The organism is Amycolatopsis sp. WQ 127309 (genome assembly GCF_023023025.1).
Taxonomy (GTDB): Bacteria; Actinomycetota; Actinomycetes; order Mycobacteriales; family Pseudonocardiaceae; genus Amycolatopsis.
This window is the reverse complement of sequence record NZ_CP095481.1, coordinates 6,402,233-6,517,575: the sequence shown is the minus strand read 5'-3', so window position 1 is coordinate 6,517,575 and position 115,343 is coordinate 6,402,233. Positions and strand designations below refer to the sequence as shown.

At 72.9% G+C, this 115,343-nt stretch carries 90 protein-coding genes and 1 pseudogene (2 of these 91 running past the window's edge); 45 read left to right on the top strand and 46 right to left on the bottom strand.

Annotated elements, in window-relative coordinates; translation table 11 throughout:
- Positions 1-2,448, top strand: the 3' portion of a protein-coding gene (locus MUY22_RS29715; RefSeq protein WP_247050002.1) for an NACHT domain-containing NTPase. Its footprint begins 357 nt before the window's first position; 2,448 of the gene's 2,805 nt are visible here — the last part of the coding sequence; its start codon lies off the left edge, out of view; it ends in the stop codon at positions 2,446-2,448.
- Between the two features lie 3 nt (positions 2,449-2,451).
- Here the strand turns inward: MUY22_RS29715 and MUY22_RS29710 are convergent, their stop codons facing one another.
- Entirely contained in the window at positions 2,452-3,414 is a 963-nt protein-coding gene (locus tag MUY22_RS29710; protein WP_371827500.1) for a GlxA family transcriptional regulator, read from the bottom strand.
- A 71-nt stretch (positions 3,415-3,485) separates the two neighbouring features.
- Between MUY22_RS29710 and MUY22_RS29705 the strand changes: the two genes are divergently transcribed.
- Positions 3,486-4,064, top strand: a complete 579-nt coding sequence (locus MUY22_RS29705; RefSeq protein WP_247050000.1) for an HD domain-containing protein — start codon at positions 3,486-3,488, stop codon at positions 4,062-4,064.
- Here the strand turns inward: MUY22_RS29705 and MUY22_RS29700 are convergent.
- Positions 4,061-4,614: pseudogene (locus MUY22_RS29700) on the bottom strand (endonuclease I family protein); the annotation flags it as partial. The gene MUY22_RS29705 and the pseudogene MUY22_RS29700 overlap by 4 nt on opposite strands.
- Before the next feature lie 256 nt (positions 4,615-4,870).
- Here MUY22_RS29700 and MUY22_RS49785 point away from each other — a divergent pair.
- Both MUY22_RS49785 and MUY22_RS29695 read left to right on the top strand, forming a co-directional pair.
- Positions 4,871-5,281: a nuclear transport factor 2 family protein gene (locus MUY22_RS49785; RefSeq protein ID WP_371827499.1), complete on the top strand. Its 411-nt coding sequence runs from the start codon at positions 4,871-4,873 to the stop codon at positions 5,279-5,281.
- A gap of 51 nt (positions 5,282-5,332) precedes the next feature.
- Positions 5,333-8,182, top strand: coding sequence for an AfsR/SARP family transcriptional regulator (locus MUY22_RS29695; protein ID WP_247049998.1), 2,850 nt, complete (start codon positions 5,333-5,335; stop codon positions 8,180-8,182).
- 98 nt (positions 8,183-8,280) lie between these two features.
- Here the strand turns inward: MUY22_RS29695 and MUY22_RS29690 are convergent, their stop codons facing one another.
- Positions 8,281-8,511, bottom strand: a complete 231-nt coding sequence (locus MUY22_RS29690) for a hypothetical protein (RefSeq protein WP_247049996.1) — start codon at positions 8,509-8,511, stop codon at positions 8,281-8,283.
- 249 nt (positions 8,512-8,760) lie between these two features.
- Between MUY22_RS29690 and MUY22_RS29685 the strand changes: the two genes are divergently transcribed.
- Complete coding sequence (locus MUY22_RS29685) at positions 8,761-9,963, top strand: helix-turn-helix domain-containing protein (RefSeq protein ID WP_247049994.1); 1,203 nt, start codon at positions 8,761-8,763, stop codon at positions 9,961-9,963.
- Between the two features lie 75 nt (positions 9,964-10,038).
- Here MUY22_RS29685 and MUY22_RS29680 read toward each other — a convergent pair whose 3' ends face one another.
- The 12 genes from MUY22_RS29680 to MUY22_RS29625 all read right to left on the bottom strand — a co-directional run bounded on the left by MUY22_RS29680 (position 10,039) and on the right by MUY22_RS29625 (position 38,819).
- Positions 10,039-21,555, bottom strand: coding sequence for a non-ribosomal peptide synthetase (locus tag MUY22_RS29680; RefSeq protein WP_247049992.1), 11,517 nt, complete (start codon positions 21,553-21,555; stop codon positions 10,039-10,041).
- 11 nt (positions 21,556-21,566) lie between these two features.
- On the bottom strand, positions 21,567-22,778 hold the full coding sequence (locus MUY22_RS29675; RefSeq protein WP_247049990.1) for an MFS transporter: 1,212 nt from the start codon (positions 22,776-22,778) through the stop codon (positions 21,567-21,569).
- 23 nt (positions 22,779-22,801) lie between these two features.
- On the bottom strand, positions 22,802-23,974 hold the full coding sequence (locus MUY22_RS29670; protein ID WP_247049988.1) for a cytochrome P450: 1,173 nt from the start codon (positions 23,972-23,974) through the stop codon (positions 22,802-22,804).
- Between the two features lie 244 nt (positions 23,975-24,218).
- The gene (locus MUY22_RS29665) at positions 24,219-24,887 is read right to left on the bottom strand and encodes a thioesterase II family protein (RefSeq protein ID WP_247049986.1); all 669 of its coding nucleotides are present in this window, start codon (positions 24,885-24,887) and stop codon (positions 24,219-24,221) included.
- Positions 24,888-25,000: 113 nt separating this feature from the next.
- Positions 25,001-25,267, bottom strand: coding sequence for a phosphopantetheine-binding protein (locus MUY22_RS29660; protein WP_247049984.1), 267 nt, complete (start codon positions 25,265-25,267; stop codon positions 25,001-25,003).
- A gap of 1 nt (position 25,268) precedes the next feature.
- A complete protein-coding gene (locus MUY22_RS29655; RefSeq protein ID WP_247049982.1) occupies positions 25,269-25,463 on the bottom strand; it encodes an MbtH family NRPS accessory protein in 195 nt (64 codons plus the stop codon).
- 18 nt (positions 25,464-25,481) lie between these two features.
- Positions 25,482-29,792: an amino acid adenylation domain-containing protein gene (locus MUY22_RS29650; protein WP_247049981.1), complete on the bottom strand. Its 4,311-nt coding sequence runs from the start codon at positions 29,790-29,792 to the stop codon at positions 25,482-25,484.
- Entirely contained in the window at positions 29,789-34,729 is a 4,941-nt protein-coding gene (locus tag MUY22_RS29645) for a non-ribosomal peptide synthetase (protein ID WP_247049979.1), read from the bottom strand. The genes MUY22_RS29650 and MUY22_RS29645 overlap by 4 nt, the downstream gene beginning before the upstream one ends.
- A gap of 160 nt (positions 34,730-34,889) precedes the next feature.
- Positions 34,890-36,152: a glutamate synthase-related protein gene (locus MUY22_RS29640; protein WP_247049977.1), complete on the bottom strand. Its 1,263-nt coding sequence runs from the start codon at positions 36,150-36,152 to the stop codon at positions 34,890-34,892.
- Positions 36,149-37,144 carry an asparagine synthetase A gene (locus MUY22_RS29635; RefSeq protein ID WP_247049975.1) on the bottom strand — a complete coding sequence of 332 codons (996 nt, stop codon included), beginning with the start codon at positions 37,142-37,144 and terminating at the stop codon, positions 36,149-36,151. Before MUY22_RS29635 ends, MUY22_RS29640 begins: the two co-directional genes overlap by 4 nt.
- Positions 37,141-38,406, bottom strand: a complete 1,266-nt coding sequence (locus tag MUY22_RS29630) for a methylaspartate mutase (protein ID WP_247049973.1) — start codon at positions 38,404-38,406, stop codon at positions 37,141-37,143. Before MUY22_RS29630 ends, MUY22_RS29635 begins: the two co-directional genes overlap by 4 nt.
- On the bottom strand, positions 38,403-38,819 hold the full coding sequence (locus tag MUY22_RS29625) for a cobalamin B12-binding domain-containing protein (RefSeq protein WP_247049971.1): 417 nt from the start codon (positions 38,817-38,819) through the stop codon (positions 38,403-38,405). Before MUY22_RS29625 ends, MUY22_RS29630 begins: the two co-directional genes overlap by 4 nt.
- 205 nt (positions 38,820-39,024) lie before the next feature.
- Here MUY22_RS29625 and MUY22_RS29620 point away from each other — a divergent pair, with 205 nt between their 5' ends.
- Genes MUY22_RS29620 through MUY22_RS29610 form a run of 3 tightly spaced genes read left to right on the top strand, consistent with a single transcriptional unit; the run spans position 39,025 to position 42,486 of the window.
- Positions 39,025-40,053, top strand: a complete 1,029-nt coding sequence (locus MUY22_RS29620) for a TauD/TfdA family dioxygenase (RefSeq protein ID WP_247049969.1) — start codon at positions 39,025-39,027, stop codon at positions 40,051-40,053.
- Positions 40,053-41,705, top strand: a complete 1,653-nt coding sequence (locus MUY22_RS29615; RefSeq protein WP_247049967.1) for a non-ribosomal peptide synthetase — start codon at positions 40,053-40,055, stop codon at positions 41,703-41,705. Before MUY22_RS29620 ends, MUY22_RS29615 begins: the two co-directional genes overlap by 1 nt.
- 13 nt (positions 41,706-41,718) lie before the next feature.
- Entirely contained in the window at positions 41,719-42,486 is a 768-nt protein-coding gene (locus MUY22_RS29610; RefSeq protein ID WP_247049965.1) for a thioesterase II family protein, read from the top strand.
- Positions 42,487-42,525: 39 nt separating this feature from the next.
- On the opposite strand, the gene MUY22_RS29605 is transcribed toward MUY22_RS29610, so the two are convergent.
- The gene (locus MUY22_RS29605; RefSeq protein ID WP_247049963.1) at positions 42,526-43,374 is read right to left on the bottom strand and encodes a phosphatase PAP2 family protein; all 849 of its coding nucleotides are present in this window, start codon (positions 43,372-43,374) and stop codon (positions 42,526-42,528) included.
- 88 nt (positions 43,375-43,462) lie between these two features.
- Between MUY22_RS29605 and MUY22_RS29600 the strand changes: the two genes are divergently transcribed.
- Together MUY22_RS29600 and MUY22_RS29595 are read left to right on the top strand one after the other, a co-directional pair.
- Complete coding sequence (locus MUY22_RS29600; RefSeq protein WP_247049961.1) at positions 43,463-45,091, top strand: FAD-dependent monooxygenase; 1,629 nt, start codon at positions 43,463-43,465, stop codon at positions 45,089-45,091.
- Positions 45,092-45,170: 79 nt separating this feature from the next.
- Complete coding sequence (locus MUY22_RS29595) at positions 45,171-45,599, top strand: ATP-binding protein (protein ID WP_247049959.1); 429 nt, start codon at positions 45,171-45,173, stop codon at positions 45,597-45,599.
- A gap of 1 nt (position 45,600) precedes the next feature.
- On the opposite strand, the gene MUY22_RS29590 is transcribed toward MUY22_RS29595, so the two are convergent.
- Positions 45,601-47,001, bottom strand: coding sequence for an SMP-30/gluconolactonase/LRE family protein (locus MUY22_RS29590; RefSeq protein WP_247049957.1), 1,401 nt, complete (start codon positions 46,999-47,001; stop codon positions 45,601-45,603).
- 266 nt (positions 47,002-47,267) lie between these two features.
- Between MUY22_RS29590 and MUY22_RS29585 the strand changes: the two genes are divergently transcribed.
- The 8 genes from MUY22_RS29585 (at position 47,268) to MUY22_RS29550 (ending at position 55,159) form a co-directional block, all read left to right on the top strand.
- Positions 47,268-49,043 (top strand): serine/threonine-protein kinase, encoded by a 1,776-nt coding sequence (locus MUY22_RS29585; RefSeq protein ID WP_247049955.1) that lies wholly within the window; start codon positions 47,268-47,270, stop codon positions 49,041-49,043.
- Positions 49,044-49,171: 128 nt separating this feature from the next.
- Positions 49,172-50,320 carry a right-handed parallel beta-helix repeat-containing protein gene (locus MUY22_RS29580; protein ID WP_247049953.1) on the top strand — a complete coding sequence of 383 codons (1,149 nt, stop codon included), beginning with the start codon at positions 49,172-49,174 and terminating at the stop codon, positions 50,318-50,320.
- Positions 50,321-50,326: 6 nt separating this feature from the next.
- A complete protein-coding gene (locus MUY22_RS29575; RefSeq protein ID WP_247049951.1) occupies positions 50,327-51,118 on the top strand; it encodes an FHA domain-containing protein in 792 nt (263 codons plus the stop codon).
- Positions 51,119-51,253: 135 nt separating this feature from the next.
- On the top strand, positions 51,254-51,895 hold the full coding sequence (locus MUY22_RS29570) for a hypothetical protein (protein WP_247049950.1): 642 nt from the start codon (positions 51,254-51,256) through the stop codon (positions 51,893-51,895).
- Between the two features lie 103 nt (positions 51,896-51,998).
- On the top strand, positions 51,999-52,808 hold the full coding sequence (locus MUY22_RS29565) for a universal stress protein (RefSeq protein WP_247049949.1): 810 nt from the start codon (positions 51,999-52,001) through the stop codon (positions 52,806-52,808).
- Positions 52,809-52,887: 79 nt separating this feature from the next.
- Positions 52,888-53,328, top strand: coding sequence for a flavodoxin domain-containing protein (locus MUY22_RS29560; RefSeq protein ID WP_247049947.1), 441 nt, complete (start codon positions 52,888-52,890; stop codon positions 53,326-53,328).
- Complete coding sequence (locus MUY22_RS29555) at positions 53,325-54,263, top strand: universal stress protein (RefSeq protein WP_247049945.1); 939 nt, start codon at positions 53,325-53,327, stop codon at positions 54,261-54,263. Before MUY22_RS29560 ends, MUY22_RS29555 begins: the two co-directional genes overlap by 4 nt.
- A complete protein-coding gene (locus MUY22_RS29550) occupies positions 54,260-55,159 on the top strand; it encodes a universal stress protein (protein WP_247049943.1) in 900 nt (299 codons plus the stop codon). The genes MUY22_RS29555 and MUY22_RS29550 overlap by 4 nt, the downstream gene beginning before the upstream one ends.
- Positions 55,160-55,184: 25 nt before the next feature.
- Here MUY22_RS29550 and MUY22_RS29545 read toward each other — a convergent pair whose 3' ends face one another.
- From MUY22_RS29545 to MUY22_RS29525, 5 genes are all read right to left on the bottom strand, one after another.
- Complete coding sequence (locus MUY22_RS29545; RefSeq protein WP_247049941.1) at positions 55,185-56,180, bottom strand: inorganic phosphate transporter; 996 nt, start codon at positions 56,178-56,180, stop codon at positions 55,185-55,187.
- Positions 56,180-56,794, bottom strand: a complete 615-nt coding sequence (locus MUY22_RS29540) for a DUF47 domain-containing protein (RefSeq protein ID WP_247049939.1) — start codon at positions 56,792-56,794, stop codon at positions 56,180-56,182. Before MUY22_RS29540 ends, MUY22_RS29545 begins: the two co-directional genes overlap by 1 nt.
- Before the next feature lie 102 nt (positions 56,795-56,896).
- Complete coding sequence (locus tag MUY22_RS29535; RefSeq protein ID WP_247049938.1) at positions 56,897-57,541, bottom strand: PhoU domain-containing protein; 645 nt, start codon at positions 57,539-57,541, stop codon at positions 56,897-56,899.
- A gap of 11 nt (positions 57,542-57,552) precedes the next feature.
- Entirely contained in the window at positions 57,553-58,509 is a 957-nt protein-coding gene (locus tag MUY22_RS29530) for a threonine/serine dehydratase (RefSeq protein WP_247049936.1), read from the bottom strand.
- Between the two features lie 2 nt (positions 58,510-58,511).
- A complete protein-coding gene (locus MUY22_RS29525; RefSeq protein WP_247049933.1) occupies positions 58,512-59,534 on the bottom strand; it encodes a LacI family DNA-binding transcriptional regulator in 1,023 nt (340 codons plus the stop codon).
- 217 nt (positions 59,535-59,751) lie between these two features.
- On the opposite strand from MUY22_RS29525, the gene MUY22_RS29520 reads away from it, so the two are divergent.
- Genes MUY22_RS29520 through MUY22_RS29495 form a run of 6 tightly spaced genes read left to right on the top strand, consistent with a single transcriptional unit; the run spans position 59,752 to position 67,463 of the window.
- A complete protein-coding gene (locus MUY22_RS29520; RefSeq protein ID WP_247049932.1) occupies positions 59,752-61,401 on the top strand; it encodes an ABC transporter substrate-binding protein in 1,650 nt (549 codons plus the stop codon).
- Positions 61,402-62,400: an ABC transporter permease gene (locus tag MUY22_RS29515; protein WP_247049930.1), complete on the top strand. Its 999-nt coding sequence runs from the start codon at positions 61,402-61,404 to the stop codon at positions 62,398-62,400.
- Positions 62,397-63,293 carry an ABC transporter permease gene (locus tag MUY22_RS29510; RefSeq protein ID WP_247049928.1) on the top strand — a complete coding sequence of 299 codons (897 nt, stop codon included), beginning with the start codon at positions 62,397-62,399 and terminating at the stop codon, positions 63,291-63,293. Before MUY22_RS29515 ends, MUY22_RS29510 begins: the two co-directional genes overlap by 4 nt.
- Positions 63,290-64,276 (top strand): ABC transporter ATP-binding protein, encoded by a 987-nt coding sequence (locus MUY22_RS29505; protein ID WP_247049926.1) that lies wholly within the window; start codon positions 63,290-63,292, stop codon positions 64,274-64,276. The genes MUY22_RS29510 and MUY22_RS29505 overlap by 4 nt, the downstream gene beginning before the upstream one ends.
- Positions 64,273-65,022, top strand: coding sequence for an ABC transporter ATP-binding protein (locus MUY22_RS29500; RefSeq protein WP_247049924.1), 750 nt, complete (start codon positions 64,273-64,275; stop codon positions 65,020-65,022). The genes MUY22_RS29505 and MUY22_RS29500 overlap by 4 nt, the downstream gene beginning before the upstream one ends.
- Positions 65,023-65,054: 32 nt before the next feature.
- Positions 65,055-67,463, top strand: coding sequence for a glycoside hydrolase family 2 protein (locus tag MUY22_RS29495; protein ID WP_247049922.1), 2,409 nt, complete (start codon positions 65,055-65,057; stop codon positions 67,461-67,463).
- A gap of 3 nt (positions 67,464-67,466) precedes the next feature.
- Here MUY22_RS29495 and MUY22_RS29490 read toward each other — a convergent pair whose 3' ends face one another.
- Positions 67,467-67,856, bottom strand: coding sequence for a hypothetical protein (locus tag MUY22_RS29490; RefSeq protein ID WP_247049920.1), 390 nt, complete (start codon positions 67,854-67,856; stop codon positions 67,467-67,469).
- 121 nt (positions 67,857-67,977) lie between these two features.
- Between MUY22_RS29490 and MUY22_RS29485 the strand changes: the two genes are divergently transcribed.
- Positions 67,978-69,093 carry a GDSL-type esterase/lipase family protein gene (locus MUY22_RS29485; RefSeq protein WP_247049918.1) on the top strand — a complete coding sequence of 372 codons (1,116 nt, stop codon included), beginning with the start codon at positions 67,978-67,980 and terminating at the stop codon, positions 69,091-69,093.
- Between the two features lie 36 nt (positions 69,094-69,129).
- On the opposite strand, the gene MUY22_RS29480 is transcribed toward MUY22_RS29485, so the two are convergent.
- Positions 69,130-70,122: a glycoside hydrolase family 26 protein gene (locus MUY22_RS29480; protein WP_247049916.1), complete on the bottom strand. Its 993-nt coding sequence runs from the start codon at positions 70,120-70,122 to the stop codon at positions 69,130-69,132.
- Positions 70,123-70,315: 193 nt separating this feature from the next.
- Between MUY22_RS29480 and MUY22_RS29475 the strand changes: the two genes are divergently transcribed.
- A complete protein-coding gene (locus tag MUY22_RS29475; protein WP_247049914.1) occupies positions 70,316-71,623 on the top strand; it encodes an RICIN domain-containing protein in 1,308 nt (435 codons plus the stop codon).
- Positions 71,624-71,749: 126 nt separating this feature from the next.
- Entirely contained in the window at positions 71,750-73,804 is a 2,055-nt protein-coding gene (locus MUY22_RS29470; protein WP_247049912.1) for a septal ring lytic transglycosylase RlpA family protein, read from the top strand.
- Between the two features lie 45 nt (positions 73,805-73,849).
- Here MUY22_RS29470 and MUY22_RS29465 read toward each other — a convergent pair whose 3' ends face one another.
- Both MUY22_RS29465 and MUY22_RS29460 read right to left on the bottom strand, forming a co-directional pair.
- Positions 73,850-74,143: an STAS domain-containing protein gene (locus MUY22_RS29465; RefSeq protein WP_247049910.1), complete on the bottom strand. Its 294-nt coding sequence runs from the start codon at positions 74,141-74,143 to the stop codon at positions 73,850-73,852.
- Positions 74,143-78,231 (bottom strand): SpoIIE family protein phosphatase, encoded by a 4,089-nt coding sequence (locus MUY22_RS29460; protein WP_247049909.1) that lies wholly within the window; start codon positions 78,229-78,231, stop codon positions 74,143-74,145. Before MUY22_RS29460 ends, MUY22_RS29465 begins: the two co-directional genes overlap by 1 nt.
- A 290-nt stretch (positions 78,232-78,521) precedes the next feature.
- On the opposite strand from MUY22_RS29460, the gene MUY22_RS29455 reads away from it, so the two are divergent.
- Positions 78,522-79,613, top strand: a complete 1,092-nt coding sequence (locus tag MUY22_RS29455; protein WP_247049907.1) for an SGNH/GDSL hydrolase family protein — start codon at positions 78,522-78,524, stop codon at positions 79,611-79,613.
- A gap of 4 nt (positions 79,614-79,617) precedes the next feature.
- On the opposite strand, the gene MUY22_RS29450 is transcribed toward MUY22_RS29455, so the two are convergent.
- Together MUY22_RS29450 and MUY22_RS29445 are read right to left on the bottom strand one after the other, a co-directional pair.
- Positions 79,618-82,224, bottom strand: a complete 2,607-nt coding sequence (locus MUY22_RS29450) for a hypothetical protein (protein WP_247049906.1) — start codon at positions 82,222-82,224, stop codon at positions 79,618-79,620.
- Between the two features lie 208 nt (positions 82,225-82,432).
- Positions 82,433-82,813, bottom strand: a complete 381-nt coding sequence (locus MUY22_RS29445; RefSeq protein ID WP_256474699.1) for an ATP-binding protein — start codon at positions 82,811-82,813, stop codon at positions 82,433-82,435.
- 232 nt (positions 82,814-83,045) lie between these two features.
- Here MUY22_RS29445 and MUY22_RS29440 point away from each other — a divergent pair, with 232 nt between their 5' ends.
- On the top strand, positions 83,046-83,480 hold the full coding sequence (locus tag MUY22_RS29440; RefSeq protein ID WP_247049902.1) for a DUF6292 family protein: 435 nt from the start codon (positions 83,046-83,048) through the stop codon (positions 83,478-83,480).
- On the opposite strand, the gene MUY22_RS29435 is transcribed toward MUY22_RS29440, so the two are convergent.
- The gene (locus MUY22_RS29435; protein ID WP_247049900.1) at positions 83,378-84,322 is read right to left on the bottom strand and encodes a DMT family transporter; all 945 of its coding nucleotides are present in this window, start codon (positions 84,320-84,322) and stop codon (positions 83,378-83,380) included. The genes MUY22_RS29440 and MUY22_RS29435 overlap by 103 nt on opposite strands.
- Before the next feature lie 67 nt (positions 84,323-84,389).
- Here MUY22_RS29435 and MUY22_RS29430 point away from each other — a divergent pair, with 67 nt between their 5' ends.
- Positions 84,390-84,962: a TetR/AcrR family transcriptional regulator gene (locus tag MUY22_RS29430; protein WP_247049898.1), complete on the top strand. Its 573-nt coding sequence runs from the start codon at positions 84,390-84,392 to the stop codon at positions 84,960-84,962.
- Positions 84,963-85,042: 80 nt separating this feature from the next.
- Positions 85,043-85,981 carry a PfkB family carbohydrate kinase gene (locus MUY22_RS29425; protein WP_247049896.1) on the top strand — a complete coding sequence of 313 codons (939 nt, stop codon included), beginning with the start codon at positions 85,043-85,045 and terminating at the stop codon, positions 85,979-85,981.
- 70 nt (positions 85,982-86,051) lie between these two features.
- On the opposite strand, the gene MUY22_RS29420 is transcribed toward MUY22_RS29425, so the two are convergent.
- Both MUY22_RS29420 and MUY22_RS29415 read right to left on the bottom strand, forming a co-directional pair.
- A complete protein-coding gene (locus tag MUY22_RS29420) occupies positions 86,052-86,435 on the bottom strand; it encodes a VOC family protein (RefSeq protein ID WP_247049894.1) in 384 nt (127 codons plus the stop codon).
- A gap of 31 nt (positions 86,436-86,466) precedes the next feature.
- Entirely contained in the window at positions 86,467-87,432 is a 966-nt protein-coding gene (locus MUY22_RS29415) for a TIGR03557 family F420-dependent LLM class oxidoreductase (RefSeq protein ID WP_247049892.1), read from the bottom strand.
- 155 nt (positions 87,433-87,587) lie between these two features.
- Between MUY22_RS29415 and MUY22_RS29410 the strand changes: the two genes are divergently transcribed.
- On the top strand, positions 87,588-87,749 hold the full coding sequence (locus MUY22_RS29410) for a hypothetical protein (RefSeq protein WP_247049890.1): 162 nt from the start codon (positions 87,588-87,590) through the stop codon (positions 87,747-87,749).
- Positions 87,750-87,753: 4 nt separating this feature from the next.
- Here MUY22_RS29410 and MUY22_RS29405 read toward each other — a convergent pair whose 3' ends face one another.
- The 4 genes from MUY22_RS29405 to MUY22_RS29390 all read right to left on the bottom strand — a co-directional run bounded on the left by MUY22_RS29405 (position 87,754) and on the right by MUY22_RS29390 (position 92,038).
- Positions 87,754-88,080: a DUF4387 domain-containing protein gene (locus MUY22_RS29405; RefSeq protein WP_247049889.1), complete on the bottom strand. Its 327-nt coding sequence runs from the start codon at positions 88,078-88,080 to the stop codon at positions 87,754-87,756.
- Positions 88,073-89,449, bottom strand: coding sequence for an acyclic terpene utilization AtuA family protein (locus MUY22_RS29400; RefSeq protein ID WP_371827498.1), 1,377 nt, complete (start codon positions 89,447-89,449; stop codon positions 88,073-88,075). Before MUY22_RS29400 ends, MUY22_RS29405 begins: the two co-directional genes overlap by 8 nt.
- The gene (locus MUY22_RS29395) at positions 89,446-90,390 is read right to left on the bottom strand and encodes a phosphoglycerate dehydrogenase (RefSeq protein ID WP_247049887.1); all 945 of its coding nucleotides are present in this window, start codon (positions 90,388-90,390) and stop codon (positions 89,446-89,448) included. Before MUY22_RS29395 ends, MUY22_RS29400 begins: the two co-directional genes overlap by 4 nt.
- A 367-nt stretch (positions 90,391-90,757) precedes the next feature.
- Positions 90,758-92,038 (bottom strand): MFS transporter, encoded by a 1,281-nt coding sequence (locus MUY22_RS29390; protein WP_247049885.1) that lies wholly within the window; start codon positions 92,036-92,038, stop codon positions 90,758-90,760.
- A gap of 122 nt (positions 92,039-92,160) precedes the next feature.
- Here MUY22_RS29390 and MUY22_RS29385 point away from each other — a divergent pair, with 122 nt between their 5' ends.
- Both MUY22_RS29385 and MUY22_RS29380 read left to right on the top strand, forming a co-directional pair.
- Positions 92,161-92,883 (top strand): GntR family transcriptional regulator, encoded by a 723-nt coding sequence (locus MUY22_RS29385; protein ID WP_247049883.1) that lies wholly within the window; start codon positions 92,161-92,163, stop codon positions 92,881-92,883.
- Positions 92,884-93,087: 204 nt separating this feature from the next.
- Positions 93,088-93,492 (top strand): Lsr2 family protein, encoded by a 405-nt coding sequence (locus tag MUY22_RS29380; protein ID WP_247049881.1) that lies wholly within the window; start codon positions 93,088-93,090, stop codon positions 93,490-93,492.
- Positions 93,493-93,612: 120 nt separating this feature from the next.
- Here MUY22_RS29380 and MUY22_RS29375 read toward each other — a convergent pair whose 3' ends face one another.
- Genes MUY22_RS29375 through MUY22_RS29365 form a run of 3 tightly spaced genes read right to left on the bottom strand, consistent with a single transcriptional unit; the run spans position 93,613 to position 95,383 of the window.
- Complete coding sequence (locus tag MUY22_RS29375) at positions 93,613-94,884, bottom strand: MFS transporter (RefSeq protein WP_247049879.1); 1,272 nt, start codon at positions 94,882-94,884, stop codon at positions 93,613-93,615.
- Positions 94,881-95,228 carry a VOC family protein gene (locus MUY22_RS29370; protein WP_247064191.1) on the bottom strand — a complete coding sequence of 116 codons (348 nt, stop codon included), beginning with the start codon at positions 95,226-95,228 and terminating at the stop codon, positions 94,881-94,883. Before MUY22_RS29370 ends, MUY22_RS29375 begins: the two co-directional genes overlap by 4 nt.
- Complete coding sequence (locus tag MUY22_RS29365) at positions 95,228-95,383, bottom strand: CopG family transcriptional regulator (RefSeq protein ID WP_247049876.1); 156 nt, start codon at positions 95,381-95,383, stop codon at positions 95,228-95,230. The genes MUY22_RS29370 and MUY22_RS29365 overlap by 1 nt, the downstream gene beginning before the upstream one ends.
- 482 nt (positions 95,384-95,865) lie before the next feature.
- Between MUY22_RS29365 and MUY22_RS29360 the strand changes: the two genes are divergently transcribed.
- The 6 genes from MUY22_RS29360 to MUY22_RS29335 are packed head-to-tail and all read left to right on the top strand — an operon-like array spanning position 95,866 to position 102,598.
- Positions 95,866-96,750 carry a MurR/RpiR family transcriptional regulator gene (locus tag MUY22_RS29360; RefSeq protein WP_247049874.1) on the top strand — a complete coding sequence of 295 codons (885 nt, stop codon included), beginning with the start codon at positions 95,866-95,868 and terminating at the stop codon, positions 96,748-96,750.
- Entirely contained in the window at positions 96,747-97,937 is a 1,191-nt protein-coding gene (rocD, locus tag MUY22_RS29355; RefSeq protein WP_247049873.1) for an ornithine--oxo-acid transaminase, read from the top strand. The genes MUY22_RS29360 and rocD overlap by 4 nt, the downstream gene beginning before the upstream one ends.
- The gene (locus MUY22_RS29350; protein ID WP_247049871.1) at positions 97,934-98,851 is read left to right on the top strand and encodes a GDSL-type esterase/lipase family protein; all 918 of its coding nucleotides are present in this window, start codon (positions 97,934-97,936) and stop codon (positions 98,849-98,851) included. The genes rocD and MUY22_RS29350 overlap by 4 nt, the downstream gene beginning before the upstream one ends.
- Positions 98,848-99,921 carry an isocitrate/isopropylmalate dehydrogenase family protein gene (locus tag MUY22_RS29345; protein WP_247049869.1) on the top strand — a complete coding sequence of 358 codons (1,074 nt, stop codon included), beginning with the start codon at positions 98,848-98,850 and terminating at the stop codon, positions 99,919-99,921. The genes MUY22_RS29350 and MUY22_RS29345 overlap by 4 nt, the downstream gene beginning before the upstream one ends.
- A complete protein-coding gene (locus MUY22_RS29340; protein ID WP_247049867.1) occupies positions 99,918-101,693 on the top strand; it encodes an aldehyde dehydrogenase family protein in 1,776 nt (591 codons plus the stop codon). The genes MUY22_RS29345 and MUY22_RS29340 overlap by 4 nt, the downstream gene beginning before the upstream one ends.
- A 23-nt stretch (positions 101,694-101,716) precedes the next feature.
- Entirely contained in the window at positions 101,717-102,598 is an 882-nt protein-coding gene (locus MUY22_RS29335) for a MurR/RpiR family transcriptional regulator (RefSeq protein ID WP_247049864.1), read from the top strand.
- A 469-nt stretch (positions 102,599-103,067) separates the two neighbouring features.
- Here MUY22_RS29335 and proC read toward each other — a convergent pair whose 3' ends face one another.
- The 8 genes from proC to MUY22_RS29295 form a co-directional block, all read right to left on the bottom strand.
- Positions 103,068-103,859, bottom strand: coding sequence for a pyrroline-5-carboxylate reductase (gene proC, locus MUY22_RS29330; RefSeq protein ID WP_247049862.1), 792 nt, complete (start codon positions 103,857-103,859; stop codon positions 103,068-103,070).
- The gene (locus tag MUY22_RS29325) at positions 103,856-104,851 is read right to left on the bottom strand and encodes a proline racemase family protein (RefSeq protein WP_247049860.1); all 996 of its coding nucleotides are present in this window, start codon (positions 104,849-104,851) and stop codon (positions 103,856-103,858) included. Before MUY22_RS29325 ends, proC begins: the two co-directional genes overlap by 4 nt.
- Positions 104,848-105,792 carry a threonine/serine dehydratase gene (locus MUY22_RS29320; RefSeq protein ID WP_247049858.1) on the bottom strand — a complete coding sequence of 315 codons (945 nt, stop codon included), beginning with the start codon at positions 105,790-105,792 and terminating at the stop codon, positions 104,848-104,850. The genes MUY22_RS29325 and MUY22_RS29320 overlap by 4 nt, the downstream gene beginning before the upstream one ends.
- 19 nt (positions 105,793-105,811) lie before the next feature.
- Positions 105,812-107,218 (bottom strand): serine hydrolase, encoded by a 1,407-nt coding sequence (locus MUY22_RS29315; RefSeq protein ID WP_247049856.1) that lies wholly within the window; start codon positions 107,216-107,218, stop codon positions 105,812-105,814.
- Positions 107,215-108,048: a PHB depolymerase family esterase gene (locus MUY22_RS29310; protein ID WP_247049854.1), complete on the bottom strand. Its 834-nt coding sequence runs from the start codon at positions 108,046-108,048 to the stop codon at positions 107,215-107,217. The genes MUY22_RS29315 and MUY22_RS29310 overlap by 4 nt, the downstream gene beginning before the upstream one ends.
- Before the next feature lie 29 nt (positions 108,049-108,077).
- On the bottom strand, positions 108,078-109,271 hold the full coding sequence (locus MUY22_RS29305; RefSeq protein ID WP_247049852.1) for a copper resistance D family protein: 1,194 nt from the start codon (positions 109,269-109,271) through the stop codon (positions 108,078-108,080).
- A 168-nt stretch (positions 109,272-109,439) separates the two neighbouring features.
- A complete protein-coding gene (locus tag MUY22_RS29300; protein WP_247049850.1) occupies positions 109,440-110,339 on the bottom strand; it encodes a MurR/RpiR family transcriptional regulator in 900 nt (299 codons plus the stop codon).
- A 47-nt stretch (positions 110,340-110,386) separates the two neighbouring features.
- On the bottom strand, positions 110,387-111,217 hold the full coding sequence (locus tag MUY22_RS29295) for an alpha/beta hydrolase (RefSeq protein WP_247049848.1): 831 nt from the start codon (positions 111,215-111,217) through the stop codon (positions 110,387-110,389).
- 142 nt (positions 111,218-111,359) lie between these two features.
- On the opposite strand from MUY22_RS29295, the gene MUY22_RS29290 reads away from it, so the two are divergent.
- The 5 genes in view from MUY22_RS29290 to acnA are tightly spaced (at most 24 nt apart) and all read left to right on the top strand, a layout consistent with a single transcriptional unit that may run on beyond the window.
- Positions 111,360-112,100 carry an amino acid ABC transporter ATP-binding protein gene (locus MUY22_RS29290; RefSeq protein ID WP_305879313.1) on the top strand — a complete coding sequence of 247 codons (741 nt, stop codon included), beginning with the start codon at positions 111,360-111,362 and terminating at the stop codon, positions 112,098-112,100.
- 17 nt (positions 112,101-112,117) lie between these two features.
- Complete coding sequence (locus MUY22_RS29285; RefSeq protein ID WP_247049846.1) at positions 112,118-113,056, top strand: transporter substrate-binding domain-containing protein; 939 nt, start codon at positions 112,118-112,120, stop codon at positions 113,054-113,056.
- 24 nt (positions 113,057-113,080) lie between these two features.
- The gene (locus tag MUY22_RS29280) at positions 113,081-113,725 is read left to right on the top strand and encodes an amino acid ABC transporter permease (RefSeq protein ID WP_247049844.1); all 645 of its coding nucleotides are present in this window, start codon (positions 113,081-113,083) and stop codon (positions 113,723-113,725) included.
- Positions 113,722-114,591 carry an amino acid ABC transporter permease gene (locus tag MUY22_RS29275; protein ID WP_247049842.1) on the top strand — a complete coding sequence of 290 codons (870 nt, stop codon included), beginning with the start codon at positions 113,722-113,724 and terminating at the stop codon, positions 114,589-114,591. Before MUY22_RS29280 ends, MUY22_RS29275 begins: the two co-directional genes overlap by 4 nt.
- A protein-coding gene (gene acnA / locus MUY22_RS29270; RefSeq protein ID WP_247049840.1) for an aconitate hydratase AcnA crosses the window boundary here: on the top strand, positions 114,588-115,343 show its 5' portion. Its footprint extends 1,803 nt past the window's final position; 756 of the gene's 2,559 nt are visible here — the first part of the coding sequence; its start codon is at positions 114,588-114,590; the stop codon falls past the right edge of the window. Before MUY22_RS29275 ends, acnA begins: the two co-directional genes overlap by 4 nt.

Below are 115,343 nucleotides of genomic sequence, written 5' to 3'. Positions count from 1 at the left end.
ACGTTCCGGCCGCCGCAGGACGTCGCCGACAGCCTGCTGCCCGACCGCCGGGCGAACGCCACCGACCGGCAGTCGCTGCCGGACTTCCTCGACCGGCCGCGGCCGGTCGTGCTGGCCCTCGTCGGCGCGCCCGGCAGCGGGAAGACCACCCTGCTGCGGCACACCGCGCGGCGGATCTGCCTCGGCCGCCGCGGCCGGCACCGGCGGGTGCCGATCCTGCTGCACCTGCGCGACCACGTCGACGCGGTGCTGTCGGCGCCGGACACCGGCCTGGCCGACCTCGTGCGCGGCGTCGCCGGGCGGAACTGCGGTGAGGAACCGCCCGGCTGGTTCGAGCAGCGGCTGCGCGACGGCCACTGCGTGGTGCTCCTCGACGGGCTGGACGAGGTCGCCCGGCAGGAGGACCGCCGCAAGGTCGCGGACTGGGTCGAGCGCCAGATCCAGCACCACCCGAAGAACGACTTCGTGATCACCTCGCGCCCGCACGGCTACCGGACCGCGGGCATCGGCGGCGCGACCGTGCTGCAGGTCCGCAGTTTCACCGACGACCAGGTCAAGCGCTTCGTCGAGGGCTGGTACTCCGCGGTCGAGCGGTACAGCACCGGCGACCGGGCCGACGAGGTGCGGACCCGGGCCGCGGCCGCCACCGAGGACCTGCTCGAGCGGCTCGGCGAGGCGGTCGCGCTGCGCGACCTGACCGCGAACCCGTTGCTGCTGACGATGATCGCCAACGTGCACCGGTACCGCGGCGCCCTGCCCGGCAGCCGCGCCGACCTCTACTGCGAAATCTGCCAGGTCATGCTCTGGCGCCGCCAGGAAGCCAAGAAGCTCCCGATCGAGCTGGGCGGCGACAAGAAGGAGATGGTGCTGCGCAGCCTGGCGTACTCGATGATGCGGGACCGGGTGCGCGACCTGGCCCGCGCCGACGTCCTGACCGAGGTCGGGAAGGCGCTGCGGCGGGTGTCCCGCGACCTCACCGCGGAGGCGTTCCTCGCCGACGTCGGCTCCAACGGGCTGCTCGTCGAGCGGGAAAGCGGGCTGTACTCCTTCGCCCACCACACGTTCCAGGAGTACCTCGCCGCCGTCCACACCCGGGACAAGGGCCTGGTCGACGTCCTGACCGGCGCGGTCGACGACCTGTGGTGGCGCGAATCGACCCTGCTGTACGCCGCGCAGTCCGACGCCGACCCGATCGTCCGCGCCTGCCTGCGCGTCGGCGGCGTCACGGCCCTGTCCCTCGCCGTCGACTGCGCGGAGCAGAACAGCGAGCTGGCCCCGGAGCTGCGCAGCCGGCTCGACGAGTTCCTCGAACCCGCGGCCCGGCCCGGCGAGGACGCCGGGCACCGCCGGCTGCGGGCGGCCGTGCTGCTGACCCGGCAGCTGCGTCCGCAGGTCCAGGTGGGCGACGGCGCCCGGGTCTGCGCCCGGCCGGTCACCGGCGGTCTCTACGACCTCTACCGGCTGGACACCGGGGCACCGGCGCCGGACGGGCCGCCGGCGCCCCCGGACGCCGCGGTCACCGGCGTGCGGGGCAGCGACGCCGCCGCGTTCGTCCGCTGGGTCAACCACGTCCTCGTCGGCGAGGCCGTCTACCGGCTGCCCCGGCGGGCGGAGCTCGACGACCCGGCCCGCGGCCGCTCGGTCGCGCCCTGCGCCTGGCTGGACGGCCTCGACCTGTGGTGCTCCCCCGGGACCGGCCACCCCCACCTCGTCCCCGCGCGGACGCTCGTCGACTACGTGCGCGACGACATCACCCGGTCCACCCCGTCCCTGCTGCGGCCGCTGCTGCTCAAGCTGATCCCGAACGACCGCGTCCGCTCGATCGGCCACACCCTGCCGCCGGCCGGGCTCCGGAAGCTGGCCCACGACCTCGCGGTGGAACACGACGCCGTCCTCGATCTGGCGGACGAGCTCGACCTGACCGTGGACCGGGACCTCGACAGCACGCTGATCCGCGTCCTCACCCCCGAGCTCGCGCGGATCCGGGTGCTCGGCCTCGACCAGGTGCTGGGCCGGGCCCTGGCCCACGCCCAGGCCGGCCTGCTCCGGTCCGCCACCCCCGCCACCGCCTGGGCGACGAACCTCGCCGCCGCCTTGACCGAGGAGGCGGGGGCCGCGGCCGCCACCGCGCCGCAGTCCCCGGAGGCGTTGGCGGGCAAGGTGTCCCGGGCGCGGGAGCACACGACGGGGTCGGCGTGGGCCCGCCAGGTCGCCGCGAAGCTGGAGCTGGAGGCGCGGCCCGTCTTCGCGCGGGAGCGGCCCCTGACCTCGAACTCGGCCACCGCCCTGCGGCTCGCGGCGTTGTGCCTAGCGGCGGAAATGCGGGCGCACGACCAAGCTGAGCTCGGGGCCGCGTTCCACGAGATCGCCGCCGGCGTCACCCTGCTGCAACGCCGGGCGGCCGGCCAGGCGCCGCCCACCGAGCGGATCGTCCTCGCCCTCGCCTGATGCTCAGGGCTCCGGCTGGGTGCCGCTGTGGTGGAAGAGCGTCCGGTACTCCTGCGGCGACGTGCCGATGTGGCGGTGGAAGGCCGCCCGGACCGACGACGGCGCGCCGAGCCCGGTGCGGCGGCCGATGCGTTCGACCGACAGCGTCGTCGTCTCCAGCAGCTCGCGCGCGCGGTCGATGCGCGCGTCGGCCAGCCAGGCCATCGGCGACGTCCCCGTCTCCTCGCGGAAACGGCGGATGAGCGTCCGCCGGGACACGTGGGCGCGCCGCGCGAGGACGTCGATGCTGAGGTCTTCGCCGAGGTTGCCGAGCATCCAGCTCCGCAGCGGGGCGAGCCGGTCGCCCGTCGCTTCGGCCCGGAGCTGCTCGACGAACTGCGTCTGGCCGCCGGTGCGCCGCGGCGGGGCGACCAGGAACCGCGCGCGGCTGTTGGCGGCCGCGGGGCCCTGGTCGAGGCGCACGAGGTGCAGGCACAGGTCGACGCCCGCGGTCACGCCGGCCGAGGTGAGGATGTCGCCGTCGTCGATGTAGAACCGGTTCGCCACGACCTCGACGCGCGGGTACAGCCGGCGCAGGAGATCGGCGTACTTCCAGTGCGTGGTCGCGGGGCGCCCGTCGAGCAGCCCGGCCGCGGCGAGGGCGAACGCGCCCGTGCAGATGGAGACGAGCCGGGTGCCGCGGCCGTGGGCCGCCCGCAGCGCGGCCAGGACGCCTGCGGCCGGCGGGGTCTCGACGCCCTCGAAGCCCGGCACGATCACGGTGCCGGCGGCGGCCAGCGCGTCGAGCCCGGCCGTGGCGGTGACGGTGAAGCCGTCACCCGGCACCGGCCCGGGACCGCCGGTCGTGCAGACGGTCATCTCGTAGAACGGGTCCGTCGCGAAGATCTGCGTCGCGATGCCGAATTCGAGCGCCGGCACGCCGGGCAGCACGAGCACCGCCACCTGGTGCCGGTCCACCGTGGTCATGGCCCGATCATAGCGCCGATTGGCACTCGGGCCACTTTCGTGCGCAGCGTCTCATTCCTACGGTCAGGGTCATGAACGACGTACTCGCGCTGCCCACCGGCCCGCTCACCGAAGCGAGCCTCCGCCTGGCCCGGGAGTCGGAGAGCGCCCCGATCGCCGACCACAGCGTCCGCAGCTTCCTGTTCGCCCGCCTGGTGGCGCGGCGGGAAGGCAGCGTGACCGACGCCGCCTACGACGAGAACCTGCTGTTCGCCGCGTGCGCGCTGCACGACCTGGGCCTGGGTTCCCGGGCGGGCGGCCGAGCGCGGTTCGAGGTGGAAGGCGCGGACCTGGCCGCCGCGGCGCTGACCGAGCACGGCGTCGCGGCCGCCGACGTCGACCGCGTCTGGGAGGCGATCGTGCTGCACTCGTCGCTGGGCATCGCCGACCGGTGCGGGCTGCTGACTTCGTTGACCCACAAGGGAGTCTTCACCGACGCGGGCGTCTTCGCCGACGTCGATCCCGGCTCGCTGCGGGAGATCTACGCCGCCTACCCGCGACCGGCGGGCAACCGGTACCTCCAGGACGCGATCGTCGAGCACGCGTCCCGTTCGAAGGCGGCGGCCCCGCCGTACTCGATCGCGGCGGAACTGCTGCGCCAACGCGGCTAACCGTAGATCGAGTCCGCCCACTCCGGGTGGTCGATGAACGGGTTGCGATTGTGCTGGAACCGGTCGTAGATCACCTGGTTGCGGTGCTGCTCGGCGGCGTCCGGCGGGTCCTGGGCGTTCCAGGCCAGCAAGACCGAGAGCCGCCCGATGTTCGGCGCCGAGCCGTTGTCGACGCTGTCGTCGGGTTCCAGATCCGGGCGTCGCGCGGCTCGAAGGAGTCCTCGTCGGTGCGGCTGTCCGGGGCCTCGGCGACCGGGGCGCCGCCGTCGTCGAAGTCCTTGTTGCCCCGCTCGGCGTTGACCGAGACGTCTTCGGCGCGCAGGTGGTGCAGGTCGGTGCCCGGGCCGGTGGCCGTGCCGAAGTCGCCGTGGGACTTCGCCCAGACGTGCTCCCGGTTCCACTGGTCCGGGTCGCCGCCGTTCGCGGTCTTCGCCTGGGAACGGCCGCTGTAGATGAGGATGACGTTCGCCGGGTTCGCGGGGTCCTCGTCGGCGGCCTTGATCCCGTCCCACACCTCGTCGTAGGTCAGTTTCGTGGTGGTGCTGATGATGCCCGGATACGGCGGGGTGTGCGCATGGACGGTTCCTCTCCCCAGAGAAACCCGCCCGGACCTGGCCCGGGGCGAGTATTGACACGTTGTCCGTATAGTTGGAAAAAGACTGCCATATGTGTCAATAGGGCCGGTTGCAACGATCGGCGGGATAGCCCGCGGATAGCGGCCCGCAAGCCGGCCCGGCCAGACTGGGCGCACCCGCCGGCCCCGGTCGCGGGCCGACCCCGGGACGACTCAGTGGAGGGACGCCGAAATGGCGCCTGCGGGAGCAGGGGAACACGCCCGGCCGAGTGCCGGCGCCGTCGCACTCGGAATCGACCACGTGCGGCTCAGCTACCACTACCTCGATATCGGGGACATCGACGGATACGGTTCCCTTTTCACCACCGACGCCGTTTTGCACTATCCAGGAATAGCGCCGTTACGGGGTCGCTGCGCCATCGAAAGATTCCGCGCGGCCCGACCCGGACGGCGGCACACCCTGCACAGAGTGACGGTGACGCACGGTGAGGTGGTGACGGTCGGCGACATAACCACGACTGGGCCGAACGGTGGGCGTACAAATACCGCCTTCGTCGACAGCTTCACGCTTTCGGACTATGGGCTTATCACGGTCCAGAAGACAGACTTCCGTTCCGGGGGAAATTCACGAGCGGTCGGGTGAGGCGGGGAAGCCCGGCCCTCCCCGGCCACGGAACAGTCATTGAGGAACAGTGTGAGTTCGACGAGCGTGCCGTCCGGCGAGCAGCCCGTCTACCGGATCCTCGGCCCCCTGGAGATCCGGGACGTCGCCGGTGGCGAGCTCCGCATCCCGCCCGGCCGCCAGCAGACCGTGCTCGCCACGCTGCTGGTCGACGCGAACCGCGTGGTGAGCCTGGACCAGCTCATCGAGGCCATCTGGTACGACGATCCCCCGGCGACGGCGCGGACGCAGGTCCAGATCTGCGTCTCCCGGCTGCGGCGCGCGCTGGCCGACGCCGTCGGTCCCGACACGCTCGTCACCCGCGGCCCCGGGTACGAACTGCTGGTGGCCGACGGGCAGCTCGACGCCCGGACGTTCGCCGACCTGGTCTCCGCCGCCGCCGAGCAGACCCGCGCGGGCGCGCTCGAAGACGCGTCCCGGCTGCTCGACGCGGCGCTCGCGCTGTGGCGCGGCCCCGCGCTGAGCGGCACCGGCAGCCGGCTGCTCGAGGCCAAGGCCAGCCACCTCGAGGAGCAGCGCCTCAACGCCCTCGAAGCCCACTTCGACCTGGGGCTGCGGCTCGGCCGGCACCACCAGCTGATCGGCGAGCTGGCCAGCCAGGTGACGGCGAACCCGCTGCGCGAACGGCTGCGCGGCCGGCTGATGCTCGCGCTCTTCCGGGCCGGGCGCCAGGCCGAGGCGCTGGAGACCTACCGCGTCGGCCGCGAACTGCTCGTCGACCAGCTGGGCCTCGAGCCCGGGGACGAGCTGCGCCGGCTGGAGTCCGCGATCCTGGCCGACGACGCCGGGCTGCGCCGGAGCCCGGCACCCGAGGCGCCCGCGGCCCCGGCGCACCCGCCGGTGGCGCCGTTCCAGCTGCCGACCGACATCGCCGACTTCACGGCCCGTGACGCGCTCATCGAGCAGACCGAACAGCTGCTGCTCGGCCACCCGGGCCGCCGCGCGACCCCGGTGGTGGTGCTGGCGGGCAAGCCCGGCGTCGGCAAGACCGCGCTCGCGGTGCACATCGCGCACCGGATCGCCGACGACCACTGCCCCGACGGCCAGCTCTACTGCGACCTCGGCGGGACCCGCGCCCACCCGGCCGACCCGCTCGACGTGCTCGGCCGGTTCCTGCGCGCCCTCGGCGTCCCCGGCCCGGCGGTGCCCGGCTCGGTCGACGAACGCGCGGAGATGTACCGGCACCGGCTGGCGGGCAAGCGGATGCTCGTGGTGCTCGACGACGCCGGGTCGGAGCGCCAGGTCCGCGACCTGCTGCCGGGCACGGCCAGCTGCGTCGTGCTGGTGACCAGCCGCGTCCGGCTCACCGGGCTGGCCGGCGCCGGCGTCCTGGACGTCGACGTGCTCGATCCGGACCAGGCGACCGGGATGCTCGCCATGATGATCGGGGCGGAGCGGGTGGCCGCCGAGCCGGCCGCCGTCGCCGCGCTGGTCCGGCTCGTCGGCGGGCTGCCGCTGGCGCTGCGGATCGTCGCCGCCCGGCTCGCCGCGCGGCCGAGCTGGTCGCTCGCGTGGATGCTGGAACGGCTGTCCGACGAACGCCGCCGGCTCGACGAGCTCGCGCACGGCGAGCTGATGGTGCGGGCCAGCCTCGCGCTGACCTACGACGGACTGGCCGCCGACGCCCGGCGCCTGCTGCGGCTGCTCAGCGCCCTGGACCGGCTCAGCTTCCCGGTGTGGGTGGCCGCGGCGCTGCTGGAGGTCGACCCGCTGCAGGCCGCCGACCTGCTCGAACGGCTCGTCGACGCGCAGATGCTGGAGATCTCGGCGGTCGAGCGGGACGGCAGCCCGCGCTACCGCTTCCACGACCTCATCCGGCTGTTCGCCCGCGAGCAGCTCGACGAGCACGAGCAGGCGAGCGGCCGCCGGGCGGCGCTCGCCCGCGTCGCGAGCGGCTGGCTGGGCCTGGCGTGCGAGGCGCACCACCGGATCTACGGCGGCGACTTCACCGTGCTGCACGGCTCGGCGCCGCGGCTGCGGCCGCCCGACGGCGCCGTCGACCGGATCCTGGCGGACCCGCTGGTGTGGTTCGAGGACGAACAGGACAACCTGTGCTCGATCGTCGCGCTGGCCGCCGAGGCGGGGCTGGCCGAGCACGCCTGGGACCTCGCCGTCACGATGGTCGCGCTGTTCGAGAACCGGTGCTACTTCGACGACTGGGAGCGCACGCACCGGCAGGCCCTGACCGCCGTCCGCGCGGCGGCCGACCGCCGTGGCGAAGCGGCTTTGCTGTGCTCACTGGGTTCCCTGCACCTGAGCCGCGCGCACCCGGACGCCGCGGCCGAGCCGCTCGCCCGCGCGCTCGCGACGTTCGAAGACCTCGGCGACGCCCACGGCAAGGCGATGGCGCACCGCAACCTGGCCTTGGTCGACGAGGCCCGCGGCGCGGACCCGCAGGCGCGGTTCGAGCGGGCGCTCATCGAGTTCCGGGTGGCCGGGGACCCGGTCGGCGAGGCCTACGTGCTCGGCCGGCTCGCGCAGACCGAGCTGGACGCGGGCGACGAGGACCGGGCCGGGACGTACCTGGCCGAAGCGCTGCGGATCTGCGAGCGGACGGGGACACCGCGCGTCGAGGTCCAGCTGCGGTACCGGCTGAGCGGGCTGATGATGCGCCAGGGCCGGCACGAGGAGGCCGCCGAGGTGCTGACGGAGCTGCTGACCCGGGCCCGCGCGGCCCGCGATCTCGCGGGCGAGGCGCGCATCCTGCACCGGCTGGGCCTGGTCCACGCGCAGCTGGGCCGCCGCGACACGGCGGAACGGCTGCTGGTGGAGGCGCTGGAGCTGCACGAGCGGATCACCGGTGGCGCGCCGGATGACGGGGTGCGCGCCGACCTCGCGGCATTGCAGGCGCTGCCTGGGTGACCGAGTCGCCCGGCTTGTGCGCGGTGCCGGTTGTCGTGAGTTCAGGGCGGTTCTAACCCGGCTTACCACTCACGACGGCGTAGGCGGCGCCGGCCGGGTCACCACGGGGTGTCGGACGCGGTGCCGGTCCAGGGCGTGTCGCCGGTGCCGGTCCACGGGGTGTCCGACGGCGCCGCCCAGGGGGTGTCGGCCGGGCCGGTGCCCCACGGCGTGTCGGTGGCCGTCGCCGTCCACGGGGTGTCCGCGGGCGCCGCCTGGGCCGTCGTGGCGGCGAGGACCGGGAGGAGAACCGCCGCGGCGATCGCGGTGAGGGCCGGAAGAATACGCACCGTCGTCTCTCTTTTCGTTCGTGAGCTGATGAATTTCTGCGCTACCTGCCCCACCGACGTTAGGAAAGCCCGGCATCGCGCCGCTATCGCGTGGGTGTCACAGTCGTTATCGTCCGGGTTATCGCCCCCGCAGTGGCTCCGTGATACCGCCGGGATAGCCGTGCTCACGATGCTCGTCCCATGGTGGAAACCGCATCCGGACAGCCGGGCCCCGTGATCGGGAACGGCGCTGACAGGAACGGACGATTCGTGCAGCGGAAATTCGGTGAACTGCTGAAGGCGCATCGCACAAAACGCGGTGCCACCCAGCGTCAATTGGCGGACCTGTCCACGGTGAGCATTCGCGCCATCCGCGATCTCGAGTCCGGGCGGGCGCACCGGCCGCGCCGGGACACCGTGCGGCTGATCGCCGACGGCCTCGGCCTGCGGGGCCGTGAACGCGCCGACTTCGAGGCGGCGGGCTACCACGTCGCGGCCGGCGACCTGCGGCTCCGGTGCGCCGACCCGGCACCACCGCCCACGCCACTGGACGCGCTGCTCGGCCGTGATGAAGAGGTCGCCGCCGTCCACGAGCTCCTGGCCGCGGGCAGCCACCGGCTGGTGACCATCACCGGGCTGGGCGGCGTCGGCAAGAGCCGGCTGGCCCAGGAGGTCGCGGGCGGCGTGCACGAATCCGGCGGCGTCCTCGTGCTGTGGTCGTCCGAGCGGAACCCGCTGCTGAGAACCGGCGGGCCCGGCGACCTCGCCGTGCTCATCGGCGACCGTCCGGCCCTGCTGGTCCTCGACGGCCACGAACCGGACCGCGTCCGGCTGGACGATCTGGCCGTCCTGCTGCGCGAATGCCGCGGGCTGCGGGTCCTCGCCACCGCCCCGGCGCCGTTCGGCCTGCCGGGCGAGCGGGTCTTCCCGCTGACGCCGCTCGCCGTCCCCGAGCCCGGCACCGACGACCCGGTCGCGCTGGCGGCGGTGCCGTCGGTCCGGCTGCTGGTCCGCGAAGTCCGCCAGGTCCGGCCGGGGTTCACCCTCGACCGGACGACGGCCGCGGACGTCGCCGCGCTCTGCCGCCGTCTCGACGGCATCCCGGCCGCACTCGAGGCGGCCGCCTGCTGGTTCCTGGTCTACGAGCCGGCGGCCGTGCTGGAGCACGTCCGGACCGACCCGTTCGCCCTGACCGCGGACCACCTGCCGGGCCTCCGCGACACCCTCGACTCGGCGGTCCGCGGCCTGGACGCGGCCGAGGTGTCCCTCCTGGCCCGCCTCACGGGCCTCGACGCGGGCTGGTCGGTGGTCGACGTCGCGGGCCTGACGGGAATCCCGGCCGCGGCCGGCGCCCGGTTCGTCCGCCGCCTGGTCCAGCACGGCCTGATCCGCCCGGCCGGCCCGGACCGCACCCGGTTCCGCACCCTGGACCTGGTGAACGCCCTGGGCCTGGACCACCGCCTAGCGGTCTGACGGGGGCCGCCGCGGTTGCCGGGTCTGCCGCGGCTGGTCGTGAGTGGTTAGGGCGGTTGAAACCGCCCTAACCACTCACGACCAGTCTGCCTCGGCCAGCCGCGCCGCCACGACGGGGCCGATCCCGGCCAGCGATCCGGGCCGCATCAGCTCACCGTGGCGGGCCGCGACCTCGTGCACCGCCAGCCGCCCCTCGACGTACGGCTCCCACGCCGACGGCGACGGCGAACCGGCGTGTTTCCCTTCCGTGGCGCGGAAGAACAGGACGTCCCCGGCGAACCCGCTCGGCCGGTGCGTCCGGGCGAGCGTGCTGTTGTGCGCGAACACCTCCGGCAACGCGTCCACCGCTCCCGGCGCCAGCGCGGCCAGCGGGCTGCCCTCCGCGAGCAGGATCGACCGGAACTCCGGCAGCTCCAGCGGCGACGAGTCCGGCCGCGCGGACAGGTCGTGGCCGAGCGAGCCCAGCAACGCGGCGAGCGGCTCATCCGACGGCGCGGCCCCCGACGGCGGGTAGCCGTCCAGCATCGCCAGCAGCCCGACCTCCTCGCCCTGGGCCTGCAGCTGCGCGGCCATCGCGTGCGCGACCTGTGCGCCGAACGACCAGCCCAGCAGGTGGTACGGCCCGCGCGGGCGCACCCGGCGGATCTGCTCCAGGTAGTCCTTGACCAGCTCGTCGACGGTGCCCGGCCGGCGGTCGGGCTGGGTCAGGCCGCGCGACTGCAGCGCGTACACCGGCCGGTCGACGTGCGCCAGCAGGCCCGAGTACACCCAGCCGATGCCCGCCGCCGGGTGGACGCAGAACAGCGGCGCCCCCGCGCCGTCCGCACGCAGCGGCAGCAGGACGGCCAGCTCGTCACGATCGGTGCCGGTGGCCGTGCCGGTACCCAGCCGCCGCGCCAGGCCGGCGACGGTCGGGGTCTCGAACAGCACCCGGATGCCCAGCTCCGCACCCAGTTCCCGGCGGATCAGGCTGATCAGCCGCCCGGCGAGCAGCGAGTGGCCGCCGAGGTCGAAGAAGCCGTCGTCGACCGACACCTCGGGCACGTCGAGCACCTCGGTGAACAGCCCGCAGAGCGCGCGTTCCAGGGCCGTCCGCGGCGCGCGGCCCGCCGCGACGACCCGGGCCGGGGCGGGCAGCGCCGTCCGGTCGAGCTTCCCGTTCGGGGTGAGCGGGAGGTCGTCCAGCACGACGAACGCCGACGGCACCATGTTCGCGGGCAGGAACGCCTCGGCGTGGGACTTCGGCGAGACGCCGGACTCCGCGGCCAGGTACGCGACGAGCCGGTCGTCACGCAGCACCGTCACCGCCTGCCGGACGCCGGGGCAGCGGCCGAGCACGGCGTCGATCTCGCCCAGCTCGATCCGCACCCCGCGCACCTTGACCTGCTGGTCGGCCCGGCCGAGGAAGTCGAGCCCGCCGTCACGCCGCCACCGCACGACGTCACCGGTGCGGTACATCCGCTCCCCCGGCCCGCCGAACGGGTCCGCGACGAACGCGCCCGCGGTCAGGCCCGGGCGGCCGAGGTAGCCGCGCGCGAGCCCGGCCCCGGCCAGGTACAGCTCCCCCGGCACCCCGGCCGGCACCGGGTTCAGCCGCCGGTCCAGGACGTAGACCCGGGTGTTCGGCACCGGCCCGCCGATGCCGGGCGGCCCGTCGCCGTCCGGCGTGACGTCGCCGCCGGTGGCCATCACGCTGCACTCGGTCGGCCCGTAGCCGTTGACCAGCCGGAAGCCGTCTCCGGTCGACGGACGGCGCCGCAGCCGGTCACCCCCGGCGACGACGACCCGCAGGTCCGGGCCGGCGAACCCGGGCTCGTCGAGCATGAGTTCCAGCCGGGGCGTGGGCAGGAACGCCACGGTGATCCCGGACTCGGCGAGCCACTCGGCGAGGGCGCCGGTGTCGTCGAGCACGCGTTGCGCCGGCAGGTGCACCGACGCGCCCGCGGTGAGCAGCGGCCAGGTCTCGAAGACGGCGGCGTCGAACCCGAGTGCGGCCACGTGCCCGCCGCGATCGGCAGCCGTGACGCCGAATTCTCCTTGGTACCAGGCACAAAGGTGGGCCAGCCCGGTGTGGTCGAGGACCACGCCCTTCGGCTTGCCCGTCGAGCCGGAGGTGTAGATGACGTACGCGGCGTCGCGCGGGCTGAGTGAGACCGGCGGCGCTTCGACCGGCTGAGCCGCGATGGCGGCGGATTCCGTGTCGAGGCACAACACGCGGGCCGTACCGGCCACCCGCGCGGCCAGCGAGGTGGTCGTGATGACGATCGGCGCGGCGGCGTCGGCGAGCATGTACGCCAGCCGGTCGGCCGGATAACCCGGGTCGAGCGGCACGTACGCGCCCCCGGCCCGCAGCACGGCGAGCTGGGCGACGAGCAGTTCCGGCCCGCGCGGCAGGCAGACGCCGACCAGCGTGCCCCGCGCGATCCCGAGGTACCCCGCCAGCTGGTTGGCGCGCCGGTTCAGCTCCGCGTAGCCGAGTTCGCCGTCTTCACTCACGACCGCGACGCCGTCGACACGGGCGACCTGGTCCGGCACCGCACGCCACGGGCCGAAGTCCACCGGGTCCGGCGCGGCCAGCAGCCGCCGTCGCTCCCCCGGCGCCAGCAGCTCCAGGCCGCCGATCGGGGTGTCCGGCGACGCGACCGCCGCCGTCAGCAGCCGGACCAGCCGCGCCGCGATGCCGTCGACCGTCGAGCGGTCGAACAGGTCGGTGCGGTAGGTGAGCCCGCCGCCGATGCCGGACGCCCGGCCGGGGTCCAGCTCGTGCAGCGACAGCGCGAGGTCGAACGCCGCGGTCCGCACCGCGACCGGTTCGCCGCTGACGTGCAGGCCGGGCAGTTCGAGGTCGGCGTCGTCGGCGTTCTGCAGCACGAACAGCACCTGGAACAGCGGGTGCCGGGCCAGCGACCGGGCCGGGTTCAGCTCGTGGACGAGCCGCTCGAACGGGACGTCCTGGTGCGCGAACGCGCCGAGGTCGGTTTCGCGGACGCGGGCGAGCAGCTCGCGGAACGTCGGCTCCCCCGCAGTGTCGACGCGCAGGACCAGGGTGTTGACGAAGAACCCGACCAGGTCGTCGAGGGCTTCGTCGGTGCGACCGGCGACCGGGGTGCCGATGGGGATGTCGTCCCCGGCGCCGAGCCGGCTCAGCAGGACGGCGAACGCGGCCTGCAGCACCATGAAGAGCGTGACACCGCCGTCGCGCGCCAGCTCCCGGAGTCCATTGTGGAGTTCGGCACCGATCTCGACCGGCACGGAGTCGCCGTGGTGCTCGGCCACGGCGGGCCGCTGCCGGTCGGCCGGCAGCGCCAGTTCCTCCGGAAGCCCGGCGAGGCGCTCGCGCCAGTACGCCAGTTCGGCGCCGAGGATCGAGCTGTCGTCGTCCGGATCACCCAGGACGTCGTGCTGCCACTGGGCGTAGTCGCGGTACTGGACCGGCAACGGAGTCCACTTCGGACTCTTCCCCGCGCACCGGGCGGTATAGGCCGCCGAGAGGTCGCGCACCAGCGGGCCCATCGACCAGCCGTCGCTGACGATGTGGTGCTGCACCAGCACCAGCACGTGGTCGTCCGCGCCGAGCGCGAGCAGCTCGGGCCGGAACGGCCGGTCGGTGGTGAGGTCGAAGGTCGCGGCCGCCGCCGCGTCGAGCGCCTCGGGCAGGTCGGACCCGTCGATCGTGCGGACGTCCAGGGGAACCTCGGAGACGTCCAGGATCTGCTGGCACGGGCTGCCGTCCAGCTCGGGGAAGATCGTGCGCAGGGACTCGTGGCGGCCGGTGACGTCGGTGAGCGCGCCGGCCAGGGCACCGCGGTCGAGCTGCCCGGTGAGCCGCAGCGCGCAGACGACGGCGTACCCCGCGTCACGGCCGTGCAGCTGGTTGAGGAACCAGAGCCGGTGCTGGGCGTGGGACAGCGGGATCCGGTCGGGCAGCGGACGCGGGCGCAGCGCGGGCCGGACGGGCCGGCCGTGGTCGATCCGGGCGGCGAGCCCGGCGACGGTCGGCGCCTGGAACAGGTCACGGATGCCCAGTTCGACGCCGAGCGCGGTGCGCGCCCGGCTGATCAGCCGGGTCGCCAGCAGCGAGTGGCCACCGAGGTCGAAGAAACCGTCGTCGATCCCGACGCGGCCGGCGCCGAGCAGCTCGGCGTACAGTCCACAAAGGATCTCTTCGGCCGGGTCCCGCGGCGCGCGGTACGAGCCGGCCTCCGCGTCCGGGACGGGCAAGGCGCGACGGTCGATCTTCCCGTTGGGGGTCAACGGGAACTCCGGCAGCGCGACGACCGCGGCCGGGACCATGAACTCCGGCAGGACGGTCGCGAGATGGTTTCGGACACCGGTCGCGTCACCGGTGTGGTACAGGACGAGTCGCCGGTCACCTGGGACGTCTTCGCGCACGACGGCGACGGCCTGCGTGACGCCCGGGTGCCGGGCCGCCGCGCCGGCGACTTCGCCCAGCTCCAGGCGTTGCCCGCGCAGCTTGACCTGGTCGTCGGTGCGGCCGAAGTACTCCAGCTCGCCCGCGTGGGTCCAGCGCACCAGGTCGCCGGTGCGGTACATCCGCGCGCCGGGCGTGCTCGGGTCGGGCACGAACCGTTCGGCGGTCAGGCCGGGGCGGTGCAGGTAACCGTCGGCGAGCTGGATCCCGGCGAGCCAGAGTTCACCGGGCACGCCGGGCGGGACCGGGGCGAGCCGCCCGTCGAGCACGTACGCGCGGGTGTTCCACACCGGACGTCCGATGGGGACAGTGGATTCGCCCGACGTGAACGGATGATGGCTCGCCTCGACGGCGAACTCGGTCGGTCCGTAGAAATTGGACAGTCGCGCGGACAGCGTCGCCGCGCACCGCTCGGCCAACGCCGGGGTAAGCGCTTCACCGCCGCAGAAGATCTGCCGCAGCGGGGTTTCACCGGAGCCGGGTTCGGAGAGGAACGCTTCGAGCATGGCCGGGACGAAGTGCGCCACGGTGACGTTTTCGGCGCGGATCACGTCGCGCAGGTACGCGGGGTCGCGGTGCCCGTCGGGCCGAGCGACCACCAGCGTCGCGCCGGTCAGCAGCGGCCAGAACAGTTCCCACACCGAGACGTCGAAGCCGGACGGCGTCTTCTGCAGCACCCGCTCGCCGGGGCCGAGGGGGTAGTCGGCCTGCATCCACGCCAGGTGGTTGACGATCCCGGCGTGCGGCATCAGCACGCCCTTGGGCCGCCCGGTCGACCCGGACGTGTAGATCACGTACGCCGGGTGGCTCGCGGTGATCGCGGGCAGCGGCCCGTCACCGGTGAGCCGGGTCTCCTCGGTGAGCACCAGCGACGGCCGCGCGTCGTCGAGCAGGAAAGCGATCCGCTCGGCCGGGTAACCGGGATCGACCGGCAGGTAGGCCGCGCCGGCGCGGTGGACGGCGTGGACCGCGACGACCAGGTCGAGCGACCGCGGCAGCTGCACCGCGACGACGTCGCCGGGCCGGACGCCGTGGCCGCTCAGCGCCCTGGCCAGGTTCTCGATCCGGTCGTCGAGTTCGGCGTAGGTCAGCGACACGCTTTCGAAAACCACCGCGGTGGCATCCGGTGTCCGCGACACCTGCTGGGAGAACAATTCCGGCAACGTCTCCGACGAGAGGGGTGCCTCGGTCGCCGTCCACTCCGCGAGCGACCGGCGGTCCACATCGGACAGGAGGTCGATCCGATCGACCGGGGTGTCCGGCTCGGCGACGACGACGGACAGGAGCCGGACCAGCCGGTCGGCGAGCGCGTGGGCGGTCGCGTGGTCGAACAGGTCTGCGGCGAAGGACAGCGAGCCGGTGATCCCGCCGGTGTGCTCGGCGAGGTTCAGGCCGAGGTCGAACTTCACCGCGTCGGAGTCCAGGACCTCGGAGGCGACGTCGAGGCCCGGCAGGCTCAGGTCCGCGTCGCCGGTGTTCTGCAGGACCAGGAACACCTGGAACAGCGGGTGCCGGGCCAGTGACCGGGCCGGGTTCAGCTCGTGCACCAGACGCTCGAACGGGACGTCCTGCCGGGCGTAGGCGGCGAGGTCGGTTTCGCGGACGCGGCCGAGCAGGTCGCGGAAGCTCGGGGCGCCGCTGGCGTCGGTGCGCAGGACCAGGGTGTTGACGAAGAACCCGATGAGGCCGTCAAGAGCCTCGTCGGTGCGGCCGGCGATGGCCGTGCCGATCGGGACGTCCTCACCCGCGCCCGACCGGGTCAGCACGGTGGCGAGCGCGGCCTGCAGCACCATGAAGAGCGTCACCTGCGCGGAGCCGGCCAGCGCGCGCAGCCGGTCGCTCAGGCCGGCGCCGATCTCCACCGGCACCGAGTCGCCCCGGTGGGACGCCACCGCGGGGCGCGGCCGGTCGGACGGCAGCGGCAGCTCGTCCGGGATCCCGGCGAGCTGCTCCCGCCAGTAGGCCAGCTGGGCGGCCAGCAGCGACGCCGGATCGTCGGCGTCACCGAGCAGATCCCGTTGCCAGAGCGTGTAATCGCCGTACTGGACCGGCAGCGGCGACCACTCCGGCGCGTGGCCGTCCCGGCGCGCGGTGTAGGCCTCGGTGAGGTCGTCGACGAGCGGGCCCATGGACCAGCCGTCGGCGGCGATGTGGTGCAGCGTCAGCAGGAGCACGTGGTCGTCCGGCGCGTCGGCGACCAGCGACGCGCGGAACGGCGGCTCGCACGTCAGGTCGAACGGCCGTGCTTCGGGGGCCGTCAGCGCCGGCCGCCAGCCGTCCAGGACGACCTGGTGGGGCTCGCCGTCGACCGACGGGAAGATCGTGCGCAGGACTTCGTGCCGCTCGACGACGTCACCGAGGGCCGCACTCAGCGCGTCCCGGTCCAGCTCGCCCCGCAGCCGCAGCGCGAGCGGCATGTCGTAGGCGCCGGTGTCGTCACCGAATTGCAGGATGAACCACAGCCGTTGCTGCGCCGGGGAGAGCGGCATCAGCTCGGTTCGTGACAGCGGGCGCAGCGCCGGCCGGGCGGCGTCCGCTGTGGACAGTCGCGGGGCGAGCGTGGCGACGGTGGGCGCGTCGAAGAGGTCGCCGATGCCGATCTCCGCGCCGAACGCGGCGCGGATCCGGCTGACCAGCTTCGTCGCGAGCAGGGAGTGGCCGCCGAGGTCGAAGAAGCCGTCGTCGATCCCGACCCGCTCGACGCCGAGGACGTCGGCGAAGAGTCCACAAAGGATCTCTTCGCGGGCGTCACGCGGTTCCCTCGCGGCTCCGGTGACGAGGTCCGGCACGGGAAGAGCGTTGCGGTCCAGCTTGCCGTTCGGCGTCCGCGGCAGCTCGGCCAGCGTCACGAACGCCGACGGCACGAGGTGCCGCGGGACGAACGCCGCGACGTGGTCCCGCAGCGCGTCCGGGTCGGCGTCGCCGACGACGTAGGCGACCAGGCGCTGGTCGCCCGGCCGGTCCTCGCGCAGGACGACGGCCGCCTCGCGCACGCCCGGGTGCTCGGCGGCGACGGCCGCGATCTCACCGGGTTCGACGCGCAGGCCGCGGAGTTTCACCTGCTCGTCGGTCCGGCCGAGGTAGTCCAGCTCGCCGCCGGCGGTCCAGCGGACCAGGTCGCCGGTCCGGTACATCCGCGCCCCCGGCCCGCCGAACGGGTCGGCGAGGAACCGGTCGGAGGTCAGACCGCCGCGGTGCAGGTAGCCGTCCGCGAGCTGCGCGCCGGCCAGGTACAGCTCCCCCGGCACGCCCGGCGGCACCGGGCTCAGCCGGCCGTCCAGCACGTACGCGCGGGTGTTCCACACCGGCGCGCCGATCGTCACCGGTCCGGCGCCGACGGCGTGGGCGGTGGCGTCGACGGCGACCTCGGTCGGGCCGTAGAGGTTGATCAGCTCGGCGGTCAACGTGGCCGCACAACGTTCGGCCAGCGCGGCGGTCAGGACTTCGCCGCCGCAGAACACCTGCCGCAGCGCCGGGCAGTCCTCTTCGGACAGTCCGAGGATCCCGTCGAGGATGCCGGGCACCACGTACAGCACGCTGATGCGCTCGGCGCGGATCGTGTCGAGGAGGTACGCGGGGTCGCGGTGCCCGTCGGGCCGCGCGACGACCAGGGTCGCGCCGGCCAGCAGCGGCCGGAAGAACTCGAGGACCGAGACGTCGAAGCTGGACGGCGTCTTCTGCAGTACCCGGTCGCCACCGGTCAGCGGGTGTTCGGCCTGCATCCAGGCGAGGTGGTTGGCGATCCCGGCGTGCGACATCAGCACGCCCTTGGGGCGGCCGGTCGAGCCGGACGTGTAGATCACGTAGGCCGGGTGGTCCGGGGTGACGACGGGCAGCGGGCCGTCGCCGTCCAGGTCCGTGCCGGGGGTGAGGACCAGCGCGGGCCGGGCGTCGGCGAGCATGAACGCCACCCGGTCGGCCGGGTAACCGGGGTCGACCGGCAGGTACGCCGCACCGGCGCGGTGCACGGCGTACACCGCGACCACCAGGTCGATCGAGCGCGGCAGCTGCACCGCGACGACGTCACCGGGCCGGACGCCCCGGCCGCTCAGGGCCCGCGCGAGCCGGTTCACGCGGGCGTCGAACTCCGCGTAGGTCAGCGAGTCGCCCTCGAACACGACGGCGGTCACGTCCGGCGTCCGCGCCACCTGCCGGGCGAACAGCTCCGGCAGCGTCGCGGCCGGGACCGGCGCCGCGGTGTCGTTCCACTTCCCCAGCCGCCGGTGGTCCACATCGGACAACAAGTCGGCACTGTCCACTCGCGACTCCGGGTTCGCGGCGGCCATCTGCAGGAGACGCACGAGCCGGTCGACGATGTCCTGCGCGGTGGCGCGGTCGAACCGGTCGGTGGCGAACTCGAGGCTGCAGCCGAGCCCGGCGCGGCGGTCCTCGACCGTCAGGCCGAGGTCGAACTTGGCGGTGCCCGACACGGTGTCCCCGGCCGTCACGGTCAGCCCCGGCAGGGTCCACCCATCACCCGAGGTCTCGCTGCCGAGGAAGGAAAGCAGCACCTGGAAGAGCGGGTGCCGGGCCAGCAGGCGGGGCGGGTTGAGTTCTTCGACGACCCGTTCGAACGGCAGGTCCTGATGGGCGAAAGCGCCGAGGTCGGCGTCGCGGACGCGGGTGAGCAACTCGCGGAACGTCGGCGCGCCCGAGGTGTCGGTGCGGAGCACGAGGGTGTTGACGAAGAAGCCGACGAGGTCGTCGAGCGCCTCCTCGCCGCGGCCGGCGACGGGCGTGCCGATCGGGACGTCCGCACCCGCGCCGAGCCGGGTCAGCAGCAGCGCGAACGCCGCCTGGACGACCATGAACAACGTGGCCTGGTTGTCCCGGCCCAGGGCCTTGAGCGCCGCGTGGGTGGCCGCGTCGACGTCGGCGGAGACGACATCTTTGCAGTAGCTGGGGATCGCCGGGCGGGGCCGGTCGGCCGGGAGGGCGAGTTCGTCGGGCAGCCCGGTGAGCGTCTCGGTCCAGTAGCCCAGCTGGCGGGCCGCCAGGCTGTCCGGGTCGGCCTCGTCGCCGAGCAGGTCGGCCTGCCAGAGCGCGTAGTCCGCGTACTGGACCGGCAGCGGTGGCCACGTCGGCGGCCGCCCGGTCAGCCGGGCGGTGTACGCGGTGGCGAGATCGGTCATCAACGGGCCGGTCGACCAGCCGTCGGCGGCGATGTGGTGCAGGCAGAGCACGAGAACGGACTCGTCGCCGGCACGGAACAGCCGCGCGCGCAGCGGGATCTCGTGGGCCAGGTCGAACGCGGCGCTCCCGGCCGCCTCGGCCAGTACGGCCGGCTCGTTCGGCGCGCAGTCGACGACTTCGAGCACCTCACCGGGTGGCAGGACGTGCTGCCACGGCTCGCCGTTCTCCACCGGGAACACCGTGCGCAGGGTCTCGTGGCGGGTGACGACGTCCCGGCAGGCGGCGGCCAGCGCGGCGACGTCGACCGGCCCGGTGAGCCCCAGGGTGAGCGGGATGTTGTACGCGCGGTCCTGGCCCTCGATCCCGGCGAGGAACCACAGCCGCCGCTGCGCCGACGACAGCGGCACGCGGTCCGGCCGCGGTCGCGGGGTGAGGGCCGGGCGGACCGGGCCGGGTGCCTGGGCGTCGAGGGTGGCGAGGATCCCGGCGACGGTCGGGGCGCGGAAGAGCGCGCGGACGCCGAGTTCGGCGCTCAACGCCGTGCGGATCCGGCTGATCAGCTGGGTGGCGAGCAGGGAGTGGCCGCCGAGGGCGAAGAAGCCGTCGTCGAGGCCGACGCTGTCGAGCCCGAGGACGTCGGCGAACAGCGCGCAGAGGATCTCTTCCCGGGCGGTCCGGGCGCTGCGGAAGGTCACCGGCGCGATCTCGGGAGCGGCTTCCTGCGCCACGGCGTCGACCCGCGCGAGATCGAGCATCCCGAGTGGACGGTCCGGCTCGGCCAGCGCGAGGTCGAGCAGGCGCACCAGCATGTCCGCCATCTCGTCCACAGTGGATTTGTCGAACAGGTCGACGGCGTACTCGAACTGGCACGAGACGCCGTCCGCGTGCTCGGCGAAGACCACGCTGAGGTCGAGCTTGGCGGTCGCCAGGTCCAGGGGAACCGGCTGGACGTCGAGGCCGGGCAGGGTGAGCGCCGTCCCGTCGTCGTGCTGGAGGACGACCATGACCTGGAACAGCGGGTGCGCGGACCGGCCGGCGCCGAGGCGGTCGACCAGCCGGTCGAAGGGGACGTCCTGGTGGGCGTAGGCGTCGAGACCGGTGTCGCGGACCCGGTCCAGGAGTTCGGCGAAGCTTGGGTCGCCGGACAGGTCGGTGCGCAGGACCAGCGTGTTGACGAAGAAGCCGACGAGGTCTTCCAGGGCCTCCTCGCCGCGGCCGGCCACCGGGGTGCCCAGCACGATGTCGTCGCCCGCACCCCAGCGGTGCAGCAACGCGGCCAATGCTGCTTGGAGGCCCATGAACGGCGTGCAGCGCGCGGCGCGTGTCACCGCGACGAGCCGGGCGTGCAGGTCAGCGGGAATGTCGACCTCGACGAGCCCCGCGGCGCCGGTCGTACCGCCGGTGCGGTGCGCGGGCAGGACCATCCGCTCGGGGATGCCCGCGAGCCGTTCGGTCCAGTAGGCGAGCTGGGCCGAGAGCAGGCTGTCCGGGTCGTCCTCGGTGCCGAGCACCTCGCGCTGCCACTCGCCGAAGTCCAGGTACTGCACCGGGAGCGGCTCCCAGTCCGGCGCCGCGCCGTCGAGACGCGCCGTGTAAGCGCTTGCCAGGTCACGACCGAGCGGGCCGAGCGACCAGCCATCACAGGCGATGTGGTGCAGCACGAGCAGCAGGATGTGGTCGTCCGGGGCGAGTTCGAACAGGGTGACGCGCAGCGGGAGGTCCGCGGCGAGGTCGAAGGGCCGGGCGATCACCTCGGCGAGATCGTCGCCGGACCGGACGTCGAAGACCAGCCGTCCGGCCGTGTCCACAGTGGACAAAACCTGCTGGCCGGGTACACCGCCGTCGACCGGGATGACGGTGCGCAGGACCTCGTGGCGGCCGAGGACGTCGTCGACCGCCTGCCGCAGCGCGCGGCGGTCGAGCCGGCCGCGCAGGCGCAGCGGGAACGGGACGTTGTAGGTCGCACTGGGGCCTTCCAGCTGGTCCAGGAACCACAGGCGCTGCTGGCCGAACGACAACGGACGCACGGGAAATCCCTTCACTGGGGCAGGCGCAGGGCCCGGGCCGCGAACACCGGCCCGCCGAAGGCGAGCAGGGCGCTGCAGATCCAGGCGACGACGGGGGTGGTGAAGCTGGCGATGGCGCCGGACACGGCGTAGGCGAGCGGCGCGCAGCCGATGCCGGACAGCGACACCATCGACATGGCGACGCCGAGGCGGTCCATCGGCGCGGCCTGCTGGTAGAGCGTCACCGCGGCCGGGCCGTTCTGCCCGGAGCAGACGCCCAGCAAGACGGCCATCGCGGCCATCGCCCACAGCGACGGCACCAGGACCATGCCCAGCAGCAGAACCGCGATGCCGATCCCGCTGCCGACGAGCCGCACCGAGATCGGCACGCGGTCGCCGAGCAGCGCGCCGAGCCCGGCGGACACCAGCGCGCCGGCCGCCCAGCAGGCGATGAGGAGACCGACCGCGGAAACGGCCCAGCCGCGTTCGATGACGACCTCGGGCAGGCCGGGGTTCATCGGCCACGCGAACGCGAAGTCCAGGCACAGCCCGGAAAGGAACAGCAGCCGCAGCCGGCGGTCGGCGCGCAGCAGCTTGAGGCCGTCACCCGAGCGTCGCCACAGCGGAACGCTCGACACGGTGCGCGGCGCGTCGATCGCCCTGGTCGCCGGCGCGAGGCAGACGAGCGAGACCACACAGCCACCGCAGACCACGGCGAGGGCGACACCGAGGTGCCCGGTCGCGACCAGCCAGGCGCCGAACGGCGACCCGAGGATCGGGGCGAACCGGGCGACCATGGTGCGTACGGAATTCGCCGTGCTCAAGCGGTCCTTCGGGACCATGCGCGGCATGAGCGTGCCGAACGACGGCGACCCGAGCCCGAGCATCGCGCCTTCGAGCGCCGCGACGACGACCAGCAGCGTCACGGACTGCGCGGACAGCGCGACCACGACCGAGACGGCCAGCACGGCGATCCGCACCGACGTCGTGCGCAACAGGACCGAGCGGGGGCCGAAGGCGTCGCAGATGACGCCGCCGAAGATCATCGCGAGCGCGCGCGGCACGGACTCGGCCAGGGTCACCCAGGTGACGGCGGCCGTCCCGCCGAGCTGGGCGGCGGCCCAGACGGCGGCGATGAAGAACACCTGGTCGCCGATCAGGGAGACGCCCTGGCCGGTGAGCAGGAGGCCGACCTTGCCCCACATCGCGGCGGGCTTCGTCTCTCGCACGGGTGCTTGTGTCATGGCTGGTGTCCGTTCCGTCGCGCTCAGCGGGCCCGCAGGCGCACCGGGAGGTGGTCGAAGCCGAAGTTGATGATCGAGCGGTTGTGCACCGCGTCACCGGCCGGTTCCAGCACGGCGACCTGATCCAGCAGCGCGGCGTAGATCGCTTTCAGCTCGGCCTTGGCCAGCGGCGCACCGATGCAGTAGTGCGCGCCGACGCCCAGGGCGAGGTGCCGGTTCGGCGACCGGTCGAGCAGGAGCTCGTCGGGCCGGTCGAACATCGTGGGGTCGTGGTCGGCCGACCACGTCCACACGGCGACCTTGTCGCCCGCGTCGATGACGTGCCCGCCGAGCTCGACCTGGGTGGTGGCGGTGCGCAGGACGTGCAGCCCGACGGAGGTGAACCGCAGCAGCTCGTCGGTGGCGAGGTCGAGGTCGGCGCCGCCGGCCAGCGCTTTCCAGAGGTCGGGGCGCTGCATCAGCGCGTGGACGCTCATGGCCGCGGTGTGCCGCACGGTCTGCACCCCGCCGACGACGATGTTGTCGAGGTTGAGCACGACGTCCTCGATCGGCAGGCGCCGGCCGTTGATGCGGTGGGTGGCGAGGGTGCTGATCAGGTCGTCGGCGGGGTGCTTGCGCCGCTGGACGACCTTCTCGAACAGGTAAGGCAGCAGCTTCTGGTGCCCGGCGCGGCGCGCGTCCGGCGTCTGGGCGAGAAAGGCTTCGTCGCAGACGGAGACGACCAGATCGCGATCGTCGCCGGGAATGCCGAGCAGATCACACATCACGACGAGCGGCACGGTGGCGAGGACGTCGACGAGATCGGCTTCACCCTGCTCGACAGCGTCTTTGATCACCTTGTCGGCCAACTCGGTGATGCTCTGAGCCGCGCCGCGCACGCCCTTGGGCGAGAAGTACGGCAGGACGGGCGCGCGGAGTTCACGATGCCGCGGCCCATCGGAGAGCGCCATCATCTTGCCGGCGCCGGCCGGGGTGCCACCGGTCCCGAGCAGCGACCCGCCGGTGGAGCTGAAGGTGGCCGCGTCGGTGAGAACGCGGGAGCCGAGGTCGTAGCCGAGCACGGACCAGACGGCCCCGTCGAGCGCGGTTTCGGTGCGGTGGACGGGAGCCTGAGCCCGCAGATCGGCGACGATGCCGCCGACGTCGGGCCGGGCCCAGAGGCCGGGATCGGTCAGATCGACGGTGGCGGTGGACACGAGTGCCTCCTCAGGCGGGGCGGTTCCGGTGGTGCTGGCGGGTTGCGGGGCGGTTCCGGTGGTGCGGGGCGGGTTGGGCGGGCGGGTCCGGGTGGTGCGGAGGTCTGGTCCGACTTGGCGCGGGAGCAGCCCGCTTGACGGCTCCGCCGACGTAGCGCGAGCGCCGGTAACGATCGCCGGGCCTCGTGCAGGCAGTGGTCTGGCGGTCGTGAGTGGTGATTCGGGTTCTGGCCCGAATCACCACTCACGACCGGCCGAGGTGCAGGGTGCGGAGCAGGTCGGCGGGGCCGGCGGACAGGGGTGTGGCCAGGAGGTGGCCGCCGGGTTCGGTGGATGCTGTGAAACGGCCCGTTGTCGCCTCGGCCCAGCCCGCCAGCGTGGCCGGTCGGAGCGCCGTGTCCTCCGCGCCGGCCACCGCGTGGATGGCGAAGTCCGGCCGTGGGTCCGGGCGGTGGCGGTAGCTGCGGCAGACCGTCAGGTCCGTTCGGATCGTCGCCACCGCCAGCTCGCGGATCGTCTCGTCGTCCGGCAAAGCTGTGGCCAGGCCGCACCGCTCCAGGAGGTCCGCTGCGCCCTCCGAGGTCGGCGGGATCGAGCCCGGCCAACCCGGCGGTGGGGCCGCGCACGCCGGGATCACGATCCGTGGCCGTAAAGCCACCGGTAACGCGCGGGCCACCTCGAAAGCCAGGAGCGCGCCGAAACTTTGGCCGTAGAACAGCGCTCCCGGCTGCAGGTACGGGGCGAGGCCGTCGATCACCGCCGTGGCCAAGGCGGCAAAGGTGGCCGGCATAGAGTCGACAAACCGACCGCCGCGGCCCGGCAGGCGGATCGCCCAGACCTCCAGTGAAGGGGCCAGTGCCGCCGCCAGGCCCGCGAACGCCGTGACGTCGCCGCCCGCGTGCGGGAAGCACACCGCCTGCGGAGTCCCCTCCGGCAGCGGGTGCGGCCGGTAGCACCAGTCCCCCGCGATCGCGGGCCGGGGACTTGCCGGTCCCGCGATCGGCGGTAGTGGGCTTGGTGCGAGCGTCATCGGGTGCCCCGGCGGCCTACCAGCGCGACCGTCGGCCGGGCTGGGGTTCGGGTGGCCGACTGGACCGTCTTGACGAAGTCCGTGAGGGTTCTGGCGGACATCAGGTCTCTCAGCGACAGGTTCACCGCGAACTCGTCCCGCACCCGGTACACCACCCGCAACGCCGTCAGCGAGTGACCGCCCAGCTCGAAGAAGCCGTCCTCCGGGCGGACTTCGGGGACGCCCAGCTCTTCGGCCCAGACCGCGGCTATCGTCTCCAGCATCTCAGACGCCCAGCGCGACGCGCAGGCTCTTCGGGCGGATGTCGGTCCAGGTCTGATCGACCCAGGCGACGCACTCCTCCCGGCTGCCGCTCTTTCCGGCGGCGTGCCAGCCGGCGGGGGTGGGCAGCTCGGCCGGCCAGATCGAGTACTGCTCCTCGTCGTTGACGACGACGGTGAAGTCCTTGAACGCGTCCATTGTGGAGTCCTTCCTGGGTCAGCTGACGGGGATCGGCGCCGCGAGCGCGGCGAGTTCTTCGGTGTAGGCGGTGACGTAGGCGTCGGCGAGCTCGTCCGGGACCAGGGACCGCAGGTGGTCGACCGCGAGCAGGATGCGGTCCGACGACGGGTCCTGCACCAGTGCGACGCCCAGTGCGAAGTTGGTCGGCTCGTAGCGCATGTCCGGCTCGCAGCCGATCCGGTCGTCGACGATGCTGGTGGCCGAGCCGGCCAGCCGGCCGAGGGCGTGGAACCGCAGGAACGCGAAGCACGTCTCCAGGCGCGGCCCGGCCATGAGCCGGGCCAGCTTCGCGAAGGGCACGCGGCGGTGCGGCAGCAGGGCGACCTCGGCCTCGTGCAGGTCGCGGACGAGGTCCGGGGCCGTGCCGTCCACCACCAGCGGGACGGTGTTGAGGAACAGCCCGTACGCCTCGGTGCCGCTGCGTTCCTCGAGACGGCCGTTGACCGAAAGGCCGGTGGTGACGCGGTCGCGGCCGGTGATCCGGTGCAACGCCCGCACGTGCGCGGCCAGCGCCGCGGCCTTGATCGGGACGCCGGCCGCCGACGCGATCGCCGCGAGCTGGGCCGGGGCGTCCGGCAGCACGCGCTCGACCGTGCGCGGGATCTCCGCCGTCGCGGCTTCGGAGCCGCCCTCGGCGGACCAGAGCGCGCCGTCCGCGCCGTCGAGGTGATCGCGCCAGAACTGTTCGCTTTCCTTCGACGCCAACGCTGCCTGTTCGGTGAAGACGAAGTCGCGGAACGTCGACGCGGGCGGTGGCGCGAGCGGGGCGTCCGGGTCGGCGTGGCGCTCCAGGATCTCGGTGAGCAGCGAGGTGAAGCTCCAGCCGTCCAAAATGGAGTGGTGCTCGGCGATGGTCAGCTGGAAGACGTCGTCGGCCAGCCGCTGGGCGGCGACCCGGAACAGTGGTGGCGTCCGGAGGTCGAAGCGCATCGCGCAGAACGCGTCGAACGCCTCGGTCACGGCGGCGCGTTGCTCCACTTCGGACTGTCCACGCAGGTCGGCGGTGTCCACCGGCGTCGGGACTTCGGCGTGCACGAGCTGCATCGGCTGCCGGTAGCCGACGACGTCGAGGCTCGTGCGCAGCACCGGGTGCCGGGTGATGACCGCGGCCACCGCGGCGTGCAGGGCATCCTCGTCGAGGCGGCCGGCGACGCGGTAGCTGTTGACGTTGTGGTAACCGCCGGCGTCGCCGGACAGCTCCATGTGGTAGATCATCCCGAGCTGCATCGCGGCCATCGGGTAGGCGTCGACGACGTCGCCGGGCAGCTTCGCGACGTCTGCTTCGGACAGTCCGGCGAACGGCTCCACGATCGTCTTCTCCGTGGCACACGGCTTGAGCAGGGGCGCGAGACCGGCCGGGGTCGGCGCGGCGAACAGGTCCGGCAGGGTGAGCGTCCAGCCGCGGTCGCGCAGCTTGCCCGCCAGGTGGACCGCGCGGATCGAGTCGCCGCCGAGGTGGAAGAAGTTGTCGTGCACCCCGGCGTCCGGGACGCCCAGGACGTCCGACCACAGCTCGGTCAGCAGCCGCTCCCCCGGCGTACTCGGGGCAGTATAAGCGATCGCCGACGTCGCCGCGGCCGGTGCGGGCAGCGCCGCGCGGTCGAGCTTGCCGTTGACCGTGACGGGCAGCCGGTCGAGCACCGTGACCGTCGCCGGGATCATGTGCTCCGGCAACGACTTCGCGAGGAAAGCCCGCAGCTCGGCGTAATCCGGTACAGCTCCGGTGACGTACGCGGCGAGCCGCTCGTCGCGTACCGTGACGGCGCAGGCGTCGACCGCGGGGTGCGCGCCCAGCGCGTGTTCGATCTCGCCGAGCTCGATGCGGAAGCCGCGGAGCTTGACCTGGCTGTCGCACCGGCCGACGTACTCGAGGCCGCCGTCGGCGAGCCGGCGCGCGACGTCGCCGGTGCGGTACAGCCGCGCGCCCGGCGTCGCGGAGAACGGGTCGGGCAGGAAGCGCTGCGCGGTGAGCCCGGCCCGGCCCCAGTAGCCGTGGGCGAGCGCGCCGCCGCCGATGTACAGCTCGCCCGGCACGCCGGCCGGGCACGGCCGCAGCCAGTCGTCGAGCACGTGCGCGCTCAGGTGCGGCAGCGGCGCGCCGATCAGGCTGCGCTCGAAGCGGGTCACGTCGTGGGTGGTGACGTGCACGGTCGTCTCGGTGATGCCGTAGAGGTTGCACAGCGACGCCGTCAGCCCGAGCGCGGACCAGCGCCGCACGACGGCCGGGTCGAGGGCCTCGCCGCCGAGCATCACCTGCCGCAACGCCGGCAGCGCGGGCCCGGTGCGGAGGGTGAGTTCGAGCTGGCGCAGCGCCGACGGCGTCTGGCAGAGGCACGTCACGGCTTCGGCCGCGAGCAGCGCGGCGAACGCCTCCGGCGAGCGGCTCGTCAGGTACGGCACGACGACGAGGCGGCCACCGTGGTGCAGCGGTCCCCACAGCTCCCAGACCGTCCAGTCGAAGGCGTAGGAGTGGAACAGCGTCCACACGTCGGTCTCGGTGAACCCGAAGTGCGCGCGGCCGGACTCCATCAGCCGTCCGACGTGCTCGTGGGCCACGGCGACGCCCTTGGGGCGGCCGGTCGAGCCGGAGGTGAAGATCAGGTAGGCCAGGTCACCGGGCCGGACCGGCACGCCCGGCCGATCGTCCGGCAGACCGGAGAGGTCCCGGCTGAGATCGAACACGCGCCACGGACCGGAGGTGGCCTGGTCGGTGACGACCAGCCGGACCCCGGTGTCGCCGAAGACGAACGCGGCGCGGTCGTCCGGGGCCGCCGGATCCACCGGCACGTACGCGGCGCCGGCCTTGAGCACCGCGAGGATGGCGACGACGATCGCGTCGGTGCGGTCCAGCAGCAGGCCGACGCGGTCGCCGGGACGGACGCCGTCGGCGATCAGGGCGTGCGCGAGCCGGTTGGCCCGCCGGTCCAGTTCGGCGTAAGTCGAGGAAACGCCGTCGAAGGTGACGGCGGGCCGATCGGGGAACTGGTCCACGGCGTCCTCGAAGGACTCGTGCAGGCAGCGCGGCACCGACGCCGTGACCTCGGCGGGCCCCGACGGCTCCAGGTCGATCTTCCACAGTGGACTGTCCGGTTCGGACAGAACGACGTCCAGGAGGGTGCGCCAGTGACCGGTCATCCGGTCCACCGTGGCCGCGTCGAACAGGCTCGTGCGGTACTCGACTTCGCCGCGCAGCTCGCCGTCGTCGAAGGTGGACCAGGTCAGGTCGAACTTGCTGGTGCCGTTGTGGTGCACCCGCCGGGTCGCGGTGACCGGCCCGAACCGCAGCGGTTCGGAGTCCTCCGCGTGTGCACCGAAGACGACCTGCACCAGCGGCGCGTGCCGGGCCGAGCGTTCGAGGGCCAGCGCGTCGACCACGACGTCGAAGGGGACGTCCAGGCAGGCGTACGCGTCGAACGCCGTGTCACGCACGTGCTCCACGAGGTCGCGGAAGCTCGCGGCGCGATCCACGCGCAGCCGCAGCGGCAGGATGTTGACGAAGTAGCCGATCAGGTCGGCCAGCTCCGGCCGGTCGCGGGTCGACATCGGCGTGCCGACGACCATGTCCGCGGCGCCGGTGTAGCGGTTCAGGAGCGCGGCGAACGCGGCCAGCTGCACGATGAACGGCGTCGCATCGGCGTCGGCGGCCAGCTCGCCGATCCGGCCGGCGAGCCCGGCCGGGAGCGCGAACGCGCGGGTGTCGCCGGCGAAGTCCTGCTGCGCGGGCGGCTCCCGGTCGGTGGGCACCGCGAGGCGTTCGGGCGCGCCGTGCAGCTGCTCGCGCCAGTAGCCCAGCTGGTCGTCGTGCGGTTCGGCGGTGTGGTCGGCGTACTGAGTGGACAGTCGCGGTAGGACCGGTTCGCGGCCTTCGACGATGGCCGTGTAACTCTCCGCCAGCTCGCGCTCGAAGATGCCGGACGACCAGCCGTCCCAGACGATGTGGTGGACAACGATACTCAGCGTCGTCTTGTCCACCAAGGACGCGCGCAGCAACGGTCCGGTCTCGAGGTCGAAGCCGGTGCTCAGGTCCGCGTCGCCGCGGTGCAGCGGGACACGGACGTCGTCGTGGACCGTCTGTTGTGGACCGTCCGGGCCGAAGGAGAACGTCGTGCGCAGGACTTCGTGCCGCCGGACGATCCCGGCGATGCTCCGCTCGAGGACGTCCGGGTCGACGGGCGCGTCGAAGGTGAACACCCACGGCACGGTGTAGGCGGCGGAGCCCGGGTTCCAGCGGTCGAGGAACCACATTCCGCGCTGGAGCGCGGAAACCGGGGCGGTGCGGCCGGTCATGCCCGCACCTCCAGCCGCTGCGCCAGGGCCCGGACGGTCCGGGCCGCGAACACCAGCCGCGGCGCGACGCGGGTGCCGGTCTCGGCCGACAGCCGCAGGGCCACGCGGACGGCGGCCAGGGAGTTGCCGCCGAGCCGGAAGAAGCTGTCGTCGACGCCGACCGCGTCGAGCCCGAGCACCTCGGCCCAGACCGCCGCGACCAGCTGCTCGGCCGCGGTGACGGCCGGTTCCGCCGGCGCCTCGGAGGCGACCGGTGCCGGTGCCGGAAGCGCGGCGCGGTCGATCTTTCCGTTGGGGGTCAACGGAAGCGCGTCCAGGACCGTGACGCTCTCGGGGATCATGTAGTCCGGCAGCAGCGTCGCGAGGTGGTCGCAGACGTCCTGGTACCCGGGCGGGGTGTCCCGCGCGACGACGTAGGCGGCGAGCCGGCCGTCGTGGGCGACGACGGCGCTGTCCCTGACACCCGGGTGGTGGGCCAGCGCGGCGGCGACCTCACCGGGCTCGACGCGGAAGCCGCGGATCTTCACCTGGTCGTCGGCGCGGCCGGTGATGGTCAGCGTGCCGTCCGGGGTGCGGCCGCCGACGTCACCGGTGCGGTACATCCGCGAACCCGGCGGGCCGAGCGGGTCGGGCAGGAACCGGTCCGCGGTGAGGCCCGGCTGCCCGGCGTACCCGAGGGCCAGCCCGGCGCCGGTCGCGTACAGCTCGCCCGCGGCGGACGGCCGGAAGTGGTCGTCGAGCACGCGGATGTCCTTGTGCGCCACGGGGACGCCGATGGGGAGCGCCGGCGCGGCCAGGTCGGCGGGGCCGACGACGTGGCAGGTGGTGAAGCCCATGCTCTCGACCGGGCCGTAGCCGTTGACGATCCGCACGTGCGGGTACCGCCCGGCCAGCCGCGCCACGTGCGGCACCGAGGCGCGCTCGCCGCCGGTGAAGACCACGCGCAGGCCGGCGAAGACGGCGGGGAACTCGTCGACGAGGAAGTTGAACAGGCTGGCCGACAGCTGCAGCTGCGTGACGCCGTGGCGGGCGACGAGCGCGGTCATCGTCTCCGGGTCCGGCCGCTGGCCGGGGTGCAGCACGCAGGTACCGCCGAACAGCAGCGGGCCGTAGACCTCCAGGCCGAAGGCGTCCCACGACACCGGCGAGCACTGCAGCCACACCTCGCCGGGCGCGAAGAGCGCGTAGTCCTGCTCCAGGTACGTCCCGGCCAGGGCGCGGTGCGACGCCGCGACGCCCTTCGGCCGGCCGGTGGACCCGGACGTGAACATCACGCAGGCGACGGCGTCGGCGCTGACGGGGAGGCCGAGGTCGTCGTCGGGGCCGTCGGCGGACGCCACGAACTCGCGGTCCACGACCAGCCGGGCGTCGACCGCCTTGACGGCGTCCGCGCGCCGGGCTTCGGGCAGTTCCGGGTCCAGCAGCGTGTAACCGGCACCGGCCTTCAGCACGCCCAGCAGCGCGACGACCAGGTCGGCGTCGCGGTCGATCAGGACGGCGACCACGTCGCCCTCGGTCACGCCGTGGGTGCGCAGGCGCCTCGCGACGCGGTTGGCCCGTGCGTTCAGCTCGGCGTAGGTCAGCGCGGCGTCGCCGGAGATCAGCGCGACCGCGTCCGGGGTCCGGGTGGCCTGGTGCTCGAACAGCTCGTGCACCGGGACGTCGAGGCCGGCCGGCGTGACGTCCTCGTGGAGCGGCACGTCCGGGTCGGTGACCAGGTCGGCCACCGCCGTCCGCCACCGCGCGCCGAGGGCGGCGAGGGTCGCGGCGTCGAACAGGTCGGTGTCGTACTCGATCCGGCCGGTGAAGCCGGTGCCGTCGTCCTCGACCGACCACGACAGGTCGAAGCGGGACAGCTCGTTGACGTGCAGCCTGCGTTCCACCGCGGCCGGCCCGAACGGCTCGGGGCTCGGGTCGGCGGTGTGCATCTCGAAGACCAGCTGGAACAGCGGGTTCCGGTCGCCGGAGCGCTCCCCCAGCACCCGGCCGGTGATGTCTTCGAGGGGGACGTCCTGGTGGCGGTAGCCGTCGAGGGCGACGCCGCGGACGTGCTCGAGGACCTCCCGCAGGGTCACGTCGTGCTCGATCCGGAACCGCAGCGGGACGAGCGTGATGAAGTAGCCGATGAGGGCGTCCAGCTCCGGGCGCTCGCGGACGCTGACCGGGGTGCCGACCACGAGGTCGTCCGCGCCGCCGGTGCGGTGCACGGCGAGCACGAGCCCGGCGAGCAGCACCATGAACGGCGTGGCGTCGGCGTCCCGCGCGAACTCCCGGACGGCCTGGGCGAGGTCGGCGTCGAAGGCGAAGCGGTGGTAGCCGCAGCGCTGCGCGGGTTCGACGGGACGCGGGTGGTCGGGCACGAGGGCCGGGCGGTCCGGGACGCCGCGCAGGTGCTCGGCCCAGTAGCCGAGCTGGGACTCGGCGATGCCGTTGTCCCGCAACCAGTTCGCGTAGTCGGCGTACTGGATCGCGAGGTCCGGCAGGCGCGGCGAGCGGTCGTCGAGCAGCGCGGTGTAGTACTCGCGCAGCTCCCGGTCGAGCACGGCGAGGGAGCCTTCGTCCCAGATGATGTGGTGGAAGACGAGGACGAGGCTCGCGGTGGTCGCCGACGTCCGGACCAGCCGGGCGCGCAGCAGCGGCCCGGTTTCGAGGTCGAACGGCGTGCGGGCGTCGGCGGCGATGAATTCGGCCGCGTCCGATGCCGCGGTGACGGTGAACGGGACCTCGAGGTGCGGGTGGATCACCTGGCGGGGCAGGGTTCCGGCGACCTCGAACGTCGTGCGCAGGGCCTCGTGACGGTCGACGACCTGCTGGAGGGCCCGGTTCAGGAGCGCGGCGTCGAGGGGGCCGGTGAAGTCGAAGACCCAGGGGACGTTGTAGGTGGACGTGCCCGGCTGCCAGGCATCGAGGAGCCACAGGCCACGCTGGAACCGCGAGAGCGGGGCTTCGGACGCGGAGGCGCGGACCGGGGAGGGGCGGTCGTCGCCGGCGCCGTCGTGCATCGCGGCGGCGAACGCGGCGAGCGTCGGCGCGTCGAAGATCTGGTACGGCGACACGGGTCCGAAGACCTCGAGGACACGGCCGGCCACGCGGACGGCGGTGAGCGAGTCGCCGCCGAGGTGGAAGAAGTTGTCGTCGAGGCCGACGCGCGGCACGCCGAGGACGTCCGCCCAGATCGCGGCGAGCAGCTGCTCGTCCGGGGTGCGCGGGGCGCGGTGGCCGGTCTCGGCACGGGCCGGTTCCGGCAGGGCGGCGCGGTCGACCTTGCCCGCGGTGGTGAGCGGCAGGTGGCCGAGGGGCGTGAGGCTCGCCGGGATCAGGTGGTCCGGCAGGGACTGGGCCAGGAAGTCGCGCAGTTCCGGGTATTCGAGAGTTTGCCGGGTGACGACGTACGCGGCGAGCTGGGTGCCGTTCGCGGACTCGCGGGGCACGACGGCGCAGGCGGTGACGGCCGGGTGCTTGGCGAGGGCGTTCTCGACCTCGCCGGGCTCGACGCGGAAGCCGCGGATCTTGACCTGGTCGTCGGCGCGGCCGAGGAACTCCAGCTCGCCGTCGGCGGTGCGGCGGGCGCGGTCGCCGGTGCGGTACATCCGGCCGCCGGTGACCGGGTCGGGCAGGAAGCGCTCGGCGGTGCGGCCGCCGTCGCCGAGGTAGCCGGTGGCGAGGAGGGAGCCGCCGAGGTACAGCTCGCCTTCGTCGACGGGCCGGAGGCGGTCGTCGAGCAGGTGGGCGACGCGGTCGCCGACGGGGGTGCCGACGGTGACCGGCCGGCCCGGCCGGACCTCGTGGACGGTCGAGGTGATCACGGTTTCGGTCGGGCCGTAGGCGTTGAGCAGCCGGACGCCGGTGCGCTCGGTCCAGGCGGCGGCCGCGGCCGGGGAGAGCCGGTCGCTGCCGGAGACCATGGTCCGGAGCGTCTTCGGCACGGACTTCATCGAGGCGACGAGGTCGTGGAAGTACCCGGCGGCGACGTTCGCGACGGTGACCCGCTCGGCGTCGAGGAGCTGCCAGAACTCGTCGGCAGAGAGGAGTTTCGCTTCGGGGACGACCAAGCAGGCGCCGACGGTGAGCGCGGTGGTGATCTGCTCGACCGCGACGTCCACTGTGGACCGGGCGAAGTGGAGGACGACGTCGTCGGCGCGCAGGCCGAAGCGCGCGGAGACGGCCTCGACGTGCGCGGCGAGCGGCCCGTGCGCGACGGCGACGGCCTTGGGTTCGCCGGTGGTGCCGGAGGTGTGGATGAGGTAGGCGAGCCGGTCGCCGGTGACGGGCAGATCCGGCGCGGTGCGGCGGTGCGTGGGCGCTGCCGGGTCCGGCGGGCCGTCGGCCCCGATCGTCACGGTCGCGCCTTCGGTGCGATTCGCGGGAGCCGCCGGGTCCAGCAGGCCGCCGGTGCGATCCGACGTGGCCGCGCCTTCGCCGCGACTCATGGGGGCCGCCGGGTCCGGCGGGCCGCCCGCGCCCATCGTCACGGCCGCGCCTTCGCCGCGATTCATGGGGGCCGCCGGGTCCGGCAGGCCGTCGGCCCGCTCGGTGTCGAGCAGGTCGCCGCCGTCGAGGATGAGGTGTGCGCCGGCCAGTGCGGTGAGGCGCTCGTTGCGTCCGGCGGGGGCCACCGGGTCGAGGGCGAGGTGGACCGCCCCGGCCCGCCAGACCGCGAGCAGGCCGGTGACCTGGTCGAAGCGGCCCGTGCTGCGCACCGCGACGACGTCACCCGGCAGCACGCCCGCGGCGGCCAGGCGGCCGGCGAGGTCCGCGGTCAGCTCGTCGAGCCGGCCGTAGGTGAGCACCCGGTCGCCGGAGCGCAGGGCCGGGCGGCCCGGCCACCGGGCGGCGATCCGCGCGATGCGCACCGGCACCGCGACCGGCGGGCCGGTCAGCTCGCCGAGGTCGAAGGAGTCGATCGTCACGGCCGGTTTCTCGTCCTGCACCGACATGCTGGGCTCACCCCGAACTGACCACAAAGGACGGACATGGACTGCGGCTGCCCGTCGTGAGTGGTAGTTCGGGTCAGAACCCGCATTACCACTCACGACCAGCCGCGGCAGCCTCGCGGGCTGCGGAGTGCTGGGCGCGAAGCGCGCCACTGGGGAAAAGCTAAGCCGTCGGGACGGCCCGGACCGGCAGGTCGAGCGGCAGTTCCCCGGCGGCAGCGGCGGCACCGGAGGCACCGGCGGCGGGCCAGAGGTCGTCGGCTGTCAGCGCGTCGGGGCGGTACTTGCCCAGCGCGCTGATCAGCAGTCTCGCCTCCAGTGCCAGCGCCGCCACCAGCCGTATCAGGCCTTCCGTGCGGTCTTCGTCGACCGCCAGCAGCGCCGCTCGGCCGAGGGCGGCCGCGCGGACGCCGTGCGCCAGGGCCTTGACCACCCGGGTTCCCTCCCACATGCGGCCGCCCGCCAGCAGGCAGCCCGATGGGGGGCCGATCCGGCGGAGGCACTCCGCCAGCGGCAAGCCCACGTGGTCCAGGAACGCCGTGGGCGCCCAGCCCGTGCCGCCTTCCGCGCCGTCGACGGTGACCGCGTCCGCGCCCGCCGCCCAGGCGACCCGGGTGGCCTCCGCGATGTCCCGGCCCGGTGGGAGCTTCACCCAGACGCGGGCTCGCGGGAAGTTGTTGCGCATCAAGCGGATCTGCTGACGCAGGATCTCGCCGGTGAACGTGCCGGGGCTGCCGGACCGCAACACGCGGTCCGCGAAGAGATCCGTGAGCGCGTACTGGCCGTCGACGCGGGCCGCCGTGGCCGCGTCCAGCAGGGTCATCCCGCCCAGGCCCGGCTTCGCACCCTGGCCCACCTTCAGCTCGAAGCCCAGCCGGCCGGTGGCCAGCAGCTCCGCGGACGCCGGGTCGCTGTACACGAGGTTCCAGACCTCGGCGTCGGCGTCCTCGGTGCTCTGCTGCACCACGACGCCGCCCAGCCCGTCGGGCACCTCGCCGGTGTACGCCCGGACGCGCATGAGCAGCGCGTTCGCGTACCCCTTGACCGGCACGACGTTCTCGCCGACGACCATCGGGACACCCAGCCGGCCGGCCTGCCGCGACGCCGCCACCGCCAGGTCGCCGCCGCCGAGCTGCGTCGAGCCGAACGCCGACAGGAACACCGGCAGCGACGACGCGAAGCCGCCGATCGCCGTGGTCAGGTCGACGTCGGAGAACAGCGGCTCGCGGCCCAGCTCGATCAGCTTCTCCAGCCGCAGCGGCACGAACACCGGCGGTACCAGCCGCGCCCGGTCCAGCGCGTCGCCGTCGGGAGAGACCCCGCCGAACGCCTCGCCGCCGTACGCGGATTCCGCCGGGAACACCGCCGCGGCGCCTCGTGCGGCCCGGTCCCGGACCACCGCTTCGGGAAACCCGACGGCTTTCACGGCGCCACCAGGCCCGGGACCTTCGGGTAGGCGTTGACCCGCCACACCGCGTCGAGGCCGGTGAGGAACCGGACGAGCCGCTCCAGGCCCAGGCCGAAGCCCGCGCTCGCCGGGATGCCTTCGCGCACCATGTCGAGGTACCAGCCGTACTTCGCCGGGTTCTCGCCCGTCTCCCGCATCCGCGTGACGATCCGGGCGTAGTCCGACTCGCGTTCGCTGCCGCTGGCCAGCTCGCCGAAGCCGCCGGGCGCGAGGAGGTCGAAGTTGCGCAGGATGCCCGGCTCGGTGGTGGCTTCGCGGTCGTAGAAGCCACGGGAGCCCTTGGGGTAGTCGTCGACGAAGAACGGCTGGGACGCCTTGCGGGACAACAGTTCCTCGCCCTCCCAGTCGATCTCGGCGTCCGGGCTCTGCGGGTGGCCGAGGTTGTGCAGCCGGGTGACGGCGTCGGCGTGCGTCATCCGGCCGAACGCGCCGGCGAGGACGTCGGCCAGGTTCGCGAGGTCGCGGCCCAGCCCGGTCAGCTCGCCGGGGACGGTCGCGAGCACGTGCTTCACGACGTGCGTCACCAGCCGTTCCGCGACGCCCTGGGCCTGCGCCCGGGTCGCGCCCGCCAGCTCGACGTCGATCTGGTGGAACTCCGCGAGGTGCCGTCGCGTCGAGCACGTCTCGACCGGTTCGGCCCGGACGTTCGGCGCGATGTAGAAGATCTTCGAGAAGCCGAGCAGCGACGCCTGCTTGTACAGGATTCCGCTGGTCATGAGCTTGTAGCGGTGGCCGTAGTAGTCGACGTCCAGCTGCTTCGAGCCGCGGACGCCGGGGTCGGTGACCGGGCCGATCACCGGCGGCAGCAGCTCGGTGAACCCCTCCCCGCCGAGGAACTCGCGCACGGCGATCAGCACCTGGTGCTGCACGCGCAACGCGCTCTGCGTGACGGGCGAGGCGAGGTGCACGGGCAGCGCGGGTGGCAGCTCGCCGTCGTAGGTGTCGGTCATATCGCTCCTCCGGGTCGGGCCCCGGCCCGGACGGCCGGGGGCGTGTCGAACTTCCGCTCCACGTGTGAAAGCGCGGCCAGCAGCTCGGCCGAGCCGGTCCGCCGCGACCGCGTGCCACCGGGTGCCGGGCCGATCGGCAGGCCGCCGGTGTCCGCCCACTGCAGCCGGCCGGCTGGGTCGAGGTAGCTGCGCGCCCGGCCGGCGTTGTCCGGGTGCAGGCAGTACGGGATGTCGAGCAGGCCGCGGGCGAACGCCGCCGGCAGCGCGCCCGCGAGGTCGTCGTCGAGGTCCAGCACGGCCTCGACCAGCGTCGCGGCTTCGGCGTGGATCCCGGTGTCCCCGACTTCCTTCGACAAAGGGGTCGCGGCGGCGACGCGGGCGGCGAGTTCGAGCGCGTCGACGTTCTCCCCGACGGTCGGGATCCGGTGCGCCTCGGCGGCCGTCTTCACGATCAGCCGGGCCGCGCCGGAACGCACCGCGAGCCGCGCGGCGGACGTCAGCAGCCGGGCGGCGCCGGCCGGCGTCCGCGGGTAGACGCCCATGTAGGCGTAGAGCACGACGTGCCACTCGACGCCGGGCAGGTACCGCGCGGCCAGCAGGCGCAACGCCCGCACCGCTTCCTCGTCCTGCGCCGGGTCGGTCTGCTGCGCGTAGCTCAGCGAGACGCTGCGGATGCCCTGCTGGGCAAAGAAGATCGCCTCCAGCACGCTGATCGCGACCAGCATGCCCGGCGGGCAGAGCTGGCCGAGCATGCAGCCGCCGAACGTCTCCAGGTGGGCGGTGTCGCCCGCCGCCGTCAACTGCGCGCAGGCCGCCACCCAGTGCCGCATCGCCGTCCGCAGCGGGGTGCGGCTGTAGGGCAGGCAGTACGAGACCGGGCCGCCCTCGGTCGCGTCGAGACCGGCCGCGACCAGCGTCGCGACGATGTCCTGCGGCCGGGCCGAGCCGTGCCGCACCTGGACCGGGAAGTCCGGGCCGAGCACGCCGGCCAGCATCGCGCGGGTCGCCTCGGGGCCGTAAGTGACGAGCGGGAAGCCGTTGAGCGGCGCGCCGTCGGCCAGCGCGCGGGCCGCCGCGACGAGGTCGCCGACGCGGGTGTAGCTGTCGAGCGTCAGGGTGCCGACCGTGGTGGCCGCGGCGTCGCGGGTGGCCAGCAGCCCGGCGCGCATGGCCGACGGCGCCGGGAAGCCCATCCGCGGCTGGACGACCAGGCGGCCGGCCGCGTGTTCCCGGGCGACGAACGCCCCGAACGGCACGCTCACGACGTCACCCGCACCGGCAGGTCGGCCAGGTAGCGGCGGAAGGCACCGATGTCGCCGTCGCCGAAGACGCGGTCGAAGCCCGCCTCCCGCAGCACGGACTCGCGGCCGCTGGTGCCGTCGACGCCGAGCTTGCCGCCGATGACCAGCGCCGCGCCGGCCAGCACGGCCCGCAGCCGCGGGGCCAGCCGGAGGCCGTCGGTGTGGCCGTGGCCGTTGACGGTGCTGAGCACCACCAGGTCCGGGTCCAGCCGGCGGCACTCGCGCACCACCAGCTCGTCCGGGACGCACGCGCCGAGGTTCGTCACCGCGAAGCCGAGCTCTTCGAGCAGCAGCTGCAGGTACACGAGGTTCCAGGTGTGCGCGTCGGACGCCGTGCTGCTGACCACGGCGACCGGGCGGAGTTCCGAAGTCACGCTCCGAACCTAGGAGCGGCACCCGGGCCCGACCGGCAGTTGCGGCGGCAGGACGGCGGCGACAACCCGGCGCGGGCGGAAACTGCCGCCGCACTGCCGCACCGGCTGCCGCCGCACGGCCGCGAACCCGCCTAGCGTCGACCGGCGAGCGAACCGGGTGGTTCCACTGTGGACGCCCGCTGCGGGTCAGGCGAAAGGACAAACGATGGGTTCCCTGGGCGTCAAAGAGTTCCTGCCGCTCGACTGGGTGGTCGAGCCCGGCGAGCCGGCGAGTGCCGAGGTCGGCGGGCTGAGCGGCCTCGACGACGCGGTGGCCTGGCTGGCCGCGGCGGCGCCGTCGCTGCGTACGGCGTTGCACCGGCACGGCTCCCTGCACCTGCGCGGCCTGCCGATCGCGAGCGTCGACGACTTCGGCGTCGTGCGCGACACGCTGATGCCGGCCCGCACGCCGTACCGCGAGAAGGCGACGCCGCGCAGCGACTTCGGCAACGGCGTCTTCTCGTCCACCGACCTGCCCGCCGCGCAGCGGATCCGGATGCACAACGAGAACAGCTACACGCTCACCTTCCCCGGGCTGCTGATGTTCTCCTGCCTGATCGCGCCGCCGGAAGGCGGGGCGACGCCGGTGGCGGACGTCCGGAAGGTGCTGCGCGCGCTGCCGCCGGAGCTCGTGGCGAAGGTCCGCGCGCACGGCTGGCTGCTCAACCGCAGCTACTCCGAGCACATCTCCACCGACTGGCAGACCGCGTTCGCCGCGACCACCCGCGAAGACGTCGAACGCTACTGCGCCGAGAACCTGATCGCGTGCCGCTGGCTCGACGACGGCCACCTGCGCACCAGCCAGGTCCGCCCCGGCGTCATCAGCCACCCGGTCACCGGCGAGGAGGTCTGGTTCAACCACCTGGCCTTCTGGAACGAGTGGTCGCTCGACGAGGAGCTGCGCGAGACGCTGATCGACGAGTTCGGCCGCGACGACCTGCCGTTCAACACCGCGATCGGCGATGGCTCCCCGCTGACGCGCGACGAGATGGCCGCGCTCGACGCCGCCTACGACTCCGCGACCGTGCGCAAGCAGTGGGAGCCGGGCGACCTGCTGCTCGTCGACAACATCCTGTCCACGCACGGGCGCGACCCGTTCCGCGGTGACCGCAAGATCGTCGTCGCGATGGGTGAGCCGGTCGACGTCGCCGGCTGCGCGCCGACCGTGCCCCCGGCCGCGAACGAGGCGCTCTGATGGCCGGCCTGCTCCCCCGCTTCCGCGACGCGGTCCGCCGCGCGCCCGAGCGGATCGCCGTGCGGGACACCGCGTCCGCGGTGACGTTCGCCGAGCTGGACCGCCGGACCGCGGCGCTGGCCGGGGCCCTGCGCGCGCACGGCGTCGGCCGCGGCGACCGGGTCGGCGTCGGCCTCGGCCGGGGCACCGATCTGGTGGTCGCCCTCCTCGCCGTCTGGCGGGCCGGCGCCGCGTACGTCCCCCTCGACCCCGCCTACCCGGCCGACCGGCTGGCCTTCATGGCCGGTGACGCGGCGATCCGCGCCCTGGTCTCGACGACCACTCCGGCCTGGGTCCCGGCGGACGCCGTCGTCGTCGACCCCGCCGCCGAGGGCCCGCGCACGGACGACACCACCGTGTCGGACCTCGACGCCGCCTACGTGATCTACACGTCCGGCTCGACCGGGCGGCCCAAGGGCGTCCCAGCGCACCACGGCGCGGTGGCCGCGCTCGTCGCCGCGCTGGAGCAGGCGGGGATGTACGCGGCCGAGCCCCGGGTCGTCGCGTGGAACGCCAGCGTGTCGTTCGACGCGTCCGTGCAGCAGTGGGCGCGGGTGTGCCGCGGCGACAGCGTCGTCGTACTCGACGACGACCACCGGACCGACCCGGCCCGGCTGGTCGCCTGGCTGGACGAGTGCGCCGTGACCGACCTCGACCTGACGCCGTCGCACTGGACGGCGTTGCGCGAGCACCTGCTCGACCGCTCCCTGCGGCTGTTCATCGGCGGCGAGCCGATCCCGGAACCGATGTGGCGCGAACTGGCCGACAGCCCCTTGGAGGCGCTCAACCTCTACGGCCCCACGGAGTCCACTGTGGACGCCACGGCGACCTGGATCGCCGGGCCGGGCGGGCCGCACATCGGCGTGCCGCTGGCCGGGATCCGGGCCCACGTCCTCGACGACACCCTGCGCCCGGCCGCGGCGGGCGAGCTGTACCTGTCCGGGCCCCGGCTCACCGCCGGGTACCTCGGCCGGCCGGGCCTCACCGCCGAGCGGTTCGTCCCCGACCCCTTCGGCGAGCCCGGCACCCGGCTGTACCGGACCGGTGACGAGGTCCGCTGGTCCCCCGGCGGCGCCCTGGAGTTCACCGGGCGGCGCGACCGCCAGGTGAAGCTGCGCGGGTACCGGATCGAACTGGGTGAGATCGAGGCCGTCCTGCGGGACGCTCCCGGCGTCACCGCCGCGGCCGTGGTCCTGCGCGACGACCAGCTCGTGGCCTACCACGTCGGCGGCGAGCAGCCGCAGGTCACGGCGGCCGCGAAGCTGCCGGAGCACATGGTCCCGACCGCGTACGTCCGGCTCGACGCGCTGCCCCGCACGGCCAACGGCAAGCTGGACACCGCGGCCCTGCCCGCGCCGGTCGCCGAAGGCGGGGCGGCGCCCAGCGGGCCGGTCGAGACGCTGATCGCGGACGTCTGGTCCGAGGTGCTCGGCCGCGACGGCGTCGGGGCCGACGACGACTTCTTCGCCCTCGGCGGGCATTCGCTGGTGGCGCTGCGCGTGGTGGCGCGGCTGAAGAAGAACTTCGGCGTCCCGGTGTCCACCAAGGACGTCTACCGACACCCGCGGCTGGCCGACCTCGCCAAGCACGTCACGGCGCTCGGCGCGAGCTGAAAGGAGCACGGCGATGGACAACCTCCCCAACACCGTGGTCCGGGCCCGGCCCAACCCGGACGCGGCGAAGACATTGGTGTGCCTCGGTTTCTGCGGCGGCGGCTCCGGGCCGTACCTGCCGTGGGCCGACGTGCTGCCACCCGACGTCGAGCTCGTGACGATCTGCTACCCGGGCCGTGACGGCCGCTTCCTCGACGACTTCGCCCCGGACTGGGACGCGCTCGCCGAGGACGCGACCGAAGCCGTGACGGCGGCCGCGGCGCCCCGGCCGTACCTGCTGTTCGGCCACAGCATGGGCGGCTGGATGGCGTTCGACGTCGCGGACCGCCTGCAGCGCCGGGGCGGCCCGCTGCCGGAGACGCTGATCGTGTCGTCGGCGAACGCGCCGAGCCGCGGCCTGACCCCGCGGGACATGTTCCCCGCGCAGCAGGACACCGATGAGCAGCTGGTGATGTGGATGCGCACCAACGGCCTGCTGCCGGGGTACGTGCTCGACGACCCGGAGCTGAGCGAGATGGCCCTGGAGCTCATGCGGGCCGACATCCGGGTGCGGGACACGTTCGGCTACACCGAAGGCGCGACGGTCGGCGTCCCGCTGCAGGTGCTCACCGGGGCCGACGACGACGTGATCGTGCCGGAGACGGCCGAGCAGTGGAAGTCACTGGCCCGCAACGGGTACCAGCACGTCGAACTCCCCGGTGGGCACTTCTACACCCCGGAGATCTGGCGGACCCTGCCGACGCGGATCCCGGCCCTCGCGCCGGTTCCGGCGGCTCGATGACGACCGGGGCGGGCGGTCGAGCGCCGTCCGCCCCGGTCGTCACGGGATCTCGAGACGGCGCCAGGTCCCCAGGAAGACCAGCGCGGCGGCCACCGACCCGGCCGAGGCGAGCGAACTCGCGGCCAGGTAGACCACCCAGGTGTTGTCGCGCAGGGTCGCGTCGAGGCCGTCCTGGCTCAGTGCCGCGCCGATCAGGAACCCGCCCAGGGCCAGGAAAACCAGCCCGGCGAGGGCGGTGACGACCACGACGAGCACCCGCGGGATCCGGCGCCGGCCCTCGTACCGGCGGACGACGCCGCGGCGGGCGAGCCACCACGACGCCAGGCAGGCGAGCCCGAGGGCGATCGCGTCCGCGGCGAGGGTATCGGAGAGGCGGTGCCACTTCGCCGTCACCGTGTAGGCGCCGATTCCGACCGCCCAGGACAGCAGCAGGACCATCGTCACGCCACGCCAGCGGTGGGGCACGACGAGCAGCGCGGCGAACAGCACCGTCATGGCGATCGTGGTGTGCCCGCTGGGCATGCTGTTGTCCGCGTAGTGCCCGGTGAGCGGCACGAGCGACGGCCGCGGCAGCACGAACCGCTTGAGCCCCTGCGTGACGACCTGACCGGCGACGATCACCCCGGCCGCCGCGACCGCGAGAGCCGGCCGCCGGCGCAGCAGGCCGATGACGGCCACCAGCACGACGGCGACGCCCAGGGAGTAGAGGGTGATCCGCGACAGGCTCTGATCGGCCGCGGTCTGGTCGCGCGCGGCGGCCTGGTCGGCTCCGCGCAGGGCCGCGTTCTCCAGCTCCTGACCGGTGACGGTCAGCACCGCGAGGACGTAGACCAGGATCAGCACGACGAGGCAGGCGGCGGCGACGATCAGCCAGCGGCGAGCGGGCAAGACACCTCCATCGACGACGATCGCGTTACTCTATATGGAGCAACGGATGCCCGCCGCCGGAAGATCACCGCGCTTCTAGACTGTCGGCATGACGAGTCACGCGGATGCGCCCCCCGAGGTGGAGACCACGGAGGTCGTCATCGCCGGCGGCGGCCCGGTCGGCCTGACCCTCGCCCACGAACTCGGCGCACGGGGCATCGGCTGCGTCCTGCTCGAACCGCGGCCGGCGCCGAGCCTGGCGTCCCCGCGGTGCAAGCAGCTGAACCCCCGGTCGATGGAGCTCTTCCGGCGCCTGGGCATCGCCGGCGCCGTCCGGGACAACGCTCCCCTGCCGTTCGGCTGGTCCGACTCGGCCGTCTTCTGCACCTCGCTCACCGGGCACCGGCTGGAACGCTTCGACGGCGTCTTCGCCCTCAGCGACGTCCAGCGGACGGAGCTGGCCGAACCCGCGCTCTGGTGCGCGCAGAACCACGTCGAAGAGGCCTTGCGCGACACCATCACCCGGCGGGAGACGGTCAGCGCGCGCTGGGGCTGGACCCTGACGGGTCTCGAGCAGGACGCCACCGGCGTCACCGCCACCGCGACGGACGACACGGGACGCGAGCGCGTGGTGCGGGGCCGCTACCTCGTCGGCGCCGACGGGGCCCGCAGCGCCGTCCGGCGGGCGTGCGGCATCCCGCTGGCCGGGCGGAGCCACGAGATCCGCAACATCCAGGTCATCTTCGACGCGCCCGGGCTGTCCGCCCGCCACGAGCTGGGCCGCGCCGTCCAGTACTGGGTGGTCAACCCCGAGGTCAACGGCCTGATGGGCACCCTCGACACCGACGGCCGGTGGTGGGCCATCATCATCAACGCGCCGGAAGACGCCGACGCCGCGTGGTGCGAACGGGCCGTGCACCGGATGATCGGGACGCCGGAGCCCGTCACTGTGACCGCGACCGATCCCTGGACGGCCCGGCTGCTGGTGGCCGACCGCTACCGGGACGGCCGCTGTTTCGTGGCCGGGGACGCCGCGCACCAGAACCCGCCGTGGGGCGGGTTCGGCGCCAACACCGGCATCGGGGACGCCGCCGACCTCGGCTGGAAGCTCGCGGCCGCGCTGCGCGGCTGGGCCGGCCCCGGGCTGCTCGACTCCTACGGGACCGAACGCCGTCCGATCGCGCAGCGGGCCATCGCCGAGGCCGAACGCAACATGCGGGTGCTGACCGGCGAACTCGCCGTGCCAGGCCTCGACGACGACGGACCGGACGGCCTGGCCGTGCGCGCCAAGACGGCGGAGCTGATCCGGCAGGCCAAGACGGCCGAGATGTACACCCTCGGTTTTGTGCTCGGCACCGCGTACCCCGGGTCGCCGCTCGTCGTCCCCGACGACGGGCCCGCCCCGGCTTCCACCGGCACCGAGTACCGGCCCTCCGGCGCCCCGGGCAACCGGCTGCCGCACCTCTGGCTCGACCGGAGCCGGTCGCTGCAGGACGAGTTCGGGCCCGGGTTCACGCTGCTGGAGGTCGCCGCGCCGGCCGCGCCCGAATGGGACACCGCCGCGGCGGCGGCCGGCGTCCCCCTGAAGCGCTACCGGCTCAACCGGCCGGACCTGCACGGTCTTTACGGCGCCCGGTACGTCCTGGTCCGGCCCGACGGGTACGTCGCCTGGCGCGGCCAGACCTCACCCGATGATCTCGGGGCGGTGCTGGACCGCGTCCGGGGATGTGCGGTGTGACCCACCACGGCGGTTGAACTCCGCCGGATGGGGGCAGTCAAGTAGCCCGTAGCCGTCTCTTTCCCCGAGGAGACCGATCATGAGCCTCGACGCAACACCCACCGAGTCCGGTGTCCTCGACGACGTGGACGAAATCGACGAGACCGTCGAAACCACCGTCCAGGCCGACCTCAAGGAGCTGGCGAGGGTCCGCGGCTGGGCTCGCGCCCTGCTGCCCGACCTGACCGCCGAGCTGCTGACCGACATCGTGATGGTGCTCGACGAGCTCGTCTCCAACGCGCTCCGCCACGCCAAGCCGCCGATCCGGGTGCGCCTGCGCCGCAACCGCGGGAAGCTCCGGATCGAGATCGACGACGGCTCCCCGGCCGCCGCCGCCCCGACGTCGCCGTCCTCGAAGGGTGGCCGCGGGATGCGGATCATCGAGAAGACGAGCGTCGCCTGGGGCCAGCTGCGCCGTCCCGGCGGGAAGACCGTCTGGGCCGAACTCGCCCTGTCGGCGCACCGGTGAGCTAGTACGGCCAGCCCGGCACGTTCAGCCGGATGCTGTACAGCCCGAAGTTCCCGCTGTCGCCGCCCGTGGACGGCGTCCCCGACGTGACGTAGAGGGTCTTCCCGTCCGGGCCGCCGAAGGCCATATTGGTCGTGTTCTGGCCGGCCGAGATCGTGCCGAGGGCCTGGCCGGCCGGGGAGAACACGTGGACCTTCCCGTCTCCGAAAGTGGCTTGGTAGACGTTGCCGGCGCAGTCGATCGTGCCGCCGTCCGTGCCCGCCACCGACGCGAAGTCGCTGCGAGCGCCCGTGCTGCCGTCGGTGTTGACGGGGTACTGGTAGATCTTGCCCGTCGCGTTGCCGCCGACGTACAGCGTCTTCCCGTCCGGGGCCAGCTCGATGCCGTTCGGCTCGCGGATGGTGTCGTCGATCAAGCTGACCACACCGCCGCGCACCCGGAAGACGCTCGTCCTTCCCGACATCTGGTCCGCCCGGTTCGCACGCTGGAAGTCCGGGTCGGTGAAGTAGACGGTGCCGTCCGCACCGGCCGTCACGTCGTTCGGCGAGTTGAACAGGTGCCCCTGGTAGTTCGCCGCGAGCGTCGTCCGCCGGCCCGTCGCCAGGTCGTAGGACGAGACGCTGCGCTGGTCGTGCGTCGCGGCGACCACGGACTTCCCGTCGCGGCTGATGGCCAGCCCGTTGCTGCCCGCGCCGGCGATCGCCGTGGCGAACGCGCCGGTCGACGGCGTGAACCGCAGGACGTCCGACGGCTGGACGTTCTCGGCGCCCGCCCCGTCGTGCATGTTCGTCAGCAGCAGGGTCTGGGTCGCCGCGTCCCAGGTGGGTCCCTCCAGGAAGTTGAAGCCGTCCTTGATCTTCGTGGCGGTCGGGGTCGACGACGGCAGCGGCGTGCCGAAGGGGCCTTGCGGGCAGGGACCGTTCGCGGGCGGGACCGTCGTCGTGCCGGGCAGCGCCCACTGCTGGTTCGTCCCGGTCGAACACGTCCAGATCTGCAGCTTGGTGCCGTCCGCGCTGGACACGCCCGCGGCGTCCAGGCACTTCCCGGACCCGGCGTTGACCAGCCGGCCCGCGTCGGCGGTCCAGCGCTGGGCGCCGGTGCCGTTGCAGTCGTAGACCTGCACCGCGGCACCGTTGGTGGCGGACGCGCCGGCCACGTCGAGGCACTTGCCGAGCGCGGCGATCGACCCGTCGTCGCGAACCGACCATTGTTGGGCCGGGCCGCCGGTGCAGGTCCACAGCTGGACCCGGGTGCCGTTGGCGGCCGAGCCGCCGGTGACGTCGAGGCACTTGCCGCCGATCCCGGTGACCGCGCCCGTTCCCGCCGCCGCCGCGCCGGTGACGCCCAGCCCGGCCGCGGCCAGCGCCGTCACGGCCACGGCGAACACTCGCCCGGCCGTCACGCCGGCGGCCGTCCGGAGCCGGGACTTGCGTCGTTCTGGGACACCTGACCTCGGGAACATGCCGCTCCTACCATCGTGTGCGGAGGAATCCGCTGCGACAGTGGCGGCTGTCAGGACAAAATCGGGTGACCGGGCGGTCTCGCACCGTGACGGTAAATTGGGATTACTTGCGAAGTCAAGAACGGGGTGCCGCTCACCGAGACCACCCCCGCCGCCGCCGTGACGTGCCGCGTGCGGGGTGCCGGGCCGTTTCGTAGACTCCGCGGGTGGGCAGTGGTCGCGTCGTAGCCGACCGGTACCGGCTGGAGGAGGAGCTCGGACAGGGCGGCATGGGCGTCGTCTGGCGGGCCTTCGACCTCGAACTGGGCCGGCAAGTGTCGCTCAAACGATCCCTCGACGCCGACGCCGGGCAGATCCGGCGGGAGGCGCGCATCGGGGCCGGTCTGCTGCACCCGAACGTCGTCACGGTGTTCGACACGGTCACCGACGACGTCGACGCGCGCTGGCTGGTCACCGAGTACCTGGCCGCGCGCAGCCTCGAAGAGCTCGTCGACGACGGCGGCCCGCTGCCCGAGGAGCGGGTCCGGCGGATCGGCGGGCAGCTCGCCGCGGCGCTCGCGGCCATGCACGCCCGCGGCATCGTCCACCGCGACGTCAAACCGGGCAACGTCCTGGTCACCGAGGACGACGTCGCCAAGCTCACCGACCTGGGGATCGCCCGCTGGACCGAGGTCACCCGCACCGGCGGCGCCCAGCTCACCGGCACCCTCGGGTACGTCGCGCCGGAGGTCGCCGGCGGTGGCGAGGCCGGTCCCGAATCCGACGTCTTCTCCCTGGGCGCCACCCTCTACGCCGCGGTCGAGGGCCGGTCGCCGTGGGGGTCGGGCGAGGACGGCCCCTTCGTGCAGATGCGCCGCGCCGCCGGTGGCCGGCCCGCCCCGGCCGAGCGCGCGGGCCGGCTCGGCCCGGTCCTCGACGCGCTGATGGCCCGCCACCCCGCCGACCGGCCCACGGCGGCCGAGGCCGTCGCCCTGCTCGAAGCGGACACCCCCGCGCCCCGCCGGCCGCGACGCCGGTTCCGCCGCCGGCTCCTCGCCGTCGGTGCGCTGGCCGCGGTGCTCGCGCTGGTGGCCGGGTTCCTGCTCAGCCGGCCGCCGTCGGCCACCCCGGCGGGCGGGCCGAACACGCTCGGCGCCGATCCGGCCGCGACGGACCCGTGCGCGGCGATCTCGGTCGACTCGCTCACGCGGTTCGGTCAGCCGTTCGTGGATCCCGAGCTGAAGAACTTCGGCACCTGCGTGGTCACGACCACCCTGGCCGACGGCACCGGCCAGGTGCAGACGACCCTCGACCTGACCGGCCCGCTGCGCTACCCGACCCGGCCCCCGGTGCCCGGCCGGATGGGCGACATCGAACGCCCCGAGGCCCGCGACGGCGCCTGCGAGCGCAGCATCTCGCTGGCCGACACCAACCGGATCGACGTCACCTCGCGCCCGGTGACGCGCGCGGAAGACGCGCCCCTGTGCACCATTTCCGACTCGGTGCTCACCGACGTGCTGCCCAAGCTCGCCAACGGGCCCCTGCCGCGGCGCGACCGGCCGTTCCCGGACTGGTCGCTCGCCCACGTCGACGCCTGCGGCCTGCTCGACACCGCGGTGATGGCGAGCGTCTCGGTCCGGGCCCCGCAGGCCGACCGGGAGTTCGGCGGGTGGGGCTGCACCTGGGAGGACGATCCCCGCACGATCACCGTGCGCTACACCCGGGAGTGGCCGATCGAGCCGGACACGGACGTGCCCGGCGAGCGGATCCGGGCCGGCACCCGCAGCGCCGTCGTGGCACCGGTGCCGGGCGACCGGCCCGCCTGCGCGGTGCAGGTCGTGCACCGCTTCTACACCCCGGCGCTGCCGGTGCTGCGCGGCACCGAGCCGAACCGGGAGGAGATCGCCGTCGTCACCCTCGAAGACGCCGGGGCGGCCGGCGGGAACGCGCTGTGCGGGGACGCCAGGACACTGGCGGCCGCGCTCGCCGGACGGCTGCCGTGAAGCGGGGACCGGTCCCAGGCGGGCTCGGCTAAAAACAGGGCCAGGCCAGTGCCGGAGCCGCCGGCGGGCCGGAGGGGGACGAGGTGGCGGTGCGGGGTGTGGCCGGCGTGGTGCTCACGGTGGCGGCCATGGTCGTTCCGACGGCCGTGGGGGCCGCCGGAGCGGGTCCGCGGACCCTCCACGTCGGGCCCGGCGGCGCGTACGCCACCGTCCAGGCCGCGGCCGACGTCGCCCGCCCGGGTGACACCGTCGCGATCGCGGCCGGGACCTACCCGGGTGGCCTCACCGTCCGGCACGACGGCGGCCCGGGCCGGCCGATCCGGTTCACCGGGGTGGGCGGCACCGCCGTGCTGACCGGTACCGGCGGCGACGCCGGCCTGCTCGCGATCGGCAACCACTCCTGGCTGGAGTTCCGCGGCCTGACCGTCGCCGGGTCGACCGGCTTCGGGGTCTACGCCGAGGGCGCGCACGACCTCGTGTTCGACCGCTTCGGCGTCGACGGCGCACAGGACGGCGGGCTCGTGCTCGTCGCCACCCGCCGCGCCACGATCCGGAACTGCGACATCCGCGGCACCAACGCCCGCGGCACCTCCGCCGACCACGAGGCGCTCAGCATCGCCTCGGGCTCGTCCGACGTCGAGGTGTCCGGCTGCCGCGTGCACGACAACGGCGAGGAAGGCATCGACGTCAAGTACGACGACGCCGCCCGCGTGAAGATCCACCACAACGTCGTCACCGGCAACCGCGGACCGAACATCTACGTCGACTCTTCGTCCACTGTGGACGTCTACGCCAACGTCGTCAGCGGGACCCGCAACGCCAGCAAGGCCGGGATCGGCCTGGCCGTCGAGGACTACTCGGAAACCCGGCTGCTCTCGGGCGTGCGGGTCTTCGACAACCTCTCCACCGGCAACGCGCAGGCCGGGCTCGACCTGTGGGTCGAGTCGACCGGCACGATGCGCGACCTCACGGTCGTCAACAACACCTTCGCCGGCAACGCGAAGGGCTCGGTGCACGTCGGCGGCGACCGGTTCGCCGGGAAGAACATCCTGCGCAACAACGTCTTCGGCGACGGCCCGGTGACCGCCGGGCCGTTCACCGCCGACCACAACCTCGCCGGCGACCCCGGGTTCGCGGCCCCCGGTGACTACCACCTCGCGCCCGGCTCGGCCGCCGTCGACAGCGGCAGCGCCGCGCTCGCCCCCGCCTTCGACCTCGACGGTGTCCCCCGGCCCGCCGGCGCGGGCTTCGACATCGGCGCCTACGAACGGAGGTAGCAGCCCGTGCCCGCCGAACGCCTCGACCCGCACCGCCAGCGCAGCCTGCGCCACGGCGTGACCGCCACCGCGCCGGGCACGCTGAGCGCGCTCACCGTCACCGGCGGCATCGCGGTGCCCCCGGCCGCCGGCAGCCGGGTGAGCTTCGGCCGAAACCGCCTGGAGGTCGACGTCTGCGTAGGCGAGGACGACCTGCGGATCAGCCGGGTCCACGGGCTGCTGACCCACGACCGGGACCGCTGGTGGCTGAGCAACACCGGCCGCTCGCCGATCCGGCTGTCCGACAGCGTCCTGCTGCACCGCGACAGCGAGCCGCTGCCGCTGGCCGCCGGCTACACCGCGCTGTTCCTGCGCGGGACACGCGACCGCGAGCACGTGCTGGAGCTGCTGGTCTCCGACGGGGAGGACACGGCCACCGCGCCCCGGCCGACCCACCCGACGGCGCCGCCGAAGCGCTGGCGGCTCACCACGGAGGAACACCTGGTGCTGGCCGTGCTCGGGCAGCGCTACCTCGGTTACGACCCGCAGCCGCTGCCCCTGTCGCGCCAGCAGGCGGCCGCCGAGCTCGGCGAGCGGCGGCCGCGCGAGAGCTGGACGGCCAAGCGCGTCGAGCACATCGTTTCCCGTGTCCGGCAACGGCTTTCCGACGCCGGCGTGCACGGTCTGCGGCGCGAGGAGGTGGGCGAACCGGTGGGCCTGACCCTGACGGTGAACCTGCTCCGGGAACTGGTGCTCTCGACGACGCTCGTGCCGATGGACCTGGAATGGCTCGAGCTCCCCGACCCGCCCACGACGTGACCCGCCACGAGGGTCCCGCTTCGACGCGGTGCGCGTGATCGTCCGGGGTCGCGGTTCCGGGGCTACACTCGGGACTACGCCTCGGACCCCGGCGCCGTCGTGCTCGGGTGGTCGTTCACCAGGACTGAGGCGCTCATGTTCACTCGCATCACCAGGATCGTGTCGATCGTCGCCGCGACCGCGTTCGGCGCGATCGGGCTGGTCGTGCTGCCGGCCGGCGCGCTCGTCGGGTGGGTCATGCTCGGCCTGGTGGCCGGCGCCGGCGCGTGGCTGGCGGTGACGGGCTCTCCCGCGGTGCGCGAGCGGCTCGCGGCGACCGGATCCGCGGCTTCGGCCATGACGATCGGGGTCGTGACCGGGCTCGGCGCCCTCGGGGCCGGCCTGGCGATCGGCGGCCTGGTGGCCGTCGCGGGCGGGACGGCGGCCGCCTCGGTGCTGGTCGTGGCGGCGACGGCGTGGGCGGTGTGGCGGTTCCGGCCCCGCCCGGCGCCGAGCGCCCCTCCGGCCGCAGCGGTCGTCGTGGCGGAAGCCCCAGCAGCCGCCGAAGGCACCGGAGTCACCGACCTGTCCACGGCCGAGCTGTGCCTGGCGTGGCGGCGCAGTTACGGCGAACTCCTGCGCGCCACCGACGAGCCGGCCCGCCGGCGCGTGGTCCGGTCGCGGCGGGCCTACCTGGACGAAATCGAACGCCGGGACCGCGAGGGGTTCGCCCGCTGGCTCGGCAGCGGAGCCCGCGCGGGCGGCGACCCGCAGCGGTACCTGGCCGCCGGCGGGTGACCATTGGTCCCGGCCGAGAGGTCTTCGTGCTCTGACGCGCCGGCCCGCCAGGCGACATGCTGGCCGGAGTCGCCGTCCGGGCGACGGACGTCAGGAGGCGGTGATGGCCGACCAGGCCGCGGTGATCGTCGGGGTGGACGCCTCGGAAGGGTCGCTGCGCGCGGTCCGGTGGGCCGCGCACGAGGCGGCCCGGCGCGGCGCTGACCTGCGGTTGTTCCACGCGTGCGTGGTCGACCCCGGCGACGAGGCCGAGCCGCTGCCCGAGCACGTGACCCGGCGGACGCGGCACGCGGCGAAGATCGCCCGCACCGCGGCGCCGGGCGTCGAGGTCGACGTCCACGTGGAGCTGGGGCTCGCGGTCGACCTGCTGCTCGCGGCGTCCGGGACCGCGCCCCTGATCGTGCTCGGCTCGCACGGCCTCGGCGGCCTGCGCGGCGCCCTGACCGGGTCGGTCACCCTCCGGGTCGCCGCCGCCGCGCACTGCCCGGTGGTCGTCTTCCGCGGCCAGGCCGGGCCGCAGGGCCCGGTCGTGGTCGGCGTGGACTCGTCGCCGGCGAGCGAGGAAGCCCTGCGGTTCGCGGTCGACGCGGCCGTCGCGCGCGGGGTGCCGCTGGTGGTGGCCCACGCCGGCCGGCAGCAGGTCCCGAGCATCGAACCCGACCAGCAGGCCGAGGACCGGCGCGAACTCGGCGAGCTCGTCGCCGGCCTGGCGCACGAGCACCCGGACCTGGACGTCACGGCGCGCGTCGTCGAGGACCGTGAGCCGGCGCGCGTGCTGATGGCCGTCGCGCCCGACGCTCAGCTGATCGTCGTCGGCAGCCGCGGCCGCGGCCCGGTCGCCGGGGCCGTGCTGGGGTCGACGGGCAACGACCTGCTCGCGCGCTCGGCCTGCCCGGTCGCCGTCGTCCACTAGCGGGTGCAGGGTCCTTCGCCGCTCCGGGCGAGGTCGTTGGCCTCTGCTCCCGGGGCCGCGGCCGGGTGAGGCTGGAACCATGAGAATCCTCGTCGCGGTGGCCACCCGGCACGGTGCCACCCGGGAAATCGCCGAACACCTCGCCACCTCGGTCGGCTCCGCGATGACCGACGCCGGAGCGGCGGCCGATGTCGAGGTCCGGGACGTCGGTCTCGTCGCGTCGCTCGAGGGCTTCGACGCCGTGCTCCTCGGCAGCCCGGTGGCGAACGGGCAGTGGCTCGCCCCGGCGCGGGCGTTCGTGGAGTCCTTTTCGGACGGTCTGCGGTGGCTGCCCGTCTGGCTGTTCACCCGCGGCCCGGTGGCAGCGGGGCACGAGCCCGCCCGCGAGCTCGTGCGGCAGCTGGCGGCCCGGGACCACCGGGTGTTCGACGGCACGGACGACCGGCCGCTGATCCGGGCCTGGGGCCACGAGATCGGCACGATCCTGGCCGTCGCGGCGGTCGCCGAAAGCACCTCGTGACCGCGCCGCGCGGCGCGGTCGTCGCCGGGGTCGACGGCTCGGCCGCCGCGGTGCACGCCGCGGTCTGGGCCGGCGCCGAAGCGCGCCGCCGACGGCGTCCCCTGCGGCTGGTGCACGTCCACGCGCTGCCGCAGGTGCACGCCCCGATCGCGGCCGGCACCCACGACCAGGTGCGCGCCGGGCTGGCCGAGCGCGCCGGAAGCCGGCTCGCCGAGGCGCGGACCGCGGTGCTCGCGCAGTCCCCCGGCCTCGACATCGGGTCCGCCGCGCGGGAGTGGAGCCCGGTCACGGCGCTCGTCCAGGAGTCGCGGAACGCGGAGCTGGTGGTGCTCGGGTCGCGCGGGCTCGGCGGCTTCACCGGGATGCTCGCCGGCTCGACGGCGGTGTCGGTGGTCGCCCACGCGCACTGCCCGGTCGTCGTGGTGCGCGGCCTGGCGCCGGCGGCGGGACCGGTCGTCGTCGGGGCCGACGGCTCGGCCGACAGCGACGCGGCGCTCGCGTTCGCGTGCGAGGAGGCGCGGCTGCGCGGCAGCACGCTCACCGCGGTGCACACCTGGAGCGACCTCGTCGCCGACGGCGTCCTGCGGCCCCATCCGTTGCAGGACAACGGATCCGAGATCGACCAGGCCGAGCGCGCCAAGCTCGCCGACCAGGTGGGCGGCTGGCGGGAGAAGTTCCCGGACCTGACGATCGACCTCGACGTGACGCGCGGCCGCCCGGTCCGGACGCTGCTGGAGCGCGGCGAGCACGCGCAGCTGCTCGTGGTCGGCTGCCGGGGCCTCGGCGGCTTCACCGGCATGCTGCTCGGCTCGACCGGGCGGGCGCTGATCGCGTACGCGCCGTGCCCGGTCGCGGTCGTCCGGCCCCACGCCGCGGAACTGCCCGACGCCGACCGCCTGACGCCGGCCGCCCGAGGAGCCGAGGAGACCCGATGAAGGACAGGAACCGGACGGTCGTGGTGGGCGTCGACGGCTCGGGCGCGTCGATGGCGGCCGTGGCGTGGGCCGCGAAGGTGGCGTCCGCCCGGCACCTCGAGCTCGAGATCGTGCACGGGCTGCGGTCCACCGAGCTCCGTCACGACGACGGCATGGCGGGCACCGACGTCCTGTTCGACGCGGTGCGCCAGGACGGCGACCGGGTCGTCGCCGGCTCCCGGAAAGTGGCCGCGTCGATCGACGAGGACCTGGTGGTCACGGCGAAGACGCCGGCCGAGTCCCCGGCGCCGCTGCTCGTCGGGCTGTCGAGGCAGGCCCGGATGGTCGTCGTCGGCGCGTCCGGCTCGGGTGGCTTCACCGGGATGCTCCTCGGCACGACCGCGGCCACCCTCGTCGACCACGCGCACTCGCCGGTGGCGGTGATCCGGGGGCGCCACGGCACGGCGCACGTCCCGGAGTCGGGCCCGGTCGTGGTCGGGGTCGACGGGAGCGCGACGAGCGAGCTCGCGATCGCCGCGGCGTTCGAGGAGGCGTCGTTCCGCGGCGCGCCCCTCGTCGCGGTGCACGCCTGGAGCGACGTCACCTACGAGGACTTCTACGGCGCGGTGCGGATCATGCCGCAGTGGGAGTCGGCGCGGGAGGACGAGGAGCGGCTGCTGGCCCAGCGGCTGGCGGGCTGGCAGGAGAAGTACCCGGACGTCGGGATCCGCCGGGTCCTGTGCCGCGACCGCCCCCGCCACGCCCTGCTCGAAGCCGCGCAGACGGCCCAGCTGGTCGTGGCAGGCAACCGCGGCCGCGGCGGCTTCGCCGGGATGCTGCTCGGTTCGACGAGCCAGGCACTGGTGCAGCACGCCGCCTGCACGGTCCTCGTGGTCCGGCTGGAGTCCCGGCGCTGACCAGCGGCTGCCGCGGGCCTCGTGCTCAGGTGAGGGCGCTGATCCCGAAGAACACCGCCGCCGACACCGCGGCCGCCGCCGGGAAGGTCAGGACCCAGCCCAGCACGATGTCCCGCGCGATGCCCCAGCGCACCGCCGAGAGCCGCCGGGTCGCGCCGACGCCCATGATCGCCGCGGTGATCACGTGCGTCGTCGAGATCGGGGCCTTCACCGCGAACGCCGTCACGTACAGCACCGACGACGCCACCGACTCCGCGACGAACCCGTGCGGCGGGTCGAGCGGGAACACGCGGCGCCCGAGCGTCCGCATGATCCGCAGGCCGCCGGAGTAGGTCCCGAGCGACAGCGCCGCGGCGCAGGCCAGGGTCACCCACAGCGGGACGTCGAACGTCTTCTGCTGCCCCGCGGCCACCAGGGCCAGGACGATCACGCCCATGCCCTTCTGGGCGTCCTGCAGGCCGTGGCCGAGCGCGAGCGCCGACGCGGAGACGATCTGGAAGCGGCGGAACACCCGGCCGCTGCGGTGCGGGTTCGCCCGGCGCAGCAGCCACAGCGCGCCGACCATCGCGAGGTAGCCCAGCACCAGCCCGAGCAGCGGCGAGGCCACCATCGGGATCAGCACCTTCTCGGCGATGCCGGCCCAGTGCACGGTGCTCGCCGCGGCCAGCGCGGCACCGACCATCCCGCCGATCAGCGAGTGCGAGGACGACGACGGGAGCCCGAAGTACCAGGTGATCAGGTTCCAGACGGTCGCGCCCACGAGCGCGGCGAAGACCACGGTGAGCGCGTCCGGGCCGACCGGGACGTCGATGATCCCCTTCGCCACCGTCGCGGCGATGCCGGTGGACAGGAGCGCACCGGCCAAGTTCATCACCGCGGCCAGGACGAGCGCGGCCCGCAGGGTGAGCGCGCGCGTCGACACCGCGCTCGCGATCGCGTTGGCCGCGTCGTGGAAACCGTTGGTGTAGTCGAAGACCAGGGTCAGCACGATGACGGCGACCAGGGCGGCCGTCCCGGTCACTACGACTCCTTGACCGCGATGGTCTGCACCACGTCGGCCACGTGCTCGAAGGCGTCGGCGGCCAGCTCGAACTGCTCGACGACCTCCTTGGTCTTCAGGACTTCGAGGGCGTCGGCGCCGGGTTCGAACAGCTGGGCCAGCACCCGCCGGTAGATCCGGTCGGCCTCGTTCTCCAGCTCGTTGACCTCGATCCAGTACGGCTCGAGCTCGCCCACCTTCGCCAGGCCCGGCATCGCCTCCGCCGTCAGCTCCGCACACCGGCCGAGCGCCTGCACAAGCAGGTCGACGCCGGGCGGGAACGCCTGGATCCGGTAGAGCACGGCCAGGTCGGCGGCGGTGTCCATGAAGTCCAGCACGTCGTCGATCTTCGAGGCGAGCGCCTGGATGTCCTCGCGGTCGAACGGCGTGACGAACGAGCTGTTGAGCTCGACCATGATCGTGTGCATGAGCTCGTCACCCTGGTGTTCGACCTCGTGCAGCCGGCCCGCGATCGGTTCCCGGTCGGCGGGCTCCGCGGCGACGAGGTCGCGCAGCAGCGCCGTGGCGGTCACGAGGTTCTTCGCCGCGTCGGTCAGCAGGTCGAAGAACTTCGTGCCCCGTGGGGTGAAGCGCATGGATGGGTCCCTTCTTCAGCGCACCGCGATCATGCCCGGTCACCCGGGCTCCCGCAGGCTCGGCGCGCGACTTCCGGTGGAAAGCGGACACTCGCCGGCGGTCTAACCGGGGAGGTCTCCGGTGTTGGCGAACTCCAGCCGCTTGGCCACCGAGACGGTCTGGTCGGCGAAGCGTTCGTAGAACCGCGTCGCCAGGGCGGCGGCGACGGCCTCGCCGTGACCGTGGCCCCAGCCGGCACCCGTCATCCCGGACAGCAGCTCGGCGTGCAGTGCGTCGACGGCTTCGTCCGCTTCGCGCAGGTCGCGGTAGCTGCCGCCGGCACCCGTGCGGATCTGGGTCGCGACGCCCTCGGCCATGCCGGCGGTCAGCTCGCCCATCCGCAGGAACGTCGGGTTCAGCTCCGCGGGCACGGCGTGGTCGGGGTGGGCGTAGCGCGCGCTGTCGGCGACGTGCGCGGCCAGGTCGCCCATCCGCTCGATCCGCTCCGCGCAGTAGACCACCGCCAGGACCTGACGCAGGTCGCCGGCGACCGGGGCCTGCAGGGCGAGCAGCGAGTAGGCGTCCTCCTCGCACCGCGCGCGGTGGGCGTCGAGGTCCGCGTCGGCGGCGATGACCTGCTCGGCGACTCTGAGGTCGGCGTTCAGCAAGGCCTCGGTGGCCTGCCGGATCGCCGTCGCCGCCAGGTCGCACATGGTCGCCAGCAGCTCGCTCAGACGTTTCAGGTCGTCGTGAAATCCTTCTCGCACGACTCGGCAGCCTACGGGAGGCCGGTGCCGAGCCAGCGGTGGTAGGCGGCCAGGTCGACGTTGCCGCCGCAGACGACGACGCCGACGTGCCGGCCGGCGAACCGGTCCCGGTCCTCGAGCACCGCCGCGACCCCCAGTGCCGCCGACGGTTCGACGACCAGCCCCGCGTGCTCCAGCAGCAACCGCATCCCGGTGATGATCGATTCCTCCCGCACCAGGACCGCGTCGTCGGCGACGAGCAGCAGGTCGCCGAGGACCTCGCGAATGGGCCGCCGTCCCGCGACGCCGTCGGCGATGGTGCTGGTCGAGTCCGTGGTGACGACGCGCCGCTCCCGCCAGGACCGCGTCATCGCCGGCGCGCCCGCCGGCTGGACGCAGACGACCTCGACGCCGGGCGCGCGCGTCTTCAGGACGTGGCCGATCCCGGTGGCCATCGCGCCGCCGCCGAGCGCGATCAGGACGGTGTCGAACGGCGTGTCCAGCAGCTCCAGGCCGATGGTCGCCGCGCCTTCGCACGTCTCGAGGTCCAGGCTGTCCTCGACCAGCCGGATCCCGTCGTGCCCGGCGATGGCCACGGCCCGCTCGCGCGCCTCGTCGAAGTCGCCGTCGACCAGTTCCAGCCGGGCGCCCAGCGCGCGGATGCGCTCGAGCTTGACCGCGGGCGCGGACCGCGCCGCCACGACGGTGACGTCCACCCCGCGGCCCCGCGCGGACCAGGCGAGGGCCTGGCCGAGGTTGCCCGCGCTGGCGCACACCGCGGCCCGCCCGCCCAGGCCGCTGACGACGACCTCGGTACCGCGGCCCTTGAAGCTGCGCACCGGGTTCGCCGTCTCCAGCTTGACGCTCACCCGGCACCCGAGCGCCCGCCCGAGCGGCTCGCAGGGGTACAGCGGGGTGTCGAGGAAGACCGGGTCGATCACCGCGCGAGCCGCCTGGATGCGGCCGAGGTCGAGACGCGTTCCGGGCATCGTCAGCGGTCCTGCGGAGCCCGGCCGGTGCTCGCCCGGGGCATCAGGATCGGGGCCGGCGCCTGGACGTGCCCGGCCGCGCCGACGGCCAGGATCTCGTTGAGCGTCTCGATGGCCAGCACGCCGTGCTGGGTGATGTGCCGGTCCAGCGCCGTCACCGCCGGGCGGACCAGCCGGCACAGCGCGGAATCGTCCCAGGACACGATGGACAGCTGCTCGGGCACCGAGACGCCCATCTCCTGGGCCGCGGCCATCGCCGACAACGCCATCACGTCGTTGTCGAAGATCACCGCCGTCGCGCGGTCGCGCTCCGACAGCAGGCGCCGCGCCGCCCGGGCTCCGCTGTCGCCCGAGTAGTCGCCGTGGACGGTCTTCGACCACTCCAGCCGGTGCGTCTCGGCCGCTTTGGTGAACGCCTCGTCCCGGCGCAGCGTGTGCGCGAACCGGTCCGGCCCGGCGACCCGGGCGATCCGCCGGTGCCCGAGCGCCGCGAGGTAGCCGACCGCCTCCTCCATCGGGGCCGCGTCGTCGGCCCACACGCACGGCACCTCGGCCGACTGCGGGTAGCCGAGCGCGACGGCGGGCAGCCCGATCTCGGCCAGGACGCCGGTGCGGATGTCGTTCTCGTGCAGGTCGACCACGATGACGCCGTCGACGCGCCGCTCGGCCCACCAGCGGCGGTAGGTCTGGATCTCGGCGTCCCGGTCGTCGGTGACGGCCAGCATCAACGCCGTCGAGGGGTCCGGGCGCAGCGCCATCTCGATGCCGGAGACCAGCTGCATGAAGAACGGCTCGATGCCCAGCACCTGGGCGGGCCGGTCGACGATCAGCCCGATCGCGCCCGACCGGGACCGGGTCAGCGCGCGGGCGGCGGTGCTGGGCCGCCAGCCCATCCGGTCGGCGATCTCCAGCACGCGTTCGCGCGTGGCCGCCGACACCCCCGGCTTCCCGTTGAGCGCGTAGGACACCGCTCCCGTCGACACCCCGGCCGCGTCCGCGATGTCCGAGATGGTCAGCCGCTTCATCGTGCTCCTCGCCCCCTGCTGACTCAATCGCTTCACCTCGCACGAGGCTACCCCGACATCGTTTCGGTCCATTGACATGACGTGACCGAGGTTACAAGATGTGAAGCGCTTAACCCAGGCCCGCCCCCGATCGCCGCCTGACGACACCAAGCTCTCCCAGTGCGACGTCAGCGCGGCCGTCCATCGAGTTAACCGCTTAAGCACTCCTGGAGTCCCCATGAAGGCCGGAAGGCACCGCCGCCTGCTCGCCCCCGCCGCCGTCGTCCTCGCGCTCGGCCTCGCCCTGAGTTCGTGCTCCAGCACCGCGACCGGCACCGACGGCGTGATCATCACCGCCAACACCGGCGCGTCGGGCGCGTTCGTCCGCAACTTCAACCCGTTCCTGCCCAACCAGGCCCAGGCGGGTTACGGCGGCACGATCTACGAGTCGCTGCTGTTCTTCGACATGGCCGAACGCCGTCCGCCGGTGCCGCAGCTGGCCACCGCGGCGACCTTCTCCCCCGACGGCAAGACGCTCACCGTCACCACCCGCGACGGCGTGAAGTGGCAGGACGGGCAGGCGTTCACCGCGCAGGACGTCGCCTTCACCTTCGACGCCATGATCAAGCACCCCGAGCTCAACACCAACGGGCTGACGCTGGCCGCCGCGACCGCGCCGGACGACCACACCGCGAAGATCACCTTCGGCCGGCCCGCGTTCAACCAGCTGTGGGGCGCGGCGGGCCGCACCCTGATCGTGCCGAAGCACATCTGGGAGAAGATCGCCGATCCCGCCACCGAGCTGAACCCGGACCCGGTCGGCACCGGGCCGTTCACCCTCGACTCGTTCTCCCCGCAGACGTTCCTGCTCAAGAAGAACCCGAACTACTGGGAGCAGGGCAAGCCGGCCATCGACGGCGTCCGCTTCATCTCCTTCAGCGACAACACGAGCGCGAACCAGTCGCTGCTGGCCGGGAAGATCGACTGGGGCAACACCTTCGTGCCCGACCCGCGGAAGAACTGGGTCGCGAAGGACCCGAAGACCCACCTCGTCCCGTCCGCCGGGATCTACCAGACCAGCCTCGTGCCGAACCTGACGGCCTGGCCGACGAACGACCTCGCCGTGCGGCAGGCGATGAACCTGGCGCTGGACCGCAAACGGATCGTCGACACCGTCTACTTCGGCATCGCCAAAGTGCCGAGCCCCGAGCTGCTGCAGACCCCGCGCGACGACGGCTTCCGGATCACCGGCCCGGTCACCCGCGACCCCGCCGCCGCGCGGGCCGCGCTGGAGAAGGCCGGCTACACCCGTGGCGCGGACGGCATCTACGTCGACAAGGGCAGCCGCCGCCTCGACGTCTCGATCAAGGTCGTCACCGGCTACACCGACTACATCCAGGCGCTGCAGCTGATGCAGCAGCAGTTCGCCGAAGCCGGGATCGCGTTGACCGTGCAGCAGGTTTCGAGCGCCCAGTTCAACTCCGACCGCTCCACCGGCACCTTCCAGCTGCTCATCGACGGCCTGGGCGGCAAGCCCGACCCGTACCAGCTCTACAACCAGGTGCTCGCCTCGGCGACGACCGCGCCGATCGGGCAGAAGGCCGCGTCGAACTGGTCGCGCTTCTCCGACCCGCAGGTCGACGCCGCGCTGGCCGCGATGGCCGGCACCGACGACGAGGCCGTGCTCAAGCAGCGCGCCCAGGAGATCGGCCGCGTGCTGGTCGACAAGCTGCCCTACGTCCCGGTCTTCCAGAACAGCCCGAACGCGACGTTCCTCGCCACGAAGGTCACCGGCTGGCCGACCGACGACAACCTCTTCGCGTTGTCGCGGGCGGACGTCTTCCCCGACACCGGGTTCGTCGCCAAGAACCTGAAGCCGGTCAAGTAGATGCGGTTCCTCGGCAAGAAGCTGATGTTCTACGCGGTCGCGCTGCTCGCGGCGCTGTCGCTGAACTTCCTCATTCCCCGCCTCGCGCCCGGCAACCCGGTGGACGCGGTGCTGGCCCGGCAGTCGTCGATGGCGCCGGTCTCCCCGGAGGCCCGGCACTCGCTGGAACTGCTGCTGGGCGTCAACGATCGCCCGCTGTGGCAGCAGTACCTGGCCTACCTCGGGCAGATCTTCACCGGCGACCTCGGCCGCTCGGTGACGTTCTTCCCGGCGCCGGTCGGGGACATCATCGGCCAGGCCCTGCCGTGGACGCTGGGCCTGGTCGGCGTGGCGACGGTCGTGTCGTTCACGCTCGGCATCTCGCTGGGCGCGCTGGCGGGCTGGTTCCGGCGCGGGGTCGTGGACTCGCTCGTCGCGGGGTCGACGATGCTCGCCGCCATCCCGTACTTCTGGCTCGCGCTGGCCGCGCTGTACTTCCTCTCGGCCGGCGTGGGCTGGTTCCCGCTCGGCCTCGGCTACGACGTCGAGATCGAGCCCGGCTGGTCGGGCGAGTTCGTCGGCGACGTCGTGTACCACGCGCTGCTGCCGGCGCTCACGATCGTCGTCAGCTCGCTGGCCGGCTGGCTGCTGGGGATGCGGAACATGATGGTGTCCACGCTCGCCGAGGACTACGTCGTCACGGCGCAGGCGAAAGGGCTCAGCCTCCGGCGGGTGATGGTCACCTACGCCGCCCGCAACGCCGTCCTGCCGAGCGTGTCCGGCGTCGCGGTGTCGCTCGGGTTCGTCGTCGGCGGCGCGATCGTCACCGAAGCCGTGTTCTCCTACCCCGGCATCGGGTTCACGCTGCTGCAGGCGGTCCGCAACAGCGACTACCCGTTGATGCAGGGCATCTTCCTGATCATCACCCTCGCGGTGCTCGGCGCGAACCTGCTGGTCGACCTGCTCTACGCGGTCATCGACCCGCGCGTGCGCACCACGGCGGAAGCAGGTGCCCGATGACCCAGGCCGTGATCACGCCCGTCCGCGGCGCCGGGCGCGTCTCCGCGCTGACCCGGCGGCCGAAGTTCCTGCTGGGCGCCGGCATCGTGGCGGTCTACGCGGCCGTCGCGGTCATCGGGCCGCTGCTGGTCGGCGACCCGCACGCGACCGGCGACGACCTGCTCGCCGGGCCGTCGGCCGCGCACCTGCTCGGCACCACCAACAACGGGCAGGACGTCTTCGCCCAGCTGATCGTCGGCTTCCGGTCGTCACTGCTGGTCGGGCTGCTCGCCGGCACGGTCACGATGCTGCTCGCCGCCCTGGTCGGCGTGGTCGGTGGGTACGCCGGCGGCTGGGCCGACGAGGTGCTCAACCTGATCGGCAACGTCTTCCTCGTCATCCCGGCCCTGCCGCTGATCGTGGTCGCCGCCAGTTACCTGCACTCCAGCGGCATCGCCGTGATCGCGCTGCTGATCGCGGTCACCAGCTGGGCCGCCTCCGCGCGGGTGCTGCGCGCCCAGACGGCGTCGCTGGCGCACCGGGACTACGTCGACGCCGTCCGCGCGTCGGGCGAACGCGGGTGGCGGATCGTCGCCGTCGAGATCCTGCCGAACCTCTACCCGATCCTGATCTCGCAGTTCGTGTTCGCGATGATCGGCGCCATCCTCGGCGAGGCCGGGCTGTCGTTCCTCGGGCTCGGGGACCTCAACTCCGTCACCTGGGGCACGATGCTGTTCTTCGCCCAGAACGGCGAAGCACTCTCCCAAGGCGCGTGGTGGTGGTTCATCCCGCCGGGCCTGTGCATCGCGGTGCTCGGCGCGGCCTTGACGCTGCTGAACATCGGCGTCGACGAACTGATCAACCCGCGGCTGCGCGTGCAGCGCCGCGGCGGCGCCCAGGGGGACATCCGATGACGCCCGTGCTCCAGGTACGCAACCTGCACGTCGACTACGAAACGGCCACCGGGCCGGTGCACGCCGTGCGCGGCGTCGACCTGGACGTCCACCGCGGCGAACTGGTCGGCATCGTAGGCGAAAGTGGTTGCGGCAAAACGACTTTGGCCTACGCGATCACGCGGCTACTGCGTGCCCCTGCCCATCTGACCGCCGGCAGCGTCACCTTCCAGGGTGTGCACGACACCGCGCCGGTCTCGGTGACGGCGCTGACCGGCGGCGCGCTGCGGAAGTTCCGCTGGGACCGGATGTCGATGGTGTTCCAGGGCGCGATGAACGCGCTCAACCCGGTCCAGCGGGTCAGCGCGCAGCTGCAGGACCTCTTCCACGCCCACCGGCCGCAGCTGACCAAGGCCGAGCGCCGGACGCGGGTGGGCGAGCTGCTGGACCTGGTCGGGCTGCCCGAGCGGGTCGCCCGCTCGTACCCGCACCAGCTGTCCGGCGGGATGCGGCAGCGCGTGATGATCGCGATGGCCCTGGCGCTGGATCCGGACGTCGTCGTGATGGACGAACCGACCACCGCGCTCGACGTCCTCGTGCAGCGGGAGATCCTCGACGCGCTCGCGGAACTGCGTCAGCGGCTCGGGTTCGCGGTCGTCTTCATCACCCACGACCTGTCGCTGCTGCTGGAGATCAGCGACCGCATCGCGGTGATGTACGCCGGGCGCGTCGTCGAACTCGGCGACAGCGTGAAGCTGCGAGAGAAACCGCAGCACCCGTACACCGCCGGGCTGCTCAACGCGTTCCCGACGCTGCGCTCGGAGCGGCGCGACCGGCACGGCATCCCCGGCCACCCGCCGGACCTGGCGGCGCCGATCGCCGGGTGCGCGTTCGCCGACCGGTGCGGGTTCGTCCGTCCCGAGTGCCCCACGACCGACGTCACGCTGCGGCCGGTGGGTGGCACCGACGTCGCCTGCCACCTCTACCAGGAGGTCTCGGCATGACCGAGCTGAGCGCGCACGACCTCGTGCGTGAGTACTCCGGGTTCCGCGCGGTCGACGGTGTCAGCTTCACCGTGACGTCCGGGCAGACCCTCGCCCTGGTCGGTGCGAGCGGCAGCGGGAAGTCCACCATCGCCCGGATGCTGTGCGGGCTGGACCGGCCCACCTCCGGCACGATCACGATCGACGGCGAACCCCGCCGCCCCGGCTACCGGGCGCTGCGGGAGTACCGCAAGCACGTGCAGCTGGTGTTCCAGGACCCGTTCGCCTCGCTCAACCCGGTCAAGCCGGTGCACCACCAGCTGGCGCGGCCCCTGCGCGTCCACGGGCTCGACGGCGACCGCCGCGCCGTGCTGGACCTGCTCGACCGCGTCCACCTGCGGCCCGCCGACCAGTACGCGGACAAGCTGCCGCACGAGCTGTCCGGCGGGCAGCGCCAGCGCGTCGCCATCGCCCGGGCCCTCGCGCCGCGACCAAAGGTGCTGCTGGCCGACGAGCCGGTGTCCATGCTGGACGTCTCGGTCCGCCTCGACATCCTGAACCTGCTGGAGGAACTCAAGCGGGACAACGACCTCGCCGTCCTCTACATCACGCACGACCTCGCCACCGCCCGGCACTTCTCGGCCACGACCATGGTGCTGAACGCCGGGCGCGTCGTCGAGATCGGCGACTCCGACCAGGTCATCTTCCACCCGGCGGACGACTACACCCGCCGGCTCGCCGCCGCCGCGCCCGACCCGTGGCGCTGACCCCCTCCCATCCACCAGAAGGGACCCACCTCGTGCGGATCGACCTCGGCGCCCACGACTGGACGCTGCGCGCCTGCGGACCTCTGACCCACGTCCCGATCGAGCTGGCCCGCCGGCTCGCCGAAGGCATCCCGGCGGCCGTGCCGGGCACGGTGCACACCGACCTGCTCGCCGCCGGGCTCATCCCGGATCCCTACCTCGACCGCAACGAGAACGAGCTGCAGTGGATCGGCCTCACCGGCTGGCGCTACGAGACGACGTTCGACCGCCCGGAGGCGCCCGGTGTGGTCGAGCTGGTCTTCGACGGCCTGGACACCGTCGCCGAGGTCGAGCTGAACCACCACGTCATCGCCACCACCGTCAACATGCACCGCTCCTACCGCGTCCCGGTGACCGACCTGCTCGCCGACGGCAACACCCTCGCCGTCACGTTCAGCTCCGCGGTCCGCTACGCCCGCGCCGAACGCCGTCGCCTCGGGGACCTGCCCAACCTGGGCAACGACGAGCCGTCGAACTTCATCCGCAAGATGGCCTGCAACTTCGGCTGGGACTGGGGGCCGAAGCTCGTCACCGCGGGCCTGTGGAAGACCGCGGCCCTCGACGTCTGGGACGTCGGCCGGCTGCGTCAGGTCCGGCCGCTGGTGTCGGTCACCCCCTCGGGCGACGGCGTCGTCGAGATCCACGCCGAGGTCGACGGCTCGGACGACCTCGTGCTGCGGGCCCGGGTGGCCGGGGCCGAAGTGGTCGGGCCCGCTGGATCAGCGTTGACGGTGACCGCCGAGCAGCCGCGGTTGTGGTGGCCGCACAGCATGGGCGAGCAGCCGCTGTACCCGCTCACCGTCACCCTCGAAACGCCGGAAGGGTCCATTGTAGACACGTGGTCGCGGGAGATCGGCTTCCGCACCATCGAACTCGACGAGCTGGATGGCGCGTTCACCTTCCGCGTCAACGGCGTCCCGCTGTTCGTCCGCGGCGCCAACTGGATCCCCGACGACTGCTTCCCGCACCGGATCGACGCGGCCCGTTACGACCGCCGCGTCCAGCAGGCCATCGGCGCCCGCATCGACCTGCTGCGCGTGTGGGGCGGCGGGATCTACGAAAGCGACGACTTCTACGCGGCCTGCGACCGGCGGGGGGTGCTGGTGTGGCAGGATTTCCTGTTCGCCTGCGCCGGTTACCCCGAGGACGAACCGTTGCGCGGCGAGGTCGAGGCCGAAGCCCGCGAGGCGGTCGTCCGGCTCGCGTCGCACCCGTCACTCGCCTTGTGGTGCGGCAACAACGAAAACTACATGGGCTGGTTCCACTGGGGCTGGCAGACCGAGCTCGCCGACCGGGACTGGGGCGCCGGCTACTACGAGCACCTGCTGCCCGGCATCGTCGCCGAACTCGACCCGACGCGGCCCTACATCCCCGGCAGTCCGTGGTCCGGCACCCCTGACCGCGACACCCAGGACGACGACCACGGCTGCGTGCACCTCTGGGACGTCTGGAACGAGCGCGACTTCGGCGGCTACCTCGAACGCGTCCCGCGGTTCGTCTCGGAGTTCGGCTGGCAGGCCCCGCCCGTCTGGGCCACGCTCACCGCGGCCGTCCACGACGACCCGCTGACGCCGGAGTCGCCGGGCATCCGGCACCACCAGAAGGCCAAGGACGGCAACGGGAAGCTCGCCCGCGGGCTCGCGCACCACTTCGCCGCGCCGACGTCCACAGAGGACTGGCACTACCTCACGCAGGTGACCCAGGCCCGCGCCATCCGGACCGGGATCGAGCACTTCCGCGGCCACCGGCCGCGCTGCATGGGCACGATCGTCTGGCAGCTCAACGACTGCTGGCCGGTGACGTCGTGGAGCGCGATCGACGGCGCCGAGCGGCGCAAACCGCTCTGGTACGCGTTGCGCGAGGCCTACGCCGACCGCCTGATCACCATCCAGGAGCGGGACGGCGGCCCGGCCGCGATCCTGGTCAACGACTCCGCGTCCGCTTGGGAGGCCCCCCTCGAACTGCGCCGGCTCACCGTGGACGGCGAGATCCTCGCCAAGACCGGCACCACGGTCCGGGTGCCCCCGCGCGACACCGTGACACTGCCGTTCGGCGACGTCGGCGTGGCCGGGGACCCGGCACGGGAACTGCTGGTCGCCGACACGGGCGCCGAGCGCGCGCTCCGGTTCCTGGCCGCCGACCTCGACATCGCCTACCCCGAGCCCCGGTTCGACACCGCCGTCACCCGGACCGCGACGGGCTACGACGTCACCGTCACCGCGCGGTCCCTGGTCCACGAGCTGGCGGTGTTCGCCGACCGGCTGGCGCCCGACGCCGAAGCCGACCAGTGCCTGCTCACGCTGCTGCCCGGGGACCACGCGACGATCCGGGTGTCGACGCGCTACCAGCTCGATCCGGCGCGGCTGACCGCGCGTCCCGTGCTGCGCTGCCTCAACGACTGAGGGTCAGGAGTCGGTGGTCTTCGCGCACGACACCGGCTGCCCGGGCCCCGGCGCGGTGGCCCGGGCCAGCTCCCGCTGGGCGTCCAGCAGGATGCGGCAGGTGAGCGTGAGGCCGCCGGTCGGCGTGGCGGTGATCTCCGCCTTCTGACCGGCGGCCACCACCACGTCCTGCTTCCACGGCACGCCGACCGGGCCCTGGACGCTCTGCTGCGCGACCTCGTCCTTGTAGCGGTCGGGCGAGTTCGCGTAGCCGACCTTCGCCAGCGTCCCGTTGTCCTGCCCGGTCACCTCGTAGGTGATGGCCCACGACTTGCCGGTCGGGTTCGAGCACCCGGCGACGCCGACCAGCGCGCCGCAGAGAACCACCGTCCCGGCCACTCCCCTGATGTCCATGCCCCGACGGTAGAGCCGGCACCCCGTCCCGGCATCGCACCGAAGACTGACATCCGATAGTGCGATGGTCGTAGCCCCGCGCGATCTTGACATCTATGGAACGCCGTTCCAGACTGGCGGCATGCGATGGCAGCCGACGTGGACCCAGGCGATGACGGACTTCCGCGGCGAGGACGAGGAGCCGCCCTTCGCCGACGTCACCGTCCGCATGACAGTGCCCGCGAGCATCGGCGGCCACCACGTCCGGGCGGAGCTGAGCAACCGGTTCGGGGACGAGCCCGCCGTGATCGGCCACGGCGCGATCGGCGTCGGCGGCCACTGGCTCGACGTCACCTTCGACGGGCAGCGCACCACGAAGATCCCGGCCGGCGAGTCGCGGTGGACCGACCCGGTCGAGCTGGCCGTCGGCCACGGCGACCACGTCGAGGTCGACCTGTATTTGCCCGAGCCGACGCCTTACGCGACCGCGAACGGCTTCCGGTTCCAGCGTTCGACGACCCCGGGAGACGTCGTGGGGTCGCGGCGGTTCCCGGCGGCCGAGACCGGGCTCGCGTCCGAGGGAACCGGGTGGTCCCTGCCGTCCGGCGGCCCGTTCCTGCGCGCCGTCGAGGTCGCCGGCGCGCAGGCCGCCGCGGTGATCGTGTGCTTCGGCGCGTCCATCACCACCATGGGCTGGCCGCAGCTCACCGCCGCCCGGTTTCCCGCCGAGGCTCGGATCGCCGTCCTGAACCGCGGGATCCCGGGCAACCGGATCCGGCACGACGCCCCGGCGGCCCACCCGTCCTGGGGCCGGTCGGGACTGTCCCGGTTCGACGACGACGTCCTCGGCACCACCGGCGTCACCCACGTGATGCTCGCCCACGCGGGCAACGACATCGGTCTCCCGGGGGAGCACGCGCCGCTCGGCGAGCTGCCCACGGCCGCGCAGCAGATCGACGCCTACCGGCAGCTCGTCGACCGGGCGACCGCGGCCGGGCTCGGCGTCGCGCTCGCCACGATCACGCCCATGGCGCCCGGGCCGGCCGGCGACCGGGAGCGGATCCGCCGTGCGGTGAACGACTGGATCCGGACGTCGGGCCACGAGTTCGCCGACTTCGACGCGGTGCTCCGCTCCGCGGCGGACCCCGCGCGCATGGCGGCCGAGTACGACGCCGGCGACCACCAGCACCCCAACGTCACCGGCGAAAACCTCCTCGCCGGCGCGATGACCGAAGTCATCCAGCGGTTGCTGCGGTGAACCGGGTGCCGGGAGCACCTCCCGGCACCCGGGACGTCAGCCGCGCTGCATCTCGCCGAGCACCAGCACGCGCCCGTCGAAGTACGTGCGCTGGATGGCCGCGTTGGAGTTGCTGCCCTGCAGGTACTCCGACCACTCCATGAAGTACGTCCACTTCGGCTGCGACGCCAGCAGCTCCGGCGACGGGATCGTCCCGGTCTCCCCCAGCGCGATGGGCTTGCCGTGCGAGACGTTCAGCATCGCCTGGTAGTCCGAAGTGGACGAGTTCGCCTTCATCCAGACGTCCAGCGCCGCGACGTCGACGTAGGCGTCACCCGGGTAGTAGCTCGCGATCGAGCCCATGTTGACGTCCTTGACCGCCCAGTCCCACACGATGCTCGTGAGCCCCTTGCCCACCAGGTAGTCGTGGGTGATCCGGTAGAGGCCGGCGCTGCCGCCCAGGCCCGGGCGCCCACCCCACCACGCCCAGCTGTCGTTGAGCTCGTGCAGCGGCCGGAACAGCAGCTGGACACCCGCGTTCTGCAGCTGCTGCAGGTAGGGCACGATCTCGTCGAGCCGTGCCTTGTACCGGTTGTTGAGGTTCGAGCCGTTCGTCATCAGCTCGCTCCACTGGGCGTCGCTGAGCTTGCTCATCACGCCGGACGACCAGTCGCACGAGCTGCCCTGGGTGGGCGGGCACATGTGCCAGGTCATCGTGACGACCGCGCCGTGGCTCCATTCGAGCTTGGCCTGGTCGATCACCGCCTGCCGGTTGGCGACGTCCGAGCCGCCGAAGAAGAAGTCACCGCCCCACAGACCCGGGTACTGGCCGGTGATGTCGTGCGCCTTGCCGGTGTAGAACGACGGCTGGTTCGCGGGTTCCTTGTTGTGCTGCCCGGCGATCGTGTACTGGCCGGAGATCTGCTTGAGGTAGTTGAGGGTGCCGCCGGCCCGGGGACTGGCGACGGCGGCGCCGGGCGTGGCCAAGGCCGTGGCGACGAGCGCGGCCGCGGCGAGGATGGTGCGAGTCTTGCGCAAGCGTGGGGACACAGGCTGACTCCTCTGCGGTGAGGACGTATTAAGCGCTTAAGAATGACAGCCTCGACGTATCCCCTGTCAAGACATCCCGTGACAATCCACCGAGGCTTGTCCTGCTCATTGACAATCATTGACCGGCAATAACACCGCTGCTCTACTGGCAAGACCAGTGCTTAAGCGGTTGATCTCGGGAGCGGAGTTCGCCTTGTCCTTCAAACCCATCCTCGTCCTCGCGATCGCGGCCGCCGCCCTCTGCGCCGCCCCCGCGGCGCACGCGGCGACCGCCGGCCCGCTCACGGGCCTGGCCGGCAAGTGCGCGACGGTCACCGGCGGCGCGACCGCCGACGGCACCCGGGTCCGGCTGAGCACGTGCACGGGGTCCGGCGCGCAGAACTGGACCGTCCAGGACGACGGCACGATCCGCGCGCTCGGGAAGTGCCTCGACGTCCAGGGCGGCTCGGCCGCGAACGGCACCCCGATCCAGCTCTGGAGCTGCCTGGGCAACACGCACCAGAAGTGGAGCTACGACAGCACTTCCGGCCGGCTCGTCAACCCGGCGACGGCCGGGTGCCTCGACGTCACCGGCCAGTCGAGCACCGACGGCACGCCGTTGCAGCTGTGGACGTGCAACAACCAGACCAACCAGCGGTGGACGCTCCCGGGCGGTCCGCCACCGGCCTGCCAGCGCACCCCCGGACAGTCGGTCGTCCCGGTCGACTACGCCGGAAAGCGTTACCCCGTCACGGTCTACGTCCCCGCGAACGCCCCGGCGAGCGCGCCGCTCGTGCTCAACCTGCACGGCAGCGGCAGCACCGGCGCCGGCCAGCTGAGCTACTCGAACATGGCCGCGTCCGCCGACGGCTACCTCGCGGCGTTCCCCGAAGGGGCGATCTCCTACCAGGGCGGCCTTTCGTGGAACGTCCCGGGCGTCGGCACGCCACCGGCCGGGGCGCGCGACGACGTCGGCTTCCTCGACCAGGTCATCACGACGCTCACCGGCACGCTCTGCGCCGACCCCCACCGGACCTACCTCACCGGCTACTCCGGCGGCGGCCGGATGACGTCGGCGTTCGCGTGCGCGCGGCCCGACCGGATCGCCGCGATCGCCCCGGTGGCCGGGTTGCGCGCGGGCCGGCCGACACCCGGGAACACGTCCGTCCCGGATCCGGCGTCCTGCCGGCCGGGCGTGCCGGTCCCGGTGATCGCGTTCCACGGCAAGCAGGACGCCACCAACCCGTACGACGGCGGCGGCACCGACCTCTGGCAGTACTCGGTGCCGGTGGCGCAGCAACGCTGGGCGTCCATCGACGGCTGCGGCACCGGCCCGTCGACCACCCAGGTGAGCACGCACGTCACGCTGACGACGTACTGCGACGTGCAGCTCTACACCGTAGCCGACGGCGGCCACACCTGGCCCGGTTCCCCGCAGGCCAAGCCGGAGAACGGCAACACCACCCACGAGATCGACGCGAACACGCTCATGTGGCGGTTCTTCGCCGCGCACTCGCGCTGAAACCCGGTTTTCATCACGCCGGTTTGACATGGTCCACAGTGGACAGAAGTGGGGCAAATCCGGCTGAACCGCCCGGGGTTTCCCGCCGTGTGCAGTGGTGAGGTGGCGACCCGAAAGGAGGGGCTGATGCCCCACTTGCGCACGTCCGGACGACACCGCAAACCGGCGACGATCGGACTCGTCGCCCTGCTGGGAGTGGCAGGAGCGACCGCGACGGCGATCGCCCTGAGCAGCCCGGCGAGCAACGCGGCGACGGAGAACTGCACGGGGCTCGACACGGCACTGCAGAACAACCTGGGTTTCATCGCGAGCCAGCAGCTGACGCCGGACGCCCAGTCCCCGGCCCGCATAGCCAACCGCCAGGCGGTGGTGGACCAGATCCAGCAACGCAGGCAGGACGCGGGCTGCCAAGGAGCGGTAGCGGCCACCCAGGCGGCGGTCAACTGCGCGGCGGTAGCCGGAGCCGCGGACGAGGTCGCGGTGGCCGACCAGAAGGGCCTGGCCGGCCAGGCCGAGGACGCGGAGCAGAACGGCGCGGCGGGCAAGAACGGCGCGGCCGGCAAGATCGGTGCCGCAGGCGAGAACGGTGCCGCAGGCGAGAACGGTGCCGCAGGCGAGAACGGTGCCGCAGGCGAGAACGGTGCCGCAGGCGAGAACGGTGCCGCAGGCGAGAACGGTGCCGCAGGCGAGAACGGTGCCGCAGGCGAGAACGGTACCGCAGGCGAGAACAGCGCGGCGAGCAAGGACGGCGCAGCCCAGAAGGGCGCAGCAGGCAAGAACAGCGCGGCTGCGGGCGAGAACGGTGCAGCTCAGAAGAATGCGACCGGCGAGAACGGCGCGGCCGAGAACGGCATGGCTGCCCAGAACGGCGCAGCCGCCGAAGACGGCGCGGCACAGAACGGCATGGCCGACCAGAACGGCGCGGCGGACCAGTCCGAAGCAGCCGACCAAGCCGCGGCAGCGGACCAAGCCGCGGCGGCCGACCAGGCGTGCGCGGTCGTGCAGCAGTGCCTGACCCAGGAAGCCGCGACCGCGGACACCAACGGCATGGCCCAGCAGAACGCAACTACCGGCCAAGCCGGCGCGGCAGACCAGAACAGCATGGGCAACCAGAACGGCATGCAGAACGGTGCGGTCGATCAGAACGGTATAGCCGCTCAGCAGGGCACGGCTGACCAGAACCAGGCCGCCGACCAGAGCGGCGCCGCCCACAACGGGATGGCCGATCAGAACGGCAAGGTCGACCAGCAAGGCATGGCCGACCAGAACCAGGCAGCCGCTCAGAACGAGGCCGCCGGCCAAAACGGTGCGGCGCAGGACGGCACGGCCGGCCAGCAGGACGCGGCGGCCCAGAACGCGGCCGCCCTCCAGAATTGCGCGGCCGTCCTGAGCTGTGTGGCCCAGGCCGATCCCAACGCGGCGGCCGACCAGAACGGCATGGCCACCGGCCAGACCGGTGCGGCCGACGAAAACGGCATGGCCCAGCAGAACGGTGCGTCCGGCCAGAACGGCGCAGCCGGCCAAAAGGGTGCGGCCGGCCAAGACGGTGCAGCCAGTCAGGACGGGATGGCGGATCAGCAAGGCATGGCGGACCAGTCCCAGGTAGACCAGAACGGCATGGCCGCCGACCAGAGCGAGGCAGCTGACCAAAACGGCATGGCCCAGCAGGACGGTGCGTCCGACCAGAACGGCGCAGCCGATCAGAAGGGTGCGGCCAAGGACAAGGGCAAGGCCAAGGCGAACGCCAAGGACGCCGCCGGTCAGGCGGCCGTGGACCAAGCGGCCGCCGTCGCGGTCGACTGTGTTGCCCAGGCCGCCGAAGGTGACCAAGCCAGCGCGAACGCCGAGGCCGACAAGGGCAACCAAGCCGCCGAAGGCGACCAGGCCGGTACCGATGGCGCCGAGGTGACCCAGACCCAGGCCTCCGGTAGCGCCGAGACCGTCTGCGCCGGCTCCACCGTCACCCTCTCCGGTGAGGCCGGCTCCCCCGCGGCGTCCAGCAATCAGTTCGCCGCCGGGACCATGCTGAAGGTCACCAACCTCGACAACGGCAAGTCCATCACCGTCCCGGTTACCTCGACCTCCGGCAGTTGCGCCCTGCTCAACAACACGGCTTTCAACCAGATCCACGAAGCCGGCAAGCAGCTCATCCGCAACGCGAAGATCCAGAAGGTCGGCTGACGAACCCGGGGCGTGCGTCGGCGGGAGGTCGACGCGCGCCCCGGGTCACTGGCGAGGCTGGTGGACCTTCACGACCTCGCTCAGCCCGGACACCGTCAGAACCGGGGACAGCAACGGGGAAGCCACGAGTTCCAGGTGGTCGGCGTGGTCGAACAACACGGCGATGCCCGCGCTGTCCAGGTACTCGACGTCCGTCAGGTCCAGGACGAGCAGTTCCGTGGTCTCCTCGAGCGCCGCGGCCAGCGCCGGGGCGTTGCTCATGTCGATCTCACCGCCGGCGGCCAGGACGGTGGTGCCGTCGGGACGTCGTTGCGGGACAAGTGAAAGCGGAGTGGTCATCACACGATCCTGGTCAGCATGTCGACGGTGGTGCCGGTGGCGGTGGTGTTGATGGTGACCTCCTGCATCATCGCGCGCATGAACGTGATGCCGTGGCCGCGGGAGGAACCGGGGGCCGCGTCCGCCGCCTTCCAGCGGCCGGTGTCCGCGACCGTGAGGCGCAGGCTGTCGGCGAAGGCTTCGGCGCGGAGCAGGACGACGTCGCCCGGGGTGTCGCGGTGGCCGTGCTCGATCGCGTTGGCGCAGGCTTCGCCCGCGGCGACCAGGACGTTCTGCGCCTGCTGGGCGTCGAGCTGGCACTGGCCGAGCCAGGTGCGCAACGTCTTGCGGACGCGGCCGAGCTCGCCCGCCTCGGCCGGGAAGCTCACCTCCAGCGGCCCGGGGTGGCGGTAGAGCAGCAGGGCGACGTCGTCGTCGTAGCCCGCGGTGGGCGCCAAGCTCCGCATGAGGTCGCCGGCCAGGTCCTCGACCGCGTTCACCCGGCCGTCGTGCAGGACCTGCCCGGCCCGTTGGATTCCTTCGTCCAGCGACCGTTTTCGGCGTTCGACGAGACCGTCGGTGTACAGCAGCAGGGTCGCGCGGGCCGGGATGGTCTGGACGGCTTCGGGGCGCGTACGGCCGGGGCGGACGCCGAGGGGCAGCGACCGGCCGCCGTCGAGCAGCAGCGTTTCGCCGTCGGACAGCGCGAGGATCCCCGGCGGGTGCCCGGCCGTGCTGTAGGTCAGCTGCCCGGTCCCGGGGTCGAGCACGCCGCAGAAGACGGTGGTGCACAGCGCGCCGTCGAGCTTGGCCGCGAACTGGTCCAGGGCCATCAGCGTGTGCGCCGGCCGCGGGTCCTGCAGCAGCAGCGCGCGGCACGCGCTGCGCAGCTGCCCCATCACGGCGGCCGCGTGCAGCCCGCGGCCGACGCAGTCGCCGACGACGATCCCGATGCGCCCGTCGGCCAGCGTGACCGTGTCGTACCAGTCGCCGCCGACCTCCAGCGGCCGCGTCGCGGGTTCGTAGCGGACGGCGAACCCGGTGGGCAGGTCGGCGGGGCCGAGGATGGCCCGCTGCAGGGCGACGGCGGTCTCGCGCTGCTGGTCGATCTGGTGCGCGCGGCCCAGGCTCGGCCCGATGTGGCCGGCCAGCAGCGACAGCAGCAGCCGGTCCTCGTCGGTGAACGGACGGCGGTCGCCCAGGTCGATCAGCAGCGCCAGCCGGCCGTGGGGGTGTTCGAGCACGGTCCCGGACCACGTGTGGCCGGAAACCGGGGCCAGCAGCGAGCCCTGCCGCAGCTCGCCGAGCGCGCGGCGCTGGTCGTCAGGCAGGTTTTCCCAGGTGACGGGCGGGTCGGCGTAGGTCCGCGTGGGTTCGTCACCGGCGCCGAACACCGACGCGACGACACCTTCGGCGCGCCAGAGGTCCTTCAGCTCGCTCAGCGCGCCGGCCATCGCGTCCGTCAGCGTCGTCGCCTCGGCCAGCCGGGTGCTCATCGACGCCAGAGCGCTGTCGCGCTGGATCGCGTAGTGCTCGGCGGTGACGTCGCGGAAGGTGCCGACGATGACGGCCCGCCCGGTGTCCGGGTCCTGGGCCTGGGCGAACGCGGCGCGCGCCCACAGCCGGTGGCCGTCGCGGTGGGTGACGGGGATCGTGTAGGTGCCGTGGGTCCGGCCGAGCAGGGTCGCGAACGCCCCTTCGACCGCTCGATAGCCTTCGGGATCGGTCTCGGCGCTCGGCCACCACGGGTGCACCGGGTGGTAGGGCAGCCCGTCGGTGCTGTAGCCGAGGATGTCGGTGAACGCGGCGTTGATCTCGATCACCGCGCCGTCGGCGTCGCAGACGAAGAAGGCCTCCTGCAGCGAATCGACCAGCGCGGTGCGCCAGCGGGCCTGGTGCGTGCGCAGCCGCGCGAGCTCGACGTTGGCCCGCACCCGGGCGAGGAGCTCGGCCGCCGCGAACGGCTTGATCAGGTAGTCGTCGGCGCCGGCGCGCAGGCCTTCGATCGAGGCCTCCTGCCCGGCGCGGGCGGACAGCAGCAGCGCCGGCATCGACGCGGTGCGCGGGTCGTCGCGCAGCGCCGCGACCAGCTCGAGGCCGCCGAGCCGGGGCATCATGACGTCGCTGACCACGAGGTCGAACGCCGTCGCCCGGGCCGCTTCCAGCGCTTCCTGGCCGTCGGTGACCGCGTCGACCTGGTAACCGGCGTCGCTCAGCAGCCGCGTGAGGTACTCGCGCATGTCGGCGTTGTCGTCGGCGACGAGCACCCGGGTCGCCGACGCGGGAGCCGAGAGGGGCCGCGGCTCGCCGTCGGCGTCGGGCGTGCTGGGCAGCCAGCGCAGGGCTTCGTGGACGTAGGCGGTGGCGTCCGGGGCCTCGGTGCGGCCACCCGCCGGGACCAGCGCCTCCGCGGGCAGGTGCGCGGACCCGAACGGCAGCCGGATGGTGAAGGTGGTGCCCGCGCCCTCGACGCTGCTCGCGGTGATCGTGCCGCCGTGCAGGTCGACGATCTCCTGGACCAGCGCCAGCCCGATGCCGCTGCCTTCGGTGGAGCGGGCGCGGGCGTTCTCGATGCGGTGGAACCGCTGGAACAACCGGGGCAGCTCGCCTTCGGGGACACCGATCCCGGTGTCCGCGACCGTGACGGCCGCCTGGTCCCCGTCGGCTCGCATCGTGACGGTGATGGCGCCGTCGAAGGTGAACTTCAGCGCGTTGGACAGCAGGTTGAAGATCACCTTCTCCCACAGGCCGCGGTCGAGGTACACGGGTTCGCCCAGCGGCGGGCCGTCGACGTCCAGGCGCAGCCCGGCCTTGTCGATGGCGGAGCGGAACACCCCCGCGAGCTCGGCGGTGACCTCGGCCAGGTCCACCGGTTCGAACCGGGCCTGCATGCGGCCGGCCTCGAGCCGGGAGACGTCCAGCAGGGTGTTGACGAGCTTGCCCAGCCGCAGCCCGTTGCGGTGGATGACGTCCAGCTCCCGGCCGGTGCGCTCGTCGGTGCCGCCGACGCGGGCCCGGAGCTCCTCCAGCGGGCCCATGATCAGGGTGAGCGGGGTGCGGAACTCGTGGCTGATGTTGGAGAAGAACGCCGTCTTGGCCCGGTCGAGCTCGGTCAGCTCCTCGGCGCGCCGTTGCTGGGCGTGGTAGCTGCGGGCGCCGCCGATGCCGGCCGCGAGGTGCCCGGCGACCAGCTCGACGAACCCGCGGTAGCTCTCGTCCGGCGCGCGGTAGCGGTTCAGCCCGGCCACCAGGAAGCCGTACGGCGTGCCGCCCTGCCCCGCCAGCGGGACCAGCAGCGCCTGGGTGGGCGGTTCCGGCCAGTCGCCCGCGGGCAGCTCGGTGAAGGCCGCCAGGTCGACGAGCACGGATTCGCCGCCGGGCGGGGCCGGCCACACCGCGGCGGGATCGCCGGCGGCGAGCGTGGCGGGGGCCGCGGGGTGGTCCGCGGCGATGCCGGTGGCGGCCGCGCGCCGGACGACGCCGTCGTCGCCGAAGAGGTAGGTCAGCGTGAAGGGCAGGTCGCGCCGGTTGCGGTCGAGCTGCCGGCCGGCGAAGGCCAGCGTCTGCTGCTCGGTGCGCACGACGGCCGGGTCCGAGCCCAGGTCGCGCAGCGTCGAGAGCCGCCGGTCGGCGATGACGCGGTCGGTGTCCTCGCTGACCACGCACAGCATGCCGACCACGACGCCGTCGTCGTCGCGCAGCGGGCTGTAGGAGAACGTGTGGTACGACTCCTCCGGATAACCGGACCGCTCCAGGTAGAGCAGCAGGGCCTCGTCCCAGGTCGCCTGCGCGGTGGCGAGCACGGTGGCGATCCGCGGGCCGATGTCGTCCCAGATCTCGGCCCACACCTCGCTTGCCGGGCGCCCGAGGGCCCACGGGTACTTGCGGCCCAGCGTGTCGCGCCGGTAGGCGGCGTTGCAGAAGAACGTCAGGTCCGGGCCCCAGGCCATCCACATCGAGAACCGGGACGACACGAGGATGTCCACCGCGGTCCGGAGGCTCTGCGGCCAGCCGGACGGCGGGCCGAGCGGGGTCGCCGCCCAGTCGACCGCGGCCAGGTCGCGGCCGACGTCGCCGTCGGCGAAGAACACGTCGTCGGAACCGGCCACGTACGCCCCTCCCTCACGGTGCACCCGGGCCGGTCGCCGGCCGTCTCCTCGAACTCTACGGCCCGGCCGGGCCGGGCACGAACCGGTCCCGCACCACCGCCGCTGGTCATTTCCGGAAACGCGCGGTAAAACTGTGGCCTCCCCACCGAAGAAGGTGATTTCCCGTGATGACCAAAAGGGCTTTGCCGGCGACGGCGGCCATAGTATTGCTGATTTCGGGCAGCACGAACACCGCCATTGCCGAAACTGATTCGTCCGCCGTTCACCGGGTTTCGGCCTGGTCGCCGAGCATGACGATCGGCGGCCCGAACTTCACCGACCGGACGCTGCGGATGGTCGTGCACCCCAGCGTCGGCGGTGCCGCCCTACGCGTGCACCTGTCCAACCTGCGCGGCACCACTCCCCTCGCCGTCGGCGCGGTGAGCCTCGCGCTGCAGGCCGGCGAGGCGACCGCCGTCGCGGGCTCCGGGCACGCAGTGACGTTCTCGCACGCGAAAACGTTCACGATCCCGGCGGGCCAGGAGGTCGTCAGCGATCCGGTGCCGCTGTCCGTGCAAGCGGAGCAGAACCTGCTCGTGAGCCTGTACCTGCCCCAGGCGACCAGCTCGGCGACCTGGCACTCCGACGCGTTCGACGTCTCCTACCTCTCGAAACCGGGCGACTTCGCCGCCGACACCGAAGACGGGAACTACGTCGCCGCAACGACTTCCTGGTACTACCTGTCCGGTCTGGACGTCGTCTCCCCCGCCGCGCGCGGCACCGTGGTGGCCTTCGGCGACTCCATCACCGACGGCTACAACACCCCGGCGAGTGCGTACCGCCGCTGGCCGGACGACCTCGCCCGCCGGCTGGCCGGGCCGCACCCGAGCGCCGTGGTCGACGCCGGGATCGGCGGCAACCGGGTGCTGACCGACGTGCCGAACATCTGGCAGGGCGTCAGCGCCCTCAAGCGGTTCGCCCACGACGCGCTGGCGCAACCCGGTGTCCGGACGGTGATCCTCCTGGAGGGCATCAACGACATCGGCAACAACGCCGGCCCCGGCGGCGTCCCGCTGACCGCGCAGCACCTGATCGACGGCTACCGCGAGCTGATCCGCCAGGCACACGCGGCCGGCGTGCGGATCATCGGCGCGACCATGCTGCCGGACAAGGGATCCGGCGGCTACAGCGAGCACGGCGAGACCATCCGCCAGGCGGCGAACGCCTGGATCCGCACCGGCGGGCAGTTCGACGGCGTCGTCGACTTCGACCAGGCGACGCAAGACCCCTCCGATCCCGGAGCACTGCGGGCCGGCTTCGACTCGGGTGATCACATCCACCCGAACGAAGCCGGCATGCAGGCCATGGCCGACGCGGTCGACCTGCGGCTGCTGAACCACTGAACCGCTATTCGACGCGGAAGCCGTCCACCAGGAAATAGGTTCCGCTCTTCTTGGCAACGGTCAGCGTGTGCCGCCCGGCGGCGAGCCCGGTCACCGAATAAACGGGGAATCGGCTTTGCCGCTGGGTGGTGTTCGCACTGACGGTGCCCTTGTCGGCACCGTCGAGCGTGACGCCGATATCCCCTTCGTCGGAATTGGTCTCGGTGAGGAGACTGATCCCGGTCCCGGTGAAGGTGATCGACGCGGAAGCACCGTCCTGCTGGGTGTAGTGCACCCCGTTTTCGAGGTCGCCGTAGGTGCGCGAGCCGCTCGAGGACCAGCTCCCGGTGTAGGAGATCCGCAGGTCGTCGTCGTCGAGCACCGTGCCGGGCGGGGTGCCCGGCCCGGCCGCGTCGATGATCGCCTGCGCGGCGGGCGGCCAGCGGCCGTCGGTGACCACCGTGGAGGGCGTGAGGTCGATGGCCGTGCCGTTGTTGTTGTAGCGGTCGGTGTCGGTGAAGTTGCCGTGGATCGAGTCGTCGTGGATGGTCGGCGTCCACAGGTTCAGCCACAGCGAGCCGTTGCTGAACTCCACCACGTTGTCGTGGGTGTTCCACAGCGAGCTGCCCTCGTCGTGGTAGATCATGTTGCAGCCGTTGACGCACTCGCCGAGCACGTTGCCGACGAACTCCGACGGCGACGCCTGCCCGCCGAGGGTGTAGACCGGGCCGCCGTCGAACAGCACGCCCATCACGCTGTGCACGTGGTTGCCGACGACGTGGTTGTCACCGGTGTAGGTCGTGCCGTGCAGGCACGGGTCAGCCAGGCCCTGCTGGGCCTGCAGCGCGCAGCTCGACGCCCAGCCCCAGCCCCAGCCGATCGACACGCCCGAATACGGCGTGTAGCCGATGTCGTTGTGGGACAACGTGGTCCCGCGGCTGTGGCCGACCCAGACGCCGACCGCGTCCTGGTACTCCTGGCCCGGCCGCTGCACGGTGTTGCCGGAGACGCTGTTTCCGCTGGTCATCAGCGCGGGCTGGGTCTGGTAGTAGTCGTCGACCTCGCCCACCGCGACCCCGCTGCCGCCGATGTCGGTGATCGAGCTGCCCGACACCGCCGAGCCCTGGGTCTGGTCGGCGAGGTCGATGCCGCTGGTCCCGGTGTGCTGCACGGTCACGCCGGTGAACCCGATCCGCGCGCCGCGGTGCACCTGCACGGCGGCGGGGATCCGCGTCGGGGTGCGGGTCACCGGGTCCCAGAGGATGCCGGCCTGGTTGTCGATGTAACCCGCGGTGCTCGGGGCGGTCCAGGTCGTGTAGGCGAAGGTGATCCCTTCGAAGGCGATGTCGTGCACCGGCGCGACGACGTCGGGGATGACGGTGAAGCCGTCGATCAGCAGGTAGTCGCCGCCCGCCTTGACCACGCGGACCGTGTGCTTCCCCTTGGCGAGCCCGGTGACCGAGACGACGGCCTGCTGCGCGAGCCGTTCGGTGCTCTTCGCCGACACCGTCTGGTTCTTGACGCCGTCGACGTAGACGTCGAGGTCGCCTTCGTCCGTGTTCGTCTCGGTCAGGACCTGGAGCCCGGTGCCGGTGAAGGTGTAGCTGAAGGCGTCGCCGTCGTTCTGGGTGTAGTGGACGTCGGCGCCGAGGTCGCCCAGGTGCCGGCCGTTGGAGTAGCTCCAGGCGCCGGTGTAGGTCGCGCGCCAGTCGGTGTCGTTGAGCGGCGCGAGGTGCCCGGGGGTGCCGGCGAGGTCGAGCAGCTCCGGCGCGACGGGCAGTTCGACGTCGGCCTTGGCGAGGTCCTCACCGGGCCGGGGCACGTAGTAGAGGTAACCGGCGCCGCCGTCGAGGTAGAACTGGCCGGGCGTGCCGAGCAGCTGGTAGGCGTTTTCGAGCCAGGTCACGCGGTCGAGGCTCGGCAGGCCGGCGCCGTTGAAGGGGAAGCTCGGGTCGGGCACGGAGTTGTGGTTGTTGTTCCAGCACCCGGGGTCGACGGTCAGCGCCGACCCGCCCGCGGCGCCGGGCATGATCGAGGCGAGCGGGCAGCGCAGCTGCTTCCAGCCGTTGTTGGCGACGACCTCGACGCCGGGCGCGTTCGTCCAGGACGTGTAGGTCGCGTCGGCGGTGGTGAAACCCGTGTCGGACACGGAGAACCCGCCCGGGTCCTGGGCCGTGCGGGCCCGCTGCGCGCGGACGCCGTTCACGAACAGCTCGCGGCTCGCGGTCCCCTTCGGCACCGGGGCGCGGTAAATGTTCTTGGCGGCGTCCGTCTTCCGGAAACCTCCGACCTTCAGCGCGCCGCTGAAGACCGGGGTCTGCCCGGGGGCCGCGCGGTAGACGACGCGGTGGCCCGGCGTGCCGGAGTCCTGCACGCCAAGACGCAACGGCGTGGTCAGCGAGTAGGTGCCGCCGCGCAGCTCGACCACGACGTCCCCGCGGGCGTGCCGGACGAGGTCGCGGACCCGGTCACGAGCGGCGGGGAGGGCGCACGGGGCGGCGGGACTGCAGGCGGAGCCGTGCCCGGCAGGGGCGGCGTAGAGGACGTCCGGGGGTCTTCCGGGAGTGGCGCCGACAGCCGCGACAACGGCTGCGGCGGTGACCAGGTGCGCGACGACAGTGGCGATTCGCATCGGGGTTCTCCGGCTGAGTCAGAGGGCAGACATCTGATGAATATAGCCGGACTCGCTACCTAGAGGGATACCCCGGACCAACCGGTTCGCGCACGTGAACCGGCTCTGTGTCACGGAAAACGGACGTCACGCGACAAGGCAGGACAAGATGCACTGCCACTCTTGACAGCGCAGAGTTCCTACCTTTGGGACCGCCGAGCGGTCGACGTCAGGACGCGACGGGGATTTCGGCCCACACCGTCCGGCCGCCGTCGCCGCGGTGGAAGTGGCCGCGACGGTGGGAGCACGCGGCGACCAGCGTCAGTCCGGTGCCGATCGGGGTGGGCAGCGGCACGGCCGGGTCGAACCAGGCGGCGCCGCCCGCGTCCTCGACCCCGACCCAGACCGCGGAGTCGGAGCGCAGCAGCCGGACCCGCGCCGGCCCGGCGGCGTGCCGGACGGCGTTCGTGGCCAGTTCGTTCATGATCAGCACGATGTCGGTGATCGTTTCGTCCGGGAGATCGCCGGCCGCCGCCAGCCGCTCGCGCGCCCACGATCGCACGAGCCTGATTTCTCTCGGATTCACGTCGAAGTCGAAGCTCTCACGCATCACGTTCTCAGCACCCCCGCAGTGATCGGAACACCCTCTGATTCCCCCAGCCTGACGCCTCTCACACGCGGCCGCACCAACATCGCACGAACGGACGCATCAGCTCAGGAATATCGTTCGACGATTTCGTGCGTATCCGCCGGAAAAACGGGTAGTCGACGGACATCGTCGAAGATCAGGCAGGTGAACGATGAACACCGACTTCTCGGACGAAACCGCACTAGTCCCCTATTTGCGCGCCGTCGCCACCGAACTCGGATTGCTGAACGAGGACGCCGCGGTCGAGCCCGCCGAACCGTTGTACGGCCAGATCCGCTTCGCGGGCCGCCCGGCCGACGGCCCCGCGAAACCCGAACTCCTGACCTGGGATCGCCGCCACGGCTGGCAGCTGACGGCGGCCGAGGGCAGATCCGGCTCGATGCACGTCGTCGCCACGTTCCCCGGCGAGGTCCGGCCGGCCCCGCGAGCGGTCGCCGACTTCACCCTCGACGCCTTGGCCGCGCGCGGCGAGCGGCTCATCCGCCGCCAGTGCGACGGCGACCGGCTCAGCGTCCTGCTGGACCGCTACGCCGAACCGCCGTCGAAACGGCGCCGGACGCCGGCCACGCCGGTGCGGTGGCACGGCGGGACTCCGCGTGTCGCCGACACCGCCCGCTCGCGGCTCTGAGGCCGCCGGGAGACCAGCCAGGTGGCGGCCAGCGCCAGGGCGAGCCCGGTCCCGGTCCACGCGCTGAACGGCTCGCCGAACACGAGCGTGCCCCAGATCGTGGTGGCCGCCGGCACCAGGAACATCAGCGTGTTGACGGCCGTGACGCCGACGCGGTCGAGCAGCAGCCAGTAGAGCCCGTAGCCGCCGAACGTCGCGAAGACGATCAGCCACGCCATCGCCAGCCAGAAGCGGGCCGACGCCGGTGGTAGCGCGGTGCCCGTCGCCACCGCCAGGGCCGTGAAGACGACGGCCGAGGTGGCGCAGTGGATGGCCACCGCGCGCACCGGCGACGGGCGGTCGCGGGTGCGCCGGTCGAGGAAGGTCGCCGCGACCAGGCAGCACATCCCGGCGAACGGCACCAGGTAGGCCCACAGCGGCGTGCCGTGCCCCGACGTCGCGTCCGACCAGGTCACCAGGGCGACCCCGGCCGCGCCGACACCCAGTCCGGCCCACTGCCGTCCGCTGACCGCGACGCCCAGCAGCGGCCCGGCGAGGGCGGCGGCGACGAGCGGCTGGACGCCGTCGATCAACGCCGTCGTCCCGGTGTTCACGCCCAGGCCGATGGCGCAGTAGACGGTCAGCAGGTACCCCGACTGCGACAGCACTCCGACCAGGATCTGCCGCCCCAGCCCCGCTCTCCCGCCGGCACCCGAGCGGACCAGCCACGGCGCGAGCAGCAGCGCCAGGGGCACGAACCGCCACATCAGGACCGTCGCGACCGGCGCGTCCGCGGCCCCGAGCTTCGCGCCGATGAAGCCCGACGACCAGCACGCGACGAACAGCGCGCCGAGCCCGACCACCGAGCCGGGTATACCGATCTGTTTAGTCATTGGCCCAAGACTACACCGATCGGTATAGTCTCCGGTCATGGACGAGGTGATCGAGTGGACGCCCAAGGCCCGCGCGGTGCTGGCGGCGGCGGAGGAGCTGTTCTACGCGCACGGCATCCACGCGGTCGGCGTCGACCTGATCGCCGAGCGCGCCGGGGTCACGAAGAAGACGCTCTACGACCGGTTCGGTTCGAAGGAACGGCTGGTCGTCGAGTACCTCCGCGAGCGCGACAGCCGGTGGCGCGCGTTCCTCGCCCCGCTGCTGGACGCGGCGGGCAACGACCCCGCCGCCCGGCTCCGCGCCGTGTTCGACGCCTCCGCCCGGTGGGCCGTCCGCTACAGCGGCAACGGCTGCAGCATGATCAACGCCCACGCCGAGATCAACGACCCGGCCCACCCCGCCTACCGGGTGATCGTCGACCAGAAGGCGTGGATGCTCGAGCTGTTCACGACCATCACCACCGCGGCCGGCGCCGCCGACCCGCGCTCGAGCGCCCGGACCCTCATGTTGCTGCACGAAGGGGCGCTCGTCACCGACGGGATGCACGGTTTCGAGCACCCGTACGCCCACGCGCGGGACGCCGCGGCGCGGGTGCTCGAGGCCGCTTGAGCCGGCTCACCTACCCGAACGAGCGGTTTGCCGTGCTCACGGCGCGGGGTAGCCGACCTGCGGAGCCGAGGAGGCACTACATGCCCAGCGAAGTCGTGGTCGTCGGCCAGGTCGCTCGTGACCTGGTGGTCGAAGTCCCGGACGCACCCGACGCGGGGTCGTCGGCCGAGGTGCAGCACCGGCAGGAGGTGCTCGGCGGGAAGGGCGCCAACCAGGCCGTGGCCCTGAGCCAGCTGGGCACGTCGGTGTCGCTCGTCGGGGTGGTCGGCGAAGACCTCGTCGGCGACGCGCTGCGCGCGCGGGCGCGGGCCGACCGCATCGGCACCACGCACGTGGTCCGCCGGCGCGGCGCCGAGACGGCGCTGATCGTCGACGTCGTCGACGAGCACGGCCGCCGCCGCTACCTGGAGCACATCCCGGCCGCCACGCTGGTGACCGAGACCGACGTCGCCGCCGCCGCCGCGCCGATCTCGGCCGCCTGCTCCCTGATCGTCCAGCTGCAGCAGCCCGCGCCGGCGGCACTGCTGGCCGCGCGGCTGGCGCACACCGCGGGCACCCGCGTCGTGCTGGACGGCGCGCCGGAAGACCCGGACCTGACCGACGAACTGCTCGCCCTGTCCGACGTCGTGCGCGCCGATGCCCACGAGACCGAGACGCTCACCGGGCAACCGGTGGCGGACCTCGAGACGGCCGTCCGCGCCGCGGCCGAACTGCGGCGGCGCGGGCCGTCGCTGGTCGTGCTCGAGGTGTCCGGACAGGGCACTCTGTTCGCCGGGCCGGACGGCACCTGGTTCGTCCCGGACGTCGAGACCGACGTCGTCGACACCACCGGAGCGGGAGACGCGCTGGTCGCGACGCTCACGGCGGCGCTGACCCGCCGGCGTCCGCTGGAGACGGCGGCCTGCCTCGCGGTCGCGGCAGCCGCGGCGACGACCGAGCACGCGGGCGGCCGGCCCCGCCTGAGCCGCCCGGCCCTCGACCGCCTACGGCCGGAGCACGCCGAAGAAGTCCAGGCCTGACCGGGGTTCCGGCCCAGCGCGCGGGGCCGGCCACCCCGTCGGTCCGGCGGTGTCCACTTCGGACTGCCGCTCAGGCCACCGGGTCGACGCGGGTTCGCAGCAGGCAGAACTCGTTGCCCTCCGGGTCCTGCAGGACGTGCCAGCTCTCGTCGCCGGTCTGCCCGACGTCGGCCGGTCTGGCGCCCAGCTCCAGCAGCCGGCGCAGTTCGGCGTCCTGGTCCCGGTCGGTGGGGCTGACGTCCAGGTGCAGCGGCAGCTTCGCCGCTTTGCCCGACCCGCCGACGCCGAGGACGAGCGTCGGCTGCGGGCCACCGAAGCCGGTGCCGGGCGGGCCGATCTCGATGCCGTCGGGCTCCCGGCCGATCTCGACGTAGCCGAGCACGGCGGCCCAGAACTTCGCCAGTGTCTCCGGGTCCCGGGCGTCGATGACGATTTCGCTGATGCGGCAGGCCATCACGTCACCCTGCCAGAGCCGCGCCCATTCCTCAGCGGAACTCCGGCAGGACGTACTCCTGCCAGCCCCGGAAGAAGCCGTCGTGGTCGGCGCCGACCTGCTGGACGTAGATCTCGTCCACCCCGGCGTCGACGTACTGGCGCACCCGCTCGGCGTGGGCCTTCGGGTCGTCGCCGCACACGATCGCCTCCGCGACGTCCGCGCGCGGGACGAACGACGTCGCGGCTTCGAAGTCCTCGGGGCGCGGCAGGATCTGGGCGAGCTGGCCGGGCAGGACGTCGTTGGGCCACAGCCGGTGCGCCTGATCGAGCGCGGCCTCGGTGTCGGCGTCCCAGCAGACCTTCATCCCGGCCTGCACCGGCTTGCCGCCGCCACCGGACTCGCGGAACGCGCGGACGAGGTCGGCGTCCGGCACGACCGTGCAGTAGCCGTCGCCGATGCGCCCGGCCAGCTCGGTGGCCTGCGGCCCGAACCCGGACACGTAGATCGGCACCGGCTCGGCCGGCACGGTGTAGATCCGGGCGTCCACCACGTCGTAGTGCTCACCGTGGTGGCTGACCGACTCGCCGCGCGCGCCCGCCGCGTGCAGCAGGCGGATGACCTCGACGGCCTCCTCCAGCATCGCCAGCCGCTGCCCGGCCGAGGGCCAGGGGTCACCGAGGATGTGCTCGTTGAGCGCCTCCCCCGAGCCCACGCCCAGCACGAACCGGCCGTCCAGCTGGACGGCGGCGGTCGCCGCGGCCTGCGCGATCACGGCCGGGTGCAGCCGGACGGTCGGGCACGTCACCGCCGTCGTGATCGGCAGGGAGACGGCCTCCGACAGGGCACCGATCACCGACCAGACGAACGGGCTCTGGCCCTGCGCGTCGTTCCAGGGGTGGAAGTGGTCCGAGATCCACAGCCGCTCGAAGCCGGCGCGCTCGGCCGCCCGGGCCTGGGCGACGAGCTCGCGAGGGCCGTACTGCTCGCAGGACAGGAAGTAGCCGATGGTCGTCATGCCGGCCGGTTACCCCGGCGGCCGGGCCCGCACACGAGCGTCCCCCACACCGGTGACTCACGTCGCCCCGGCGCGATCGGACGGTGATGCTTCCGCCGAGTGGATCGCCGGGCTGCGGGGTACCCACGCGACACATCGATCGAGAGGAACGCGTCATGGGACTTATCGTCGGCCTGCTGGTCGTCTGGGCCGTGCTGGTGGTGCTCGGGATCGCCATCAAGGGCCTGTTCTGGCTGATCATCGTGGGCGCGATCCTGTTCGTCGCGACCGGGGTGATCGGTTTCGTGCGGCGGAAGGCCGTCGGCAACCGGAGCTGACTCCTCATGCGGGCAGCGCCAGCAGCGCCAACGGCACGTGGTGCTGCCCGGCGTGGATGTCGCGGTCGCGCAGGCTGCCCTGGGGAACCGGGCGGGGGAAGGAGATCTTGACGACGTTGAGCGCCGGGATGCGGAAGATCTGCACCCCGGCGGCCGGGACGCCGTACAGCCGCGCGATCACGGTCTCGTTCAGGAACCCCTCATCGGCGGCGACGAGGTAACCCGCGTCGTCGCGCAGGAACACCTCCATGGTGACCCAGAACGGGCCCGCGTTCTTCGAACGCACCTCGGTCGCGAGGTCTTGCAGGGTGTCAGGCGAGGTGTCAGGCATCGACGCGGGCCTTCCGGATCGTGGTGCGGAACATCGTGGTCGGGGTCTCGGAGTCGACGACGTGGTTGAGCGCGAACTCGTACACCGGCCCGCGCTCGGTCTCGGCCGGCGAGGTCGGGAACGCGAGGCTCGGCAGGTACGGCATGTCCGCCGTCGGCAGGTGCAGCATCAGCGGGTTGGCGATCTTGGCGACGGCGGTCGCGGTGGCCTGGTCGGCGGCGTGCACCAGCAGCATGACGCCGACCTCGCGGGCCGGGGTGGTCGCGGGGTCCAGGTCTTCGAGGATCGCGTTGTGGCCGTAGAGCCGGACGTCGAACTCGTAGTCCTCCTCCCCCAGCGCGAGCGTCTGGTGCACGCGCTCGGTGAGCACCTTCTTCAGCAGCGCGGCCCAGTCCTCGATGCCGGCCAGGATGTCCGGGTCGCGGATGGCCGTGAAGGACATGGTTTCGTAGCCGGTGAGCCGGGCGCCTTCGAGCTTGATCGTGTGCTGCGCGGCGGGTTCGAACACCGAGCCCTCCACGCGCACGATCCGGTGGTCGACCTCGCGGTAGGTCGCGCGTGAGACGTCGAGGGTGCCGGCCGGCTCCCGCATCCGGAACGGGTTCGCGGTCTCGTAGAGCATGTGCGCGGCGACCGACGTCGGCGTGCACGACGCCGTGGGGTCGAGCGGCTCGATCGTGAAGCCGCCCTGGTCGATCCGCGCGAACACGCCGCCGGAGCGGGGGTTCGTCGTGCACTGGCCGCCGCACTCGACGATCTTGGCCGCGTGCCAGACCGGGCCGGGCGGGAGCCCTTTCAGCAGCGCGAAAGCGGCCGCGACGGCGGTGTCGGTGGCCCGCCCGGCCAGCACGACGTCGGCGCCCGCGCGCAGGGCCTCTTCGATGGGTTCGTGGCCCATCATTCCGACGACCCGCACGCAGCCGTCGAGGGTCGTGCGGTCGAGCGGCCCGAGCGGGGGCAGCGGGTGGATCACCCCCTCGGCCAGCCGGCGCCGGAGGTAGGCGGGGTCCTGCTCGCTGTGGATGGTGGCGACGGTCAGGTCGAGCCGGTCTTCGGCGAGGATCCCGGCGGTGATGTCCGCGAGCCAGTCGACGCCGCTGTCCGCCCCGCTGGTGCCGCAGGACCCGACGATGAGCGGGATGCGGGCCTTCGCCGCCGCGCGCAGCAGCAGGCGCATGTCGCGGGCGACCGCGGCGGTGGACGTCTTCGGGGTGCCGGACCCGAGGTAGTGGGGCCCGGAGTCGGTCGAGCCGCCGTCGACGGCGATGACGTCGGCGCCGAGCGCGAGGCCGCGTTCGACCGTTTCCGGGGCGAACCCCGCGCCGATCATGCCCGTGGGCACGAGGACGCCCACTGCCGTGTCGTTCACTGATCTCTCCTAGCTGTTACGGGGATACGGGGTTCGCCGCGCAGGGACGCGAGCAGTTCGTGCGCCGCCGCGATGGCGGTGGCACGCCGGGCTTCGGCGGTCTGGCCGGCGAGGTGCGAGTACACGGTGATGCCGGCCACCCCGCGCAGCGGACTGTCCGGCGGCAGCGGTTCCGACTGGGCGACGTCGAGGGCGGCACCGGCGAGCCGCCCCGAGGTGACGGCCTCGGCCAAGGCGGCTTCGTCGACGAGTGCCCCGCGCGCGGTGTTGACGAGGATCGCCGTGGGTTTCATCAGCGCCAGCGCGGCGGCGTCGACGAGGTGCCGGGTCCGCGCGGTCAGCGCGGTGTGCAGCGACACGTAGTCCGCTTCGCGCAACAACTCCGGCAGCTCGACGAACTCGACGCCGGGCGCACCGCCGTCCGGGTACGCGGTAGCGCACCGGATCCGCATCCCGAACGCCCGCGCGAGCGGGACGACGGCCCGGGCGGCCGGTCCGTGCCCGACGAGCCCGAGTGTGGCGCCGCGCAGCTCGTGGCCGCTCTGCCTGGGCCACCCGCCTTCGTGCACTCCCACGGCCGACTCGACCAGCCGCCGGGCGCCGGCCAGCAGCAGGGCGAGCGTGTACTCGGCGACGGCGTTGCTGTTGACCCCCGGCAGGTTGCTGACCCGGATGCCGAGCCGGACGGCGGCATCGACGTCGACCGAGTCGTACCCGACACCCGAGCGGACGACGGCCCGCAGCAGTGGTGCACGTTCGAGGACGTCCGCCGTCAACGGGTCGGTCGAGACGATGGCGCCGACCGCATCGCCCAGGGCGGCAGCGAGTTCGTCGCCACGCGCTCCCGTGCGGTAGCGGATTTCGTGCCCGGCGGCGGTGAGGATGGTGTCGGCCTCGTCGCCGGGGCGGGTGTAGTCGGTGGTGACCAGGATCGTGCTCACAACGCCGCCGCCTCTCGTTGGTGGACCGGCACCGCGGGGCCGCGAAGCGCAGAACGGCTGGTACCGCGAGCCGCGGCCGAAGTACCCGCGCCACGGCCGAAACCGACCTCGCGACCCACACCGGACAACGCCACCGCAGCCTCACCGCCGGGGCCGGTGTAGCCGGTGGTGACCAGAACCGTGCTCACAACGCGGCCGCCTCTCGTTGGTGGACCGGCACCGCGGCGCCGCGAAGCGCAAGACGACCGGCACCGCGAGCCGCAGCCCGAAGCACCCCGGCCGAAGCCGACCTCGCGACCCGCACCGGCCGACGCCACCTCGGCCTCACCGCTGGGGCGGGTGTAGCCGGCGGTGACCAGAGCCCTGCTCACAACACCACCCCCGTCTCGCTCGAAGACCGGCGCCGCAGGAGTTCTATGCGGACCACCGCCGCCAGGGCGAACACCGCGAGCAATGCGGCGTCGATCGGCATGAGGCGCCAGCCGGTCACGTCGACCATGCCGCCCACCGCCGCGGGGCCCAGGAAGCCGCCCGTGGCCCAGCCCACCGTGTACAGCGCGGTGTACGTGCCCAGGACCCGGCTGGACGGCGCCAGGTTCCACAGCACCACCGCGCCGTTGATCACGAAGCCGGCCGCGCCGATGGCGGCCACGCACAGGGCGACGATCGTCGCCGTGGGCGTGTGCAGGAGCGTGCCGATCGTCAGGGACACCACGAAGACCGTCGCGCCCATGGCCATCACCCGGACCCGGCCGATCCGCTCCGACAGCAGGGCCAGCGGGTACGCCGCGAGCAGGAACGCCACCCCGCTGGGCAGCGTGAGCCCGCCGGCGCTGCCGCGGGACAGGCCGAGCGCCTCGATGCCGTAGTTGGTGATCAGCGACCGGGACGCCGCCCACGCGGCGCCGAACAACAGGATCGCCAGGATCACCAGCAGCCGGGTGCGGTCGGTGTCACCGGCGATGTCCCGCAGGATGTCGCGCATGCGCGGTTTGGGCGTGTCCTCCCGCGCCGGTTCCCGGTCCTCCGCCACGGCTTCCCGGTAGGCGCGCGAGGTGCTGTCCCGGACCCGCCACACCAGCACCGCGGCGGACACGAGCATCAGGACCGAAGGCACCGAGAAGGCCAGCTTGGGGTGCGAGTCGACGAGGAACGTGCTGATCAGCGCCGAGACGATGATGGTGAGGCTGGACGCGATCTTCACCGCCGCGTTGGCCCGGCTGCGGCGCTCCGGGCGGATGAAGTCGGGCAGCAGCGCCTCCCCCAGCGGCTTGAAGCTGTTCGCCACCAGCGCGTAGGCGAACATCAGCGCGATCAGCGCCGGCAGCGACGACGCGAGCGGGATCGTGGCGAACAGGACGGCGGCGATCGGCATGCCGGCGGCCAGGTACGGGATCCGCCGGCCCCAGCGGGTGCGGGTGTTGTCCGACCGGTTGCCGATCCAGGGCTGGATGAACAGGCCCAGCACGTTGTCCATGCCCATCAGCAGCCCGATGACGGCGGCGCTGCCGACGTGCTCGCGCAACAGCGGTGGCACCTGCGCGTCGTAGAAGTTCCACGTCGATTCCTGGGCGAAGACGGCCAGCGCGACGTAGAACGTGATGCGCCGCCCGCTCTTCCGCCCCCTCGGGGTGTCCACTGTGGTCATCGCAAGTCCTCCGGGGGCCGCGGCCGCTTCGTCGCGTCGGCGCTGTCGTCACCCTAGAGATGCTATAGCAAAACTGTCAACGGTGGCATAACGGGATGCCATGGCTCGGTTAAGGTAAGGACATGAATCAGCAGTCACCGGCCGCCCCGGTGGCGGAGACGCTCGCCGACCGCACCTACCGCGCGGTTCAGGACGCCATCGCCGCGGGCGACCTGCGCCCGGGCGAGAAGGTCACCGAACGGGGCCTGGCCGAACGCTTCGCCGTCAGCCCCACCCCGGTCCGCGAAGCGATCCGGCGCCTGGAGCAGGACGGCCTCATCGAGCGCGCCGGGCCGCGGACGGTGGTCGTCGCGATGATCGGGGACGCCGCGATCCGGGACCTGGCCGAGGTGGAGGTCGCCCTGCGCGGGCTGGTCGCGCGCTTCGCGGCCCGGCACGCGACGAAGGGTCACCTGGTCCGGCTCGACGCGCTCCTCGACACCGCCGACGACCTGGTGATCGTCATGCGCCAGCGGCACGCCGACGGGCAGCGCGTCGAGAACTACGTCCACACCCTGCTCGACGTCTTCCAGCGGTTCAACGACGAGGTGAGCGCGTGCGCCGGCAACCCGGTGCTCGTGCGGCTGCTGGAGCAGAGCCGGGTGTTCTCCCGCGCCGAGCGGCGCAGCCGCCTGATCGAGCACGTGCTGGCCGACGACCGGTTCGGGCTCGACCGCTACTCCGGCCACCGCGCGCTGGTCCGCGCCCTGCGCGCCGGCGACGCGGCCACCGCGGAGGAGCTCGTCATGGCGGACGCCCGCGGCGGCCTCGACGACCTGCTCCGCTCACCCGAGCGGCCCGGCTGATCAGGCGGAACGAACGCGGCCGTCAACAGCGGCGCCCGCGCCGGCCATAAACGCCGTCCGCCGGCCCTGTGACATTTTCACGATACTTGTTCGCGTTTTCGGGAAATTGCGATAATACCGGTGAGTATGTATGATCCACAGTGGATCCCGCATATCGTGCTCCTGGTCACCACGGACACACAGTCAACCGGTTGGAGAATTCCCATGGCGCAAAAGGTCCTCGTCGAGATGCTGGACGACCTCGACGGCAGCCCCGCCACCCACACCATTCCCTTCGGCCTCGACGGCGTCAGCTACGAGATCGACCTCTCCGACGACAACGCCACCGCCCTGCGCGGGGAACTCGCGCGGTTCATCGCCGCGAGCCGCAAGACCGGCGGCCGGAAGGTGCGCGTTGCCACCGGGCAGTCGACGGCGAGCAGCGCGGACCGCGAGCGTTCACGCGCGATCCGCGCCTGGGCCGGGGAAAGCGGCTACGAGGTCTCCGAGCGCGGCCGCCTCTCCTCCGAGATCGTCACCGCCTACGACGAGGCGCAGCGACAGGCCGCCGAGCCCGTCGCGGCCCGCAAGCGCACGCCGCGCAAGAAGGTCGCCGCCGTGAAGAAGTAAGGCATGACAGCCGTTCAGCGGCGCGGCCATGGGCCATTCCGCGTAATCGACGCCGTTTCGAGCGGGAAATCGGTCCGGTCGGCGCCGCCCGGATTCACCGATACCGCGCCGGAATGATGACTACCCGGCGGTCGATGTCCGGCTCGCGGCACCCGCGGCCGCGATCAGGGCGAGCGCGAACAGCACGTAGGAGGCGACCAGCCCGCCGGTGGTGCCGGCCGAGCTCAAGGTGCCGCCGGCCGCACGGCCCAGGAGCTGGCCGACGCATTCGGCCGTGATGACCGCGGTCGCCAGCTCCGTGGCCGTGAATCCGCTCGAACCCGCGGTCGTCGCCCGGATGTACAGGCTGGGGTACGCGAGCCCGACGCCGATCCCGGCCACGGTCCACGCGCCCAGGACGACGCCGAACGAGCCGCCGGTGGCCAGCTCGACCGCCGGTACGGCCGTGCCGAGCGCGGTCAGGCTCAGGCCGGCGACCGGAAACGCCGACGTGCACCGCGTGACCAGGAGGCTCGTCACCGCCCACCCCAGCGGGGCGGCGCTCAGCACGACCGCCGCCTGCCCGAGGCTCATCCGGAACCCGCTCGTCAGCAGCACGGTGATCAGGCTGTCCGCGCCGAAGTAACCGGCCGCGAACAGCACCATCGCCCCGAGCGCGGCGGGTGTCCCCCGCCGCAGGCGCGCGGTTCCCGCGGGCAGGATCGCGACCGTCCCCGCCACCGTGAGCACCGCGCCGGCGATCGCGAGCGGCCACCACCCCGCGCTCAGCACGACGCACGCCGCGCCCAGCGGCACCGACAGCGTCCGGCCCAGCGGACGCGGCGCGGCCTCGACGGGCGGGTCGTCGCGGACGGCGCGCACGACCAGCAGCCGTCCGAAGAGGACGAACGGCACCGGCACCAGCAGGGTCCAGCGCCACCCGACGAGGTGTTCCAGGCCCAGCGTCGCGGCCGGACCGGCCAGGGCGGGCACGATCCACATCGCCGACGACGCCGCGACCACCCGGATGCGCAGCCGTTCGTCGAGGTGCCGGATCGCCGAGCTGATCCCGAACACCGCCAGCAGGCCGCCGGCCAGGCCGCTGGTGAACTGCCCCAGCGCGAACACCCACGCCGCCTGAGCGGACGCGGCCAGTGCGAGCCCGCCGAGGTAGGCGAGCATGCCGGCGGCCAGGGTGCGCCGCGGCCCCAGCCGGCCCAGTACCCGGCTCGCCAGCGGGAGCGCGACGAACAACCCCAGTGTCGAACCGGCGATGAGGAGCCCGAGCCGGCCCCGCGCGTCCAGGTCGTCGGCGACGACGGGCAGCAGCGTGGACGCGACGAACCCGGTCACGGCGGCCGCGAACTCGAGCGCGACGATCCCGGCGGCGAGCACCGGCGGGGCACCTCTCACGTGTACAGCTCTCGGTCGTACCGGTTGATCTGCACCCACACGCCGTCGGGATCCCGGACGCGCAGCGAGAAGCCGAAGCCTTCGTCGGTCACCGGGCCGGGCTCGAACCCGGCCGCCCGCAAGCGATCCGCGACGTCCTCCAGCGGCTCGTCGGCCTCGAACGCCAGCTCGCACCGGCCGGCGTCCTCGGCGGCCGCGCGGTGCAGGGCCAGCGTGCCGCCGTCGGCGGGCAGCTCGATCCAGCCGCCGGGACGCGACGCCGGCCCGCTCTCCAGGCCGAGGGCCCGGTAGAACCGCGTCAGGGCTTCGACGTCCGCGCTGTAGCGGATCGGCAGCACGCGCATCACGATCGCTCCTCACCGCGTCGCAGGTACTCCTCGAGCGCGTGCTCGACGAACGCCGAGAGCGACTCGTCCGCGTCGACGGACGCGTGTTTGACCCGCCTGATGAGCTCGGGCGGCAGGTAGACGCTGAACTGCCGTTTGACGGCTTGAGTCATGCCCGCATGCTAGCATGCCTTCATGCCCGCTTATGGGCATCGCCTCGACGTACGGACGTTCCACAATGGACTCGCGCCCGATTCCGGGGCAGCGCTTCGCTTTGCACAATCCTTGATCTCCCCGCGACGCCCTGGGCACCCTGATCCGGCCGGCTCCCGCGGCGTGATCCCGGCGACTGGGGGCACGTCAACGTCGACCACGTGATCCAGACCGACCACCCCGAGGTGCCGCCGGCGAACACCCAGCCGTTGTACGGCGAAACGTGGCGGCCGCGGGTTCTCCTGCTCCCGCTGCTTCCTGCCCAACGCCGGGGGCATCACCCTCGCCGCGGCCGGCCGGCCGGTCGACGTCCACCCCGTGACGGTGCACCCGCTGCGGTCGATGTGGGGATGACCCGTCTTGTAGTGAAGACTACAACTCTTGCGCAACTTGAGGGATACGCTACGATGTAGTCATTCCTACAAGGGAGCCGTCGGCTGATATGGACACTACAGAGCTGTCGCTCCAGGACCGCATCACCGGGCGGCTGGCGCTGCTGCCCGCCGCCGAGCGGAAAGTCGCCGAGTACCTGCGGAACCACGGCCCGGACGCGATCTTCGCCACCGCCGGGCAGATCGCGGCCGCCACCGGGACCAGCGACGCCACCGTCGTGCGGACCGCGCGGTCGCTGGGCTACACGGGCCTGCTGGAGCTGCGGCACAGCCTGACCCGGCAGGTCGTCCGGGCCACCAGCCCGGCACCCCCGCCCGGGCCCGAAGGATCCCTGCTGACCCACGTCTTCGCCGAAGCCACCCGGCGGCTCGCCGACACCCTGCGGCTCACCAGCGCGTCGACGTTCGACACGGCCGTCGACGTGCTCGCCGGGGCCCGGGAGGTGCTCGCCTTCGGCATCGGGCCGTCGGAGACCGTGGCCGCCTACCTCGCGCTGCGGCTGCGGCGCCTCGGCCGGCGGGCCCGCGCGACCGGGGCCACCGGCTTCCGGCTGGCCGACGACCTGCTGGAACTCGCACGCGGCGACGTCGTCGTCCTCTACTCCCCCAGCCGGCTGCTCGCGGAGATCGACGTCGTGCTCGACCACGCCGCCGCGGTCGGCGCCCGGGCGGTGCTGATCTCCGACTCCCTGGGTCCCGTGTTCGCCGACCGCGTGCACGTCACCCTGGCCGCCGCGCACACCCCGACCGGCGCCACCGGCGAAGGCCTGCCGTCCCAGGTGCTCACCGACGCCCTCGTGCTCGGCGTGCGCGCGAAGGACGAAACCCGCGCCACCGAACGCGCCGAGCTGCTGACCGGGCTGCGGTCGGAGCTCAGCCAGACTGGCGGCCGCCGCCGTACAACCCAGCCCCCGCACCGGAAAGAGAGCCCATGAGCGCGACGACCGACGAGATCGGCCGCGTCGAAGCGAGCACCGCGCACAACTACCACCCGCTGCCCGTCGTGCTGACCGAAGGTCGCGGCGCCTGGGTCACCGACATCGACGGCCGGCGCTACCTCGACCTGCTCGCCGGGTACAGCGCGCTGAACTTCGGCCACGGCGACGAGGAACTGCTGTCCGTGGCCCACGAGCAGCTCGACCGGCTGACGCTGACCAGCCGCGCGTTCCACCACGACCGGCTCGCCACGTTCGGCACCGAACTCGCGGAGCTGGCCGGGATGGACCTCGTGCTGCCGATGAACACCGGCGCCGAGGCCGTGGAGACGGCGATCAAGGTCGCCCGGAAATGGGGCTACACGGTCAAAGGCGTGCCGGCGGGCCGTGCGCGGATCGTGGTGGCGGGCGGCAACTTCCACGGCCGCACCACCACGATCGTGAGCTTCTCCGACGATCCGGACGCCACCGCGGACTTCGGCCCGTTCACGCCGGGCTTCGACACCGTCCCGTTCGGCGACGCCGAAGCCTTGCGCGCCGCCCTCACGGAAGACACGGTCGCCGTGCTGATCGAGCCCGTGCAAGGGGAAGCGGGCGTCGTGCTGCCGCCGGACGGCTACCTCGCCGACGTCCGCGCAGCCTGCACCACGCACGACGTCCTGCTGATCGCCGACGAGATCCAGTCCGGGCTCGGCCGCACCGGACGCACCTTCGCGTGCGAGCACTTCGACGTCGTCCCGGACGTCTACCTGCTGGGCAAGGCGCTCGGCGGCGGCCTGGTCCCGCTGTCCGCGGTGGTGTCGCGCCGGGACGTCCTCGGCGTCCTGCGGCCCGGCCAGCACGGCAGCACCTTCGGCGGCAACCCGCTGGCCTGCGCCGTCGGCACGGCCGTGGTCCGCAAGCTCGCGACCGGCGAGCCGCAACGCCGGGCCGCGGAACTGGGCACGATCTTCGCCGAGCTGCTCAAAGACCTCCCAGCGGTCCGCGAGGTGCGCACGCTCGGCCTCTGGGCCGGGGTCGACGTCGTCGGGCGCAGCGGGCGCGACGTCTGCGAAGGCCTGCTCCGCCGGGGCGTGCTCGCGAAGGACGCCCACGGTTCGACGATCCGGCTCGCACCCCCGCTGGTGATCGAGGAGGCGGACCTGCGTCAGGCCGTCGCCCACCTGGCCGACGAGCTGCGCGCGTGACCGAGTACCGGGATTTCCTGCGTGGGCACGCGGAAATCGGCACCGAAGACGGCTGGCTCGTGCCGCGCCGGCTGCCGTCGGGGCCGCTGCACCCGCGCCTGGACACCGTCGCCCGCATGCCCGCCGGGGTCCGCCTGGAGTTCGAAACCGACGCCACCGGCTTCTCGTGGGACGTCGTCGGCGAAGGCGACTGGGACGTCGTGGTCGACGGCAAGCTGGTGCGCCGGTCGCGCGAGGTCCGCGTCGACGACCTTCCCGAGGGCCGCAAGCAGGTGCGGATCTGGCTGCCGCAGTCGAGTCACGTCCGGCTCGGCGAGTTCCGCGTGAACGGGGAGCTGACGCCGGTGCCGGAAGGGCCGAAGTGGCTGGCCTACGGCAGTTCCATCACCCAGTGCCGGCGGGCCGCCGGGCCGTCCGAGACGTGGCCCGCGCTGGTGGCGACGAAACTCGGGTGGTCGTTGCGCTGCCTGGGGTTCGCCGGGGAATGCCACCTCGACCCGGCCGTGGCGCGCTACATCCGCGACACCGGAGCCGACGTGATCAGTCTCTGTGTCGGCGTCAACATCCACGGCGCCGCAACGTTTTCCCCGCGTTCGCTCGGGCCCGCGCTGGAGGGGTTCGTGCGCACGATCCGGGACGGCCACCCGGACACCCCGATCCTGCTGACCACGCCCCTGCACGCCCCGGACCGCGAGGACCAGCGCAACGCGCTCGGGCTGACCCTCGCGGACGTCCGGGCCGAGGTCGCGGCCGCCGCGCACGGCCTGCCCGTGCTGGACGGCCCGTCCGTCTTCGGCCCGGACGACGCCCACCTGCTCGTCGACGGCCTGCACCCGGGTGCCGACGGCTACCGCCTGCTCGCCGAGCGGCTGCGGCCGCACCTGGCGGCACTTCTGACCGGAAGGCCCTCATGAGAATCCTCGTCCTGCCGGGTGACGGCATCGGCCCCGAGATCACCGCCGCCACCCTCGACGTCCTCACCGCCGCCGACGCCCTGCTCGGCCTCGACCTGGCCTTCGAGACCCACGACATCGGCCTCGCGTCGCTGGCCGCGGCCGGCACCACGCTGCCCGCCGAAGTGCTGACCCGGATCCCGCAGGTCGACGGCGTGCTGCTCGGCCCGGTGTCGCACTACGAGTACCCGCCGCGCGTGGACGGCGGCATCAACCCGTCGGCCGAGCTGCGCACGGTGTTCGAGCTGTTCGCCAACATCCGGCCGTGCCGCTCGCGCGCCGGGCTGAGCCTGCTGCGCTCCCCGATGGACCTGGTGATCGTGCGGGAGAACACCGAAGGCTTCTACGCGGACCGCAACATGCACGCGGGCAACGGCGAGTTCATGCCCGGCCCCGATCTCGCGCTGGCGGTCCGCAAGGTCAGTGCGCAGGCGTCCGAGCGGGTGGCCGTGGCCGCGTTCGAGCTGGCGCGCGGGCGGCGGCACAAGGTGACCGCGGTGCACAAGGCCAACGTGCTCAAGCTGTCCGACGGCCTGTTCCTGCGCGAGGTCCGGGCGGTCGCCGAGCGGTATCCCGACGTCGAGCTGGACGAGCTGATCGTCGACGCCGCCGCCGCATTGCTGATCCGCACGCCGGACCGGTTTGACGTCGTGGTCACCACCAACATGTTCGGCGACATCCTGTCCGACGAGGCGTCCGAGCTGTCCGGCGGCCTCGGCCTGGCCGGGTCGGTCAACGCGGGTCACGACCTGTGCGTCGGCCAGGCCCAGCACGGGTCCGCGCCCGACATCGCCGGGCTCGGCGTCGCCAACCCGACGTCGCTCGTCCTCTCCGCCGCGATGCTGCTCGACTGGCGCGGCCGCCGCGACGGCGATCCCGGCCTGGTCAAGGCGGCCGAGCTGATCGTCGCCGCCGTCGACGCCGTGCTCGACGACCCCGCCACCCGCACCCGCGACCTCGGCGGCGCACTCGGCACCGCCGCGTTCGCCGAAGCCGTCGTCCGCACCCTGAACAAGACTGGAGTCCGATGATCCTGTCCGTCGATCCGGCGAGCGGCGTCGAGCTGGCCCGGTTCACCCCGCACTCCCCCGCCGAGGTCGACGCCGCGCTCGACGCGGCCGCCGGTGCCCAGGCCCGCTGGCGCACCCTCGACGTCACCGAGCGGGTCGGTCTGCTGCGTGAGCTGGCCCGCGTGCTGCGTGCGGGCAAAGAAAAGTACGCCCGGCTGATCACCGCGGAGATGGGCAAGCCGCTCGCCGAGGCCGAAGCCGAGATCGAGAAGTGCGCGGTGACGTGCGAGCACTACGCCGAGCACGCGCCGGCGTACCTCGCCGACCGGCCGGTCGTGTCGAACGCCAGCGAGAGCAAGGTCGTCTACGACCCGCTCGGCGTAGTGCTGGCCGTGATGCCGTGGAACTACCCGTTCTGGCAGTTCTTCCGCTTCGCCGCGCCCGCGCTGGCCGCGGGCAACGGAACGATCCTCAAGCACGCGGGCACCGTCCCGCAGTGCGCGTTGGCCATCGCGGAGGTGCTCCGCGACGCCGGTGCGCCGGCCGGGCTGTGCGCCACACTGCTGGTGGAGGCGGACGCGGTGGCCGGGCTCATCGCCGACGACCGGATCGCCGCGGTCACGTTCACCGGGTCCACCCAGGTCGGCACGATCATCGCCGCGCAGGCCGGCGCGGCGCTGAAGAAGCAGGTGCTCGAACTCGGCGGGTCCGACCCGTTCGTGGTGCTGGCCGACGCCGACGTGCCGGCCGCCGCGGCGACGGCCGTGCGGGCGCGGTTCGTCAACGGCGGCCAGAGCTGCGTCAACGCCAAGCGGTTCATCGTCGAAGACGCCGTGGCCGACGAGTTCGTCGAGGCGTTCACCACCGCGGTCGCCGCGTTGCGGATCGGACACCCCGGCTCGCCGGGCACCGACCTCGGCCCGCTGGCCCGCGAGAACCTGCGCGCGACGCTGCACGACCAGGTCGAACGCAGTGTGGCCGCCGGGGCGAAGCTGCTGCTGGGCGGGGAAGTCGTCGACGGACCGGGGTTCTTCTACCCGCCGACGGTGCTCGACCACGTCACGCCGGGGATGGCGGCCTTCGACGAGGAGACGTTCGGGCCGGTCGCGGCGATCACCCGCGTCACCGACGTCACCGAGGCGATCGCGCTCGCCAACCGGACGGAGTTCGGGCTCGGCGCGGCGCTGTGGACCCGCGACCTCGGCCGTGCCGCCCACCTCGTCCGGGAGCTGGACGCGGGCGCGGTGTTCGTCAACGGCCTGGTCGCCTCCGACGCGCGGCTGCCGTTCGGCGGGATCAAGAAGTCCGGGTACGGCCGGGAGCTGGGCGCGGAGGGCATCCAGGAGTTCGTCAACACCAAGACCGTGTGGACCGGCCCGGCCGCACCACCGGCCGGGTTTCCAGCCTCCGTGCTGCGGCCTGCTGCGTTGCCGGCGCACAACCGCGGCGGCGGCGCGAGCACCGTGCCGCTGGTGACCCGGGCGATCGGCGCGCGGGTGTTCCTGAACGGCACCACGGCGTTCGAGGGCGGCGCGGGCATCCCGCTGCACACGCACAACTGCCCGGAGAGCGTCGTGATCCTCGACGGCGAGGCGATCGCCGAGATCGACGGCGTCGAGCACCGGCTGTCGCGCTGGGACACGACGTACGTCGACGCGGGCACGCCGCACCGGTTCCGCAACGCGTCGGCGACCGAGCCGATGCGGATCCTGTGGACCTACGCCTCGGTGGAGGCGACCCGCACGATCGTCGAAACCGGCGTCACGACCCGCGTCGACGCCGAGTCCCGCTGACGAAGCTGGGTAGGCTGCGCTCCGTGAGCGACGACGGAAGTGAGCCGCTGGCCGACCGGATCGGCCGGCGGATCGGGGACCTCTCGGCCGCCGAGCGGCGCGTCGCCGAGTACCTGTGGAAGCACCCGGGGATGATCGTGCTGTCCACGGCGGGCGAGCTGGGCGCGCTGAGCGGGACCAGCGACGCGACCGTCATCCGCACGGTCAAGGCCCTCGGCTACTCGGGCCTGCCCGAGCTGAAGCGCGCGGTGGGCCGGGACGTCGTCTCCGACACCCCGGCCGCCCGGCTGCGCAAGCGCGTCGAGCAGGCCGGCGACGACACGACGTCCCTGCTGGACGAGCTGCTCGCCGAGTCCGTCGACCGCCTCACCGAAACCCGCAGGCTGCTGTCCGAACCGGCCTTCACGGCGGCGGTCGAGCTGCTGGCGGGCGCGAACACGGTGCTCGGCTACGGCCTGGGCGTCTCGGAGCTGCCGGTGCGCTACCTCGCGACCCGCCTGCAGCGTCTGGGCCGGCGGGCCCGCAGCACATCGGCGACGGGCTTCCGCCTCGCCGACGAACTCCTCACCATCGAGGCGGGCGACGTCGTGGTGCTGAACGCACCGGAGCGCCTGCTACCGGACATGACGACGCTGGTCCGCCACGCGCGGTCCTCCGGAGCGGGCGTCCTGCTGCTCACGGACTCACTGGGCGCCACTTTGGACAGTCAGGTCGACGTCACGCTCACGGCAACACGCTCGCCGAGCGGCCTCACGCAGGAGGGCCTGAGCACGACGCTGGTCTTGGACTGCCTGCTGCTGGCGATCGCCAAAAAAGACCCCAGCTCAGTCTCGGCGAACACAGAACTGCTGGCGTCCCTGCGGGAACGCCTGGTCCCGGGCGCCCCCCGCCCCCGCCGCCCCTGACGCTCCGCCGCCCCTGGAAAGTCCGTGAATGCCACATTCACGGACACTATGTCCCTCAATGTGCCATTCACGGACTTGAGCGGCGGCCCCTCACGCTCCCCACGCGCAGGCAGGTCCCGGCCGCCCCGAAGTCCGGCACGCCCACCCCGCCGGGGCCGACGGCGACCTCACCCGAGGCCACCGCCTCATCGGAGCCACCTCGCCGCAGCGGCAGCTGCTGAAGCTGGGGCGGCGGGGGTCGCGGCGGCTGGCCCACCTCGCTCATGGCTCCCGCGGCCGGAGCTGCCGCGGCTCCGCCAAGATCTGGCTTCCCGCCTCGCCGCACCGGACAGCCCGAAGTCCGTGAATGCCACATTCACGGACACTATGTCCCTCGATGTGGCATTCACGGACTTCGGCACTGCCGGACCCTCACGACCGCCGCGCGCAGGCAAGGTCCGGGTGGCCCGAAGTCCGGCACAGCGACGGGTCAGCGGCCCATCTCCAGTGAGCGGTCTCGGGCCGCGACCACTGCGGCCATCACCGCTGCTCGGAAGGCGCTGCTCTCCAGTTCCTGGATCGCCGTGATCGTCGTGCCGCCCGGGCTGCAGACCGCCGCGCGTAGCTGGGCCGGGTCGGCGTCCGGCTCGCCCAGCATGCGGCCCGATCCCGCCGCCGTTGCGAGGACCAGCTCCGCCGACAACGGCCTTGGGAGGCCCGCGAGGACTCCGGCGTCGATCATCGCCTCGGCCAGCAGGGCGAAGTACGCCGGGCCGCCACCCGATAGCGCCGTCACGGTGTCCAGCTGGCTCTCCTGCACCGCGACGACCCGGCCCAGCGGCGCCAGCAGCGTCTTCACGCGGTCGAGGTCGGCAGCACCGGCGTACCGGCCGGCGCTGATCGCGATCGTGCCCGCGCCCACCGACACCGGCAGGTTCGGCATGCTCCGCACCACCACCGGCTCGCCCGGCAGCCGCGCCTCGATGCTCGACGTCGGCGTCCCGCCCACCGCCGACACGATCAGCTGCCCCGGCGTCACCAGCGAAGCCAGCTCGTCAAGGAGCGCGGTGAAGTGGTACGGCTTCACCGTGATCAGCAACGTCTCCGCCTTCGGCACGGCCTCGGCCAGCGAAGTCACCGTGACGTCGTAGCGCGAACGCAGGTACTCCGCTCGCGCCGGAGCCGGCTCGACGACGGTGATCTCGGCAGTGGCGCCGCCGGCGAGCAGGCCGGCCAGGAGCGCTTCGCCCATGTTGCCGCCGCCCACAATGGTCGTGGTCATCGCAGTACGAACCCCGTTCCCAGGTCGTCGGCCGGATCGAGGCCGAAGGAGCATTCGCCGGTCTGGTACGCCGTGCCCTCGATTTCGGTGGCCACCGCACCCGAAACGGCGGTCGAGACGACGCGCCCGGTGAACGTCGTCCCGATGATCGAGTCGTGGGTCAGGACGGCGCCGGCGGGCAGCCGGCCGTCGGCGGCCAGCAGCGCGAGCCGCGCGGAAGTGCCGGAACCACAAGACGAACGGTCGGCCTGACCGTCGGCGAACACCGTGATGTTGCGCTGGTGCGGACCCGCGGGCGTGTCCCCGAAGTCGTCGTAGATCATCGTCGCGTAGACGCCGCTCAGGCGGCTGTCGCCGGCGTGGGTGGCCCACGCGGTCGCGTCCAGGGCCCACTTGATCTCACGACCGGCGGCGACCAGCTCGGCGTAGTGCTCCGGAACCACGCGCAGCCCCAGCGCCGCCGCCGGGACCGACGCGTAGATGGCGCCGCCGTAGCTGACGTCGACGCGCACCGGGCCACGCTTCGTCGGCACCTCGACGTCCCGGCCCATCACGTAGGCATCCACGTTCCGGAACGACACCCGCTGCACCACACCGTCCACACAGGACACCGCCGCCGTCACCCGGCCGGACGGGACGTCCATGACGACGTCGGTGACGCCGTCCGGGGCCGCGGAAACCCGGCCGGTGCGGACCGCCCACGCACCGAGCGCGATGGTGCCGTGGCCGCACGCCGTCGAGTAGCCGTCCTTGTGCCAGAACAGGACGCCGAACTCGGCGCCGTCGTCGTCGGGCGGCACGAGGAAGCAGCCGTACATGTCGGCGTGCCCACGCGGTTCGCGCACCAGCAGCTGCCGGACGGCGTCGATCTCGGGCGACGACTGGGCGGCCGCGCGCCGTTCGAGCACCGTCGTCCCCGGGATCTCCGGTACTCCGGACGTCACGATCCGGAACGGCTCGCCGGCGGTGTGGTAGTCGGTTGTCGTGATCATGGCTCTCCCAGGATGGTCGCGAGCAGGTCGAGACCGATGTTCCGCCCGGAGACGACCAGCACGATCGGCCTGTCGGCGGGGACGAGACCTTCGCGCAGCGCGGCCAGCGTGGTCGCCGACGCGCCCTCGGCTACCAGCCCGGCCGTCGCGACGAGTTCCCGCACCGACCGCCGGATGGTCTCCTCGGGCACCGAGACCATCGCCACTCCGCAGTCCCGGACGATGCCAGGCGTGGCGGACGTCGGTTCGAGGTTGCCGTCGAGCCCGTCCGCGATGGTCTCCCCCATCGGCACGGACACCACGTGACCAGTGGAAACAGCCGTCGACAAGGCCCGGCAGGCGGCGGCTTCGACGCCGATCACGCGGACGTCCTGCGACGCGCGACGCGCGGCCAGCGCCACTCCCGACAGCAGGCCGCCGCCCCCGGCCGGGACGACGACCGTGAAGTCCTCGGCCAGGTCCGCCGCGACCTCGGTCAGCAGCGTGCTCTGCCCGGCGATGACGTGCAGGTCGTTATACGCCGAGACGTACTGCCCGCCCGCGGTGGCGAGGTCGAGCGCGTGCCGCTCGGCGCCGTCGAAGTCGTCGCCCTCGAGGACGAGGGTGATCGGATATCGGCGCAGGGCCTCGATCTTGACGCGGGCCGCGCTCGTGGGCACGACCACGGTCGCGTCGACCGAGAGCAGCCCCGCGGCGTAGGCGATCCCCTGGGCGTGGTTGCCGACCGACGCCGTGACGACCGGCTGGCCCGCGTACGCCGTCAGCGCGGCGATCGCGCCGCGGATCTTGAACGACCCGACGGGTTGCGCGCCTTCGTACTTCAGGTACACGGGCACGTCGAGCCCCGCGTGGTGGAACGGGATGAGCGGCGTCGGCGCGAGGTGGCGGGTCACCGCCTCCCACGCGCGGTCGAGGTCGGTGTCCAGCACCGGTGCGGTCATGGTCCTCCTTCGGACGAGGTCAGGCGCGGGCCGTGCCGCGGGCCGGCGGGAGGACCGTCGGCCCGGAGTTGACGTTCACCCGGTGCTCGAGGACGACGGCGTCGCCCTCGAATCGCAGCGTGAGCCGGTCGATGAACGGCCCCTCCAGGAAGTGCCAGGTCAGGTCCAGCACGTCGCCGGTCCACGTCGCGCCGGCCAGGATCGGCGCCGCGTCGTCCTGGTACGAGTGGTGCAGCCGCCCGACGCTGACGCCGGTGCGCTGCCGGACCCACTTCTCCAGCCCGTGGTCGAGGGTGTGCGTGCCCCGGTCGTCCTCGATCCGCAGCCGCACGGCATCCGCCGTCGCCTCGACCGACACCGAGCGGACGCCCTGGTCGTTGGGCTCGAAGTCGTACGTGCGCACGAAAGCGGGCCGCTCCCCCGGCGAGGCGAGCGGCTCGGGTTCGCGGGCCTGCTCGACCCGGCGGTCGACGTTTACGGCCGGTTCCGCGAACGCCCGACGGAACGCTTCGCGCAGCATGCGCGGCAGATCGTGGTACGACGGATCCGGCATCGCGCCGGTGATCACGACGACGGCGTCCTGGTCCGGGAAGACCATGCACTCCTGGCCGAACAGGCCCGACGCGGCGTAGCTGCCGTCCGCGGACGTCCAGAACTGGTAGCCGTACCCGGAGTTCGCGACGGCGTCCGGCCCGGCGGGCAGCAGCTCCTGGCCGTTCCACTCGCCGCTGACCGCGCGCGGCACGTGCGTCGCCGACGCCTTGCGCACCCAGCCCGCCGGCAGGACGCGCTCGCCCTGCCAGACACCGTCCTGCAGGTACAGCACGCCGAACGACAGGAGGTCCCGCGGCCGCAGCGACAAGCCGTTGCCGCCGCTGGACACGCCGTCCGGGTCGCGTTCCCAGTCGTGGTCGGTGATGCCGAGCGGCTCGAACAGGCGGGGCCGCAGGTACTCGTCGACGGGCTCGCCCGCGACCTTCTGCACGATGGCCGACAGGACGTGGCTCGTCGTGCTGCTGTAGCGGAAGGTGCGGCCCGGGCGTTCGACGACCGGCTCTTCGAGAAACTCACCGGCCCAGCCGGTCTTGCGCAGCCGGGTCGTCGCGCCGGAGAGGCCGCGTGCGTGCCCGGTGCGCATGGTCAGCAGGTCCCGCACGCGCATCCGGCTCAGGTTCTCCCCCGGCTCCCGCAGCTCGAAGAAGTCCGCCACCGGGTCTTCGAGGTCAAGCAGCCCTTCCGCCTCGGCGAACCCGACAGCGGTGGCGGTGAAGCTCTTGGTGGCCGAGTGCAGCTTGTGCTTCAGCTCCGGTTCGTGCGGCCACTGCCACAGGTCGAGCGTCGTAGCGCCGCCCTGGTGCACGAGCAGCGAGTGCACGCGCATCCCGCGCGTGGCGAGTTCGTCCAAAAAGGACTCGACGGCGCTCATCGGGTGCTCTCGACCGTGCTCAGCAGCCCGCCGACGAAGTCCTGCACCACCGGGATCACCTCGCTGCCCTTGTGCCCGACGCCGGGGACGACGTCCCAGCGCACCGCGATCCCCTGCGAGACGAAGTTGTCGCGCAGGGTCTGCAGCCGCTCGACCCGGGTGCTGCCGGTGTCGGCGACGCCGTCCATCCAGTTCGGGCCGCCGGGGTTGTTGATCTCCCAGGTCTCGACGTCCGCGGAGCCGACGACCAGCTGCACCGGCACCGCACGCAGGGCGTCGAGGTCGATCCGGATGCCGAAGCGCTCCTCGAACCCACCGGTGCCGAGCCACCACGGCAGCGTGTCGTCGAGCTGGGTGATGCGTCCGGGCGCGCCGATCGAGACGCCGGCGAGCCGGTCCGGGTGAGCGTAGAAGAACCGGTGCGCGAACTGCCCGCCGCCGGAGAAACCGTGGAGGTAGAAGCGTTCCGTGCGCGTGTTGAACCGGGCGCCGACCTCGTCGACGATGTGCAGCAGCTCCTCGTCGAAGCGGACGCCGCGGTACTCCAGGAACTTGTAGCTGTGCAGTTCCCCCGGTTCCATCAGCCCGGCCGGGAACAGCGGGGTGAGGATCACGCAGCGGTGGTCGATCGCGAACTGCTTCCACAGGTCGCGGTAGAGCTCGGCGGACCGCCCGGTGCCGTGCTGGATGACCACGAGCGGCAGCGGTTCGGCGTCCGGCGTGTGGTCCTTCGGCACGTACAGCGCGTAGAACAGGCGCTGGTCGTGCTGCGAGGCGAAGAACGGGGTGCCGCCGACGAAGTGGGCGCGCTCGGAGGCGAGTTCGGACATGGAGAGCAGTCCTCCTGGACGTTGTGGGGTCAGTATTCGGCGGCGGGCACGGGTGCCGCGGACCGCGCGAGGCGTTCGCTCACTTTCGCCGTGGTGACGAAGGAAACCGCGAGCAGCAGGGCCAGCAGGACGCCGATCCCGACGATGCCGCCGCTGAGCGTCGGATCGGGGTCACCGGCCTCGACGCGGGCCGAGCCGGTCAGGAACGACAGGACGAAGAGCACCCCGACGGCGAGCACGACTTCGGCGGCCACCAGGCCGGGGAACACGCGCAGGGCCAGCCGGAACACCGAGCCGTCTTCGCCCGCGGCGCGGGCCCGGGCGATGCGCGGCATGAGCAGGAACTCGTTGAGCCCGCCGACGATGATCATGCACGCCACCAGGGAGACCTTGACCAGCAGGAACCGGCCGAAGCTGGTCGTGAACAGCTCGCCGGGGCGGCCGACGAACGTCCAGGCCAGGTACAGGCCGCTGATCAGCAGGCAGCCGACGGCGCACAGCGCGACGGTGCTGAACCGCGTCCACAGCTGGGCCCAGGTGTCGCCGGCGCGGGCGGTGAGGTGACGGCGGGCGGTCGCCAGCACGACGAGCGCGGTGATCCCGCCGACCCACGTGGAGACGGCGAAGACGTGCGTGTGGTCGAGCACACCGTCGACGAGGTTGTCGAGGGTCTCCTTGCCGAAGTCGGTCGGCAGCAAGGTGACCTGGTAGGCCACGAAGGAAAGCACGAGCCCGCCCGACGCGATCGCGGTCAGGTGCGCGCGCATCCGCGGTGACCACAGGAGCATCAGCACGACGGCGGACGCCGCCCAGAGCAGGTACTGGGTCAGCGTCAGCGCGCCGGTCGAGATCCACTCGCCGCGCTTGCCGGGCACGGTGACGTAGGTCCAGATCGAGCCCGGCTTCAGCGCCCGGCCGTACGGGATCTCGGTTCCCTTGACGCGCGCGGCTTTCCCGGCGAGCTGGAAGTACAGCGCGACCAGGTACCAGGTCCCGGCGAAGGCGAGCCACCAGCTCGTCCGGCGCCGGAGCACACTCCGGTCCAGCGGGTCGACGGACGGCCGGTTCAGGACCGGCCGCAGCACGAGCAGGTGGAGCATCGTCGCGCCGATGGTGCCGATCAGGCCCGCGAAGTAGGCCATCTTCGTGACGATCCGCCACAACGCGGGCGCCGGGTTGGCGGTGGCGGCCGGCACGGCTTGCGCGAGCGAAAACCACATCATGACGATCTCCTCGACAGGCGGAGGACGAAGCCGTCCCGGCCGGTCGATGCGCGGCCCGCGGCTGTTTCGTAGCCTAACCTACGAGACTGCCATCTGTGAAGTATTTACTACGGACATTCGTCGCGAAGACTACAAGAGTCCACTGTGGATAGTCTGTTATGGACGGTTTCAGGCCTGGCGCTTGCGACGCCGCTTCGGCACCGGCGAATCATCGCCCTGCACCAGCTCCGAACGCAGCTTGGTCAGCTCCTCCGCAGCCCGGGTCGTCCGGGTCTCGTCGTGGGACGCCAGCTGCAGCAGCAGCGCGTCCGTCAGCACCTCGGCGCTGAGCATCTCGCCGGTGAAGTTGGTCGTCGACTGCGGGGCCGCGAGGGTGACGTCGACCCGGTCGGCGAACAACGCGCCCAGCGAGCTGGAGACGAGCAGCACCCGGGCGCCCACGCTGTGCGCGTGGTCCAGGACCACCTCGATCTCGCCGAGGATGCGGGCCGGGGTGTAGAGCACCACGAGGTCGTCAGCACCCAGCCCCAGCAGGTCGTCGGCGAGCTGGAAGCCGGTGGCCCAGCTCGCGCGGGCCCGCCGTCCCATCCGGGTCAGCCGCATCGCGAGGTACCGGGCGAGCAGGCCCGAGCCGCCGAGCCCGAAGGCGAGCACCTCGCGCGCGCCGTCGAGCAGCTCGACGGCGGCACCGAACTCGGCCTCTTCGACCAGCCGCCGGGTGACGGCGAGCCGTTCGGCCGCCTCGGTGAACACCCGGGCGACCGCGGAGCCGCCCTCTTCGTCGTGGAAGTGACGCACGGCGTTCGTCACTTCCACGACTTCCGCCGCCAGGGTGCGCCGCAGGTCCAGCAAGCCGCTGAAGCCCAGGGACTTCGCGGTGCGGACGACCGTCGCGTCGCTGGTGTCCGTGGCGCTGCCGATCTGTTCGGCGGTCGCGAAGATCGCGTGCCGGCCGTGGTCGCGCAGGTACTCGGCGACGATCCGCTCGGCACGGGACATGCCCGTGAGGTTGCGGTTGATCCGGGCGCTGAACGACAGGTCCCGCCCGTTCTCGCCGTGCTCGGTCATCTGCTCTCCCCTGGACTCCGCCGCATCGTACTGTCGCCGCGCCGCGGTCACGGCCGACCCGCGAGGGCCGCCGCCAGGAACCGCTGCACGACGTCCTGCAGCTGCAGCCCGCGGTGCGCGATCCCCGGCACGACGTCGAGCTGCACACCGACGCCGTGCCGCTCGAAGTTGTCCCGCAGCGACGTCAGCCGGGCGACGCGCGTGTCGCCGCCGGCGTCGACGCCCGGCTCGGCGATCTCCCAGGTCTCGGTGTCCTCGGCGCCGACGACCATCTGCACCGGCACGGTGCGCAGCGCGTCGAGGGCGAGGTCCTGGCCGAAGCGTTCGCGCAGGTCGGCGGTGCCGGGCCACCACGGCACGCCGGGGTCGATCCGGGTGACGCGCCCGGGCGCCCCGACCGACAGCGCGGACAGCCGCGCGGCGTGCAGGTAGGCGAACCGGTGCACGAACTGGCCGCCGCCGGAGAAGCCGTGCAGCGCGAACTTCGCGGCGTCGACGCGGTACCGCTGGGCCACCTCGTCGACGATGTCCAGCAGCACCTTGTCGAACCGGACGCCTTTGAAGCTGAGCCGCTTGAAGCCGTTGAGGTCGCCGGGTTCGCCGATGCCGGCCGGGAACAGCGGGGCCAGCACCACGCACTCGTTGTCCTCGGCGAACCCGCGGTAGGCGTCGCGGTAGCGCTCGGCCATGCGCTGCGTGCCGTGCACGACGACGGTGAGCGGCAGCGGCGCCGTCGCGCTCCGGTGCGCCTTCGGCACGTACAGGCAGTAGGAGAAGCGCTGGTCGGCCTGCGACGCGAAGAACGCCGTCGGGCCCGAGTGGTAGAACTCGACCGGATCCAGGATTCTCGCGTCGGCGCTCGGGCGCGGGCTCGTCATGGCTTCTCCTTCGGGTCGTTCTCGTGTAGCGACGACGACAGGTGTTGACATCTCGGTAGCACGGTCTATCTTATCGGTAGCCCACGCTACAACGTCTCATTAAATGTAGCGAACGCTTCCAAGTCCGCCCAGGAGGAAGCCGATGAACGCTCCGCTGGTGAGCATCCGCGGTCTGTGCAAGAGCTTCGGCGACGTCGAAGTGCTGCACGACGTCGACCTCGACATCCACCAGGGTGAGGTGGTCGTGGTGGTCGGGCCGTCCGGCTCGGGGAAGTCGACGCTCTGCCGGTGCATCAACCGGCTCGAGCGCGTCAGCTCCGGCACCATCACCCTCGACGGGGAGCCGCTGCCCGCCGAAGGACGCCGGCTCGCGCAGCTGCGGGCCGACGTCGGCATGGTGTTCCAGTCGTTCAACCTCTTCGGCCACCGCACCATCCTCGACAACGTCACCCTCGGCCCGATCAAGGTCCGCGGGATGGCGCCCCGCGACGCCGAGACCGAAGCCCGGCGCCTGCTCGACCGGGTCGGCGTCGGCGACCAAGCGGCGAAACGGCCCGCCGAGCTCTCCGGTGGCCAGCAGCAGCGCGTCGCGATCGCCCGCGCGCTGGCGATGAACCCCAAGATCGTGCTGTTCGACGAACCGACCAGCGCGCTCGACCCCGAGATGGTCCACGAGGTCCTCGACGTCATGACCGCCCTCGCCGCCGACGGCACCACGATGGTCGTCGTCACCCACGAGATGGGGTTCGCCCGCCGCGCCGCCGACCGCGTCGTGTTCATGAGCGACGGCCGCATCGCCGAAGAGGGCACCCCGGAAGAGTTCTTCGACCGGACCGGGACCGTCCGCGCTCGCGACTTCCTCTCCAAAGTCTTGGCCCACTAATACTTTCAGGAGCAACCATGAGAACTCGCACCACGGCGGTCACCGCGGTCACCGCCGCGCTGGTCGCGGTGCTGGCCGCGTGCGGCAGCGCCCCCAACCAGACGCCGGGCGCGGCCGCCAAGCCCGCCGCCGCCGACATCGCCGGGCAGATCGACGAGACGGCCGTCGTCGACGCCGCTCCGGTCGGGCAGAACCTGCCCAGCACGCCGATGCTGGACAAGATCCGGCAGAAGGGCGAGCTGACGTTCGCGGGCAGCCGCAACACGATCGGCTTCTCCCAGCTCGACCCGGCCACCGGCAAGCTCTCCGGGTTCGACGCCGGCATCGCGCAGCTGCTGGCGAAGTACCTGCTCGGCAAGCCCGACGCGAAGCTCCAAAGTGGCGGGTCCGACACGCGGGAAGCGTTGCTGGGCAACCACACCATCGACGTGGCCATCCAGACCTACACCATCACGCCGGACCGCGCGAAGCTCGTCAACTTCGCCGGCCCGTACTACATGGCGGCCAGCGGCATCGTCGTGAAGTCCGCCGACACGACCATCAAGCAGGCGAGCGACCTGGCCGGCAAGAACGTCGCCACCGAGTCGGGCGCGGCGAAGGACGCGCTGCTGGCCGCCGTCCCGACCGCGAAGCCGATCCTCTTCGACACCGCCGCGCAGTGCGTCGCCGCCGTCGAGCAGGGCCGCGCCGAGGCGATGACGCTCAACAACGCGTCCCTGTACGGGGTGATCGCCACCAAGTCCGACGTCAAGCTGCTGGACGCCACGTTCGGGACGAACCCGTTCGGCATCGGCATGCCCAAGGACGACCCGAAGTTCAAGGACGTCGTCAACCAGTTCCTGACGACGATCGAGGCCGACGGGACCTGGACCAAGCTCTGGCAGAGCACGGTCGGCAAGCTGATCAAGACGCCCGCGCCGCAGCCGCCGCAGATCGGTTCCGTGCCCGGCTCCTGATCCGGCGCGAGACGGGAGACCACCGTGTCCGTACTGTTCGATCACCTCGGCGAGCTGTTCACCGGGTTGCTGGTGACCCTGGAACTGGCCGTGCTCGCCTTCCCGCTCGCCGTCGTGGTGGGCACGGTGCTCGGCGTCTGCCGGGTCGGCCCGCTGCGTCCGCTGCGCCTGGCCGCCGGGTTCTACGTCCAGTGCCTGCGCAACTCACCCCTGCTGCTGGTGCTGATCATGGTGGTCTTCGGGCTGCCCTACGTCGGGGCGACCGTGCCGCTGTTCGGCTCGGTCGTCCTGGGGCTGGGCCTGTACTTCGGCGCGTACGTCTGCGAAACCGTCCGCTCGGGGGTCGCGGCCGTGCCCGCCGGGCAGATCGAGGCGGCCCGCGCGCTCGGGCTGACGTTCGCCGGCGTCCTGCGGCAGGTCGTGCTGCCGCAGGCGTTCCGGGCCATGGCGCAGCCGCTGGGCTCGATCTTCATCAACGTCAGCCTCGCGTCGGCGCTCGGCGCGGCCGTCGGCGTCCAGGAGCTCACCGGGTCCGCCCGGCAGTTCAACCTCGACCACGCCCAGCCCATCCCCAGCTTCATCGCGGCGACGATCGGCTACCTGCTGATCACCCTCACCGCGGGGCAGCTCACCGGGGTCATCGAGCGGAAGGTCCGGATCCGGCGATGAAGTCCTCGTCCACCACCGTGTTGTTCGACGAGCTCGGCCCCAGGGGCAAGGCGCGGCTCAAGGTCGCGACGATCGTCGCGGTCGTCGTCCTCATCGGCGTGCTCGCCGGGATCTTCGCCCAGCTCGCGCACGTCGGGCAGCTCTCGGCGCGGCTGTGGTCGCCGCTGTGGGAGTGGCCCAACATCCGTTACCTGCTCGACGGCCTGGGCATGACGCTGCGGATCGGCTTGTCCTGCGCGGTGATGTCGCTGGTGTTCGGCACGGTCTTCGGCCTGGGCCGGCTGTCGCCGCGCCGCTGGCTGTCCGTGCCGGCCGCGGCCGCGATCGAGCTGTTCCGGGCGATCCCGCTGATCCTGCTGGTCTACTTCTTCCTCATCGGGCTGCCGTCGTTCGGCTGGAGCCTGCCGCCGTTCTGGGTGCTGTCCATCCCGATCGTGCTGCACGCCGGCTCGGTGTTCGCGGAGATCGTCCGCGCCGGGGTGAACTCGCTCGACCGCGGCCAGTTCGACGCCGCCGCCGCGATCGGGCTGCGGCGCGGCCAGGCGCTGCGCCTGGTGATCCTGCCGCAGGTGTTCCGCGCGCTGCGCCCGGCGCTGGTCACGCAGGTAATCCGCACGCTCAAGGAGTCGAGCCTCGGGTACGTCGTGAGCTACCCGGAACTGCTGCGCAACGGCCAGGTCCTCGGCGAGTACAACGCCGACTTCCTGCAGGCGTACGCGCTGACCGCGGCGATCTACATCGTCATCAACTTCGGCCTGTCCCGGGTCGCCGAGCTGCTCGACCGGCCCCCGCGCGTCCGGCGCCGCTCCCGGGTCGCCGAACCCGCCTCCGCCGCCCCGGCGGCTCCGGTCGAGACGCTTTCGTGAGCGTCGACAGCTACGGCAGCCTCGCCCGGCTCGATCTGGCCGGCGAGCGGTTCCGGGTGCACCGCCTCGACGCCGTGCCCGGCGCGGACCGGCTGCCGCTGGGCCACAAGATCCTGCTGGAAAACCTGCTGCGCCACGAGGACGGCCACCACGTGACGGCGGAGCAGATCAAGTCCCTGGTGGACGGTTTCCGGGGTGTCATCGGGTTCTCGCCGTCCCGGGTGTTCCTGCACGACACCAACGGCGTCCCGGTGCTGACGGACCTGGCCGCGTTGCGCGACGCCGTCGCCGAGGCGGGCGGCGATCCGGCGGCGGTGCGCCCGCGCATCCCCAGCCACCTGACCGTCGACCACTCCATCGCGACGGAGGTGTCCGGGACGTCGGACGCGGTGCGCCGCAACGTCGAGATCGAGTACGACCGCAACGCCGAGCGGTTCCGGTTCCTCAAGTGGGGCGAGCGGCTCGACGGCGTGCGCGTCATCCCGCCCGGCACCGGGATCATGCACCAGATCAACCTCGAACACCTGGCCACCGTGGTCGAACGCCGGGACGGCTGGGCGTTCCCGGACACCTGCGCCGGCACCGACTCGCACACCACGATGGTCAACGCGCTGGGCGTGCTGGCCTGGGGTGTCGGCGGGGTCGAAGCGGAGGTCGCGCTGCTCGGGCAGCCGCTCAGCCTGGTCGTGCCGCCCGTGGTCGGCGTCGAGCTGACCGGCGCGCTCGGCCCCGGCGTCACCGCGACCGACCTG

What these genes read in the sequence shown, in the direction of transcription:
- MUY22_RS29615 (WP_247049967.1), top strand. Translation starts at nt 40,053, where the DNA reads ATGGCCGGCCTGCTCCCCCGCTTCCGCGACGCGGTCCGCCGCGCGCCC.
- MUY22_RS29420 (WP_247049894.1), bottom strand. Translation starts at nt 86,435, where the DNA reads ATGGCCTGCCGCATCAGCGAAATCGTCATCGACGCCCGGGACCCGGAG.
- MUY22_RS29570 (WP_247049950.1), top strand. Translation starts at nt 51,254, where the DNA reads ATGTTCACTCGCATCACCAGGATCGTGTCGATCGTCGCCGCGACCGCG.
- MUY22_RS29290 (WP_305879313.1), top strand. Translation starts at nt 111,360, where the DNA reads ATGAACGCTCCGCTGGTGAGCATCCGCGGTCTGTGCAAGAGCTTCGGC.
- MUY22_RS29505 (WP_247049926.1), top strand. Translation starts at nt 63,290, where the DNA reads ATGACGCCCGTGCTCCAGGTACGCAACCTGCACGTCGACTACGAAACG.
- MUY22_RS29580 (WP_247049953.1), top strand. Translation starts at nt 49,172, where the DNA reads ATGGTCGTTCCGACGGCCGTGGGGGCCGCCGGAGCGGGTCCGCGGACC.
- MUY22_RS29315 (WP_247049856.1), bottom strand. Translation starts at nt 107,218, where the DNA reads ATGAGCGCCGTCGAGTCCTTTTTGGACGAACTCGCCACGCGCGGGATG.
- MUY22_RS49785 (WP_371827499.1), top strand. Translation starts at nt 4,871, where the DNA reads ATGGCGCCTGCGGGAGCAGGGGAACACGCCCGGCCGAGTGCCGGCGCC.
- MUY22_RS29635 (WP_247049975.1), bottom strand. Translation starts at nt 37,144, where the DNA reads ATGACCGACACCTACGACGGCGAGCTGCCACCCGCGCTGCCCGTGCAC.
- MUY22_RS29380 (WP_247049881.1), top strand. Translation starts at nt 93,088, where the DNA reads ATGGCGCAAAAGGTCCTCGTCGAGATGCTGGACGACCTCGACGGCAGC.
- MUY22_RS29565 (WP_247049949.1), top strand. Translation starts at nt 51,999, where the DNA reads ATGGCCGACCAGGCCGCGGTGATCGTCGGGGTGGACGCCTCGGAAGGG.
- MUY22_RS29360 (WP_247049874.1), top strand. Translation starts at nt 95,866, where the DNA reads ATGGACACTACAGAGCTGTCGCTCCAGGACCGCATCACCGGGCGGCTG.
- rocD (WP_247049873.1), top strand. Translation starts at nt 96,747, where the DNA reads ATGAGCGCGACGACCGACGAGATCGGCCGCGTCGAAGCGAGCACCGCG.
- MUY22_RS29445 (WP_256474699.1), bottom strand. Translation starts at nt 82,813, where the DNA reads ATGCGTGAGAGCTTCGACTTCGACGTGAATCCGAGAGAAATCAGGCTC.
- MUY22_RS29285 (WP_247049846.1), top strand. Translation starts at nt 112,118, where the DNA reads ATGAGAACTCGCACCACGGCGGTCACCGCGGTCACCGCCGCGCTGGTC.
- MUY22_RS29660 (WP_247049984.1), bottom strand. Translation starts at nt 25,267, where the DNA reads ATGCTGGAGACGATAGCCGCGGTCTGGGCCGAAGAGCTGGGCGTCCCC.
- MUY22_RS29530 (WP_247049936.1), bottom strand. Translation starts at nt 58,509, where the DNA reads ATGCCCGGAACGCGTCTCGACCTCGGCCGCATCCAGGCGGCTCGCGCG.
- MUY22_RS29390 (WP_247049885.1), bottom strand. Translation starts at nt 92,038, where the DNA reads ATGACCACAGTGGACACCCCGAGGGGGCGGAAGAGCGGGCGGCGCATC.
- MUY22_RS29465 (WP_247049910.1), bottom strand. Translation starts at nt 74,143, where the DNA reads ATGACCACTCCGCTTTCACTTGTCCCGCAACGACGTCCCGACGGCACC.
- MUY22_RS29650 (WP_247049981.1), bottom strand. Translation starts at nt 29,792, where the DNA reads ATGACCGGCCGCACCGCCCCGGTTTCCGCGCTCCAGCGCGGAATGTGG.
- MUY22_RS29455 (WP_247049907.1), top strand. Translation starts at nt 78,522, where the DNA reads ATGACGATCGGCGGCCCGAACTTCACCGACCGGACGCTGCGGATGGTC.
- MUY22_RS29450 (WP_247049906.1), bottom strand. Translation starts at nt 82,224, where the DNA reads ATGCGAATCGCCACTGTCGTCGCGCACCTGGTCACCGCCGCAGCCGTT.
- MUY22_RS29560 (WP_247049947.1), top strand. Translation starts at nt 52,888, where the DNA reads ATGAGAATCCTCGTCGCGGTGGCCACCCGGCACGGTGCCACCCGGGAA.
- proC (WP_247049862.1), bottom strand. Translation starts at nt 103,859, where the DNA reads ATGACCACGACCATTGTGGGCGGCGGCAACATGGGCGAAGCGCTCCTG.
- MUY22_RS29645 (WP_247049979.1), bottom strand. Translation starts at nt 34,729, where the DNA reads ATGTCGGTGCAGGACGAGAAACCGGCCGTGACGATCGACTCCTTCGAC.
- MUY22_RS29340 (WP_247049867.1), top strand. Translation starts at nt 99,918, where the DNA reads ATGATCCTGTCCGTCGATCCGGCGAGCGGCGTCGAGCTGGCCCGGTTC.
- MUY22_RS29490 (WP_247049920.1), bottom strand. Translation starts at nt 67,856, where the DNA reads ATGGACATCAGGGGAGTGGCCGGGACGGTGGTTCTCTGCGGCGCGCTG.
- MUY22_RS29510 (WP_247049928.1), top strand. Translation starts at nt 62,397, where the DNA reads ATGACCCAGGCCGTGATCACGCCCGTCCGCGGCGCCGGGCGCGTCTCC.
- MUY22_RS29305 (WP_247049852.1), bottom strand. Translation starts at nt 109,271, where the DNA reads ATGATGTGGTTTTCGCTCGCGCAAGCCGTGCCGGCCGCCACCGCCAAC.
- MUY22_RS29410 (WP_247049890.1), top strand. Translation starts at nt 87,588, where the DNA reads ATGGGACTTATCGTCGGCCTGCTGGTCGTCTGGGCCGTGCTGGTGGTG.
- MUY22_RS29295 (WP_247049848.1), bottom strand. Translation starts at nt 111,217, where the DNA reads ATGACGAGCCCGCGCCCGAGCGCCGACGCGAGAATCCTGGATCCGGTC.
- MUY22_RS29470 (WP_247049912.1), top strand. Translation starts at nt 71,750, where the DNA reads ATGCCCCACTTGCGCACGTCCGGACGACACCGCAAACCGGCGACGATC.
- MUY22_RS29540 (WP_247049939.1), bottom strand. Translation starts at nt 56,794, where the DNA reads ATGCGCTTCACCCCACGGGGCACGAAGTTCTTCGACCTGCTGACCGAC.
- MUY22_RS29275 (WP_247049842.1), top strand. Translation starts at nt 113,722, where the DNA reads ATGAAGTCCTCGTCCACCACCGTGTTGTTCGACGAGCTCGGCCCCAGG.
- MUY22_RS29430 (WP_247049898.1), top strand. Translation starts at nt 84,390, where the DNA reads ATGGACGAGGTGATCGAGTGGACGCCCAAGGCCCGCGCGGTGCTGGCG.
- MUY22_RS29310 (WP_247049854.1), bottom strand. Translation starts at nt 108,048, where the DNA reads ATGTCCGAACTCGCCTCCGAGCGCGCCCACTTCGTCGGCGGCACCCCG.
- MUY22_RS29655 (WP_247049982.1), bottom strand. Translation starts at nt 25,463, where the DNA reads ATGGACGCGTTCAAGGACTTCACCGTCGTCGTCAACGACGAGGAGCAG.
- MUY22_RS29365 (WP_247049876.1), bottom strand. Translation starts at nt 95,383, where the DNA reads ATGACTCAAGCCGTCAAACGGCAGTTCAGCGTCTACCTGCCGCCCGAG.
- MUY22_RS29550 (WP_247049943.1), top strand. Translation starts at nt 54,260, where the DNA reads ATGAAGGACAGGAACCGGACGGTCGTGGTGGGCGTCGACGGCTCGGGC.
- MUY22_RS29425 (WP_247049896.1), top strand. Translation starts at nt 85,043, where the DNA reads ATGCCCAGCGAAGTCGTGGTCGTCGGCCAGGTCGCTCGTGACCTGGTG.
- MUY22_RS29485 (WP_247049918.1), top strand. Translation starts at nt 67,978, where the DNA reads ATGCGATGGCAGCCGACGTGGACCCAGGCGATGACGGACTTCCGCGGC.
- MUY22_RS29705 (WP_247050000.1), top strand. Translation starts at nt 3,486, where the DNA reads ATGAACGACGTACTCGCGCTGCCCACCGGCCCGCTCACCGAAGCGAGC.
- MUY22_RS29345 (WP_247049869.1), top strand. Translation starts at nt 98,848, where the DNA reads ATGAGAATCCTCGTCCTGCCGGGTGACGGCATCGGCCCCGAGATCACC.
- MUY22_RS29300 (WP_247049850.1), bottom strand. Translation starts at nt 110,339, where the DNA reads ATGACCGAGCACGGCGAGAACGGGCGGGACCTGTCGTTCAGCGCCCGG.
- MUY22_RS29710 (WP_371827500.1), bottom strand. Translation starts at nt 3,414, where the DNA reads ATGACCACGGTGGACCGGCACCAGGTGGCGGTGCTCGTGCTGCCCGGC.
- MUY22_RS29515 (WP_247049930.1), top strand. Translation starts at nt 61,402, where the DNA reads ATGCGGTTCCTCGGCAAGAAGCTGATGTTCTACGCGGTCGCGCTGCTC.
- MUY22_RS29600 (WP_247049961.1), top strand. Translation starts at nt 43,463, where the DNA reads ATGACGAGTCACGCGGATGCGCCCCCCGAGGTGGAGACCACGGAGGTC.
- MUY22_RS29415 (WP_247049892.1), bottom strand. Translation starts at nt 87,432, where the DNA reads ATGACGACCATCGGCTACTTCCTGTCCTGCGAGCAGTACGGCCCTCGC.
- MUY22_RS29610 (WP_247049965.1), top strand. Translation starts at nt 41,719, where the DNA reads ATGGACAACCTCCCCAACACCGTGGTCCGGGCCCGGCCCAACCCGGAC.
- MUY22_RS29385 (WP_247049883.1), top strand. Translation starts at nt 92,161, where the DNA reads ATGAATCAGCAGTCACCGGCCGCCCCGGTGGCGGAGACGCTCGCCGAC.
- MUY22_RS29500 (WP_247049924.1), top strand. Translation starts at nt 64,273, where the DNA reads ATGACCGAGCTGAGCGCGCACGACCTCGTGCGTGAGTACTCCGGGTTC.
- MUY22_RS29325 (WP_247049860.1), bottom strand. Translation starts at nt 104,851, where the DNA reads ATGATCACGACAACCGACTACCACACCGCCGGCGAGCCGTTCCGGATC.
- MUY22_RS29405 (WP_247049889.1), bottom strand. Translation starts at nt 88,080, where the DNA reads ATGCCTGACACCTCGCCTGACACCCTGCAAGACCTCGCGACCGAGGTG.
- MUY22_RS29620 (WP_247049969.1), top strand. Translation starts at nt 39,025, where the DNA reads ATGGGTTCCCTGGGCGTCAAAGAGTTCCTGCCGCTCGACTGGGTGGTC.
- MUY22_RS29370 (WP_247064191.1), bottom strand. Translation starts at nt 95,228, where the DNA reads ATGCGCGTGCTGCCGATCCGCTACAGCGCGGACGTCGAAGCCCTGACG.
- MUY22_RS29520 (WP_247049932.1), top strand. Translation starts at nt 59,752, where the DNA reads ATGAAGGCCGGAAGGCACCGCCGCCTGCTCGCCCCCGCCGCCGTCGTC.
- MUY22_RS29525 (WP_247049933.1), bottom strand. Translation starts at nt 59,534, where the DNA reads ATGAAGCGGCTGACCATCTCGGACATCGCGGACGCGGCCGGGGTGTCG.
- MUY22_RS29320 (WP_247049858.1), bottom strand. Translation starts at nt 105,792, where the DNA reads ATGACCGCACCGGTGCTGGACACCGACCTCGACCGCGCGTGGGAGGCG.
- MUY22_RS29675 (WP_247049990.1), bottom strand. Translation starts at nt 22,778, where the DNA reads ATGACACAAGCACCCGTGCGAGAGACGAAGCCCGCCGCGATGTGGGGC.
- MUY22_RS29595 (WP_247049959.1), top strand. Translation starts at nt 45,171, where the DNA reads ATGAGCCTCGACGCAACACCCACCGAGTCCGGTGTCCTCGACGACGTG.